Annotated in this window: 110 protein-coding genes, 3 tRNA genes, 1 other RNA gene, 3 pseudogenes and 1 riboswitch (2 of these 118 running past the window's edge); of the genes and pseudogenes, 66 read left to right on the top strand and 51 right to left on the bottom strand. The window is 72.8% G+C overall.

From position 1 onward, the window contains the following. Positions 1 to 494, top strand: partial view of a putative glycolipid-binding domain-containing protein gene (locus AB0J24_RS11975; protein WP_358679352.1) — the 3' portion only. It extends 130 nt beyond the left edge of the window; 494 of the gene's 624 nt are visible here — the last part of the coding sequence; its start codon lies off the left edge, out of view; its stop codon occupies positions 492 to 494. 7 nt (positions 495 to 501) lie between these two features. Here AB0J24_RS11975 and AB0J24_RS11970 read toward each other — a convergent pair whose 3' ends face one another. The 4 genes from AB0J24_RS11970 to AB0J24_RS11955 are packed head-to-tail and all read right to left on the bottom strand — an operon-like array spanning position 502 to position 4685. Then, a complete protein-coding gene (locus tag AB0J24_RS11970) occupies positions 502 to 1449 on the bottom strand; it encodes a prephenate dehydrogenase (RefSeq protein WP_358679349.1) in 948 nt (315 codons plus the stop codon). Positions 1450 to 1484: 35 nt separating this feature from the next. Beyond that, entirely contained in the window at positions 1485 to 2063 is a 579-nt protein-coding gene (locus AB0J24_RS11965; RefSeq protein WP_358679346.1) for a hypothetical protein, read from the bottom strand. Positions 2064 to 2112: 49 nt separating this feature from the next. After that, positions 2113 to 3423: an amidase gene (locus tag AB0J24_RS11960; protein WP_358679343.1), complete on the bottom strand. Its 1311-nt coding sequence runs from the start codon at positions 3421 to 3423 to the stop codon at positions 2113 to 2115. A gap of 50 nt (positions 3424 to 3473) precedes the next feature. Then, the gene (locus AB0J24_RS11955; protein ID WP_358679341.1) at positions 3474 to 4685 is read right to left on the bottom strand and encodes a M20 family metallopeptidase; all 1212 of its coding nucleotides are present in this window, start codon (positions 4683 to 4685) and stop codon (positions 3474 to 3476) included. A 111-nt stretch (positions 4686 to 4796) separates the two neighbouring features. Between AB0J24_RS11955 and AB0J24_RS11950 the strand changes: the two genes are divergently transcribed. From AB0J24_RS11950 to AB0J24_RS11910, 9 genes are all read left to right on the top strand, one after another. Further along, positions 4797 to 5312 carry a tRNA adenosine deaminase-associated protein gene (locus AB0J24_RS11950; RefSeq protein ID WP_358679338.1) on the top strand — a complete coding sequence of 172 codons (516 nt, stop codon included), beginning with the start codon at positions 4797 to 4799 and terminating at the stop codon, positions 5310 to 5312. A gap of 2 nt (positions 5313 to 5314) precedes the next feature. Further along, positions 5315 to 5776 carry a nucleoside deaminase gene (locus tag AB0J24_RS11945; protein WP_358679335.1) on the top strand — a complete coding sequence of 154 codons (462 nt, stop codon included), beginning with the start codon at positions 5315 to 5317 and terminating at the stop codon, positions 5774 to 5776. Positions 5777 to 5820: 44 nt separating this feature from the next. Further along, positions 5821 to 5908, top strand: a tRNA-Ser gene (locus AB0J24_RS11940). A gap of 438 nt (positions 5909 to 6346) precedes the next feature. Then, the gene (locus AB0J24_RS11935) at positions 6347 to 6715 is read left to right on the top strand and encodes a hypothetical protein (protein ID WP_358679333.1); all 369 of its coding nucleotides are present in this window, start codon (positions 6347 to 6349) and stop codon (positions 6713 to 6715) included. A gap of 316 nt (positions 6716 to 7031) precedes the next feature. Beyond that, positions 7032 to 9356, top strand: coding sequence for a molybdopterin cofactor-binding domain-containing protein (locus AB0J24_RS11930; RefSeq protein WP_358679331.1), 2325 nt, complete (start codon positions 7032 to 7034; stop codon positions 9354 to 9356). A gap of 16 nt (positions 9357 to 9372) precedes the next feature. Further along, a complete protein-coding gene (locus AB0J24_RS11925; protein ID WP_358679328.1) occupies positions 9373 to 9843 on the top strand; it encodes a (2Fe-2S)-binding protein in 471 nt (156 codons plus the stop codon). A 400-nt stretch (positions 9844 to 10243) separates the two neighbouring features. Next, positions 10244 to 12598 carry a molybdopterin cofactor-binding domain-containing protein gene (locus AB0J24_RS11920; protein WP_358679325.1) on the top strand — a complete coding sequence of 785 codons (2355 nt, stop codon included), beginning with the start codon at positions 10244 to 10246 and terminating at the stop codon, positions 12596 to 12598. 16 nt (positions 12599 to 12614) lie between these two features. Further along, entirely contained in the window at positions 12615 to 13085 is a 471-nt protein-coding gene (locus AB0J24_RS11915) for a (2Fe-2S)-binding protein (RefSeq protein WP_358679322.1), read from the top strand. 86 nt (positions 13086 to 13171) lie between these two features. Then, complete coding sequence (locus AB0J24_RS11910) at positions 13172 to 13489, top strand: hypothetical protein (RefSeq protein ID WP_358679320.1); 318 nt, start codon at positions 13172 to 13174, stop codon at positions 13487 to 13489. A 78-nt stretch (positions 13490 to 13567) separates the two neighbouring features. Here the strand turns inward: AB0J24_RS11910 and AB0J24_RS11905 are convergent, their stop codons facing one another. Continuing rightward, the gene (locus AB0J24_RS11905) at positions 13568 to 13882 is read right to left on the bottom strand and encodes an SMR family transporter (protein WP_358679317.1); all 315 of its coding nucleotides are present in this window, start codon (positions 13880 to 13882) and stop codon (positions 13568 to 13570) included. A gap of 20 nt (positions 13883 to 13902) precedes the next feature. Beyond that, positions 13903 to 13966, bottom strand: a riboswitch (guanidine-III (ykkC-III) riboswitch). 89 nt (positions 13967 to 14055) lie between these two features. Between AB0J24_RS11905 and AB0J24_RS11900 the strand changes: the two genes are divergently transcribed. From AB0J24_RS11900 to AB0J24_RS11880, 5 genes are read left to right on the top strand one after another with little or no spacing between them, the layout of a single operon-like run. Further along, the gene (locus AB0J24_RS11900) at positions 14056 to 14847 is read left to right on the top strand and encodes a hypothetical protein (protein ID WP_358679314.1); all 792 of its coding nucleotides are present in this window, start codon (positions 14056 to 14058) and stop codon (positions 14845 to 14847) included. Positions 14848 to 14870: 23 nt separating this feature from the next. Further along, a complete protein-coding gene (locus tag AB0J24_RS11895) occupies positions 14871 to 15893 on the top strand; it encodes an ABC transporter substrate-binding protein (RefSeq protein ID WP_358679311.1) in 1023 nt (340 codons plus the stop codon). Between the two features lie 49 nt (positions 15894 to 15942). Then, positions 15943 to 16881 carry a metal ABC transporter substrate-binding protein gene (locus AB0J24_RS11890; protein WP_358679308.1) on the top strand — a complete coding sequence of 313 codons (939 nt, stop codon included), beginning with the start codon at positions 15943 to 15945 and terminating at the stop codon, positions 16879 to 16881. Then, a complete protein-coding gene (locus tag AB0J24_RS11885) occupies positions 16878 to 17615 on the top strand; it encodes a metal ABC transporter ATP-binding protein (protein WP_358679305.1) in 738 nt (245 codons plus the stop codon). Before AB0J24_RS11890 ends, AB0J24_RS11885 begins: the two co-directional genes overlap by 4 nt. Continuing rightward, positions 17612 to 18472: a metal ABC transporter permease gene (locus AB0J24_RS11880; RefSeq protein WP_358679303.1), complete on the top strand. Its 861-nt coding sequence runs from the start codon at positions 17612 to 17614 to the stop codon at positions 18470 to 18472. Before AB0J24_RS11885 ends, AB0J24_RS11880 begins: the two co-directional genes overlap by 4 nt. Before the next feature lie 6 nt (positions 18473 to 18478). Here AB0J24_RS11880 and AB0J24_RS11875 read toward each other — a convergent pair whose 3' ends face one another. After that, complete coding sequence (locus AB0J24_RS11875; protein ID WP_358679300.1) at positions 18479 to 18835, bottom strand: STAS domain-containing protein; 357 nt, start codon at positions 18833 to 18835, stop codon at positions 18479 to 18481. A 215-nt stretch (positions 18836 to 19050) separates the two neighbouring features. Further along, the gene (locus AB0J24_RS11870; RefSeq protein WP_358679298.1) at positions 19051 to 19398 is read right to left on the bottom strand and encodes a hypothetical protein; all 348 of its coding nucleotides are present in this window, start codon (positions 19396 to 19398) and stop codon (positions 19051 to 19053) included. Between the two features lie 323 nt (positions 19399 to 19721). Between AB0J24_RS11870 and AB0J24_RS11865 the strand changes: the two genes are divergently transcribed. The 4 genes and pseudogenes from AB0J24_RS11865 (at position 19722) to AB0J24_RS11850 (ending at position 21573) form a co-directional block, all read left to right on the top strand. After that, complete coding sequence (locus AB0J24_RS11865) at positions 19722 to 20177, top strand: helix-turn-helix transcriptional regulator (RefSeq protein ID WP_358679295.1); 456 nt, start codon at positions 19722 to 19724, stop codon at positions 20175 to 20177. An 11-nt stretch (positions 20178 to 20188) separates the two neighbouring features. After that, a pseudogene (locus tag AB0J24_RS11860) lies at positions 20189 to 20598 on the top strand (VOC family protein). A gap of 94 nt (positions 20599 to 20692) precedes the next feature. Next, positions 20693 to 21223, top strand: coding sequence for a DUF6886 family protein (locus tag AB0J24_RS11855; protein WP_358679293.1), 531 nt, complete (start codon positions 20693 to 20695; stop codon positions 21221 to 21223). Positions 21224 to 21240: 17 nt separating this feature from the next. After that, positions 21241 to 21573 (top strand): VOC family protein, encoded by a 333-nt coding sequence (locus AB0J24_RS11850; protein WP_358679290.1) that lies wholly within the window; start codon positions 21241 to 21243, stop codon positions 21571 to 21573. A 29-nt stretch (positions 21574 to 21602) separates the two neighbouring features. On the opposite strand, the gene AB0J24_RS11845 is transcribed toward AB0J24_RS11850, so the two are convergent. The 3 genes from AB0J24_RS11845 to AB0J24_RS11835 all read right to left on the bottom strand — a co-directional run bounded on the left by AB0J24_RS11845 (position 21603) and on the right by AB0J24_RS11835 (position 23504). Beyond that, positions 21603 to 22472 (bottom strand): tetrahydrofolate dehydrogenase/cyclohydrolase catalytic domain-containing protein, encoded by an 870-nt coding sequence (locus AB0J24_RS11845; protein ID WP_358679288.1) that lies wholly within the window; start codon positions 22470 to 22472, stop codon positions 21603 to 21605. A gap of 192 nt (positions 22473 to 22664) precedes the next feature. Then, on the bottom strand, positions 22665 to 23198 hold the full coding sequence (locus AB0J24_RS11840) for a GNAT family N-acetyltransferase (protein WP_358679285.1): 534 nt from the start codon (positions 23196 to 23198) through the stop codon (positions 22665 to 22667). 218 nt (positions 23199 to 23416) lie between these two features. After that, positions 23417 to 23504: transfer RNA gene (locus AB0J24_RS11835), tRNA-Ser, on the bottom strand. A gap of 79 nt (positions 23505 to 23583) precedes the next feature. Between AB0J24_RS11835 and ffs the strand changes: the two genes are divergently transcribed. Continuing rightward, positions 23584 to 23678, top strand: an RNA gene (ffs, locus tag AB0J24_RS11830) — signal recognition particle sRNA small type. Between the two features lie 69 nt (positions 23679 to 23747). Next, positions 23748 to 26099: a DNA polymerase III subunit gamma and tau gene (locus AB0J24_RS11825; protein ID WP_358679282.1), complete on the top strand. Its 2352-nt coding sequence runs from the start codon at positions 23748 to 23750 to the stop codon at positions 26097 to 26099. A gap of 9 nt (positions 26100 to 26108) precedes the next feature. Here AB0J24_RS11825 and AB0J24_RS11820 read toward each other — a convergent pair whose 3' ends face one another. Further along, entirely contained in the window at positions 26109 to 26870 is a 762-nt protein-coding gene (locus tag AB0J24_RS11820) for an N-acetylmuramoyl-L-alanine amidase (protein ID WP_358679280.1), read from the bottom strand. A gap of 126 nt (positions 26871 to 26996) precedes the next feature. Here AB0J24_RS11820 and AB0J24_RS11815 point away from each other — a divergent pair, with 126 nt between their 5' ends. Continuing rightward, positions 26997 to 27311 (top strand): YbaB/EbfC family nucleoid-associated protein, encoded by a 315-nt coding sequence (locus tag AB0J24_RS11815; RefSeq protein ID WP_085913661.1) that lies wholly within the window; start codon positions 26997 to 26999, stop codon positions 27309 to 27311. 1 nt (position 27312) lies between these two features. Further along, positions 27313 to 27930, top strand: coding sequence for a recombination mediator RecR (recR, locus tag AB0J24_RS11810; RefSeq protein ID WP_085913660.1), 618 nt, complete (start codon positions 27313 to 27315; stop codon positions 27928 to 27930). A 52-nt stretch (positions 27931 to 27982) separates the two neighbouring features. Here recR and AB0J24_RS11805 read toward each other — a convergent pair whose 3' ends face one another. Continuing rightward, positions 27983 to 28186: a hypothetical protein gene (locus AB0J24_RS11805; RefSeq protein WP_358679278.1), complete on the bottom strand. Its 204-nt coding sequence runs from the start codon at positions 28184 to 28186 to the stop codon at positions 27983 to 27985. A 259-nt stretch (positions 28187 to 28445) separates the two neighbouring features. On the opposite strand from AB0J24_RS11805, the gene AB0J24_RS11800 reads away from it, so the two are divergent. Both AB0J24_RS11800 and AB0J24_RS11795 read left to right on the top strand, forming a co-directional pair. Further along, entirely contained in the window at positions 28446 to 29345 is a 900-nt protein-coding gene (locus tag AB0J24_RS11800) for a helix-turn-helix transcriptional regulator (protein WP_358679275.1), read from the top strand. Between the two features lie 67 nt (positions 29346 to 29412). Further along, entirely contained in the window at positions 29413 to 30327 is a 915-nt protein-coding gene (locus tag AB0J24_RS11795) for an iron-siderophore ABC transporter substrate-binding protein (RefSeq protein WP_358679273.1), read from the top strand. Between the two features lie 68 nt (positions 30328 to 30395). On the opposite strand, the gene leuA is transcribed toward AB0J24_RS11795, so the two are convergent. Beyond that, a complete protein-coding gene (gene leuA / locus AB0J24_RS11790) occupies positions 30396 to 32192 on the bottom strand; it encodes a 2-isopropylmalate synthase (RefSeq protein ID WP_358679270.1) in 1797 nt (598 codons plus the stop codon). A 306-nt stretch (positions 32193 to 32498) separates the two neighbouring features. Here leuA and AB0J24_RS11785 point away from each other — a divergent pair, with 306 nt between their 5' ends. The 4 genes from AB0J24_RS11785 to AB0J24_RS11770 all read left to right on the top strand — a co-directional run bounded on the left by AB0J24_RS11785 (position 32499) and on the right by AB0J24_RS11770 (position 36085). After that, the gene (locus tag AB0J24_RS11785; RefSeq protein ID WP_358679268.1) at positions 32499 to 32804 is read left to right on the top strand and encodes a hypothetical protein; all 306 of its coding nucleotides are present in this window, start codon (positions 32499 to 32501) and stop codon (positions 32802 to 32804) included. Positions 32805 to 32973: 169 nt separating this feature from the next. After that, positions 32974 to 33501: a CGNR zinc finger domain-containing protein gene (locus AB0J24_RS11780; RefSeq protein WP_358679265.1), complete on the top strand. Its 528-nt coding sequence runs from the start codon at positions 32974 to 32976 to the stop codon at positions 33499 to 33501. 238 nt (positions 33502 to 33739) lie between these two features. Beyond that, positions 33740 to 35005 (top strand): aspartate kinase, encoded by a 1266-nt coding sequence (locus AB0J24_RS11775; RefSeq protein WP_358679262.1) that lies wholly within the window; start codon positions 33740 to 33742, stop codon positions 35003 to 35005. Between the two features lie 6 nt (positions 35006 to 35011). Further along, on the top strand, positions 35012 to 36085 hold the full coding sequence (locus tag AB0J24_RS11770; RefSeq protein WP_358679259.1) for an aspartate-semialdehyde dehydrogenase: 1074 nt from the start codon (positions 35012 to 35014) through the stop codon (positions 36083 to 36085). Between the two features lie 176 nt (positions 36086 to 36261). Here the strand turns inward: AB0J24_RS11770 and AB0J24_RS11765 are convergent, their stop codons facing one another. Next, positions 36262 to 37287: an endonuclease/exonuclease/phosphatase family protein gene (locus AB0J24_RS11765; protein WP_358679256.1), complete on the bottom strand. Its 1026-nt coding sequence runs from the start codon at positions 37285 to 37287 to the stop codon at positions 36262 to 36264. A 78-nt stretch (positions 37288 to 37365) separates the two neighbouring features. Next, complete coding sequence (locus tag AB0J24_RS11760) at positions 37366 to 38607, bottom strand: MFS transporter (RefSeq protein WP_358679253.1); 1242 nt, start codon at positions 38605 to 38607, stop codon at positions 37366 to 37368. 129 nt (positions 38608 to 38736) lie between these two features. Here AB0J24_RS11760 and AB0J24_RS11755 point away from each other — a divergent pair, with 129 nt between their 5' ends. Together AB0J24_RS11755 and arsC are read left to right on the top strand one after the other, a co-directional pair. Further along, complete coding sequence (locus AB0J24_RS11755; RefSeq protein ID WP_358679250.1) at positions 38737 to 40188, top strand: catalase; 1452 nt, start codon at positions 38737 to 38739, stop codon at positions 40186 to 40188. Between the two features lie 9 nt (positions 40189 to 40197). Next, positions 40198 to 40548 (top strand): arsenate reductase (glutaredoxin), encoded by a 351-nt coding sequence (arsC, locus tag AB0J24_RS11750; RefSeq protein ID WP_358679248.1) that lies wholly within the window; start codon positions 40198 to 40200, stop codon positions 40546 to 40548. 57 nt (positions 40549 to 40605) lie between these two features. Here the strand turns inward: arsC and AB0J24_RS11745 are convergent, their stop codons facing one another. Next, on the bottom strand, positions 40606 to 42456 hold the full coding sequence (locus AB0J24_RS11745; protein WP_358679245.1) for a prolyl oligopeptidase family serine peptidase: 1851 nt from the start codon (positions 42454 to 42456) through the stop codon (positions 40606 to 40608). A 75-nt stretch (positions 42457 to 42531) separates the two neighbouring features. Between AB0J24_RS11745 and AB0J24_RS11740 the strand changes: the two genes are divergently transcribed. After that, on the top strand, positions 42532 to 42927 hold the full coding sequence (locus tag AB0J24_RS11740; RefSeq protein ID WP_358679242.1) for a hypothetical protein: 396 nt from the start codon (positions 42532 to 42534) through the stop codon (positions 42925 to 42927). Positions 42928 to 42937: 10 nt separating this feature from the next. On the opposite strand, the gene AB0J24_RS11735 is transcribed toward AB0J24_RS11740, so the two are convergent. Both AB0J24_RS11735 and AB0J24_RS11730 read right to left on the bottom strand, forming a co-directional pair. Then, on the bottom strand, positions 42938 to 43531 hold the full coding sequence (locus AB0J24_RS11735; RefSeq protein ID WP_358679239.1) for a TetR/AcrR family transcriptional regulator: 594 nt from the start codon (positions 43529 to 43531) through the stop codon (positions 42938 to 42940). A gap of 73 nt (positions 43532 to 43604) precedes the next feature. Next, positions 43605 to 44033, bottom strand: a complete 429-nt coding sequence (locus AB0J24_RS11730) for a DUF1707 domain-containing protein (protein ID WP_358679236.1) — start codon at positions 44031 to 44033, stop codon at positions 43605 to 43607. A gap of 182 nt (positions 44034 to 44215) precedes the next feature. Between AB0J24_RS11730 and AB0J24_RS11725 the strand changes: the two genes are divergently transcribed. The 6 genes from AB0J24_RS11725 (at position 44216) to AB0J24_RS11700 (ending at position 50021) form a co-directional block, all read left to right on the top strand. Beyond that, entirely contained in the window at positions 44216 to 44920 is a 705-nt protein-coding gene (locus AB0J24_RS11725) for a TetR/AcrR family transcriptional regulator (RefSeq protein WP_358679233.1), read from the top strand. Between the two features lie 133 nt (positions 44921 to 45053). Continuing rightward, a complete protein-coding gene (locus tag AB0J24_RS11720) occupies positions 45054 to 45254 on the top strand; it encodes a hypothetical protein (RefSeq protein WP_358679230.1) in 201 nt (66 codons plus the stop codon). Positions 45255 to 45362: 108 nt separating this feature from the next. Then, complete coding sequence (gene whiA, locus AB0J24_RS11715; RefSeq protein WP_358679227.1) at positions 45363 to 46355, top strand: DNA-binding protein WhiA; 993 nt, start codon at positions 45363 to 45365, stop codon at positions 46353 to 46355. Between the two features lie 97 nt (positions 46356 to 46452). Next, positions 46453 to 47694 (top strand): carboxylate--amine ligase, encoded by a 1242-nt coding sequence (locus AB0J24_RS11710; protein WP_358679224.1) that lies wholly within the window; start codon positions 46453 to 46455, stop codon positions 47692 to 47694. 44 nt (positions 47695 to 47738) lie between these two features. After that, positions 47739 to 49760, top strand: coding sequence for a hypothetical protein (locus AB0J24_RS11705; protein ID WP_358679221.1), 2022 nt, complete (start codon positions 47739 to 47741; stop codon positions 49758 to 49760). A gap of 84 nt (positions 49761 to 49844) precedes the next feature. After that, on the top strand, positions 49845 to 50021 hold the full coding sequence (locus tag AB0J24_RS11700) for a hypothetical protein (protein WP_358679218.1): 177 nt from the start codon (positions 49845 to 49847) through the stop codon (positions 50019 to 50021). A 13-nt stretch (positions 50022 to 50034) separates the two neighbouring features. Here the strand turns inward: AB0J24_RS11700 and AB0J24_RS11695 are convergent, their stop codons facing one another. Both AB0J24_RS11695 and AB0J24_RS11690 read right to left on the bottom strand, forming a co-directional pair. Next, on the bottom strand, positions 50035 to 50799 hold the full coding sequence (locus AB0J24_RS11695; RefSeq protein WP_358679216.1) for a methyltransferase domain-containing protein: 765 nt from the start codon (positions 50797 to 50799) through the stop codon (positions 50035 to 50037). A gap of 150 nt (positions 50800 to 50949) precedes the next feature. After that, complete coding sequence (locus AB0J24_RS11690; protein ID WP_358679213.1) at positions 50950 to 51279, bottom strand: DUF6506 family protein; 330 nt, start codon at positions 51277 to 51279, stop codon at positions 50950 to 50952. Positions 51280 to 51559: 280 nt separating this feature from the next. Here AB0J24_RS11690 and AB0J24_RS11685 point away from each other — a divergent pair, with 280 nt between their 5' ends. The 3 genes from AB0J24_RS11685 (at position 51560) to AB0J24_RS11675 (ending at position 54488) form a co-directional block, all read left to right on the top strand. After that, on the top strand, positions 51560 to 52723 hold the full coding sequence (locus AB0J24_RS11685) for an MFS transporter (RefSeq protein ID WP_358679210.1): 1164 nt from the start codon (positions 51560 to 51562) through the stop codon (positions 52721 to 52723). Positions 52724 to 53051: 328 nt separating this feature from the next. Continuing rightward, the gene (locus tag AB0J24_RS11680; protein WP_358679208.1) at positions 53052 to 53657 is read left to right on the top strand and encodes a dihydrofolate reductase family protein; all 606 of its coding nucleotides are present in this window, start codon (positions 53052 to 53054) and stop codon (positions 53655 to 53657) included. Positions 53658 to 53876: 219 nt separating this feature from the next. Further along, positions 53877 to 54488, top strand: coding sequence for a TetR/AcrR family transcriptional regulator (locus AB0J24_RS11675; protein WP_358679205.1), 612 nt, complete (start codon positions 53877 to 53879; stop codon positions 54486 to 54488). A gap of 23 nt (positions 54489 to 54511) precedes the next feature. Here the strand turns inward: AB0J24_RS11675 and AB0J24_RS11670 are convergent, their stop codons facing one another. Further along, entirely contained in the window at positions 54512 to 56425 is a 1914-nt protein-coding gene (locus AB0J24_RS11670) for an NAD(P)/FAD-dependent oxidoreductase (protein WP_358679202.1), read from the bottom strand. Positions 56426 to 56632: 207 nt separating this feature from the next. On the opposite strand from AB0J24_RS11670, the gene AB0J24_RS11665 reads away from it, so the two are divergent. From AB0J24_RS11665 to AB0J24_RS11645, 5 genes are all read left to right on the top strand, one after another. Then, positions 56633 to 57283, top strand: a complete 651-nt coding sequence (locus AB0J24_RS11665) for a nitroreductase family protein (RefSeq protein ID WP_358679199.1) — start codon at positions 56633 to 56635, stop codon at positions 57281 to 57283. Positions 57284 to 57311: 28 nt separating this feature from the next. Further along, positions 57312 to 58859 carry a class I adenylate-forming enzyme family protein gene (locus AB0J24_RS11660; protein WP_358679196.1) on the top strand — a complete coding sequence of 516 codons (1548 nt, stop codon included), beginning with the start codon at positions 57312 to 57314 and terminating at the stop codon, positions 58857 to 58859. Between the two features lie 196 nt (positions 58860 to 59055). After that, positions 59056 to 59970, top strand: a complete 915-nt coding sequence (locus AB0J24_RS11655; protein WP_358679193.1) for an MBL fold metallo-hydrolase — start codon at positions 59056 to 59058, stop codon at positions 59968 to 59970. Between the two features lie 46 nt (positions 59971 to 60016). Beyond that, on the top strand, positions 60017 to 61222 hold the full coding sequence (locus tag AB0J24_RS11650; RefSeq protein WP_358679190.1) for a cytochrome P450: 1206 nt from the start codon (positions 60017 to 60019) through the stop codon (positions 61220 to 61222). A 28-nt stretch (positions 61223 to 61250) separates the two neighbouring features. Continuing rightward, a complete protein-coding gene (locus AB0J24_RS11645) occupies positions 61251 to 62354 on the top strand; it encodes an LLM class flavin-dependent oxidoreductase (protein WP_358679187.1) in 1104 nt (367 codons plus the stop codon). Between the two features lie 107 nt (positions 62355 to 62461). Here the strand turns inward: AB0J24_RS11645 and AB0J24_RS11640 are convergent, their stop codons facing one another. Beyond that, positions 62462 to 63340 carry a phosphotransferase gene (locus AB0J24_RS11640; protein ID WP_358679421.1) on the bottom strand — a complete coding sequence of 293 codons (879 nt, stop codon included), beginning with the start codon at positions 63338 to 63340 and terminating at the stop codon, positions 62462 to 62464. Between the two features lie 337 nt (positions 63341 to 63677). Here AB0J24_RS11640 and AB0J24_RS11635 point away from each other — a divergent pair, with 337 nt between their 5' ends. Further along, entirely contained in the window at positions 63678 to 64130 is a 453-nt protein-coding gene (locus tag AB0J24_RS11635) for a hypothetical protein (RefSeq protein ID WP_358679184.1), read from the top strand. A gap of 187 nt (positions 64131 to 64317) precedes the next feature. On the opposite strand, the gene AB0J24_RS11630 is transcribed toward AB0J24_RS11635, so the two are convergent. Beyond that, positions 64318 to 64394, bottom strand: a tRNA-Pro gene (locus tag AB0J24_RS11630). 38 nt (positions 64395 to 64432) lie between these two features. After that, the gene (locus AB0J24_RS11625) at positions 64433 to 65338 is read right to left on the bottom strand and encodes a metallophosphoesterase (protein WP_358679419.1); all 906 of its coding nucleotides are present in this window, start codon (positions 65336 to 65338) and stop codon (positions 64433 to 64435) included. A gap of 83 nt (positions 65339 to 65421) precedes the next feature. On the opposite strand from AB0J24_RS11625, the gene AB0J24_RS11620 reads away from it, so the two are divergent. After that, a complete protein-coding gene (locus AB0J24_RS11620) occupies positions 65422 to 65895 on the top strand; it encodes a GatB/YqeY domain-containing protein (protein ID WP_358679182.1) in 474 nt (157 codons plus the stop codon). Between the two features lie 37 nt (positions 65896 to 65932). On the opposite strand, the gene topA is transcribed toward AB0J24_RS11620, so the two are convergent. The 5 genes from topA to AB0J24_RS11595 all read right to left on the bottom strand — a co-directional run bounded on the left by topA (position 65933) and on the right by AB0J24_RS11595 (position 73430). After that, positions 65933 to 68683 (bottom strand): type I DNA topoisomerase, encoded by a 2751-nt coding sequence (topA, locus tag AB0J24_RS11615; RefSeq protein ID WP_358679416.1) that lies wholly within the window; start codon positions 68681 to 68683, stop codon positions 65933 to 65935. Between the two features lie 354 nt (positions 68684 to 69037). Further along, complete coding sequence (locus AB0J24_RS11610) at positions 69038 to 69637, bottom strand: hypothetical protein (protein WP_358679179.1); 600 nt, start codon at positions 69635 to 69637, stop codon at positions 69038 to 69040. 98 nt (positions 69638 to 69735) lie between these two features. Continuing rightward, positions 69736 to 70338: a hypothetical protein gene (locus AB0J24_RS11605; protein WP_358679176.1), complete on the bottom strand. Its 603-nt coding sequence runs from the start codon at positions 70336 to 70338 to the stop codon at positions 69736 to 69738. 80 nt (positions 70339 to 70418) lie between these two features. Next, entirely contained in the window at positions 70419 to 71006 is a 588-nt protein-coding gene (locus AB0J24_RS11600) for a hypothetical protein (protein WP_358679173.1), read from the bottom strand. Between the two features lie 123 nt (positions 71007 to 71129). After that, positions 71130 to 73430, bottom strand: a complete 2301-nt coding sequence (locus AB0J24_RS11595) for a sodium-translocating pyrophosphatase (RefSeq protein ID WP_358679170.1) — start codon at positions 73428 to 73430, stop codon at positions 71130 to 71132. Positions 73431 to 73942: 512 nt separating this feature from the next. Here AB0J24_RS11595 and AB0J24_RS11590 point away from each other — a divergent pair. Then, entirely contained in the window at positions 73943 to 76315 is a 2373-nt protein-coding gene (locus AB0J24_RS11590; RefSeq protein WP_358679413.1) for a DEAD/DEAH box helicase, read from the top strand. A gap of 377 nt (positions 76316 to 76692) precedes the next feature. Here the strand turns inward: AB0J24_RS11590 and AB0J24_RS11585 are convergent, their stop codons facing one another. From AB0J24_RS11585 to AB0J24_RS11565, 5 genes and pseudogenes are all read right to left on the bottom strand, one after another. Continuing rightward, positions 76693 to 77748 (bottom strand): Rv3654c family TadE-like protein, encoded by a 1056-nt coding sequence (locus AB0J24_RS11585; protein WP_358679167.1) that lies wholly within the window; start codon positions 77746 to 77748, stop codon positions 76693 to 76695. 28 nt (positions 77749 to 77776) lie between these two features. Continuing rightward, positions 77777 to 77974: a DUF4244 domain-containing protein gene (locus AB0J24_RS11580; protein ID WP_358679164.1), complete on the bottom strand. Its 198-nt coding sequence runs from the start codon at positions 77972 to 77974 to the stop codon at positions 77777 to 77779. 56 nt (positions 77975 to 78030) lie between these two features. After that, a complete protein-coding gene (locus AB0J24_RS11575) occupies positions 78031 to 78744 on the bottom strand; it encodes a type II secretion system F family protein (RefSeq protein ID WP_358679161.1) in 714 nt (237 codons plus the stop codon). A 13-nt stretch (positions 78745 to 78757) separates the two neighbouring features. After that, positions 78758 to 79600 (bottom strand): type II secretion system protein, encoded by an 843-nt coding sequence (locus AB0J24_RS11570; protein ID WP_358679159.1) that lies wholly within the window; start codon positions 79598 to 79600, stop codon positions 78758 to 78760. Continuing rightward, a pseudogene (locus AB0J24_RS11565) lies at positions 79576 to 80154 on the bottom strand (ATPase, T2SS/T4P/T4SS family); the annotation flags it as partial. The pseudogene AB0J24_RS11565 and the gene AB0J24_RS11570, both read right to left, overlap by 25 nt. 255 nt (positions 80155 to 80409) lie before the next feature. On the opposite strand from AB0J24_RS11565, the gene AB0J24_RS11560 reads away from it, so the two are divergent. Both AB0J24_RS11560 and AB0J24_RS11555 read left to right on the top strand, forming a co-directional pair. Next, positions 80410 to 80562, top strand: coding sequence for a hypothetical protein (locus AB0J24_RS11560; RefSeq protein WP_358679156.1), 153 nt, complete (start codon positions 80410 to 80412; stop codon positions 80560 to 80562). 695 nt (positions 80563 to 81257) lie between these two features. Next, complete coding sequence (locus AB0J24_RS11555; protein WP_358679153.1) at positions 81258 to 81911, top strand: hypothetical protein; 654 nt, start codon at positions 81258 to 81260, stop codon at positions 81909 to 81911. A gap of 3 nt (positions 81912 to 81914) precedes the next feature. On the opposite strand, the gene AB0J24_RS11550 is transcribed toward AB0J24_RS11555, so the two are convergent. Both AB0J24_RS11550 and AB0J24_RS11545 read right to left on the bottom strand, forming a co-directional pair. Beyond that, on the bottom strand, positions 81915 to 82343 hold the full coding sequence (locus AB0J24_RS11550) for a hypothetical protein (protein WP_358679150.1): 429 nt from the start codon (positions 82341 to 82343) through the stop codon (positions 81915 to 81917). After that, positions 82340 to 83038 carry a recombinase family protein gene (locus AB0J24_RS11545; RefSeq protein ID WP_358679147.1) on the bottom strand — a complete coding sequence of 233 codons (699 nt, stop codon included), beginning with the start codon at positions 83036 to 83038 and terminating at the stop codon, positions 82340 to 82342. Before AB0J24_RS11545 ends, AB0J24_RS11550 begins: the two co-directional genes overlap by 4 nt. Positions 83039 to 83321: 283 nt before the next feature. Here AB0J24_RS11545 and AB0J24_RS11540 point away from each other — a divergent pair, with 283 nt between their 5' ends. Further along, positions 83322 to 83972 carry a DUF3800 domain-containing protein gene (locus AB0J24_RS11540; protein ID WP_358679144.1) on the top strand — a complete coding sequence of 217 codons (651 nt, stop codon included), beginning with the start codon at positions 83322 to 83324 and terminating at the stop codon, positions 83970 to 83972. 52 nt (positions 83973 to 84024) lie between these two features. On the opposite strand, the gene AB0J24_RS11535 is transcribed toward AB0J24_RS11540, so the two are convergent. The 11 genes and pseudogenes from AB0J24_RS11535 to ssd form a co-directional block, all read right to left on the bottom strand. Further along, the gene (locus AB0J24_RS11535; protein ID WP_358679142.1) at positions 84025 to 84273 is read right to left on the bottom strand and encodes a hypothetical protein; all 249 of its coding nucleotides are present in this window, start codon (positions 84271 to 84273) and stop codon (positions 84025 to 84027) included. A 596-nt stretch (positions 84274 to 84869) separates the two neighbouring features. Further along, the gene (locus AB0J24_RS11530; protein ID WP_358679139.1) at positions 84870 to 85475 is read right to left on the bottom strand and encodes a hypothetical protein; all 606 of its coding nucleotides are present in this window, start codon (positions 85473 to 85475) and stop codon (positions 84870 to 84872) included. Positions 85476 to 85528: 53 nt separating this feature from the next. Next, the gene (locus AB0J24_RS11525) at positions 85529 to 85765 is read right to left on the bottom strand and encodes a hypothetical protein (RefSeq protein WP_358679136.1); all 237 of its coding nucleotides are present in this window, start codon (positions 85763 to 85765) and stop codon (positions 85529 to 85531) included. A gap of 298 nt (positions 85766 to 86063) precedes the next feature. Then, positions 86064 to 87044: a helix-turn-helix domain-containing protein gene (locus tag AB0J24_RS11520; protein WP_358679133.1), complete on the bottom strand. Its 981-nt coding sequence runs from the start codon at positions 87042 to 87044 to the stop codon at positions 86064 to 86066. Continuing rightward, a complete protein-coding gene (locus AB0J24_RS11515) occupies positions 87041 to 87466 on the bottom strand; it encodes a hypothetical protein (RefSeq protein ID WP_358679130.1) in 426 nt (141 codons plus the stop codon). The genes AB0J24_RS11520 and AB0J24_RS11515 overlap by 4 nt, the downstream gene beginning before the upstream one ends. Then, entirely contained in the window at positions 87463 to 88026 is a 564-nt protein-coding gene (locus AB0J24_RS11510) for an NUMOD4 motif-containing HNH endonuclease (RefSeq protein WP_358679128.1), read from the bottom strand. The genes AB0J24_RS11515 and AB0J24_RS11510 overlap by 4 nt, the downstream gene beginning before the upstream one ends. A gap of 125 nt (positions 88027 to 88151) precedes the next feature. Then, a complete protein-coding gene (locus AB0J24_RS11505) occupies positions 88152 to 88325 on the bottom strand; it encodes a hypothetical protein (RefSeq protein ID WP_358679125.1) in 174 nt (57 codons plus the stop codon). Then, entirely contained in the window at positions 88322 to 88531 is a 210-nt protein-coding gene (locus AB0J24_RS11500; RefSeq protein ID WP_358679122.1) for a hypothetical protein, read from the bottom strand. The genes AB0J24_RS11505 and AB0J24_RS11500 overlap by 4 nt, the downstream gene beginning before the upstream one ends. A gap of 322 nt (positions 88532 to 88853) precedes the next feature. Continuing rightward, positions 88854 to 90305, bottom strand: coding sequence for a recombinase family protein (locus AB0J24_RS11495; protein ID WP_358679119.1), 1452 nt, complete (start codon positions 90303 to 90305; stop codon positions 88854 to 88856). A gap of 28 nt (positions 90306 to 90333) precedes the next feature. After that, positions 90334 to 90921, bottom strand: a pseudogene (locus AB0J24_RS11490) (ATPase, T2SS/T4P/T4SS family); the annotation flags it as partial. Next, positions 90918 to 92003, bottom strand: coding sequence for a septum site-determining protein Ssd (gene ssd, locus AB0J24_RS11485; RefSeq protein WP_358679116.1), 1086 nt, complete (start codon positions 92001 to 92003; stop codon positions 90918 to 90920). The pseudogene AB0J24_RS11490 and the gene ssd, both read right to left, overlap by 4 nt. Before the next feature lie 475 nt (positions 92004 to 92478). Here ssd and AB0J24_RS11480 point away from each other — a divergent pair, with 475 nt between their 5' ends. Beyond that, positions 92479 to 93447: an HAD family hydrolase gene (locus tag AB0J24_RS11480; protein ID WP_358679113.1), complete on the top strand. Its 969-nt coding sequence runs from the start codon at positions 92479 to 92481 to the stop codon at positions 93445 to 93447. Here AB0J24_RS11480 and AB0J24_RS11475 read toward each other — a convergent pair. After that, positions 93428 to 93895 (bottom strand): GyrI-like domain-containing protein, encoded by a 468-nt coding sequence (locus tag AB0J24_RS11475; RefSeq protein WP_358679110.1) that lies wholly within the window; start codon positions 93893 to 93895, stop codon positions 93428 to 93430. The genes AB0J24_RS11480 and AB0J24_RS11475 overlap by 20 nt on opposite strands. Before the next feature lie 439 nt (positions 93896 to 94334). Then, entirely contained in the window at positions 94335 to 95087 is a 753-nt protein-coding gene (locus AB0J24_RS11470; RefSeq protein WP_358679104.1) for an oxidoreductase, read from the bottom strand. A gap of 331 nt (positions 95088 to 95418) precedes the next feature. Here AB0J24_RS11470 and acs point away from each other — a divergent pair, with 331 nt between their 5' ends. The 7 genes from acs (at position 95419) to AB0J24_RS11435 (ending at position 102530) form a co-directional block, all read left to right on the top strand. Beyond that, positions 95419 to 97401 (top strand): acetate--CoA ligase, encoded by a 1983-nt coding sequence (gene acs / locus AB0J24_RS11465; protein WP_358679102.1) that lies wholly within the window; start codon positions 95419 to 95421, stop codon positions 97399 to 97401. Positions 97402 to 97446: 45 nt separating this feature from the next. Next, positions 97447 to 97881 carry an alternative ribosome rescue aminoacyl-tRNA hydrolase ArfB gene (gene arfB, locus AB0J24_RS11460; protein WP_358679099.1) on the top strand — a complete coding sequence of 145 codons (435 nt, stop codon included), beginning with the start codon at positions 97447 to 97449 and terminating at the stop codon, positions 97879 to 97881. Between the two features lie 86 nt (positions 97882 to 97967). Next, positions 97968 to 98489: a phage holin family protein gene (locus tag AB0J24_RS11455; protein ID WP_358679097.1), complete on the top strand. Its 522-nt coding sequence runs from the start codon at positions 97968 to 97970 to the stop codon at positions 98487 to 98489. An 8-nt stretch (positions 98490 to 98497) separates the two neighbouring features. Next, positions 98498 to 99451, top strand: coding sequence for an alpha/beta hydrolase (locus AB0J24_RS11450; RefSeq protein ID WP_358679094.1), 954 nt, complete (start codon positions 98498 to 98500; stop codon positions 99449 to 99451). A 61-nt stretch (positions 99452 to 99512) separates the two neighbouring features. Then, positions 99513 to 100772: a phosphoribosylamine--glycine ligase gene (gene purD / locus AB0J24_RS11445; RefSeq protein WP_358679091.1), complete on the top strand. Its 1260-nt coding sequence runs from the start codon at positions 99513 to 99515 to the stop codon at positions 100770 to 100772. A 232-nt stretch (positions 100773 to 101004) separates the two neighbouring features. Next, positions 101005 to 101217: a hypothetical protein gene (locus AB0J24_RS11440; protein WP_358679088.1), complete on the top strand. Its 213-nt coding sequence runs from the start codon at positions 101005 to 101007 to the stop codon at positions 101215 to 101217. Positions 101218 to 101345: 128 nt separating this feature from the next. Then, a complete protein-coding gene (locus AB0J24_RS11435) occupies positions 101346 to 102530 on the top strand; it encodes a pyridoxal phosphate-dependent aminotransferase (protein ID WP_358679085.1) in 1185 nt (394 codons plus the stop codon). A 21-nt stretch (positions 102531 to 102551) separates the two neighbouring features. Here the strand turns inward: AB0J24_RS11435 and AB0J24_RS11430 are convergent, their stop codons facing one another. Next, positions 102552 to 103670 carry a GntG family PLP-dependent aldolase gene (locus AB0J24_RS11430; protein WP_358679410.1) on the bottom strand — a complete coding sequence of 373 codons (1119 nt, stop codon included), beginning with the start codon at positions 103668 to 103670 and terminating at the stop codon, positions 102552 to 102554. Positions 103671 to 103867: 197 nt separating this feature from the next. Here AB0J24_RS11430 and AB0J24_RS11425 point away from each other — a divergent pair, with 197 nt between their 5' ends. From AB0J24_RS11425 to AB0J24_RS11415, 3 genes are read left to right on the top strand one after another with little or no spacing between them, the layout of a single operon-like run. Beyond that, positions 103868 to 104452, top strand: a complete 585-nt coding sequence (locus AB0J24_RS11425; protein ID WP_358679083.1) for a TetR family transcriptional regulator — start codon at positions 103868 to 103870, stop codon at positions 104450 to 104452. A 53-nt stretch (positions 104453 to 104505) separates the two neighbouring features. Beyond that, on the top strand, positions 104506 to 105924 hold the full coding sequence (gene purB, locus AB0J24_RS11420; protein ID WP_358679080.1) for an adenylosuccinate lyase: 1419 nt from the start codon (positions 104506 to 104508) through the stop codon (positions 105922 to 105924). After that, a complete protein-coding gene (locus AB0J24_RS11415; protein WP_358679077.1) occupies positions 105921 to 106784 on the top strand; it encodes a phosphoribosylaminoimidazolesuccinocarboxamide synthase in 864 nt (287 codons plus the stop codon). Before purB ends, AB0J24_RS11415 begins: the two co-directional genes overlap by 4 nt. 27 nt (positions 106785 to 106811) lie before the next feature. Here AB0J24_RS11415 and AB0J24_RS11410 read toward each other — a convergent pair whose 3' ends face one another. After that, complete coding sequence (locus AB0J24_RS11410; protein WP_358679074.1) at positions 106812 to 107810, bottom strand: sugar-binding domain-containing protein; 999 nt, start codon at positions 107808 to 107810, stop codon at positions 106812 to 106814. Between the two features lie 156 nt (positions 107811 to 107966). Here AB0J24_RS11410 and AB0J24_RS11405 point away from each other — a divergent pair, with 156 nt between their 5' ends. The 3 genes in view from AB0J24_RS11405 to AB0J24_RS11395 are tightly spaced (at most 11 nt apart) and all read left to right on the top strand, a layout consistent with a single transcriptional unit that may run on beyond the window. Continuing rightward, positions 107967 to 109067 carry an alcohol dehydrogenase catalytic domain-containing protein gene (locus AB0J24_RS11405; RefSeq protein WP_358679071.1) on the top strand — a complete coding sequence of 367 codons (1101 nt, stop codon included), beginning with the start codon at positions 107967 to 107969 and terminating at the stop codon, positions 109065 to 109067. A gap of 11 nt (positions 109068 to 109078) precedes the next feature. Beyond that, complete coding sequence (locus AB0J24_RS11400; RefSeq protein ID WP_358679068.1) at positions 109079 to 110386, top strand: RbtT/DalT/CsbX family MFS transporter; 1308 nt, start codon at positions 109079 to 109081, stop codon at positions 110384 to 110386. Continuing rightward, positions 110383 to 111777 carry the 5' portion of a dihydroxyacetone kinase family protein gene (locus tag AB0J24_RS11395; protein ID WP_358679065.1) on the top strand. 321 nt of this gene lie beyond the right edge of the window, so 1395 of the gene's 1716 nt are visible here — the first part of the coding sequence; its start codon is at positions 110383 to 110385; its stop codon lies beyond the right edge, outside the window. Before AB0J24_RS11400 ends, AB0J24_RS11395 begins: the two co-directional genes overlap by 4 nt.

Raw genomic sequence — 111777 nt, 5'->3', positions numbered from 1 at the left:
GTGGCGTGCTCACCGCGTCGTACCGGTTGGTCGTGGCCGGTGACGGCTCGCTGTCCCGGCTCGCGGTGGACGTCGCGACCGCCGGTGGCGAGCAACAGCTGACGATCAGCCGCAGCACCGACGGGGTGTGGCTGGTCGACGACGGCTCCGGCGGGACCCGCGGCGAGTTCCACGGCGCCCGTGACGTCGATCTCGCGTTCAGCCCGGTGTTCGACGCGCTGCCGATCCGGCGGCTCGGGCTGCACCGGGACCGGGGCGAGCACGTCGTCCCGATGGTGGTCGTCGACCTCCCGACACTGCGGGTGGAGGCGACCGAGCAGGTCTACCGGACGGTGCGGGCGGGCACCGCCGCCGAGCCCGCGGTCGTCGGGTTCGAGGCGGGCGGGGTGTCGGCGCAGGCGGCCGGCACGATGACGCAGATGACCGTCGACGACGACGGATTCGTCATCGACTACCCGGGGCTGGCCGCCCGCACGGAGCTGCCCGCCGGGTGAGCGCGGGCTACTTCCAGGGTTCGACGACCTCGCCGCGCCGTCCCAGCTCGCGCAGCTCGGCCAGCACCGCGGAGGGCTCCCCGTCCAGGGACACCGGCAGCTCCAGCGGTTCCCGGGTGGACGCCCAGCGCATCCGCGCCTCGTGCCCGGCCCGCACGGTCGCGGCGAGACCGCCGGTGGAGGCCAGTGCGCCGCGCATCGCGCCGAGCCGGCCCAGCGCGTCGTCGACGGCGGCGAGCAGCGACGCGCGGTTGCCCTCGCACATCGCCAGCACCAGTTCCGGCCGGGTGCCGGCGACCCGGGTCCCGTCGGCGAACGAGCTCGCGGACAGGGCGAGTGCGAGATCGTCCCCCTGGTCCCCGGCGCCGACCGAGGCGAGCACGGCGGCGAACAGGTGCGGCAGGTGCGAGATCCGGGCGACCGCGATGTCGTGCTCGTCGGCGGCCGCGGGGACCACCCGCGAGCCGCAGGCCCAGGCCAGCTCGGCGACGTCGCGCCACACGTCGAGATCCAGGCCGTCGTCGGCGGCGACCACCCAGGCGGCACCGTCGAACAGGTCCGGATCGCTCGCCGCCCAGCCGGACTCCGCGGTCCCCGCCATCGGGTGCCCGCCCACGTAGCGGGCGCGGGGGGCGAACTCGGCGACCGCGTCGGCGACCGCGACCTTCACACTGACCGCGTCGGTGAGCCGGCAGGCGGGGGCGACCGCGTCGATCCGGCGCAGCACCGGTTCGAGCGCGGTCAGCGGGACCGCGACGACGACCAGCGCGTCGGCAGCGGCCGCCCGGGCCAGTGCGGCGTCGGTGTCGGTGGTGACGTCGAAACCGTCGGCGGCGGCCGCTGCGGCGGTGGAGTCGGAGGCGGCGGTGCCCCAGACGTCACGGCCGGCGCGTGCCGCGGCACGCATCAGCGACCCACCGATCAGTCCGGCCCCCAGCACGCACACCGCTCGCATGCGTCCGGAGGGTAGAGGCCGCCCGGCCGGGTGCCTCAGCGGCCCGTCGCGAGGAACGACTCGCCGCGCGGTGAGACCCGGTACCCGGTACCCAGGCTCTCGGTCAGCCCGAGGTTCGTGAGTTTCCGGACGTCGAGCTTCAGCGGGTCCCGTTCCCGCCCGAGCCGGCGCGCCAGATCGGCCGCCCGTTCCCCGGGATGGGCGGCGATGCACCGCAGCGTCGCCCTGGTCCACGACCCGTGCCGGGACGCCCGGTCCAACCGGTCCAGCCGCCGGACGAGCTCGTCGAGCTCCCCGGGGCCGGTCGGCGGCTCGTCGCGCAGCGCCACGCGCGGGTCGGGTCCGGCGGCGCGCAGCCGGATCCGGAAGACCGGGTCACCGGGGGAGCCGCGGAAGGACCCGCGGACCACCGCGGCGGAGGCGGCGCCCGCGGCGCGCGCGTCGTCATCGGTGATCGACGACGGGTCGATCTCGTCCACCGCGACGATCTCGACGACGCCGGCGGCGGTGCGCAGCGTCGAACCAGGGCGCACCCGGGAGGTCGACCAGCGGCGGTAGGCGCGGTCGATCTCCCCGGCCGCGACGCCGCGGGCGACCGCGACCGGCAGGATCACCGCGGCCCCCGCGTCGCCGGAGCACCCGGACCACCGCGGTGCCGCCGCCTCACCGCAGGGCCTGTTCGATCTCGCGGGCCAGGCCCAGCAGCGCCTCGTCGCCCGCCGTGACCCCCACCAGCTGCACGCCCGCCGGGAGCCCCGGGACCGGGACCGGCAGCGCCACCACCGGCAGGTCCATCAGGTTGAACGGCGAGGTGGTCTCCAGCAGGGCCTGCCGGACCGCGACGTCCCCGTCCGGTGTGGACACCTGGTCGACGCCGATCGGCACCGCACGCAGCCGGGTGGTGGGGCAGAGCAGGACGTCGCAGCCGAGGTGCCCGCGCAGCGCGGTGGCGAGCCGGCGCCGGGTCCGTTGCGCGTCCACGTAGACGTGCGCCGGGACGTCGGCGTGCGGGGCGAGCCGTTCGGCGGTGGCGGGCTGGTACTCGTCACGACGGGTGGTGAACCACTGCCGGTGTGTCGCGTACGCCTCGGCGCCGGTGATCACCGGGTAGGTGGCGGCCAGCTCGTCGACACCGGGTGTGTCCTGTTCGGAGACCTGCACGCCGAGACCGGTGAGCGTGTCGGCCACCACCCGGACCGCGTCGGCGATCACCGGATCGTGCGGGCGCCACCACGGGCCGGTCGCCACCCCGACCCGGAGCGGCCGGCCACGTCCGGGCCCGGACGCCGCCGCACCGGTGAGGGCGGACCGGGCGAGGGTCAGCGAGGCGGCGTCGGCGGCGAGCAGCCCGACGGTGTCGAACGAGTCCGCCAGCGGGAACACCCCGGCCCCGGGGAGCACACCGCGGCGCGGCTTCCAGCCGGCCACCCCGCACAGCGCGGCCGGGGTGCGCACGCTCGCCCCGGTGTCGGTCCCGACGGTGAGCGGCAGGTGCCCGGCCGCGACCGCCGCGGCCGGCCCGGACGACGACCCGCCGGTCACCCGGGTGAGGTCGTGCGGGTTGCGGGCGGGGCCGGTGGCCGCGACGTCACCGACCGGGCCGTAGGCGAACTCGTGGGTGTGCAGCTTCCCGACGACGACCGCCCCCGCCGCGCGGAGCATCGCCACGACCGGGGCGTCGGTCCGGGCGGGCGGTGCGTCGTCGAGCAGGCGCGACCCGCAGCGGGTCGGCAGCCCGGCGACGTCGACGACGTCCTTGACGCCGACGGCCACGCCGTGCAGCGGACCGGCGCGCTCACCGCGGCGCGCGAGCGCCGTCAGCCCGGCGGCGCGGGCGCGCGCGCCCGCACGGTCGAGGCCGATGACGCTGCCGGTCCGGTCGGCGTCGAGACGGGCCAGGACGTCGTCGAGATGGTCGGTGGGGGAGAGCTCACCGGAGTCCAGGGCCCGCACCAGGTCGGGGAGCGGCAGCACCGGCCCAGCCTGCCGTCACCGGCCGGTACGGACAAGCGGCCCGCGCACCGTCAGGACAGCGCGGCCAGCGCCAGGCCCGCGTACACGGCGACCCCGGCGGGGAACGCGGCCTCGTCGAACACCACCCGGTTCGAGTGGTTCGGCGGCGCGTCCGCGGCGGCGATCCCGGGCGGTCGCGCCCCGAGGAACGCCAGCGCCCCCGGGACCCGGGCCAGGACGTAGGAGAAGTCCTCGGAGCCCATCAACGGGTTCGCCATGGGTACGCAGGCGGTGCGGCCCAGCACCTGCTCGCCGACCCGGGCCAGCGCCGACGCCGCCCGGGGGTCGTTCACCGTGACCGGGTAGCCCCGGACGATCCGGACCTCGGCGGTGCATCCGTGCGCGAGCGCGACATGGCGGCAGTGCTGGGTGATCTCGGAGTGCAGCAGTGCCCGCACCGGCTCGGACAGCGTGCGCAGGGTGCCGGTCAGCTCGGCCGTCTCGGGGATGACGTTGTCGGTCGTGCCGGCCTGGATCCGGGCCACGGTGAGCACCGCCGCGTCGTGCGGGGCGACCCTCCGGCTCAGCAGCGTCTGCAGCCCGCCGACCATGGCCGCGGCCGCCGGGACCGGGTCGCAGGCGTCCTGCGGTGCGGACGCGTGCCCGCCCCGGCCGGTCACCGTCACCGTCAGCACGTCGGCCGCCGCCATGATCGGGCCGGGCCGGTGGTGCAGCTCGCCGCTGGGGACGGTCGAGGAGATGTGCAGCGCGTAGGCGAGTTCCGGGCCGTCGTCGAGCAGTCCCTCGTCGATCATGTGCCGGGCCCCGTGGAACCCCTCCTCGCCGGGCTGGAACATCAGCAGCACCCGGCCGGCGATGCGATCGGCGTACCCGGCCAGCAGCCGGGCCGCCGACGCCAGCATCGCGGTGTGCGTGTCGTGCCCGCAGGCGTGCATCGCACCGTCGATCCCGGACGCGAACTCCAGACCGGTGTCCTCCTGCAGCGGCAGCGCGTCCATGTCGCCGCGCAGCAGCACCGTCGGCCCGGGCCGCGCGCCCTCCAGGACGGCGACCACCGAGCTGCACGACCGGCCGGTCCGCACCGAGAGCGGCAGGTCCCCCAGCGCGTCGAGAACGGCCTCGCGGGTGCGCGGCAGGTCCAGCCCCAGCTCGGGCGCCCGGTGCAGCGCGCGGCGCAGCGCGACGGTCCGCGGCTGGAGCGCGCGTGCCTGCGCGAGCAGCCCGCCGGGCAGGCGGGACACCGACGTGGGGGTGATGGGCATGGACCGATCGTCGTCCACCGCCGTCCGCCGGGCGACCCGCGGGACCGATGTGACCACGCATACCTGGTCGTGGCGTGGCTCACACGCCGTTCTGGACGTACCGTTGTCGCCGTGCCAACCCAGAGCGTCGAGGCAGCCCCGGACACCCGGGGCTCCGCCCTGCCCGGATTCGCGGTCGCCGCGATCCGCGAGGAGGGTCGGTGGCGCTGCGTCCGGCTCGACGCCGAGGCGCTCGTCGACCTCGACGCGGCGATCAGCGCGCTGCGCGCGTTGCGGTCCACCGGGGCGGTGCTCGGCCTGCTCGATGTCGACGACGAGTTCTTCGTCCTGCTGCGCCCGTCCGCGGGCGGGGTGCGGCTGCTGATCTCCGACGCGGTCGCCGCACTGGACTACGACGTCGCGGCCGACGTGCTCGATCTGCTGCGCGTCGAGCTCCCGCCGGACGACGACCTGCTCGACGACCCCTGGCCGGAGGGCGACCTCGCCATCCTGGCCGATCTCGGGCTGCCCGCCGACGAGCTGGAGGTCCTGGTCTCCGACCTGGAGCTCTACCCCGACGAGCAGCTCGACACGATCGCCCGCCGCTGCGGCTTCGCCGGCCAGCTGGACGAGATCGTCAACTCCTGAGCGTGTTCCGGCCGGCCGACGAGGCAGCCGTTGCCCGTGCGCTGCAGGTGGCGCGGGCGGCACCGGCGACCGGTGACGTCCCGATCGGGGCCGTCGTGCTCGCCGCCGACGGCTCCGAACTGGCCGCCGCGTGCAACGCCCGCGAGGCGCTCGGGGACCCCACCGCGCACGCCGAGGTGCTCGCGCTGCGCGCCGCCGCGCGGGTCGTCGGTTCGTGGCGGCTCACCGGTTCGACGCTCGCGGTGACCGTCGAACCGTGCACGATGTGCGCCGGTGCGATCGGGCTCGCCCGGATCGAGCGGGTGGTGTTCGGCGCCTGGGAACCGAAGACGGGCGCCGCCGGATCGCTGTGGGACGTGTTGCGGGACCGCAGGCTGGCGCACCGTCCGGAGGTCGTCGGCGGGGTCCGGGAGGGGGAGGCGGCGGCCCTGCTGGAGTCGTTCTTCGCCGATCACCGCGGCTGACCCCCCGCCCGTTCCGCGCGCGACCGTCTAGTAGCCTTCTCGGCGGTAGCGTGTCCGAGCGGCCGAAGGAGCGCGCCTCGAAAGCGCGTGAGGTTCACGCCTCCGTGGGTTCAAATCCCACCGCTACCGCCAGGTCAGAGGGCCGGATCCCCGGGTCGGGGGTCCGGCCCTCCGTCGTTGGTCGCGGTTCCGGTGGCAGTTGCGCCTCGCGGGCTGGTCGCCACAGGCCCCTTCCACGCCCGCTTCGGCGAGGGGTGGGCGCCCGGCTTCGTCGACGCGCTGTCGGCCGGAGTGGAACGCCGTGCCCGTGTGCCTCCGGAGGGTGTCGGGACGCTGGACGGAGTCGGTGTCAGGCGTGCAGGACGGGGCGGTACGTGAGCTCCTGGGTGCGGCCGTCGAAGGTCACCGGGCTCGGCAGCGCGCCGACCGCCCGGGGTCGGTCCCCGGCTCCCGGTGTCCGACCACGGTCCGACGCCCACGATCGTCCCCTGCTCCGATGTGTCGTACCCCGGTTCGGCGGGACGCTGGGCGTGCAGCGCCGGAAGGTGGCGCGAAGTGGAGGAGCAGGAGATGACCACGGTGACCCACGATCCGAACGGCCCGGCCCCGCGCAGCGTGGGCGACCCGGACACCTATCCCGTGCTGACCGTGCTGATGCTGATGCTCGGCGGCTTCGTGCTGCCGGTCGTCGGCTGGCTGGCCGGGGTGGTGATGCTCTGGACCGGGCGGGCGTGGACGGTCGGCGAGAAGTGGCTCGGCACGCTGGTGTGGCCCGCCGTCGTCGTCGTTCCGGCGGCGGTTCCGGTGTTCGGCGTGCTGTCGGGATCGGGCGGCGCGCCGGCCTGGACCATCGGGGTCGGGCTCGTGCTCGGTGCGGTGGCGGTCCTGGTCGTGCTGCCGTGGACCTTCGTCCGGCTGCTGAGGGCCGGGCGTCGCTGACGCCGAGCGGGGGCCCTACCCACCGAAGAAGGTGCCCACGCTCACACGAACAGGTCATCGCAAAGTTCCTCGACGTCGTGTTAATGCGGATTAACGTGACGGCTGCCATCCGCATCTGCGGAATTGCGGTGGCGCCCGATCGTCCGTTGAGCTGGGAAAACAGCCGGAACGACCGAACGTGCTGCGGAGAAGTGGCCCGGATCGGGGTCGGACCGCCCCGCGCACCTCGGTGAACGGCACATCGTTTCGCCCTCGACGGACTCCGGCGAGCGGCTCCCCTGCATCACAGCCGCCGGAGGTGATGGAGAGGACGACGATGTCTGCCCCGACACGTGCACGCACACCACGCAGCGACGTCAGCCGACGCCGCTTTCTCGGCTACCTGGTCGCCGCGCCCACCCTGGTCGTCGCCGCCGAGCTGGGCCGCCAGCAGCTGTTCGCCCCGCCCGGGGCGTCCGCCGCGGCGATCCCGTCGCCGCCCCAGGTCGCCGATGTCTACGACCTGCTCGACGCGATCCGGGACTCCTCGCGGCCGACCGCGAACCTGGTCCGGGTCGAGGTCAACCGGGACGGGACGGTCTCGTTCGCGCTGCCCCGCTCGGACAACGGCCAGGGGATCGTCACCTCGACAGCGATGATCATCGCCGAGGAGATGGACCTCGATCCCTCGCAGGTGATCGTCACCCTGGCCGACTCCCGGCCCGAGCTGGTGTTCAACCAGCTCACCGGCGGGTCGAGCACGACGTTCTCCACCTATACCCCGATCCGGGTCGCCGCCGCGCTCGCCAAGGGCCGGCTGCTCGACGCGGCCGCGCACCTCCTCGGGCAGGACGTCGACACGCTCACCAGCCGGGCCGGCCTGATCACCGGTGCCGGTGGCAGCGCGATCCCGTTCGGCGAGCTCACCGAGGCGGCGGCCAGCGACGTCACCCGCGAGGTCCAGGTCGCGCTCAAGCCGCGCGAGGACTTCCAGGTGATCGGCACCTCGCGGACCAAGTCCGACGCCCGGGCGATCGTCACCGGCAAGAAGGAGTTCATCGCCGACCTGAAGGTCCCGGACGCGCTGCCGACCCTGATCTGCCGCGGCCCGAACCTGAACTCCGCACCGCTGGGCGTCGCGAACGCCGACGAGGTCCGGGCCATGCCGGGCGTCACCGACGTCGTCGTGGTCAGCACCGGTGTCGCGGTCCGCGCGCGCACCTACGGGCAGGCCGTCGACGCGGTCAACGCGCTGCGCGTGCGCTGGGACGCCGGCACGATCGAGGGCGAGGACGACGAGTCGATCCTGGCGAAGGTCCGCGCCGCCGAGCTCCCGCTCGCCGTCCCCTCGGTGCCCGGCGAGACCGTCGAGGGCGAGTTCGCGTTCTACTTCCGCAGCAGCTCGGCGCTGGAGACGAACACCGCGATCGCCGACGTCCGCGACGGCAAGGCGACGATCTGGACCTCGCTGAAGATCCCGATCACCGTGCAGTACGACATCGCCGAGCAGCTCGGGCTGCCGGTGAACGCGGTGACGATCCACATCATCCAGGGCGGCGGTTCGTTCGGCCGCAGGCTCTTCGGTGACGCGGCGAAGGAGGCCGCCGAGATCTCGCAGAAGATCGGCAAGCCGGTCAAGCTGATCTGGAGCCGGGCCGACGACTCCCGCCAGGGCCGGGTGCACCCGCTGGCCACCTCGCGGATCCGGGCGGTCGTCGCCGGCGAGTCGGTGGTCAGCTTCGAGCAGCGGCACACCAGCGTCGCCTGCGACTTCGGGCACGGCTTCGGTGACGCGGTCACCGCCGCCGCGGCCAAGGCGCCGCTCGGGCAGGTCGGCGTGGCGGAGGCGATCTGGGAGCTCACCCAGAACACCCCGTACGACTTCGGCGTGCAGACCCGCACCCTGTCCGAGGTGGACATGCGGTTCAACACCGGCTCGATGCGCAACGTGTACTCACCGGACGTCGGGACCGCCCGCGATCTGATCGTGGACCGGATCGCCGCGAAGATGGGCAAGGACTCCTACGAGTTCCGCCGCGAGTTCCTGCGCAACGACGCGATGCGGGCGGTGCTCGACAAGGTCGCCGAGGAGGGCAACTGGGGCCGGTCGATGAAGGACGGCACCGCCCAGGGCCTCGGGTTCCACGTCGAGTACAAGAGTTTCGCCGCCTGCCTGGTGGAGATCGACTGCCGGCCGGAGACGGTCGGCCGGGAGATCCGCGAGGCCCGCACCGGGCCGCGGGTCACCAAGGTCGTCTTCGCGAGCGACAGCGGCCTGGTGATCAACCCGCTCGGCTACAAGGCCCAGATCATGGGTGGCATCAACGACGCGATCGCGATGACGCTGACGTCGGGTCTGCACCTGACCGACGGTCATTTCGTCGAGGCGAGCTGGGACAACTACTTCTACACCCGGCAGTGGAACACCCCGCCGGAGATGGACATCTTCATCGTCGACAACGAGCGGCCCGAGCCGGGCGGGGTCGGTGAGCTGGCCGTCGCGCCGACCTGCGGGGCGATCGCCTGTGCCTACGCCCGCGCGACCGGGACGGTGCCGGAGTACTTCCCGATCATGCACAAGGACCCGCTGCCGTTCGAGCCGTACCCGACGGTCCCGCCGATCCCGCCGTCGCCGACCAACGGTCTCGAGCTGGCCCGCTGAGAGCAGGAGTTTCCTCATGTCCACACATACTTTTACGCTCAACGGTGAGCGCGTCTCGGTCGAGGTCGAGGACGACGTGCGCCTGTTGTGGGTGCTGCGGGACGTGCTCGGGGTGACCGGCCCGAAGTACGGCTGCGGGATCAACGTCTGCAAGGCCTGCACGTCGCACGTGAACGGCAAGGCGTTCAACCCGTGTGCGACGCCGGTGAGCGCTCTGTCGGAGTCGGACGAGGTGACCACGATCGAGGGTCTGGCCGACGGCGACGACCTGCACCCGATGCAGCAGGCCTGGATCGACAAGGATGTCGCGCAGTGCGGGTACTGCCAGCCGGGTCAGATCATGGCCGCGGTGGCACTGGTGCGTCGCTGCAAGGAGGAGGGCCGCAAGATCGACGACGCGGCCCTGGACGAGATCCGCAACATCTGCCGGTGCGGGACCTACAACCGGATCCGCGAGGCCATCAAGGCCGGCGCCGACGCCATGTGAGTTCTCCGGGTGACGCGCCGGGGTGGTCGCGTCCGCCGCCAGGGCTCCCGGCGGCGGCCGCGGCCCCCTTCGGGCGACACGGCTCAGCGGTTCGGCGCCGATCCGTGATCGTCACCCGGACGGGTGGTCCACCTTTCCGGGTGAAGCGCCCCGGTGCGGAGTTGGAGGTGCCTTTCGTGCCGCAGATGCGGGTAAGGGTCACCTGTCCGGTGCCGCGTTGACCTGCGAAGAACCTGATCGCCCACGAGCGGGCGCGCGGATTCGATCGACACGGGAAAGGTCTACCGGCGCGTAACCGTCGAACGATCGGCCTCGTTGCCTGCCCCGAGAGCCCATGGCGCCCTTGCTCCCCGCACGCGGGCGTCACGCGGGTCACCGCAGCACCCCGGAGAGGACAACGATGCCCGCTCATCACGCCCCCGCCCCTGAGCGCCCGGCGTCCGACGGAGCCCGGTCGAGCGTCAGCCGGCGCCGATTCCTCGGTTACCTCGTCGCAGCACCGACCCTCGTGGTCGCCGCCGAGATGGGGCGACAGACCCTGTTCGGCGGCGGGGTCCCGCAGGCGAGCGCGACGGCGATCCCGTCGCCCCCGCTGCCGGCCGAGGTCTACGACCTGCTCGACCTCATCCGCGACTCGGCCCGGCCGACCGCCAACCTGATCAGGATCGAGGTCAACCGGGACGGGACGGTCTCGTTCGCGCTACCCCGCTCGGACAACGGACAGGGCATCATCACCTCCACCCAGATGATCATCGCTGAGGAGATGAACCTGGACCCGGACCAGGTCGTCGTCACCCTCGCCGACGCCCGCCCCGAGCTGGTGTTCAACCAGCTCACCGGCGGCTCGACGACGACGTTCTCCACCTACACCCCGATCCGGGTCGCCGCCGCGCTGGCCCAGGGCCGCCTGCTCGACGCGGCCGCCGCGCAGCTGGGCCAGGAGAAGAGCGTGCTCACCAGCCGGACCGGTCTGATCCTCGGCCAGAACGGTGAGGAGCTGCCGTTCGGCGAGCTCACCGAGGCCGCGGCGAGCCCGGTGAACGACGCCGTCGAGGTGGTGCTCAAACCGCGCGAGGAGTTCTCCGTCATCGGTACCCCGCGCACCAAGTCCGACGCGCGGGCGATGGTCACCGGGAAGAAGAAGTTCCTCACCGACCTGCAGATCCCGGACGCCCTGCCCACCGTGATCTGCCGCGGCCCGAACCTGAACTCGGCGCCGAGGGGCGTCGCCAACCTCGACGAGGTCCGGAGCATGCCGGGCGTCACCGACGTCGCACAGGTCCGCACCGGCGTCGCGGTCCGCGCGGTCACCTTCGGCCAGGCCGTCGACGCGGTCAACGCGCTCGACGTCAGCTGGGACGGCGGCACCGTCGAGGGTGAGGACGACGAGTCGATCCTGGCCGCCGTGCGCCGGGCCGAGCTGCCGCTGGCCGTGCCGCAGACCCCCGGCGAGACCGTCGAGGGCGAGTTCGTCTTCTACTTCCGCAGCAACTCCGCGCTGGAGACCAACTGCGCGATCGCCGACGTCCGCGACGGTTCGGCCGAGCTCTGGGGCCCGTCCAAGAGCCCGATCGCCGCCCAGGCCGAGATCGCCCAGGAGCTGGGCCTGCCGCAGAACGCGGTCACCATCCACGTCACCGAGGGCGGCGGGTCGTTCGGCAGGCGGCTGTTCTTCGACGCGCTGCAGGAGGCCGCCGAGGTCTCCCAGGTGATGGGCAAACCGGTCAAGCTCATGTGGACCCGCGCCGACGACTCCCGGCAGGGCCGGGTGCACCCGCTGGCGACCACCCGGGTGCGGGCTCAGGTCACCGGCGAGTCGGTGTCCAGCTTCGAGATCCGGCACACCAGCGTGTCGACGGAGGTGAACCCCGGTTTCTCCGAGGGGATCACCGCGGCCGTCGCCAAGCTCCCGCTCGGGAACTACTCGGTGTCCCAGGCGATCTACCTGACGACGCAGACCAACCCGTACAACGTGGGCGTCGCGACCTCCCTGCTCAACGAGGTCGACATGCGCTTCAACACCTGCTCGATGCGCAACATCTACTCGCCGGACACGGCGACCGCGCGCGAGCTGATGATCGACCAGGTCGCCGCGAAGCTCGGCAAGGACCCGTACGAGTTCCGGTCCGGATTCGTGAAGCTGGACCGCTTCAAGAAGGTCGTCGACCGGGCCGCGCAGGAGGCCGACTGGGGGAAGTCGATGCCCGAGGGCACCGCCCAGGGCATCGCGATCCATCAGGAGTACAAGGGCATCGCCTGCGCGGTCGTCGAGCTCGACTGCCGCCCGGAGACCGTGAACCGCCGGATCCGCGAGGCGCGGACCGGGCCGCGGGTCACGAAGGTGACCTACGTCGTCGACATCGGCCTGGTGATCAACCCGCGCGGGCTCGAGGCCCAGATGATGGGCGGGATCAACGACGGCATCGCGATGACGCTGACGTCCGGTCTGCACCTGACCGACGGGCATTTCGTCGAGGCGAGCTGGGACAACTACTTCTACACCCGGCAGTGGAACACCCCGCCCGAGATGAACATCGTGATCATCGACGACTCCGAGGCACCCGAGCCCGGCGGCGCGGGCGAGTTCGGCGTCGCCGCGACCTGCGGGGCGATCGCCTGTGCCTACGCCCGCGCGACCGGGACGGTGCCGGAGTACTTCCCGATCATGCACAAGGACCCGCTGCCGTTCGAGCCGTACCCGACGGTCCCGCCGATCCCGCCGTCGCCGACCAACGGTCTCGAGCTGGCCCGCTGAGAGCAGGAGCTTCCCCATGTCCACACACACCTTCACGCTCAACGGTGAGCGCGTCTCGGTCGAGGTCGAGGACGACGTGCGCCTGCTCTGGGTGCTGCGCGACCTGCTCGGGGTGACCGGCCCGAAGTACGGCTGCGGGATCAACGTCTGCAAGGCCTGCACGTCGCACATCAACGGCAAGGCGTTCAACCCGTGCGCCACGCCGGTCGGGGCGCTCTCCGACTCCGACGAGGTGACGACGATCGAGGGCCTCGCCGACGGCGACGACCTGCACCCGATGCAGCAGGCCTGGATCGACAACGACGTCGCCCAGTGCGGGTACTGCCAGCCGGGCCAGATCATGGCCGCGGTCGCCCTGGTCCGGCGCTCGAAGGAGGAGGGCCGCAAGATCGACGACGCGGCTCTGGACGAGATCCGCAACATCTGCCGGTGCGGGACCTACAACCGGATCCGCGAGGCCATCAAGGCCGGCGCCGACACCATGTGATCGTCGTGCGGCGTGGTCCGAACGCCGCACGTCACCAGGTCGTCAGGGTGACGGCCTGCTCGCTCCCCAGACGAAGGACGGATTCGATGAAGAACCCGATGCGACGCTCGCTGATCGCCGTCGGCGCCCTGGGCGCCGTGGCGTTCCCGCTGGCCGGGATGGCCGCGGCCGACGACAACGCCGAGCACGGCTACCCCAGTACCCAGAGCCCGACCCAGGCGGTCAGCGCCGTCGGTTCGCTGGCCGGCACCGCGCAGTACGGCCTCGTCGACGCCGCCGACAGCTACCTGCCGAGCAACCGCCCCGACGGCGTCAACGGCACCGAGACCGAGTTCCCGGCGCTGACCCCCGGCTACGTCGAGGGCCCGGTCGGCGGGCTGCTGAAGAACGGACCCTTCGAGTAAGGGGCTCCCCGGGCGGCGGGGCCGCACCTCGCCGAGGTGCGGTCCCGCCGTGGTACCTGGCTGCCCAGTGCCGGTCCTTCAGTGCAGGACCTTCAGGCCGACGACACCCGCGACGATCGCCAGCAGGCACAACAACCGCGCCGTCGTCGCCGGCTCGCCGAGCGCGACCATCCCGTAGACCGCGGTGCCGACCGCACCGATCCCCACCCAGATGGCGTACGCGGTGCCGACCGGCAGCTCCCGCAGGGCCAGCGCCAGCCCGCCCATGCTCAGGAACAGCGCGACGCCGAACAGGACCGACGGTCCCAGCCGGGAGAACCCCCGGCTCTGCGACAGCGCCGCCGCCCACACCGTCTCCAACAGGCCCGAGACGAACAGATACACCCATGCCATGACGCAGGTCCTCCTCGAAGGCTGCGTCGTCTTGGCGGTCCGGGTACGGCGCGTCTCGTCCGGGGTGCCGCCGTCCGGCGGCCCGGGTCCAGGATGCCGCAGCGACCGGCGGGGAGCACGCGATGGTGACCGATCGGACCGGCCGCCCGGGAGGTTCGTGCGACCCTGGTGCCATGACCGCCCAGCCCGATGAGTCCGGCCCGGGATCCGGTGGTGGACCGATGGCCGCCCTCCGCGAGCGCTGCGCCCCGCTGTCCTTCGCCCCGCTCCCCGGGTTCGCGACCGCAGCGCCCGGCGGCCCCGGCTGGATCCCGATCGCCCGGATCGTCGATCCCGGTGACCCGACCCTGGACCGGTTGCTCGACGCCCGACGCGACCGGCCGCCCGGGCCGCGCGCGGTGCACACGCTGCGCGACCTGGTGCGCGAGCTGCTGTTCGCGACGGCCGGTTCGGTGTACCTGTTCGGCGCCGCCCCGCCCCCGTCGCCGTCGCGCTACCTCGTGCGGGTCGGTCCGGGCGGGATCGAGGACCGCCTCCTGGTCGTGGACCGGGCCTCGGTCCGGGACCGCGAGCTGGCCCCGGCGTTCGTGGGCACCCTCGCCCCGCTCGTCGAGCTGGTGGGGGAGCGGACCCGGGTCGGTTCGCGGACGCTGTGGAGCTACGTCGTCGACATGCTGCACTTCGGGATGATGAACCTGGCCCGCCAGCTCGGCCGGGACCGGGCCGAGGCCTGGCAGCGGGCCGAGGCGCTGGCCGGGCACCTGTTCGAGGCCGGACTGCCGCGCCGGTCGGCACCGGCGCTGGTCCGCTACGGCGCGACCGACGACCAGGTGTGGGGTGTGCGCGGTGCCTGTTGCCTGGACTTCACCGACGGCACCCACGGGATGTGCCTGACCTGCCCGGTGCTCGACGCCGAGGAACGGGCGAGGAAGTGGGCCGCCTCCGACCTGGCTGGACGGGGGTAGGCCCCACCTCTACCGTCCGGATCGTGTTGCTCGCACCGGACCGCCCCCGTCCCGTCCGCACCGCTGCGCGCTCCGCACTGGACCGGCGCGGATTCCTCACCGCCGGTGTGCTCGCCGGTGTGGCCGCCGCGGCCGGGTGCTCCCCGGCGGGACCGGGCGGTGAGCCCGCGGCCGGCGGCCGGACCGTGGAACATCCACTCGGGACGGCGGTCGTCCCGGAGGCACCGCAGCGGATCGTGTCGCTGGACAGCAACGGCGGCCTGCAGGTCGGCCTCGAACTGGGGGTGCCGCTGATCGCCTCGGAGACGCTGCAGGGCACAGCCCCGGTGCCGCCCTACCTGCCGGCGCCCGCGGCGGGATTCACGCCGCTCGGGTTCAACCAGCTCAACCTGGAGCAGCTGGTCGCGATGGGGCCGGACCTGATCATCGGCAACACCCAGCGGGTCGAGGAGCACTACGACCGGCTCGCCGCGATCGCCCCGACCGTCGCCTACGAGAATGCCGGGCGCGGTGCCGTCTGGCAGGACGCGGTCCGCACCATCGGCGACGTGTTCGGCGCGGGCGCGGAGATCGACCGCAGGCTGGCCGCCTACGCCGAACGCGTCGACCGGGTGCGGTCGGCGCACGCCGAGGTGATCGACCGGTACACCGTCGCGCTGCTCCGGTTCACCACCGACGAGCTGCGGATCGTGCGCGGTCAGGTGTTCGGCTCGGCCGTCCTGGCCGACGCCGGGATGACCCGGCCGCCGTCCACCGACCTGGCCTCGCCGCAGCAGACGTACGTGCCGATCGGCGACGAGACCGTCGGCGTGCTCGCCGACGCCGACGTGCTGCTCTACTTCCTCGGCGGTGGTGGCCTGGTCGACGAGGCCGACACCACGTTCGAGCGCTACACCGCAGGCGGCCTGTGGGAGCAGTTGCCGGCGGTGCGGGCCGGTCGGGTCGCGCAGGTCGATCCGCTCGCCTGGTGGGACGGGTACTCGGTCTCGGCCGGACTCGCCTGCCTCGACGAGCTGGAGCGCGTGCTCGGGGGGCTCCCCCGCTGAGCCGTCCCGTCGTGGCGAGCGGTGGCCCGCGCGACCTATAGTGTTCGCCATGCCTAACTCCCGCCCGTTGTTGAGGCGAAGTCCAGTGCTCGTGGCCGTGCTGGCCGCATTCGCGCTGCTGGCGGGCGCGTGCGGCCAGGGGCAGGACACGGTCGACGACGATCCGCGGCCGCTGGTGCTGGCGACCTTCACGGTGATCGCCGACATGGCGCGTGAGGTCGGCGGCGACCGGGTCCGCGTGGAGTCGATCACCCGCCCGGGCGCGGAGATCCACGACTACGACCCGGTGCCCGGGGACCTGGTCCGCGGCGCGGGGGCCGATCTGGTGCTGGACAACGGTCTGGGCCTGGAACGCTGGTTCGAGCGGTTCGTCGACCGCTCGGAGGCCAGGTCGGCGACCGTCAGCGACGGTGTCGAGGTGCTGCCGATCGTGGCGGGGGAGTACCGGGACCGGCCCAACCCGCACGCGTGGATGTCGCCGGTGGCCGGCGTGCGCTATGTGGAGAACATCCGGGACGCGCTGATCGAGCTCGATCCCGGCGGCCGCGACGTCTACACCGCGAACGCCGAGCGCTACGCCGAGCAGATCCGCCAGGTCGGAGAGGATCTGCGCGCCGAGCTCGGTGCCCTGCCCGAGACCCAGCGCGCCCTGGTGACCTGTGAGGGTGCGTTCTCCTACCTGGCCCGCGACCTCGGCCTGCAGGAGGCGTACCTCTGGCCGGTGAACAGCGACGCCGAGGGCACCCCGGAGCAGATCGCGAACACCATCGCCTTCGTCCGTGACAACGCGGTACCCGCGGTGTTCTGCGAGAGCACGGTGAACGACTCCGCGCAGCGTCAGGTCGCAGCCGAGACCGGCGCCCGGTTCGCGGGCCCGCTCTACGTGGACTCGCTGTCCGAGGAGGGCGGGCCGGTGCCCAGCTACCTGGAACTGCTCCGACACGACGCGCGGGTGATCGCGGACGGGCTCACCGGGGGTGTGCGGTGACCGTCCTCGACGTCCGGGGCCTCTCGGTGCGTTACGGCGAGGTGATCGCACTCGATCAGGTCGACCTGCAGCTGGGGGCCAGCACGGTGTGCGGCCTGCTGGGCGCCAACGGTTCCGGCAAGTCGACCCTGTTCAAGGCGACGATGGGGCTGATCCGCCCGTACGCGGGCACCGTCCGGATCCGTGAGGGTGACGTCCGCACGGCCCGTCGCAGCGCCGCGATCGCCTACATGCCGCAGGCCGAGGCGGTCGACCCGGACTTCCCGATCACCGCCCGCGAGGTCGTCCTGACCGGGCGCTACGGCCGGATGGGCATCACCCGGCGCGCCCGGGCGGCGGACCGCGAGGCCGTCGACGACGCGCTGGCCCGGGTGGGGCTGGCCGATCTCGCGGGGCGGCAGATCGGGCGGCTGTCCGGTGGGCAGCGCAAGCGGGTGTTCCTGGCCAGGGCGATCGCCCAGGACGCCCCGCTGCTGCTGCTCGACGAGCCGTTCGCCGGGGTCGACCGCGGTACCCAGGACGCGATGACGACGGTGCTGCACGAGCTGCGCGACGACGGCCGGACCGTGCTGGTGTCCACACACGACATCGCGGGCGTCGACACGTTGTGCGACCGGGCGGTGCTGCTCGCCGGCCGGTTGCTGGCCGACGGCCCACCGGCCGAGGTCGTCACCCCGGAGGTGCTCGGCCGGGTGTTCGGCATCCCGCCGGTCCGGGAGGGGGAGGCACGATGATCGCCTGGCTGCTGGAGCCGTTGCAGTTCGGGTTCATGCAGCGCGCACTGCTGGTCGCCGTCGTGGCGGGCACGGTCGGGGCGCTGCTGTCCTGCTGGCTGACCCTGGTCGGCTGGTCGCTGATGGGCGACGCGGTCTCGCACGCCGTGCTGCCCGGCGTGGTGCTGTCCTACATCATCGGTATCCCGTTCGGCGTCGGCGCGTTCGTCTTCGGCGCCGGGGCCGTCGGGCTGATCGGGCTGGTGCGCCGCACGTCACGGGTGAAGGAGGACGCCGCGATCGGCGTCGTCTTCACCGGGCTGTTCGCGCTCGGACTGGTGCTGATCTCGCGCACGCCCAGCGACACCGATCTGTCGCACATCCTGTTCGGCAACCTGCTCGGGCTCTCCACCGGTGACGTGGTGCAGATCGTGGTGCTCGGGCTGGTCACCGTGGCGGTGGTGCTGGCGCGGCACCGGGACTTCACGCTGGTCGCCTTCGACCGGGTGCACGCGCACGCGATCGGGGTCGATCCGCGGCGGGTCGAGGCCCTGCTGCTGGGGCTGCTCGCGCTGGCCGTCGTGGTGGCGTTGCAGGCGGTCGGGATCGTGCTCGTCGTCGCCGTCCTGATCATCCCGGGCGCGACCGCGTACCTGCTGACCGACCGGATGGAGCCGATGCTCGCCGTCGCCGTCGCGGTGGCCGTGCTGGCCGGTGTGGTGGGCAGCTACGTCAGCTACTACGCGAACGTCTCCACCGGCGGGTCGGTCGTGCTCAGCCTCGCCGTCGCGTTCGTGCTGGCCTACCTGTTCGGGCCCCGGCACGGCGTGATCGCCCGGTACCGGACGGCACGCAAACCGGTCGCCGCGGACACCTGAGCGCCCTCAGCCGTCCTCCAGCACGGTCAGCGCGCCACTGCCGGCCAGCGCCCGGTGCACCGCCCGGGTGCGTCCGCGGCGGAACCGGAACCGGGCCCCGCCGCGACGGACCGCGACCAGTGCCTCGATCCCCGCCGTGCCGAGATGGTCGACCCCGGACAGGTCGAGCACGACGCTCCTCGACGGGCCACACAGCTCCTGCAGGAACGTGCCGAGCGCGGCGGCCGAGGCGTTGTCGACCGCGCCCAGGCAGCACACGACGAGCCGGCCGCCGGGCCGGTGGAACGCCGTCGCGCACAGCGCGTTCGTCGCCATCCGGAAGGTGGGGACCGTGCTGGTCCCGGAGGTCTCGGGCAGGGGCATCGTCGTCACCGTCACCGGGGTCGAAGCGGGCGGGGCGGCGGCGGGACCACATGGCGGTGCGATCCCGCCGCCACACCGTGCGACACCAACCACGTTGACTTGTCACGCCGACGAGATGTCACCCACATCGAGGCAACCGGAACGCGGGACGGGCCCCGGGGCGTGTTCGCCCCGGGGCCCGTCTCGTGTCCGCGGATGCGGATCTCGCTCAGCTGTCAGCCGATGCTGTCGCCGGCCCCGGAGGACTGCGCGCAGGCGTCGGACTGGTCGGTGACCGAGTCGCCGCTCTTGGCCGACGCGCTGCCCAGGATGCCGAGGGCGCCGGTCAGGCCGTTGGCCGCCGCCGCGTCCTCGATCGGGACCTGCACGCCCAGCACGTTGACCGGGATGTTGTTGTTGCAGACCTGGACCGGCACGTTGACGTTGTTGCCGTTCAGGCCGGCGATGAGGCCCTTGGCGTCCTTGTCGATCTCGCTGCCGCCGTCCGAGGCGAACGCCATCGGGCTCATGGCGAGCAGGGCCGCCGCCGAACCCGCAACGACGATTCCAGCCTTCTTCAGCACAGTTTGCTCCTGATGTGTTGTGGCCGTGCCCGAGAGCGCGCCCCTCCGTGTCGGCACAACGAACAGGTGGGAGCCCGTACCGACTGCGGAGAATGATCGCGATCCCTTGGCCTGCAAAGCAATGCGCGCAACCCCATCGAGCTAATGAATTACCGACGGTTTCGATACTCGCGCGATGGGGTGAAGAATGTCCGGGCGGAATCGTCGCGCGACCGGTGATCTCGGCGACCTACGGCGACCGCATTCCCCGATCGGGAGGTCTCGGGTGGATGACGGTGTCCGGTCACGGAGGGTGCCGGTCCGCTCGTGGCACGATGACGGTCATGGGCGGGGTCCGGGCGCAGGAGCAGCGGCTGCGCGACGTCGTCGTCATCCGGCGGGTGCGCGACCGGATCGACCGCGAGTACGCCCGACCGCTGAACGTCGAGGCGCTGGCCCGCGGGGCGCACATGTCGGTGGGGCACCTGAGCCGGGAGTTCCGCCGCATCTACGGCGAGTCCGTCTACTCGTACCTGATGACCCGGCGGATCGAGCGGGCGATGACGCTGCTGCGCCGCGGTGACCTGACCGTCACCGAGGTCTGTTTCGCGGTGGGCTCCTCGTCACTGGGCACCTTCAGCACACGGTTCACCGAGCTGGTCGGCGTGCCCCCGAGCGTCTACCGGCGGGACCACGCGCAGGCCGCCGAGGGCATCCCGCCCTGCCTGGCCAGACAGGTGACGAGGCCGCGGCGGAACCGGTCAGGATTCGAGAAGCCCGGGGCACCGGGGCGTCCCTAGGGTCCCGGGGCATGAACCTCACCGTCCACCACGCCTTCCTCCCGCACACCGACGCGGACGCGGCCATCGGCTTCTACCGCGACGCCCTCGGCTTCGAGATCCGCAACGACGTCGGCTACCAGGACATGCGCTGGATCACCGTCGCCCGCCCGGCGGTACGGGCACGTCGATTGTGCTGCACCCGCCCGCGGTCGATCCCGGGGTGACCGACGCCGAGCGCGGCACGATCCTGGAGCTGATCGCGAAGGGCGCCTACGCGGCGGTCACGCTGGCGACCGACGATCTCGACGGGTTCTTCGAGCGGGTGCAGGCCGCGGGCGCCGACGTCGTCCAGGAGCCGATCGAGCAGGACTACGGCGTCCGGGACTGCGCCTTCCGCGATCCGGCCGGCAATCTCATCCGGGTCAACCAGGCCGGTTGAGTCGCCACCCGGGCCGAACCCCCGCGTTCCGCGGAACGCGCGCGACCCGCGCGGGTTCCGCGCACCGCGCGAGCACTCGCGGCAGGATGAACCGATGCGTCCCGGAACCGGACAGGTGCTGCACTTCTCCGAGGACCCGACGATCACCCGGTTCGCGCCGCGCGTCGCGCCGACCTCGCGGCAGGCCGGTGCCTACGTGTGGGCCGTCGACGCCGCGCGGGCACCCGCCTACTGGTTCCCACGGCAGTGCCCCCGCGTGCTGGCTTGGGCGACACCGGACACCACCGACGCCGACGCCGCACACATCATCGGGCCCGGTGCGGGATCGCGCGTGCACGCCGTCGAGTACGCGTGGCTGGACCGGATCCGCACCGTCGAGCTGTACGCCTACCGGTTCCCCGCCGAGCCGTTCGAGCCGTTCGGGGAACCGGAGCCGTACGCACACGTCTCGACCCGCACGGTTCGGCCGCTCGGCCCGCCCGAACCGGTCGGCGATCTGCTGGCACTGCACGAGGCGGCCGGGATCGGGCTGCGGGTGCTGCCCCACCTCGGCGCCTTCTGGGCTGCCGTGACCGCGAGCACCCTCGGGTTCAGCGGGATCCGGCTGGGCAACGCCCGGCCCTGACCCCTACCGTCCCCGCGATGGACCTCACGTGGGAAGCGCTCACCGTCGACGCCCGGGACCCGCAGGGCTGCGCCCGGTGGTGGGCCGAGACCCTCGGCTGGGAGCTCGCCCCCGACGGGATCGAGGTCCGCCCGCCGGACGGGCGGCGTCCGAGCCTCTTCTTCGTCCCGGCGACCGGGGACAAGGCGGCGAAGAACCGGCTGCACCTCGACCTCCGCGCGCCGGACCGGGCGGCCGCCGCCGAGCACCTGATGGCGCGCGGCGCCACCCGTGCCGACATCGGGCAGGGCGACGACGTGGAGTGGATCGTCCTGCGGGACCCGGAGGGCAACGAGTTCTGCCTGCTGTAGGGGCCTCGGTGCCCGGCGCACCCGTCGTCTCACCTCCCGGCGGCGGCCTCCGCGGCGTCGACCGTGTTCCGGAACAGCATCGCCACGGTCGTGGGCCCGACGCCGCCGACCCGCGGGGTGATCGCCCCGGCCGTCGCGGCGCAGGACTCGTCGACGTCGGGCAGCAGACGGCGCCCGTCGTAACGCACCCCACCGCCGATGACGACCCCGCCGGGCCGGATGTGCTCGGGCCGCACGATCCCCGGGACGCCGGCGGCGGCGACCAGGATGTCGGCGGCCCGGGTGTGGGTGCTCCAGTCCGGGACCCCGGTGTGCACGACGGTGACGGCGGCGTCGGCGGTCTCACGCTTCTGCGAGAGCATGATCGACAACGGTCGGCCGAGTGTCGCGCCCCGCCCGAGGACGACGACGTGCCGCCCCCGGACCGGGATGTCGTAGTGGTCGAGCAACGCCTCGATCCCGGCCGGTGTGCACGGCTTCGGCGCGGGGAGCCCGGCCGCCAGCCGACCCAGGTTCATCGGGTGCATGCCGTCGACGTCCTTGTCCGGGTCCACGACGGCGAGCGCCGCGCCGGAGTCGAGATGTGCGGGGACCGGATACTGGACGAGGACGCCGTGCACGTCCGGGTCGTCGTTGAACGCGCGGATCGCGTCGTGCAGCTGCTCCTGGGTGCTGTGCCCGAGCAGGTGCACGTGCGGGGACCGGAACCCGAGCGCGGCGGCCTGCCGCTGCTTGATCCGGATGTAGCCGGCACTCGCGTCGTCGTCGCCGACCAGGATCGTCGCGAGCGAGGGGATCGTGCCGCGCTCGCGCAGTGCCCGGGTCCGGGCGTGCACCGAGGTGAGCACCGCTTCGGCGACCGGGCCGCCGGGCAACATGCGTGCGGGGGAGGATGACACGGGTATCGACCGCCTCGGCGGGCACCCAGGCGGTCGGCGCCCGCGATCCGGCTTCCTGATGGTTCCCCATCCTCGTCCCGCCAGTCGCGCTGGCCCCGACTATCCCCGATCGACCGGCCTCTCGTCGAACTCCGCCGGGCACAGCGGCGGCGGTTCCGAGTACGGCGTCCGAATTCGTCGTAGACCGGCTGTTCAGCCTGCGCCCCTCGGCTCGGGGAAGGCGTAGACGAGGGCGGGTTCGGTGAGGCCGTCGTTGAAGCGGTGTGTGACCTCGGCGATCCGCTCGGCGCCCGAACGGTCGTAGAGCCGGACGGCGGCCGTGTCCTTGGCCATGACGTCGAAGACGACGGCCCGGCCCAGGAGGTGGGCGTGGTGGCGAAGGGCGAGGATCAGGCGGTCCGCGAGCCCCTGACCCCGATGTTGCGGGTCGACGAACAGGCGGGCCATGACGGCGATGTCGGTGACCGACCCGCCCGTGTGCTCGACCCAGGCCCGGGCGGCGTCGTCATCCGGATGCGCCTCGGCGAGCGTGACCTGACCGACCGGCGTGCCGTCGACCACCGCGGTCCAGTGCTGGATGGCGTGGGGGTGCTCCAACCAGGCCGGGGGATCGGCGATGCCCTCGACCGGGTAACCGTCCGCGGCGTAGACCCCCCGAAGTACTGCGGCGAGTTCGGGCAGGTCGGTGTCCTCACGCTCTCGAACGGTGCGCTCGGCGTCAGTCATCGGTCCTTCACCGGCATATCGTGGTCCAGGGCGGTGAAGTCGGCACGCCTGACGCGAGGTGGGTCGCCTCGAACGGCCCCGCGGTCGGCGTCGGACCCGGTGTGCGCCACGGGGGCGGCTCGTGCCGGGACCTCCCTGCGCACGTCCGGCGAACAAGACCGAACGACGAACGCCGGGGGCCCACTAGGGAGCCACCCGGCGTTCTGCCTGTTCACCGCTGGCGGAGGATACGGGATTTGAACCCGTGAGGGATTGCTCCCAACACGCTTTCCAAGCGTGCGCCCTAGGCCACTAGGCGAATCCTCCGCGAAGAAGGTTACCCGCCGCTCCCCGCGATCGGGCACCGCCCCCTCGCGTCCGGGGTGCCCGGCCGTGGCACACTGTCCGTGGACCCCGTGCGGCGTCCATCCTGTGAACTCCCCCAGGGCCGGAAGGCAGCAAGGGTCAACAGGCTCTGGCGGGTGCGCGGGGTCCCCTTCTGTCCCGGGCCGCGTCGCGGCCCGTCCCGCGCCTCGATGGGTGTCGGACCTCCTCGGTAGCCTCGCGGACGTGGCTCTGGCTCTGTACCGCAAGTACCGCCCGGCCAAGCTGGCCGACGTCGTGGGGCAGGAGCATGTCACCGAGCCCCTGTCGACGGCGCTGACCGCGGGCCGCATCAACCATGCGTACCTGTTCTCCGGCCCGCGCGGCTGCGGGAAGACGTCGTCGGCGCGGATCCTGGCGCGCTCGCTGAACTGCGTGCAGGGGCCGACACCGGAGCCCTGCGGCGAGTGCTCCTCGTGCGTGGCGCTGGCGCCGGAGGGGCCGGGCAGCATCGACGTCGTCGAGCTCGACGCGGCGTCGCACGGTGGCGTCGAGGATGCCCGCGAGCTGCGCGACCGCGCGTTCTACGCCCCCGCCGAGTCGCGCTACCGGGTGTTCGTGGTCGACGAGGCGCACATGGTCACGAACCAGGGCTTCAACGCGCTGCTCAAGATCGTCGAGGAGCCGCCGGAGCACCTGGTGTTCGTGTTCGCGACCACCGAGCCGGAGAAGGTCCTGCCGACGATCCGCTCGCGGACGCACCACTACCCGTTCCGGCTGATCCCGCCGGGCACCATGCGCTCGCTGCTGGAGAAGATCTGCGGCGAGGAGGAGGTGACCGTCGCGCCGCCGGTGTTCCCGCTGGTCATCCGGGCCGGCGGTGGCTCGGCCCGGGACACGCTGTCGGTGCTCGACCAGCTCCTGGCGGGCGCCGGCCCGCAGGGCGTCACCTACGAGCGCGCGGTCGCGCTGCTCGGCGTCACCGATGCGGCCCTCATCGACGACACGGTGGACGCGCTCGCCGCCGCCGACGGTGCAGCCGTCTACGGCGCGGTGGACCGGCTGGTCGAGGCCGGTCACGACCCGCGCCGCTTCGCCTCGGACCTGCTGCAGCGCTTCCGCGACCTCATGCTCCTGCAGGCGGTGCCCGACGCCGCCGAGCAGGGCCTGGTCGACGGCGCGGCCGACGAGCTGTCCCGGATGGCGGACCAGGCGGCCAGGATCGGTCCGGCGACGCTGACCCGCTACGGCGAGATCCTGCACCAGGGCCTGATCGAGATGCGCGGTGCGACGGCCCCGCGCCTGCTCCTGGAACTGCTGTGCGCGCGGATGCTGCTCCCGGCGGCGACCACCTCCGACAGCGGCGTGCTGGAACGGCTGGAGCGGATCGAGCGGCGGAACGCGATCGCCACCGATTCCGCCGGCCCCGCAGGCTCGGGAGCGGGCGAGGAGGGAGCGCGGTCCCGGCAGTTCGTGCGGCCCAGCGAGCGGCCCGCCGAGCAGGGTGGCGCGGCCGGGCGACAGCACCCGGCCGAGTCCGCCGACGACCGTGCGGTGCCGGCCCGACCCGAACGGGCCGCGGCAGGTGACACCGTCGCGAATGGCCCGCCGGCCACCGTCACCGCTCCCGGAGCCCCGGCAGCCCGCCCCCGGGTCGCCGCTCCCGGACCGGGGGAGGTGCCGGCCGAGCGCTCCGCCGACCCGGGCCCGGCTGCCCGCGGCGCCGCCGGAGCGAACGCCGGGCGTTCCGCGGAACCGGCCGCGGCGGGTGCGGCGCGTTCCACGGAGCCGGGAGGCGCCACCGGAACGGGTGCCGGGCGATCCGCGGGACGCGCCGCACCCGCCGCCGACGGATCGGCCGGGCCGGCAGCCGGGGAGCCGGTGGCCGCGACACCGGCCCCGCCGCGGGACGGGGCACCGCCGGACGCCGTCCCGCCGGCATCGGCGCAGCCTGCCCCCACAGCAGCCTCGTTGGACGCCACCGCGGTCCGCCGGGTCTGGCCCGAGATCCTCGCCGCGGTGCGCAAGCGCAGCCGCAGCACCGAGGCGCTCCTGGTCAACGCGACCGTCCGGGCCGTCGACGGGGACACGCTCGTGCTCGCGATCGGGGCGCCCCCGCTGGCCCGGCGGCTCTCCGAGCAGCGCAACACCGACGTGATCAGCGACGCGCTGCGGGCGGTCCTCGGCGTGCAGTGGCAGGTCCGCTGCGACCAGGGGGAAGCGACCGCGGCACGGAGCCGGCCCGCCGCGGAGCGCCCCCAGCGCGCCGTGCCGCAACGCCCCTCCCAGCGCCGGAACCCCGGCGGGGAGCAGCAGGGCGACGGTGGTCGTCCGGCGCGTCGCCCCGCCGGCCCCGACGGTGACATCCCGCTGCCCCCCGAGCCCCCTCCGGACGACGCCCCGCCCGATCCGAACGAGGGCCGGTCCGGTGGCGGCGCGCGCCCGGCCCGGCCGGTGAGCGAGGCCGAGATGGAGGAGTCGATGTTCGCCGAGGCTGCGGCCGAACCGGTGAACCCCGGGGCCCGCCGGGATCCGGAGGCCGCGGCGCTGGAGATCCTGACCACGCACCTGGGCGCCCGCACGATCGACCCGAAGTGAGCGCCCCGGTCAGCGCCCGAGGTACTCGAGCACGCCGGTGCTGATCGCCCCGGCGTAGCGGTCCCGGCCCTGCGGGCTCGCCAGCAGCCGCGCCTCCGCGGCGTTGCGCATGTTCCCGGCCTCGACCAGCGCCGCCGGGACCGTCGAGTGGTTGAGGCCGGCGAGATCGGGGCGGCCGTGCAACCCGTCCTGCCCGAGGTAACCGGCCGGGGTGAAGCCCCCGCTCCGCAGCGCGTCGCGCAGGGCGGTCGCGAGCCGCAGCGCCTGCGGGCCGGTGCCGTGCACCGGCGGATCGGCGTGCGCGACGTGGAACCCGGAAGCCGACGCCGCCGCCCCGTCGGCGTGCAGCGACACCACCGCGGCGGCCCTGGCCCGGCCACCTGCCGCTCCGCGCTCGTCGACGCAGGGGCCGACACCGTCGTCGTCCGGACGGGTGAGCACCACGCGAACGCCCGCGGCCTCCAGCCGCTGCCGGACCCGCTGGGCGAGATCCCAGTTGAACGCGTGCTCGGGATAGCCGTCGTCGGTGGACGTCCCGGTGGTGTTGCAGGCCTTCGTCCCGCCGCGCCCGTCCGGCACCGGGCGGGCGAGCGCGGCCGGCGCCGCGGCGTTCCCGCCGTTGTGTCCGGGATCGAGCACGACGACCGGTGGCGGGACCGGCCCCGGGGTGCCGGGCGGGTCGGGTGGAACAGCCGGAGCGGCCCCGGCGCAGGCGGCGCAGAGCGCGGCCGCGGCCAGGACGACGGCGACAGGGCGGATCGGGGCGTGCACGGTCGGAGAGCCTGACACGGCTACCCTGGTGTGCGGAGACGTCCGCGCCGGCCGTGTCGGGGATTCCCCGTGACCGCGAGCCGGGAGCAACAGCGAGGGGTAGTCGTGCAACCCGGTCAGCCCGACATGCAGATGATCCTGCAGCAGGCACAGAAGATGCAGCAGCAGCTGCAGGAGGCGCAGGCCGAGCTGGCCGCCGCCGAGGTGACGGGCCAGGCGGGCAACGGTCTCGTCGAGGTCACCGTCACCGCGGGCCTGGAGCCCCGGTCGGTGAAGATCGACCCGAAGGTGGTCGACCCGGAGGACGTCGAGACGTTGCAGGACCTGGTCGCCGGCGCCCTCGCCGACGCCGTCCGCCGCGCCCAGGAGCTGCAGCAGCAGAAGATGGGCCCGCTCGCGGGCGGCCTGGACATGGGCGGCCTGGGCCTCCCGGGCGCCTGAGGTGTTCGAGGGTCCGGTCCAGGACCTGATCGACGAACTGGGCCGGCTGCCCGGCGTCGGCCCGAAGAGCGCCCAGCGGATCGCGTTCCACCTGCTGGCGGCCGACCCGGCGGACATCGCCCGGCTGCAGGAGGTCCTGCAGACGGTCAAGCAGGGTGTCGCGTTCTGCGAGGTCTGCGGCAACGTCTCGGCCGACACCCGCTGCCGGTACTGCGCCGACGCGCGCCGCGACCCGACGCTGGTGTGCGTGGTCGAGGAGCCCAAGGACGTGCTGGCCGTCGAGCGGACCCGGGAGTTCAAGGGCCGCTACCACGTGCTCGGCGGCGCGCTGGACCCGCTGGCCGGGATCGGACCGGACACGCTGCGCATCCGGGAGCTGCTGGCCCGGCTCGGCGGTACCGGCCCGGCGTCCGACGAGACCGAGATCTCCGAGGTCATCATCGCCACCGATCCCAACACCGAGGGTGAGGCGACGGCCACGTACCTGGTCCGGTTGCTGCGCGACTTCCCGGGGCTCACCGTGACCCGGCTCGCCTCCGGCCTGCCGATGGGCGGCGATCTGGAGTTCGCCGACGAGATGACGCTCGGCCGGGCACTCGCGGGCCGCCGCGCCCTCTGACCGCCCGTGGGGCGGAGCATCCGGCCCCCACCGCCGCACCGCCCCCGGTCCGTCAGTCGGTGTCCTCGTCGCCCCACGCGTCGACCTCGTACGGGCCGCCGTGGAGCTGATGCTGCCGCCGCTCCCAGGCCTGCCGTCGCTCGGCGGCGATCCGCCTGCGGGCCCCGGCCCGCCGGGAGTCGATCACGCCGATCACGATCGCCGTGACCCCGAGCACCGCGATGCCGACGACGGCGAGCACCACCAGCGCGGTCATGTCGACCACCGCCCCGTGCCCACCCGCGCTGTCGTGCTGGTCCGTGCTGTACCGATCATCTGTCGTCCCCCTTCTGCGTGCTGGTCGTGCCGGTCGTTCCTCCCAGGTGTCGCCAGCTGTGTTGTGTGTCACGTCCAGCGTGCCCCAGTCGACGGGGTCGTGCGATTGCATTGTTGATGAAATTTGCACGGCGCGGCGGATTGCACGGTGGGTCGGCGTTGCAGTGCACTGGGGTCGGTGATCCGGAAGGCGGGAGGACGTGGTGGAGCAGGAGCCCACCGGCGCGCGGCGCCGACTCGGTGCGGAGCTGCGTCGACTGCGCGTCAATGCCGGGCTGAAGCTCGAGGACGCGGCGCGCGGGCTGGCCTGCTCCGCCTCGAAGATCAGCCGGCTGGAGAACGGGAAGGGAGTGCCCCGGCCCGCCGACGTCGACACCCTGCTGGATCTCTACGGCGGCGTGGCGGAGCTGGAAGCGGAGATGCTCCACCGGCTCGTCGCGCAGAGCCGCACCCGCGGCTGGTGGGAGCCCTTCACCGAAGGTCTGCGCACCGAGCGCTACGTGCTGCCCGCGCCCGGCCGGTACACCGCCGTCGAGACCGACGCGACCGGCGTCGACGCGTTCGACCTCTCGGTACTGCACGGGCTGCTGCAGACGCCGGACTACGCGCGCGCGGTGCTCGTCGCCCGGCTCCCGGACCACGCGCGGTGGGAGATCGACCAGCTGGTGCACCTGCGCCGCCGCCGGCACGAGGCGCTCACCTCGGATCCCCCGCTACGGCTGCGCTCGGTGATCGACGAGTCGGTGCTGGTGCGCGCGACCGGTGGACCGTCGGTGATGGCCGACCAGCTCGACCGGCTGCTGGAACTGTCCCGGCTGCCCAACGTGATCCTGCTGGTGCTGCCGTTCTCCGCGGGGGTGCAGCGGGCGCACGCCGGCCGGTTCTCGGTCCTCGCGATCCCGGACGAGCTGGGCTCGGACCTCGTGCACACCGAGGGGCACGCCGGTGAGTCCTTCCTGGACTCGCCGCGGGACCTGGAGACCTACCGCCGGGTGCTGGCCGACGCCCGCGCGGACGCGCTGGAACCGGAGGCGTCCCGGGAGCTGATCACGCACCACCGGGACCGGCACCGCGCCGCCGCGGTCGCAACCGCCGGGTGACCCCGGAGGGCGTCGCGCGGAGTAGGCGAGGCTTGCCGAACCTGGCGGGTCTTGGTTCACTCCGGCGGTGACCGCTCGTTCGTTCCGGCCCGTCCTGCTCGTGCTCGCCGCGGTGCTGCTCGCCGGCTGCTCCGCGGCTCCCGAGGAGCCGGCGACCGAGCCGGGCGGGCGCCCGGTCGCGCACGCGATGGGAACGACCACCGTCCCGGAGGTGCCCGAACGGGTCGTCGTGCTCGACAGCCAGGAGCTCGACGTGGCGCTGTCGCTGGGCGTCGAGCCGGTCGGCGTGGCGAGCGCCGCCGCGGACGGTGCCCTGCCGACCTACCTGGAGGTCCCGGACGGCATCACCGTCGTCGGCCCGATGACCACCCCGGACCTGGAGGCGATCGCCGCGCTCGATCCGGACCTGATCCTCTCCTCGAAGGTGCGGCACGAGGCGCTGTACCCGCAGCTGTCGGCGATCGCGCCGACCGTGTTCGCCGAGCGCACCGGCGACGCCTGGAAGGAGAACGTGGCGCTCTACGCCACTGCGTTGAACCGCGAGCAGCAGGGACGCGAACTCCTCGACGCCTACACCGCCCGCGCCACCGAGGTGGGCGACCGGCTCGGCGCGGCCGAGCGCACCGTGAGCGTGGTGCGCTTCATGCCCGACGAGATCCGGCTCTACGGCCCCCGCTCGTTCGTCGGCTCGGTCCTCGCCGACGCGGGCTTCCCGCAACCGGCGATCGTCCGCGACGAGACGGACATCGCGGTCCGTATCGGGCCGGAGCAGATCGGCTCCGCCGACGCCGACATCGTCTACGTGACGTCCTACGGACTCGACGACGACCAACCGTTCGCACAGGTGGCGCCGCTGTGGGAGACCCTGCCGGCGGTGCGGGAGGGGCGCGCGTTCACCGTCGACGACGACACATGGATGCTCGCGATCGGCCCCACCGGCGCCGGGCTGATCCTCGACGACCTGGAGCGGACCCTCGGCTGACGTGGGCGGGCCGGGGTGCGGTGCGGGGCTCGCGCACCGCACCGCACCGCACCGCACCCGGCGCCCGGTCAGCGCAGGGCGCGGTTGATCGCGCTCACCACGGCCTTCAGGCTCGCGCTGGTGATCGAGCTGTCGATCCCGACCCCCCAGAAGACCTTCTCCTCGACCGCGCACTCGACGTAGGCGGCGGCGCGGGCGTCGTCCCCACCGCCCATTGCGTGCTCGTGGTAGTCGAGCACCCGGACGTCGAACCCGATCCCGGCCAGCGCGTCGACGAATGCGGCGATCGGACCGTTGCCGGAGCCGGTGATCTCGTGCAGGTCCGACTCCACGCGGACGGTCGCGACGATGTCGTCGCGACCCTCGCCGTCGCTGGTGACGCGGTGGCGGACCAGCTTCAGCGGGGTCTCCCGGCCGAGGTACTCGACGTCGAACGCGTCCCGCATCGCCTTCGGCTCGACCTCACCGCCCTCCGTGTCGGTGTAGGCCTGGATGACGTGGCTGAACTCGATCTGCAGCCGCCGCGGCAGGTCCAGGTGGTGCTCGGTCTTCATGATGTAGGCGATGCCGCCCTTGCCGGACTGCGAGTTCACCCGGATCACGGCCTCGTACGTGCGGCCGATGTCGCGCGGGTCGACCGGCAGGTAGGGCACCTCCCACGGGTGGTCGTCGACCGGCCGTCCCGCCTCGGCGGCGTCGGCCTGCATGGCGGCGAAGCCCTTGTTGATCGCGTCCTGGTGCGACCCGGAGAACGCCGTGTAGACGAGGTCGCCGCCCCACGGGTGACGCTCGGGCACCGGCAGCTGGTTGCAGTACTCGACGGTCCGCCGGATCTCGTCGATGTCGGAGAAGTCGATCTGCGGGTCGACGCCCTGGGTGAACAGGTTCATGCCCAGCGCGACCAGGTCGACGTTGCCGGTCCGCTCGCCGTTGCCGAACAGGCACCCCTCGATCCGGTCGGCGCCGGCCTGGTAGCCCAGCTCGGCGGCGGCGATGCCGGTGCCACGGTCGTTGTGCGGGTGCAGCGAGAGCACCAGGGCGTCGCGGCGCTCCAGGTTGCGGTGCATCCACTCGATGGAGTCGGCGTAGACGTTCGGGGTCGCCATCTCGACCGTCGCGGGCAGGTTGACGATCATCGGGTGCTCAGGGGTCGGCTGCCAGATCGCGCTGACCGCGTTGCAGATCTCGACCGCGTACTCCAGTTCGGTGCCGGTGTAGGACTCCGGCGAGTACTGGAAGGTCCAGTCGGTCGACGGGTACTTCTCGGCGAACTTCGCGACCTCCTCCGCGCCGTCCGTCGCGATCTTGGTGATGCCCGGCCGGTCGGTCCGGAACACCACCCGGCGCTGCAGGATCGACGTCGAGTTGTAGAGGTGCACGATCGCCGAGTGCGCACCCTCACAGGCGGCGAAGGTCCGCTCGATCAGCTCGGGCCGGGCCTGGGTGAGCACCTGGATCTGCACGTCGTCCGGGATCGCGTCCTGCTCGATGATCTCGCGGACGAAGTCGAAGTCGGTCTGGCTCGCGGCCGGGAAGCCGACCTCGATCTGCTTGTAGCCCATGCGTACCAGCAGGTCGAACATGCGGCGCTTGCGCAGCGGACTCATCGGGTCGATCAGCGCCTGGTTCCCGTCGCGCAGGTCGACCGCGCACCACAGCGGCGCGGTGTCGATCACCTTGTCGGGCCAGGTGCGGTCGGGCAGCGAGACCGGCTCGACCAGCTGATGGAACGGCTTGTACCGATGGAAGGGCATCTGCGAGCCGCGCTGCCGGTTCCAGGCCGGCTGGGCGGCGTGCGGGGCGCCCTCGGGCGTGCGGACGTTGCTGCGGGCGCGGGACTCGAACGCGTCGGGTGACGTGGTCACGGGGATGCTCCTGTGATGTCGCTTGTCATGTCGCGGTGTTCGCTGGACGGTCGTGGCGACCGGCGGACACGCGAGACCCCGCGACGAGGGGCCGGTCGGTCAGACCCCGCCGCGGCGACGAAGGAGCAGGCGCGCCATGTGTCCACCGTAGCCCGGCACCCCCGCCGTGCGGCAACCCCGCTGCCCGGGTGGATCGATGTACGGTCGCAACGAAGAGATCACAACTGGGGGTCGCCTGCCTCGTTGGACAGGTGGCGAGGACGCCCGGATGCGACCATGGCGTCCGTCACGAGGGAGAGGTGCGCGATGGCGGCAACCGTGGGGACGACGCTGCGACAGGGGCTCGGCTTCATCGCGACGATCGTGCGCGTGGTCGGTCTGGTGATCGTCGGGATCCTGGTCGCCCACATCGTCCTGACGCTGCTCGACGCCAACCCTGCGAACTTCCTCACGGAGTTCGTCGCCGGCTGGGCCGCGCAGTTCAACCTCGGGCTGGGGGACCTCTTCACGCCCGAGCAGCCGAAGCTGGCGGTCACGCTGAACTACGGCGTCGCGGCGGTGCTGTGGCTGGTGCTCACGACCGTCGTCGTCCGGCTGCTGCGCCGGGTCTGATCCGGCAGCACGACCGCCGGTGGCAGGCCGCTTCCCGGCTCGATCCGCCATGCCCCGCACCGGCAGCGTCGGTAGCTGAGCGTGCCGTCGGACGTGCGGTGCCGCGACACCGTGACCCACTCGTGTTCCAGGGATGTGCTCACCCGGCCGACCCTGCTGTAATGGACTTGTGCACATCAACCCTTACGGCCGGGATCCGGTGCTGCTCGCGGCGGACCTGGTGAACGACCCGCCGTCGTCGGTGGCCGAGCTGGCCGACCGGAGTGTCGCGGCCGGTGTCGCTCGTGAGTGGGTCCCGGTGCCCGGTGATCTCGACGCCGTCCGGGCACTGCTGTCCCGCTGGGTCGAGGTGGTCGACGCGCAGGAGCCCCGGGAACGGGCGAGGCTGCTGAACGCACTGCTCGCCGAGGGGGCCGGGCCGCCCCGGCTGACCGACCACGACGGGCACTGGCACCTGCACCACCGTGCCGAGGGCCTGGGGCTGGCCGCGGTGCTGCACGTGCTGATCGCGATAGGTACCGCGACCCATCTCGCGACCCGGGGGATGGACCGGCTCGGCCGGTGCGCCGCACCGTGTTGCGAGCGGGTCTTCGCCGATGTCTCGCGCAACGGCAGACAGCGCTACTGCAGCTCCCGCTGCGGCAACACCGACGCCGTCCGGCGGCACCGGGTACGGCAGGCCGGAAGGGTCGCCTGACGGGCCGCGCGCGACCTCGTCGTCCGTGGCCGCGCGCGCCGCGGGATACCGGACGGGCGACGCGCGGACACGCCCGTGTGTCCTGAGTCATCGTGTTCCGCTCAGAGCCTGAAATCGGACGCCGTCCGCCGGTAGTGTGCCGTTCCGACCAGCGCCGCGGGCGTTCCACCCACGCTCGTCCGCGGCCGAAGAGAGCACCCGACGGCTTCGAGAAGCGGAGCCAGGACAGGAGGTCGGCGTGGCCCTCGTCGTGCAGAAGTACGGCGGATCGTCGGTCGAGAGCGCAGAGCGCATCAAGAAGGTCGCCGAACGGATCGTCCGTACCCGCAAGGAGGGGCACGACGTCGTCGTCGTCGTGTCCGCCATGGGGGACACCACCGACGAACTGACCGACCTCGCCGAGCAGATCTCCCCGAAACCCCCCGCCCGTGAGATGGACATGCTGCTCACCGCGGGGGAGCGGATCTCGAACGCGCTGGTGGCGATGGCCATCCACTCGCTCGGGGCCGAGGCGCGGTCGTTCACCGGTTCCCAGGCCGGGATGCTGACCACCTCGCGGCACGGCGACGCGCGGATCACCGAGGTGAACCCGTACCGGCTCCGGGAGGCGCTCGGCGAGGGCTACATCGTGCTCGTCGCCGGTTTCCAGGGGATGAGCGCCGACTCGAAGGACATCACCACGCTGGGGCGCGGCGGATCGGACACGACCGCCGTGGCGCTGGCCGCGGCGCTGGACGCCGACGTCTGTGAGATCTACTCCGACGTCGACGGCGTCTACTCGGCCGACCCGCGGATCGTCCCCCGGGCCAGCCTGCTCGAGACCGTCACCTACGAGGAGATGCTCGAGCTCGCCGCCTCCGGTGCGAAGGTGCTGCACCTGCGTGCCGTGGAGTACGCCCGCCGCTACGGGGTGCCGTTGCGGGTGCGCAGTTCCTACAACGACAAGCCGGGCACGCTGGTCTCCGGCTCGATCGAGGAGATCCCGTTGGAGAATCCGATCATCACCGGCGTCGCGCACGACCGGTCCGAAGGCAAGATCACCGTCACCGGTGTGCCGGACACCCCCGGCATGGCGGCCAAGATCTTCCGCACGGTCGCCGACGCCGAGATCAACATCGACATGGTGCTGCAGAACATCTCCAACGTGTCGGACAAGAAGACCGACATCACGTTCTCGCTGCCCCGCACCGACGGGGACACGGCCGTCGCGGCGCTGGAGCGGGTGAAGGCCGAGATCGGCTTCTCCGAGCTGATCTACGACAACGACATCGGCAAGGTGTCGCTGGTCGGCGCCGGCATGCGCAACCACCCCGGCGTCACCGCGACGTTCTGCGAGGCGCTGTCGAACGCCGGGATCAACATCGAGACGATGAACACCTCGGAAATCCGGATCTCGGTCATCTGCCGCTCGGACCAGCTGGACGACGCGGTGCAGGCGCTGCACGAGGCCTTCGGCCTGGGCGCCGAGGACGACGCGGTGGTCGCCGCGGGAACGGGCCGGTGAACTGAGATGGCCATGCACGAGCCCGTGCTCGCTCTGGTGGGCGCCACCGGTGCCGTCGGCACGACCATGATCGACATCATCGACTCGCGCGAGTCGGTGCCGTGGGGCGAGATCCGGCTGATCGCCTCCGCCCGCAGCGCCGGAAAGGTCCTGCGGGTCCGCGGCGAGGACATCACCGTCCTCGAGCTCAAGCCCGAGGTGTTCGACGGCGTCGACATCGCGATGTTCGACGTCCCGGACGAGGTGAGCGCCGAGTGGGCCCCGGTCGCGGCCGCCCGCGGTGCGGTCGCCGTCGACAACTCCGGTGCTTTCCGGATGGACCCGGACGTGCCGTTGGTCGTGCCCGAGGTCAACGCGGACAAGGTGACCGACCGCCCGAAGGGCATCATCGCGAACCCGAACTGCACGACGTTGTCGATGATGGCGGCGATGGGTGCGCTGCACCGGGAGTTCGGCCTGGAGGCGCTCGTCGTCTCCTCCTACCAGGCCGCCTCCGGTGCGGGCCAGCCCGGCGTGGACCAGCTCTACGCCGAGATCGAGGCGCTGGCCGGCAAGCAGGTCGGCAGTGTCTCCGGCGACGTCGCCGAGGCGTTGAAGGCGGCCGGCGTCCCGGTCGGTGCGGACTCCCCGTTCCCGGCCCCGCTGGCGCTCAACGTCGTGCCGTGGGCCGGTTCGCTGAAGGACGACGGCTGGTCGTCGGAGGAGCTGAAGGTCCGCAACGAGTCCCGCAAGATCCTCGGCATCCCGGAGCTCAAGGTCTCCGCGACCTGCGTGCGGGTGCCGGTCGTCACCACGCACGCACTGGCGATCCACGCCACGTTCGCCGGTGAGGTGTCGGTCGAGGCGGCCCGCAAGGTGCTGTCCGCGCAGCCGACGATCGTGGTGAAGGACGATCCCGCCGCCGGCGAGTGGCCGACCCCGGCGGACGCGGTGGGCGGGGACCCGACCGTGGTGGGCCGGATCCGGCAGTCGCTGGACTTCCCGAACACCCTGGAGCTGTTCGTCTGCGGCGACAACCTGCGCAAGGGGGCCGCGCTGAACACCTACGAGGTCGCCGAGGCGGTCGCGGCAGCAGGCTGAGTCCCGCAGCGCGGGCCCCGGTCCGCCCTCGCCGGGCCGGGGCGCAGGGGGTGTCCCTTGCTCGGGAACCGCTCACGAGGTGAGCGGTTTCCGAGCAAGGTGCACCCCCTGTCTGCTGCCCTCGTGCGGAGGAGCCCCGCACGAGATGCGGGGCCACCGAGCGGCCCCGCTCGGAGTCAGGGCAGCCGTAGCGTCGCGATGATCGCGCGGTGGTCCGAGCCCGGCACCAGCCGCGTCTCGAACGATTCCGCGGTGATCGGCGCGGTCGCGAGGACGTGGTCGATCTGCGGGCCGATCCACTGCGGGGCCCAGGTCGGCCAGGTGCCGGCCAGCCCGTTGCCGGTCTGCGCCGCGGCGTCACCGCACCCGGCCGTCGCGTCCCGGAACACCGAGTGGTCGAGCGTGGCGTTGAAGTCCCCGGCGATGATCGCCGGGGACCCGCTCGAGCACCACTTCTGCACCTCGGACAGGTCGGACCGCCAGGTCGCGACCGAGCGCGGCACCGGCGCGACCGAGTGGAACGCCACGAAGCGCAGCTCCCCGAGCCCGCCGCCGCTGATCTCGATGTAGGGGAAGCGGGTGTCCTCGCCGATCCGCGTCCGCACCTCACCGAGCCGGTCGGCCCAGGCCACCGTGTTCCCGGTGACGTCGCGCTCCCAGGGGCCGACGCTGGCGGCGGTCCGGTACCCCATCGGCTCCAGCAGCGGGGCGAGCTCGGACTCGTAGTTCGCACCCGACTCGGGGACCGAGACGACGTCCGGGGCCTCGGCCTCGATCAGCGCGGCGAGCGAGTCCGCGTCGGCCTGGCCCTCGTAGACGTTGGCCACGAACACCTTCAACGCCGGGCCACCCGCGGCGGGCTGCGTCGTGGCCGGGATGGTGCGCGGCGCTACGAGCGCGGCCCCGATCAGCGCGACCACCGCGAGCGCCAGCGGCACCGGCCAGAACCGCCGCGCGAACACGGTGATCACCGCGCCCACCACCACCAGCACCAGGAGCCCGGCGACCATCAGCGGCCGGAACGCGATGACCTGCGCGAACGGGGACCGGCGATCCAGACCGATCAGGTCGGGCAGCACGGCCAGGGCCGCCCCGGCGGCGAGCAGCAGTGCGAACGCCCAGCGGAGCACCCCGACCCGGCGGCGGGGCCGCTCGCGGCGGATCGGCTGGGTCTCGGCCTCGGGGTGGGGCGGCGCGCTCACGAGAGTCAAGTCTGCCCGAGCCGGTGGTGCCCACGCCGGGATCACCGGATGTGATGCGCCGATCGCCTGTGGACCCTCTCAGTCACCGGCTTGCGTGGCCGGCCGCCCTCCGTCGGGGACCGATCGTCCGTCGCGGCGCATGAGTACCGCCGCGACCCCGGCCAGCGCGGTCGCGACCGACCCGCACACGATGATCGCGGCCGCGGGAGAGGCCACGTCGACCAGGAACCCCGCGAGCGGCCCGGCGACCGCGATCCCGATCGTCGTCGCCGAACCCTGCAGGCCGGTGACCAGGCCGCGGACCCGGTCGGGGGCGAGCTCGCCGATCGCATCGCTGCCGGCGGCCAGCGTCGGCGCGGTGACCAGGCCAGCGGGCACGAGCAGGAACAGCAGGCTCCACCAGGACCAGGCGAGCGCGGCCGGGAGCGTCGCCAGGCCCAGCACGGCCAGCAACAACGGCAGTGCGACGGTGCGCCGGGCGGCACCGTAGACGAACCCGCCGACCAGCGAGGCCAGGCACCACACGGCGTTGACGACCGCGATCGCCCACACCTGACCGGCCTCGGTGAGCGCGGCGATGAAGGCGAACTCGGTCCCCATGATCGCGAGCACCGCCGCGGTCACGGTGAGCAGCGCACCGACCAGCGGGCGGGTCAGCCAGCTCCGCACCGGTGGCCGTCGTTCCCGGCCGGGGGAGCGGCCGTCCGACCGGACCGGCGGGTTCAGCCACCACAGCGCCAGCCCGGCGAGCACGAACCCGGCCCCGATCACCCGCATCGAGACCGCGCTGCCCAGCCAGAGCGTCAGCAGCGACCCGATCGCCGGGCCCGTCATGTACGAGATCTCGACCGACATCGAGTCCAGCGCGAACGCCGGTCGACGGTGCCCGGGCGGGACGATCGCCGCGATCACCTGCCGCACCAGCGAGAACACCGGCAGCGTCAGCACGCCGGCGACGAAGGCGGCACCCAGCAACCCGGCGTAGCCGAGCAGCGGGGCGACCGACCAGAACGCCACCCCGGTCGCCATCGTCAGCAACAGCACCGGACGCAGCCCGTACCGGTCGATCACCGAACCGAGCAGCGGGGCACCGACCGCCATCCCGGTCGGGACCGCCGCCGCCACCAGCCCGGCGGCACCGAACCCGTGGCCCAGGGTCAGCACGGTGTGCAGGGTCAGGGTGACGCCGACGGCGGTCGCCGGGATCCGGGCGGCCATGCCGATCGCGGTGACGGTGCCGACTCCCGGACGGCGCAGCACGTCGGTGAAGGCGCCGATCCCGGCTCGGGGCGCAGCGGTGGGGTGGAGGGCGTCGGGCACGTGTCCATCCTGCGCCGTGTCCTGCAGCGGTCACCGGCCAGCCCGATCCGTTTGGGTCGAGAGGGTGTGGGAAACCCCGTCGCCGTACCCGACCCATGACGCCCCACCCCACCACGAGGAGGCCCGGCAGTGACCAGCCCGCAGCGCAAGCCGACCACCACCGATTCCGGCAGCCCGGTCGCCAGCGACGAGCACTCGCTGACCGTCGGCCAGGACGGTCCGCTCCTGCTCAACGACCACTACCTGATCGAGCAGATGGCGAACTTCAACCGGGAGCGGATCCCGGAGCGCCAGCCGCACGCCAAGGGCGGCGGCGCCTTCTGCCGGTTCGAGACCACCGCGGACGTCACCGCCTGGACCAGGGCGGGCTTCCTGCAGCCGGGCACCGAGACCCGCGGGATCATCCGGTTCTCCACCGTCGCCGGTGAGCGGGGCAGCCCCGACACCTGGCGCGACCCGCGCGGCTTCGCGCTCAAGCTGTGGACCGACGAGGGCGTCTGGGACATGGTCGGCAACAACACGCCGGTGTTCTTCGTCCGGGACCCGATGAAGTTCCAGCACTTCATCCGCTCGCAGAAGCGCCGGGTCGCGAACAACCTGCGCGACCACGACATGCAGTGGGACTTCTGGACGCTCTCGCCGGAGTCGGCGCACCAGGTCACCTGGCTGATGGGGGACCGGGGCATCCCGCGGACCTGGCGGCACATGAACGGCTACTCCAGCCACACCTACAGCTGGATCAACGCCGCCGGTGAGCTGTTCTGGGTCAAGTACCACTTCAAGAGCGACCAGGGCGTCGAGTGCCTGACGCAGGAGGAGGCCGACCACCTCGCGGGCGCCGACGCCGACCACCACCAGCGCGACCTCTACGAGGCGATCGAGGCCGGGGACCACCCGTCCTGGACGCTGTACGTGCAGATCATGCCCTTCGCCGACGCGAAGACCTACCGGTTCAACCCGTTCGACCTGACCAAGGTGTGGCCGCACGCGGACTACCCGCTGACCGAGGTGGGCCGGCTCACCCTCGACCGCAACGTCGAGGACTACCACACGGAGATCGAGCAGGCCGCGTTCGAGCCGAACAACCTGGTTCCGGGGACCGGCCTGTCCCCGGACCGGATGCTGCTGGCCCGCGGTTTCTCCTACGCCGACGCGCACCGTGCCCGGCTCGGCGTGAACTACAAGCAGATCCCGGTGAACGCGCCGCGGTCGGAGGTGAACAACTACGCCAAGGACGGCGCGATGCGGATCACGAACTCCCGTGACCCGATCTACGCGCCGAACTCCTACGGCGGGCCGGAGGCGGACCCGAAGCGGGTCGCCGAGGCGCTCTGGCATGCCGACGGCGACATGGTGCGGACCGCGAACGTCCTGCACGAGCAGGACGACGACTGGGGGCAGGCCGGAACCATGGTCCGCGAGGTGTTCGACGACGCGGCCCGCGAGCGGTTCGTGAACAACGTCGCGGGACACCTGTCCGCCGGTGTCTCCGAGCCGGTCCTGCAGCGCGCGTTCGAGTACTGGCGCAACGTGGACAAGTCCATCGGCGACCGGATCGAGCAGGCCGTGCGGGCCTCCTAGGCTCGGGCCGTGGAGATCTGGCACAACCCGCGCTGCTCGAAGAGCCGCGCCACCCTCGCCCTGCTGCAGGAGCACGGCGTCGAGCCGACCGTGCGCCGCTACCTCGACGACCCGCCGGCGCGGGCGGAGCTGGAGCGGGCGCTCGCCGAACTGGGCACCGACGACCCGCTGGCGCTCGTCCGCACCGGTGAGCCGGCGTTCCGCGAGCAGGGGCTCAAGGACGCCGACCGGGACACCCTGCTCGACGCGCTGGCGGCCGAGCCGCGGTTGATCGAGCGTCCGCTGGTGCGTTCCGGTGGCCGGGCCGTCCTCGGCAGGCCGCCGGAGAACGTGCTGGCCCTGCTCGACGCCCGGTCATGATCCGCGTCCTGGGAGCGCTGGTGCCGGATCCGGGCGCCGGCACTCCCAGGACGGGGATCAGCCCAGCGCGCGCCGGACGAAGTCGATCTCGGTCGCGATCAGGTCGAGCTGGTCGGAGACGACCAGCGAGCCGTGTCCGGCGTCGAACCGGCTGACCTCGTAGTGGACCGGCTCCCCGCGGCCGGCCCTGGCGGCCAGCGCGTCGAGGTAGTTGTCGATCTGCCGGATGGGGCAGCGCGGGTCGTTCTCCCCGGCCAGCACCAGCACCGGTACCCGGACGGCGTCGACGTAGGTCAGCGGGGACGTCTCCCGGTACAGGTCCGGCAGCTCGTCCGGTGAGCCGCCGAACAGCGCCCGGTCGAACGCCCGCAGCTGTTCCATCTCGTCGGCGTAGGCCGCGACGTAGTCGGCCACCGGCACGCCCGCGACCGCCGCCGCCCAGCGCTGCGGCTGGGTGCCCGCGGCGAGCAGCGCCAGGTAACCACCCCAGGACCAGCCGTCGACGGCGCACCGATCCGGGTCGACGGTGCCGTCGGCGACCAGTGCGTCCTGCACCGCGGCGACGTCGGTGAGCTCGGTCAGCCCGGGCCGGCCCTCGATCGCGTCCCGCCATGCCGAGCCGTAACCGGTCGAACCGCGGTAGTTGACCTCGACGACGGTGAACCCGGCGTCCACCCAGGTCGCGCGGCCGGCGTCGAACCGGTCCTGGTCGGCCGCGTGCGGGCCGCCGTGCAGCACGAACACCGCCGGTGCCGGCCTCCCGTCCGTCGCGGGGGCGACCGTGACCAGCGCGTGCACGGGACCGCCGGGGCCGTCGGCCCACACGTCGCGCACCGGCAGCGAGCCCGGCGGGCGCTCACCGGGCGGGGCGACCAGCACGTCGTCGGTGCCGTCCGGGTGCAACGCCCGGATCTGCGACGGAGTGGCCGCGGAGGACGACGAGTACTCGACGGTGCCGTCCCGGCGGACGTCGGCGGAACCGATGCAGCCCGGGGCGGTGGGCAGCTCGGTGAGCTCACCGCTGTCCAGGTCGTAGCGGTGCAGGCGGGTGCGGGCCGCGTGCGTGTGCGCGACCAGCAACGCCGAGGCGTCCGGGTAGAAGCCGCCGACGAGCTCCCCCGGCAGGTCGATCAGGATCTCGGTGACCTCGCCGGTGACCGGGTTCCAGATCAGCAGCTCGTCGCGGCCACGGCGCTCGTGCCCCACCAGCAGCCGCTGGTCCCCGGCGACCGGGGAGAACTCCAGCGGGTCCAGGCCCCGGCCGGGCCCGTCGTGCAGCTCGGCGACCGTCTGCCCGCTGTCGAGATCGAGCACCCGCAGCGACGGGTGCCGGGAGTCGCCGTGCTCGGAGTGCGAGATCGCCAGCAGCGTCTCGTCCTCGGACAGGGAGCCGACCGAGGCGTCCTCGGTGTGCCGGTACACGACGCGGGCGTCGCCCGCCGAGTCCCGCTCGTGCACGAACAACGTCGTGCCCTCGTCGGTGGACACACCGATCGCGGTCCGGCGCCGCCCGATCTGCAGCCCGGCCGGGTAGCCGTCGCCGACACCCGGCACGGCAGGTTCGGTCGGCCCGCCCGGTCCGGCCGTCCACGGCTGCGCGACCCAGCGCCCGAACTCGTCCCCGTCGGTGTCGGCGAACCACCAGATCTGCTCCCCGTCCGGGGGCAGGACGGCCGAGGTGGTGCCGTTGCGCCGGTCGGTGACCTGCCGGTGTTCCCCGGTGGCGCGGTCCCAGGCGTGGATCTCGAACGTGCCGGTCACGTTGGAGACGTAGACGGTGCGGTCCGGTGCGTCCTCCGCCCACGACGGCCGGGACATCCGCACGGCCGTGAACCGGGAACGCCAGCGCTGCTCGCGTTCGTCGTCGAAGAGCGTGGCCGGTACCGGAGCGACGGGGTGGGGGGTCACCACGCGATCGTGCCGAATGCCACGATCGGGTGTGCCGGGCGGGGGTCGCAACGCCCCTTGCGGCAGCATGGAGTCATGCGGAGGGCGGCCGGGATGATGCTCGCCGGGATGCTGCTCGCGGTGACCGCGTGCGGGGTCCCGGAGGCGGGCGCGGGGCCTGCGGGACCGACGACCGTCGCGACCGCGGGCGCCGACGGGATGACACCCGTCCGGTTCGAGCACCGCTCGGACGAACCGGGTCGGCCGGTACCGACCGTGATCGTTCCGCGCGGGACGACGCTGGTGCTCACCGTCGGCAGCGACGTCGCCCGCCGGGTGCTGATCCCCGAGCAGGGGCGGATCGTCGACGTCACCGCGGGCGGGACCGTCACCGTCCGGTTCATCGCGCTGGGGACGCTGTCGGTGCGGGTCGCGGAACCCGGGGCCGAGCGTGGCGGGACGATCATCGGCCGGGTGCAGCCCCGGCACTGACCGGTGCGGATCAGACCAGCTCGTCGGCGCGCTCGGCGATCGCGCGCAGGCCCTCCGCGATGTCCACGCCGGTCGGCGCGCTGTCCGGGTCGACCAGCCACTGCACCATCACACCGGTGAGCAGTGCCTGGTACACCGCGCCGAGCACGTGCACCCGGCGGTCGGCGGCGACCGGGTCCTCCTCGGACACCGTGTGGAAGGTCAGCGCGAGTCCCTCGCGCATCTCGCGCTGGGCCTCGGCCAGCTTCGCCCGCAGCTCGGGCAGCCGCTCGGCCTGCGCGAGGGCCTCGACGTGGGTGGTCCACAACCGCCGGTGCGTGGTGAACAGCCCGACCACCCGGCTCCAGGTGTTCTCGACCCGCTGGTCGGGATGGCCCGGCTCGGTCCCGGGCTCGGCCAGCGCCCGGTCCAGTTCCTCGCCCCAGGCGGCGGTGGCGCGCAGCAGCGCCTCGACGAGCAGCGCGTCCTTGGACCCGAAGTGGTAACCGATGGAAGCGAGGTTCGTGCCCGAGGCGGCGACGACGTCGCGCGCGGTCGTGCGGCCGAAACCCTTCTCGTAGAGGCACTGCGCGGCCCCGTCCAGCAGCTCCTCGCGGTGTCCCATGATCGGCAACGTATCGGGTCCGGATGAACGTCCGTACACCGGCCGTTCATCCGTCGGCGGACGGTCGGGCCTGCTACCGGTTCCCGCGTCGCGGCCGGCCGACCCCGGTCAGCCACAGCGTCAGCAGCACCGCACCGGGTGGCGCGGAGACCCAGAGGAACCACGGGTACTCGAGGCCGGTCGTCAGCGCGACGATCCCCCAGCCGGACACGGCCACCGCGGTCAGGCACAGCCAGATGACGGCCAGCACCTTCATCGCGACGCCGCCCGCGGTGTCGGCGAAGATCAGTCCGTCGTTGCGCCGGCGCGGCTGCGGCGGCAGGTCGCGGGTGACCCGGCCAAGCTCGCCGCGGGTGCGCATCCGCCAGACCTCGGCGATCCGCTCGTCGAACTCGGCGAGATCGATGAAGCCGTCGTCGTGCGCGGTGCGCAGCCGTTCGGCGACCGCCTGCCGGTCGGCGTCGGAGATCCGGACGTGATCAGGATGCACCGGCTCGTTCACCACATCCATGATGCCTGCCGTCGCAGGTTCCCTGCCAGCAGCGGCCGGGACCAGGGGGGCACGAGCTTCCCGACGGCGGGTGGGCGCCGTGCACCCGGGCGTGATCCACTCCGGGGGATCGCGCCCGATCGGGTCCGTCCGGGGGGCGTGCGGAGCCGCTCCGAAGGAGGATCATCGCGACCGTGTCCCCCGATCGCCACGTGAACGGCCCCGGTGAGCAGGAGCGGCCGGTCGACGGCCGGAGCACCCGCTGGGACGCCCACCGCGCGCGCCGGCGCGAGCAGGTGGTGGACGCGGCGCTGGTCGTCCTCGGCCGGGAGGGTCGTGAACTCGGGCTCGACCAGGTCGCGCACGAGGCCGGGGTGACCAAGCCGGTGATCTACCGGCACTTCCGGGACCGGGCGGCGCTGCTCGACGCGATGGCCGAGCGGGCGACGAACCTGTTGATGGAGCGGTTGATGCCCGCCCTCTACGACGAGGGTGCGATCCGGCCGCGGATCCGCGCCTCGGTGGGTGCGTTCGTCGGGTTCCTCGACGACTCGCCGAACGTGGACCTGCTCTTCCGGCGTCGGCTGCCCGGCCAGGGCGGTGACGTCGTCGACGCGGGTCGTGAGTTCGTCGCCGCCGCGTTGACCGGTCTGCTCGCCGACTATCTGGAGTCGCTGGGGTTCGAGGAACCGGAGCTCATCCAGGTGTGGGGCCAGTCGCTGGTGGGGGCGGTCCAGGCGACGGCCGAGTGGTGGCTGGCGCACCGGGCGATGAAGCGTGACGTGGTGATCGAGCACCTGACCGTCCTGATCTGGGCGCAGATCGACGGCATCGCGCGCCAGCACGGCATCGTGCTCGACCCCGACGCACCTCTCCCAACGGCCAGTGGACCGAGATAGTCGTTACTCCGCGTATAGAGTAATCTCCCGCCCGGTCGGCACGGTCTGCAACTTTCGCAAGCCGGTTGATTACTGCGTGTACATGCGGCGGCTCCTTCCGGATGCCCGGTGCATCGCGTGCGGAGGGGGATCCATGATCGAGGGGACGAGCGACCGGGAGGCGGGGCGCCCGGAACGAGCCGGACCGGACGACATGGCGCCCGGCGGGCCGCGGGCGAAGGCCCGGGGCTGCCTGTGCTCGGTGCTGGCCAACGCGGCGTACCGCTCGGGCACGGTGGAGGACCCGTGCGTGGACCCGCGCTGCCCGATGCACGCCGCCCCCGACGGGGGCTGACCACGACCACGACGGGGCTGTCCCACTGCCCCGTCCGCCCGGCGGGGTGGGGTCACCTCGGGGGACGCGTGATCCCACCCCGCCCTCGTGCGCACCCGCAGGAGAACCGTGTCCCATCCTGACCAGTCCCGTCCTGACCTGTCCGATCCCGGGCCATCCGATCCCGAGCGACTCACCGCGGCGCTGCGCCGGGAGCTCGGTGCCGTCCGCGACGACCGTCCCGCGGTCCGGCACGCGGGAGTCGCCACCCAGCTGCGGCTGGCCGGCGAGGTGGTGACCGCGGGCGGCCGCACCGTCGTCCGTGCCGAGTTCGACAGCCCTGAGCTCGCCGTCCGGATGCGCCGTGAGCTGACCGAGCTCTACGGCCGCACCGGTGGTCGCGGCGGCGTGACCAGCACGGCGGGGGATGCCCGGCGCCATCTCGTCACGATGACGTCCAGGGGCTCCGACCTGGCCAGGGCGACCGGGCTGGTGGATCGGCTCGGCCGCCCGGTGCACGGGCTGCCACCGGCGGTCGTCGCCGGTGGCGCGACGGCCGCCGCCGGGGTCTGGCGCGGAGCACTGCTCGCCCGCGGCCGGATCGCCCGTTCGTCGGGCCGGACCCGGATCCTGGTCGACTGCCCGGAGCCCGCCGTCGCGCTGGCCCTGGTGGGCGCGGCACGCGCGCTCGGCGCGCTCGCCACGAGCCAGGAGACCGCGGCCGGGCACCGGGTCCTGATCCGCGATCCCGGCAGCATCGACGCGCTGCTGCGGGCGACCGGCGCACCCGGCGTGGCGGACCTGTTGGCGCGCTGCGCCCCGAGCGAGGGGCCCTCGCCCACGCCGAACCCCACGTTGGAGACCGTGAACGCGCGCCGCAGCGCCGAGGCCGCCGACCGCACCGTGGCCCGGGTCCGCTGGGCGCTGGACGTACTGGGTCCGGACGCGCCGCCGCTGCTGCGGGAGGCCGGGCTCCTCCGGGTCGAGCACGCCTCGCTGTCGCTGTCCCGGCTCGGGACGCTCGCGGATCCACCGCTGTCGAAGGACACCGTCGCCGGCCGGCTCCGGCGGCTCGTGCGGTGCGCCGAACAGCGCGCAGCGGAGGGCGCCGGGCCGGGCTGATCAGCGCCACGATCCCCCCGAGATTTTCGCGCCAGGTATGGTCGGGGCGATCGAGAAATATGAATGCGAAATGCGCTGATGTGGGAGGAACTGCTGTATGCCTCAGGCCGGTCCGGTCGAGAAGAATCCAGAAAAGGGCTTCGTGGCACTCCTCGGCTGGAGTCTGAGCGCGGTCGAGGCGCTGGCCCGGTTCGACCGGCGGTACGTCGTCGTGGCCCCGGACTGGGCGGAGGAGTACTGCCGGGAACACGACATCCCCTACGTTCCCTGGAACTTCGAGCGGCTCAACGACCGCTCGATGGAGATCGCTGAGACCCTCCAGGAAATGCAGGTCGACGTCGCGATCCCGTTGTTCGAGGAGACCGTCGAATGGGCCGGCGCCATCAATTCGGTACTGCTCGACAATCCGCGTCTGTTCGGTCAGGCGATGTTGCTGCGGGACAAGGCACTGATGAAGCGCCGGGCCCAGCTGGGCGGTATCCGGGTGGGGATCTTCGAGGAGGCCCACGACCGGGACGACGTGATCCGCTTCCTCAAGCGCGTCAACCAGACGCTGCTCAAGCTCGACGGTGACCCGAACGACCCGATCCACCTCAAGGCGTTCGACAAGGCGGGCTGCCTCGGGCACCGGGTGATCCGCACCCCGGACGAGGTCGACACCATCCCGGACGAGGAGTTCCCGGTCCTGATGGAGTCCCACCTCGACGGGTGGGAGTTCGCCGTCGAGGCCTGGGTGCACAAGGGCAAGATCAAGTTCCTGAACATCTCGGAGTACGTCACGCTCGGCTACTCGGTGTTCGTGCCCGCGACGCCCGAGCTGGAGCGGTACCGGCCGGCGATCACCGCCCAGATCGAGAAGCTGATCAAGACGTTCGACATCGAGTTCGGCTTCGTCCACCCGGAGTACTTCGTGACCTCCGACGGCGAGATGTACTTCGGTGAGGTCGCCTACCGGCCGCCCGGTTTCAGGGTTTTCGAGCTGCTGGAGCGGGCATACGGGTTCAACGCCTACCAGGCCCTCGTGCTGGCCTTCGACCCGAAGACCACGGAGGAGGAGATCGACGCCTTCTTCCCGACGGAGGTCACCGACGCCTCGGGCGTCGCGGGCTGCTTCGGCGTCTACCCCCGGCGCCGGGTCGTCAGCGAGCTGCGGATCCCGGAGGAGACCGAGGACGACGACTACTACGAGTCGCACGACCTCTCGGCCCCGCTGGAGGAGACCGTCACCAAGCGGACCGCCTTCGGCACGCACTGGGGCCTGCTGTACTTCTTCGGTGACGACCCGTACCGCATGCGTGATCTGTTGAAGAAGCAGGAAGAACTCGACTTCTACGTCTGAGGTCACCCGGCCCCGACGTGGACCGGCGAACGAGGGAAGCCTTTTTGAAACCGACCGTCGACGTCCCGGGCGAGCCCACGGTGCTGGACAAGCGCCTGGCCTCGCTCGACGACGCCATCCAGGCCCTGGCCCAGACCCCGGACTTCGGGAAGCCGTCGAAGCTGCGACGGGTGCTCGAGCAGCTGCGGCGGGTGCTGGTGCAGCCGGGCGGAGCCGCGGCGGTCCAGGCCCGCGCGCAGGCGCTGGAGGAAGCGGGACTGTTCCTCGGCACCGACTGGGCCTCGCCGGAGATCCTGGTCCCGTCCTTCGTCGGGCCGGGCCTGCACAGCGGTGACGCCGACACCGTGGTGATGGAGGCGACCAGCGAGCTGCGCATGCTCGCCGTCGCCCGCGGGGAGTTCCAGCACCCCACGATGCCGGCCGAGGACGCCCGTGAGTTCCTCTCCCAGGTGCTCGCGATGAACCTGGAGCTGCTGTTCACCCCGCCCAGCGAGGCCGAGCGGACCCGGCAGGGGCGGACCGCGCAGCTGATCCGCGACCTGTTCGCGCACCTGGTGGAGGAGATCGGCTACGACAGCGTCCTCGACAAACTGGTCGACGAGATCTGGCGGATCCTGCGCCAGCGGCCCATCCAGGTCGACCAGGTGAAGTCGCTGCTGACCCGGATCGCGATCTACCGCGGCGACCCGGACGTCGATCTCGGTTCGTCCCCCGGCAACGGGATCGACCGGCTGGTCACCAGCCTGTTCGGGACGACCGAGGCCTGCCGGGAGGACCCGGGCCTGGAGGTCTTCCGGTCCCGGCTGGAGGCGATGGACTCGGGCGGCCTGCAGTACGAGGCGTCCGGGTTCGCCCGCGCGATGCACGACACCGGCCTGGTGTCGCCGTACCACGCGGAGCTCCTGCAGTTCCTGCGGCACGAGAGCGACTACCTGATCGCCGAGGCGCTCGGGCTGTCCGACACCGGCAAGAACTGCCTGCTCCGCTACCGCGACCTGGTGCACCGCCTGATCGAGGTCGCCGTCACGCCGCAGACGGCGCAGTGCATCTACGGTCTCTCACTGCTGCTCGACCGCGGGATCCTCTACGAGCCGCCGATCGTGCCGGCGCTGTGGCGCCAGATCGCGCTGGAGCTGTCACCGGTCGCGCGCGAGCGGCTCGCCGAGGCGTTCGGCACCGAGCCGGAACCGGAGGCCCGGCTGCTCGCCGGGGTGCTGTCGATGCTCGGCCAGCCGCTGGGCATCGGCCAGGGCGACAACCCGACCTGCCAGTCGGCGCGGGCGCTGTCGATGTGGGCCTACAACGACCCGGACTACCTGCTGCAGATGGTCGTCTGGGCGGCCCGCGACGACGAGATCACCATGCACTTCGAGGGCCAGCCGATCTCCTCGACGGAGAGCACGGCCGGGGTGGCGACGGCGATGCCGATCGACCTCGACCCGGTGTCGCTGCTGGTCGTACCGCACCTGGACCGGATCTACGCCGAGATGGGGCGCCGCTGCGCCGATCGCGAGGGGGACCCGCACCGCTGGGTGAACCCGGAGTTCCACGGCTGGTGGGCGGCCCGCGGCTTCCACATCAACGTCGACGTCGCCACCGGGAACCTGACCGACCTCGACGACTTCCTGCGGACCTTCCACGCGAGCTACCACCCGTCGTACAACGGGGGGCAGCCGCTGATCCACCCGCAGCCTGCCGGCGTCGCCGTCACCGACAGCGCGGCCCGCTACGTGGGCTGGCACGCGATCACGATCCTGCGCGTCGCGCCGGACCCGCAGGACGTGATGCGGGTGTACTTCTACAACCCGAACAACGACAGCGGGCAGGACTGGGGCGACGGCGTCGTCGTCGGGACCGCGGGCAACGGTGAACGCTTCGGCGAGGCGTCGCTGCCGTTCGACCAGTTCGCCTCGCGGCTCTACATCTTCCATGTCGACCCCCTCGAGCGCGGCGAACCGGAGAAGGTGCCGGCCGCCGACGTCGAACGGATCACCGGTTACATCGAGCGGAGCTGGGGTGCCGACCGGCTCCCGGCGGGCGGGCTGCAGGCGGCGGACGGCCCCTGACCCGGCGGGTCGAGCGCCTCGGCCACCATCCGGTGCCCCTGGCGCTCGAACCGCTCGTCGGCCACCTTGTACGCCCACACCGCCGTGCCGATCGCTTCGCGCAGCAGCTCCCGCCGCCAGGCCGGCTCGGTGCGGGGCGGCCAGCCGCCGCAGCGCCCGGTCGCGCATCCGGGTCTCGCAACCGTCGTCGACGGTCCCGGGCTGCTGGTGCAGTCGGGCCCGCAGGGCCCCGGGCCGGGGGACCGGGCCGATCCCGCGTGATCGGACGGCCCGGTCAGCGTCGCATCAGCACCAGCACCCCCCAACCCAGGTACTCCCGTTGGTACAGCAGGTGCCTGCGGGGGCCGGCCAGGAGGTCGGCCCGCAGCTGGGTGGCGAGCTCGTCGTCGGGGTGCGCGTCGAGCCACCGGCGCACGGCCAGCCACTGCGGCGCCGTGTACCGGTCCCAGCTGTCCGGGTCCGCGAGCACCGCCTCGACGATGTCGAACCCGAGACCGTCGAGATGGTCGAGCAGCGCGGGGAGCTCCGCGAAGTCGTCCACGCTCCGGGCGTGGCAGTGCTCGGCGGTCCGCCGGTCCGGTGGGGTGCGCCGCCAGAAGGGCTCGCCGACCAGGAGCAGCCCACCCAGCCGCAGGCTGCGTTCCAGCAGGGTGACCGTGCCGGCGACCCGGTCCTGCCAGGTGTCGCCGCCGCCGATCCAGGTCGCGCCGACACAGGCGGCGACGTCGACCGGGTCGGGGGCGACGTGCCCGGACGCGTCGCCGTGCAGGAAGGAGACCCGGTCGGCGACACCGACGCCGCGGGCCCTGGCCCGGGCGTCGGCGAGGAACGCGGTGCTGATGTCGACGCCGGTGCCGGTGAACCCGAGGTCGCGGGCCCAGGTGCAGAGCATCTCGCCCTTGCCGCAGGCCAGATCGAGGACGGTGCTGCCGGCCGGCAGCCGCAGGGCGCGCCCGAGGGTGTCGAGCTTGCCCGCGTCGAACGGATTGAGGATCCGCGAACCGGACTCGCGGACGACGATGCTACGTGGAAGATCCATCAGGGATGTGCTGCCTCACGTCGGCGTGGACGAAATGGTGCGACGTGTGATCGACGGACGTCGATCGCGGCAGGACGGTCATGGACTCACGCTCCCCGGACGGTGGCGGGCCGGACGCTAGCGTCCCGGGTGGACGGGGCCCACCGGGTTTCAACCGGAGGCGGCCGCGGCGTAAGCGGCGGCCGCGGTCAGCTGGTCGACGCCGAACACGACGTGCCCGACGGCGACCCGGGCGTCGTCCCCGATCGCGGCGGTGACCGCCGCGACCTCGGCGCTGCCGAAGCCCCCGCACAGCTCGATCAGGCGGACCCCCTCGTCGCGGACCAACGCGAGCGCCACCTCCGGCGCCGCGGACGTGCCGGGCACGGCGACGATCAGTGACCGGACCCCGCCGGAGTCGAGGACCAGCCGGTCCCGCTGCGGGTCCGCGTCGGGGTGTTCGAAGAGGTAGGCCCAGCGGAGGGCGGAATCGTTGCTCATGCCGGCGATGGTCGATGCTGAACCCGGGTCGAGGTCAAGTTGTTTCGACGGGACGCGGAACGTCCGCGATTCTCCCGCGCGGACGCACCGGGGGTGCTGTTAGATTCGCGCCGTGGGCGGCCCCGAGGCGAGCAGGCGGTAGCCACCGGTCTCCTCCGGTGGCGGCGCCGAACCCTGCCCGGACGACGGGTACGGGGCCCGGCCGGTGCACGGGGCGACCGGATCCGGTCCCGTCCGTCCCGGGCGCGCTCGTGCGCCCGCGTCTCCCCGGAGCCCACAGGTGCCGATCCTGCTGCTCGTCCTCGCCGCGGCCGTCTTCGTCCAGGCGACCTCGGAGTTCATGCTCGCCGGGCTGGTGTCCCCGATCGCCTGCGACCTCGACGTCCCCCTGGCCGCCGCCGGTGCCCTCACCTCCGCGTTCGCGGTGGGGATGGTCCTCGGCGCACCCCTGACGGCGGTGGTCGCCCACCGCCTCCCGGTCCGGACCTCGCTCACCGCGTTCCTGTCGGTGTTCGTCGCCGTGCACGTCGCCGGGGCGGTCGCGTCGACGTTCTGGCTGCTCGCCGCGACCCGGGTGCTCGCGGCGTTCGCCAACGCCGGTTTCCTCGCGGTCGCCCTCGTCGCCGCGGCTCGCTCGGTGCCTGCGGGTCGGACCGCGCGGGCGACCGCCACCCTGCTGGCCGGTACGAGCCTCGCCCTGATCGCCGGCGTTCCGGCCGGCGCCGTCGTCGGGGAGGCGCTCGGCTGGCGGGCCACCTTCTGGGTGGTCGCGGCGCTGAGCGCGGTCGCCCTCGTCGGCGTGCTCCGGGTGCTGCCCGGCGGCGGAACCGGCGAACCGGATGCGGCCCCGGGCCCGCTGCGACGGGAGCTCGCCGTGCTGGCCGGGCGGCCGGTCGTCGTCATGCTGGTGGTGGGCGCGCTGGTCAACGGCGGCACGTTCGCCGCGTACACCTACCTCGCCCCGTTGCTGACCGGGGCGGCCGGGCTCCCGGTGGGGACCGTCCCGCCGGCGCTCGCCCTGTTCGGGCTGGGGGCGTTCGCCGGGGTCGTGACGGCGGGCCGGATCGGTGACACCCGGTTCCGCACCGTCCTCGTCACCGGCAGCGCAGCGCTCGTCGTCGGCTGGGCGGCGTTCGCCGGCCTGCTCGGCCTCGGATGGCCCGCTGTCCCCGCGGTCGCGCTGCTGGGGTGGCTCGGGTTCGCCGTCGGGTCGACCGCGATCGCCCGGTCACTGCGCCTCACCGGCGAGGCGGGCACCCTGGGCGGCGCGGTCACGACGGCGGCGCTGAACGTCGGTGCGACGATCGGCCCGCTGCTCGGCGGGTGGGGGCTGGCCCGGTCCGCGACCGGACCGGTGTGGGTGGCGGCCGGTCTGGTGCTGCTCGCGTCGCTCGCGCTGGTCGTCGGCCCCGTGCGTCGCGGACCACCGGTCCCCGAACGGTGAGCGCGTGATGGACCGACCGACCGCGGCGCTCACCAGGACCGCCCTGGGACGTGACGTATGGGCCCACCGCGCCACCGGCGCGGTCCCGGCGGCGAGCAGCAACGGGCTCACCAGCACGGACTGGAACGGCACCACCAGCCACCACGGCTCGCTCGACGTCGAGCCACCACCGGAGATCGATCCGGCCACGCGAGGATCGGCCGGCCGTGGACGGCCTGCCAGATCAGGAGCGGCGTCCACAGCGAGCGCCGCCGACCCCCCGCGGCGACGATGAGTCCGCCGACCGCGGCCGGTCCCCACTCCCGACACCCCGGGAAAGGACCCCGTCATGGCAGAGCTGCTCGTCGACTTCATCACCTCCCTGGACGGCCACGCATCGGGAGAGGGCTGGCCCGGGTGGCGGGGCCTCGAGGGCCCGGAGTATCTCGGCTGGCTCGGTGAGCAGCCCGAGGTCACCCACCTCATGGGAGCCACCACCTACCGCCAGATGTCCGGCTTCGCCGCCGGCCGGGTCCCGGACGGCCAGGACGGGTTCCGCGCCGAGGAGGAGGCGTCGGTCGACGAGCTGACCCGGGCACCCAAGGTGGTGTTCTCGTCCTCGCTGGAGGAGCCGCTGACCTGGGGCAACACCACACTCGTCCGCGACGACGCGGTGACGGCGGTCCGCGCGATGAAGGAGGACCGCTCGGGGCTGCTCAGCACGATCGGCAGCCTCAGCCTGTGCCGGTCCCTCCTACGGGCCGGGCTCGTCGACCGCTTCCGGGTGGTGATGTTCCCGGTGATCACCGGGGCCACGGGCTCGGAACGCATCTACGACGGCTACCCGGACGTCGCCCTCACGATGGTCGATCACCGGACGTTCGACGGCCGTATCCAGATGGTCGAGTACACGCCGCGCGTGCTCGAGCACCCGCCGCTGGGCGGGCCTGCGTGATCTCCTCCGGCCGAGGGCCGTCGACACACCCGGTGGCCCGTGGACAGGGGTCGTGCCGATCTCTGCCGGTTGCGGCCGGCCGCGCCGGTGTCTCACCGGATTTCGGCGAACAGCGGAGGCAGGGTCTCGGAGTACCCGACGGTGGCCTGAACGTTCGTCCGCGATCCTTCCGCAACGCCCCCGGCACCGAGGGCACCTACGGCGAGAGACACTGGGGCCATGAGTTCCGGGGACGGCGTGGAGCCGCTTCGCCGTCAGGACAGGACGCGGCTGCGGCGGGCGGAGATCGTCTCCGCCGCCGCCCGGATCTTCGCGACGGACGGATACGCCAACGTCGGGACGCGTGAGATCGCAGACGCGGTCGGCATCCGCGGCGCGAGTCTGTACCACCATTTCGGGTCGAAGGAGGAGATCCTCTACGAGATCTCCTTGACGGTGACGCGCGAGCCGGTCGAGGAGAACCTGCCTCTCCTGGACCTCGCCGCCACCCCCACCGAGCGGCTTGCGGCGCTGATCGAGGCGCACATCCGACACCTTCGGCGGCGACGGGTCGAGCATCTCGTCGCACTGCACGAGCGCACGTCGCTCACCGCCGAGCACCAGGCCCGGATCGACGACTACCGGCATTACTACCACCGCCGGGTGCGGGACCTGCTGGCCGCCGGCATGCGTGCCGGTGAGTTCCGGGAACTCGACCCGCCGATCGTCGCGCTGGGGCTCATGGACATGCTGAACGGCGTGAGCGGGTGGATCCGCGGTGACTCGGACGACGACGTCCAGGTCGTCGTTGACACCTATCTCGACCTGGTGCTCGGAGGTCTCCGCCGCTGATCGGCGTGCCGCCGGCCCGTGGGTCAGATCTCCGCAGGGGCCCGGGCCGGTTCCGTCCGGAAGTCGGCGAGGTCGGCGGTGCGAGTCATCCGCCAGTAGTCGACGATCCGCCAGGGCATCACCGAGACGACCCGGCCAGCACCGTTGCGGTACCAGTTCGTCATACCGGGGTGGGTCCACAGCATCCGGTCGTGTGCCGCGTCGTGCCGCTCCCGATATGCCCGTGCCACGTCGGCCCGCACCTCCACCGAACGCAACCTCTGTTCGATCATCGTCGTCAGCAGGTCGAGGATGTAGTGCACCTGACACTCGGCGATGGTGATGAAGCTGCCGCCGTGCCCCAGGGCCGTCCCCGGCCCGCAGGTGATGAACAGGTTGGGGAAACCCGGGACGGTGATCCCGAGGTAGGCGTGCGCATCCTCGGCGCCCCAGACCTCGGTCAGGGTACGGCCCCCGCGGCCGCGGATCTCCATCGGCCAGAGGTAGCGGTGGGTATGGAATCCCGTGGCCATGATGATCACGTCGGCGTCCACTCGGGTGCCGTCGGCCCCGCGCAGCCCGGTCGCGGTGATCTCGGCGACAGCTTCGGTCACGAGCTCGACGTTCGGCCGCCGTAGCGTCTGGTACCAGCCGTTGTCGAGCAGCATCCGCTTGCCGAAGGGTGGGTAGTCCGGGAGGCACTTCTCGATCAGGTCGGGGCGCCCCTCCAGTTGCTCGAGGAGGTAGCGGGTGAAGACCCTGCGGTGGCCGTCGTTGGCGGCGTTGACCGAGCGCTCCTGGTGCTCCCAGCCTGGGTCGATCTGCAGGGTCGGGTGCACCCGGTCGTTGAAGTTCCACGCCAACCGGGTGCGGTACCAGCGCCGGTAGAACGGGACGCGCCGCATGAGCAGGTGGACGGCGTCGTCGACGGGTGAGAAGTAGACGTCATTGGGTGCGATCCACTGGGGGGAGCGCTGCATCACCGTGAGGTGCTCCACCTGACCGGCGATGGCGGGGACGACCTGCATGGCGCTGGCGCCCGCACCGACGACGACGACCCGCTTGCCGCTGAGGTCGATCTCCTCCGGCCAGGTCGCGGTGTGGAAGAGATCCCCTTCGAAGTCGTGGAGCCCGGGGAGGGCGGGCATCTTCGGCCGGTTCAGCGCACCTGTGGCGCTGATCACCGCGTCCGCGGTGAAGTTCTCACCCCGTGTCGTGCGGACGGTCCACCGCGCGGTCGCGTCGTCGTAGGTCGCCGACTCCACCTCGGTGCCGAATCGGATGACCTTCCGTAGGTCGTACGTGTCGGCGACGTGGCGGAGGTAGTCCTCGACCTCGTCCCGTTTACCGAAGTGGGTGCTCCAGTCGTGGTCGACGAACGAGTACGAGTACAGGTAGCTCGGGGTGTCGACGCCGGCCCCCGGGTAGACGTTCTCGAGCCATCCGCCGCCGACGTCGTCGTTCTTCTCCAGTACGAGGTGCTCGATGCCGGCCTCGGCGAGCTTGATCGCGGACAGCAATCCCGAGACGCCGGCACCGATGACGAGCACCGTCATGTCGTTGGGTGGTGGCACCCGGGGCGTGTGCGTCTCGAAACCCATGTCCTGGGCGACCATCTCCGCGTACTCCTCGGGCACCTCCTCCCCGTTGGCGAGTTCGAGGAGCTCGGTCAGGGCGGGGCCGGTCGGCGCGGGGACGGCGGGGGGTCGCCCGGCCTCGTAGGCCGCGACCGCCGACACCACGGCAGTCCTGATCTGCGCGGCGACCTCCGGGCTGAACCCGCCGGAGTCGTTGTCGTCCATACCGCGGCTGCGGGTCGGTCGGAACGGCTCCGCCAGCCACCTGCGGTCGCCGGTCAGCTGGTAGAGGACGGGGACGAGCGACGGCAGGTTGGCGTGCTCGAGTGCGTCCGCCAGCGTCGACGACCCACGGTCCACCGGGTTGTTCTTCTCGTCCACAGTGCCTCGTTTCGACATTCACAGGCTACCGGCTGTTAGGCAAAGTTACGGTAGATGACAGTCGTCTACTACGTCTCTCATGTCCACGTTCACGTGGACAGCAGTTTTCTGACCTGCGGGTCGGTCTTGACATGTGCAGTGCGCCACAGCAGGATCCTCCCGTAGCCTAACAGCGGGTAGGTCAATCTTCGATGAGGAAGGTGTGCGATGGAGCTGACCGAGGCGATGCGCAGCGTCGGGACGTGCCGTTTCTACCGGCCCGACCCGGTACCGGACGAGGTCCTGCACCGGGCATTCGACGCAGCGCGGTTCGGGCCCCAGGGCGGCAACCGTCAGCCCGTCCGGTGGGTGGTGGTTCGCGACCAGGCGCGGAAGCAGGCTCTCGCCGACCTGTACCTGCCGATCTGGAAGGCGTACCTGGGCGGCATCGGTGACGGGACCGTGAACGTCGGCGCCATGCCGAAGACCGTGCAGGATGCGGACCACTTCGCCGAACATCTCGCCGACGTCCCGGCGATCCTCGTGGTGTGCGCGGAGCTCGACGGTCTGCACCCGACCGACCACGAGCTCGGCCGGCTGTCCGTCGTGGGTGGCGCGTCGATCTACCCGACGGTGCAGAACCTGTGCCTGGCGCTGCGCGACCAGGGGGTGGGTTCGGCGATCACCACGCTGTTGTGCGCGCGGGAGCCGGAGGTCCGTGAACTGCTCGCCATCCCGGACGGGTTCATCACGGCAGCCCACGTCACGATCGGCTACCCGGCGAAGAGCTTCCCGCGCAAGCTCACCCGGACGCCGGTCGAAGACATCGTCTCTGCCGAGACGTTCGACAACCCGTACTTCGCAGGCGCCTCGGTCTGACGCCCGCCCGAGGACAAGGAGAACTTCCGTGCCCGACCTCGCCCCTCACCATCGCACCCCGCTGGGGCGCGCCACGATCGGGGACCAGCTCCGCCGACACGGGCGCACCCGACCGGACAAATTGGCGATCATCGCCTACGGCGCGGACGGGACCCGCACCGAGACGACCTACGGTCAACTGGACGAGCGCGCGAACCGTTTCGCGAACCTCTTCCTCTCGCGCGGCATCGAGCGGGGTGGACGGATCGCCTCGATGGCACGCAACAGCACCGACGTGGTGGCGGCCTACTACGGCGCGCTCAAGATCGGTGCGGCCTTCACCGGCGTCAACCCCCTCTACCGGGAGGCGGAGGTCGGCCACCAGCTCACGCACAGTGGTGCTTCGCTGGTGCTCGCCGACGCAGAGTTCGCGGAGGCCGTAGACGCCGCGCTGCCCTCCGGGGCCGCGCACCTGCAGTACGGAGCCGAACTCGATCAACTGCTGGCCGATCGTTCCGGGACCGAGCCCGAAGCCCAGCTCGACGAGAACGATGTGGCACTCGTCGTGTACACCTCCGGCACGGAGGCGGCACCGAAGGGCGTCCAGATCCCACATCGCAACTACCTTGCTTCGACGGCGCCGGCGTGGGGATGGGGGCTGGACATCGGCCCGAAGGACACCTGGCTGTTCGTCATGCCGTTCCACACGATCGCCGGGCTCGGTTCGATGACCAGCCTCACCCTCATGGGTGCGACGCTCGTCCTCCCCGCCTCGGCGGACCCCGCGAGCGCGCTCGAGATCATCGGCCGTGAACGGGTCACGGTCATCTCCCAGACGCCGACCTTCTATGTGGCACTCAGCCGGCTGGAGGCCTTCGGGCCGGCGACCGTGGGCCAGGTCCGTCGCTGCATGACCTACGGCGGCCAGATCCCCCCGCACGTCATCGATGCCTGGGCGGCGGCGGCGCCCGATGTGGCGTGGGGCACCTACTGGGGCCAGTCCGAGCTGACCCAGCTCGGGACCGTGGGGTTCTTCCACCGGCTCGAAGACATCCCCGAGCAGGACCCGTCGTGGATCGGGAAGCCGGTCACTCATCTCGAGATCCGGGTGGTCGATGCGGAAGGCAACGACGTAGAGGTCGGCGAGCTGATCTGTCGCAGTCCTTCCGTGATGCTGGGCTACCTCGACGACCCGGAGCGGACGGCGGAGGTCATGCGCGGCGGGTGGCTGCGGACCGGTGACGTCGTTCGGATCAACAACGACGGCCACCTGTTCTTCCAGGACCGACTCAAGGACATGATCAAGTCCGGTGGGATGAACGTGTCGTCGCAGGAGGTCGAGGCGGTCGTCCACACCCACCCCGCGGTGCTGCGTGCCGCGGTCGTCGGCATGCCGGATCCGTACTGGTCGGAGGCCGTGACCGCCTTCGTGATCCTCCAGGAGGGCCGGACCGCAACGCCGGAGGAGATCATCGCACACTGCCGGACCACCCTCGCGTCGTACAAGGTGCCGAAGGTGGTCCACATCGTCGACGAACTGCCCGTCGATCCGCAGGGGAAGATCCTCAAGCGCAAGCTGCGCGCGACCTCCGCGTGATCCCGGGCGAGGTGTGTTCAGGAGACCGGACCGTCCCTTGCCGAGAGATCCACTCGTCGGTGGCCGTCCTACTCACCCGCGATGAGCACTCCGATGTGGCCGGAGCGGTGGGAGCTCCCCGAGGGCCGACGGACCTCGATGCGACCGCTCACCGGCGCACACCCGGACAGCCGAAAATCCGACCAAGGAGGATCACATGACGGCCACCATCGAGATCGGTGCCGTGAGTGTCACTCGCGTCATGGAATGGGAGGGGCTCTTCGCTCCCGGCACCGAGCTCATTCCTGCGAGCGACCCCCAGTCCTGGGACGATCGACGCGAACTGCTCGCTCCGGACCACTGGGACCCCGAGAGCGGCCTCGTCCGGGCGTGCCTGCAGACCTTCGTACTGCGCAGCGAGGGGAAGACCATCCTCGTCGACACCGGCGCGGGTGACCACAAGGAACGGCCCTACATCCCCGTCTTCGGACATCTCGAGACCGGGTTCCTGGCCCGCCTCGAGGAAGCTGGTGTGCGGCCGGAGGACGTCGACGTCGTGGTCAACACCCACGTCCACATCGACCACGTCGGCTGGAACACCTACCTGGCGGACCGGGCGTGGGTCCCGACCTTCCCGAACGCGCGTTATCTGTTCAGCAAGGCGGACTTCGACTACTGGAACCCACTGAACGGTCACGAGCGGCGCGGCGCGTTCGTCAACCAGAACATGTTCGAGGACAGCGTTCTACCGGTGGCCGAGGCGGGGCTCGCCGACCCGTGGGAGGGCGACACGCATCGAATCGACGCCAACCTCACGCTGGAACTCGCTCCTGGTCACACCCCCGGCCTGTCGGTGCTCAAGCTGGAGTCGGAGGGTGAGCGCGCCGTCTTCGTCGGTGACCTCCTGCACAGCCCGGTCCAGATCCTTTCCCCGGACTGGAACAGCTGTTTCTGCGAGGACCCCGACCGGGCCGCACGGTCCCGCCGACGTGTCCTCTCCTGGGCCGCCGACAACAACGCCCTGTTGGTTCCCGCGCACCTCGGTGGGCAGCACGCGGCCGAGGTCGTCCGCACCGGTGACGACTTCGCGATCAAGGGATGGGCCGCCTTCCACGACGACGTCACCGTGTGACCGCTGAACCGAGCCGAACTCGCGCCCTGAACCGACAGGAGTGGCTGTGACAGTGTTGTTCGACCCGCTCGACCCCGAGCAGCTGGCCGATCCGTTCCCGATCTACCGGGCGCTGCGGTCGGAGGAACCCGTCCAACGCATTCCGGTGGGCGGGGGCACCTGGGTCGTCTCCAGGTACGACGACGTCCGCTCGCTGCTGCGCACGACCGCCGGCTTGATGCAGCCCCCCGGCGCCGGCGTGCCGGCGGAGCTGGCCGGAGGGCCCGCGGAGCGCATCTACACCGGCCTGATGGTGTTGAACGACCCTCCGGTCCACACCAGGCTGCGCAAGCTCACCGAGAAGGCGCTGACCCGGGGAGCGGTCGAGCAGTTGCGGGCCGACGTCGATGCAGCCGTGGCCGACGCCCTCGACACGATGCTCGAACGCGAGGAGTGCGACGCGGTGGCCGAGCTCGCGTTCACCGTTCCGCTACGGGTGATCTGCGGGATGCTCGGGGTGCCGGAGGCCGACCGGTCCCAGATGCTGGAGTGGACCCCGGACTTCTTCCGGATCTTCCTGCCGGCGGCCAACGACGCCGACGGCATCGCCGCATGCCACCGGGCCTGCCAGAACTTCATCGACTACCTGTCCGACCAGATCGAGTTCCGCCGTCGGACTCCGGGCGACGACATCTTCTCCGCCCTGGTGCGCACCGAGGACGAAGGCGACCGCCTCGGTCGCGACGAGCTCGTCGCGACCGTCCTGTCCCTGCTGACCGGCGGGTTCGACACCACCATGGGGATGATCGGGGCAGGGATCTACGGTCTCGCCCGCCACCCCGAGCAGCTGGAGCACCTCCGGGCGGACCCGGAGGGGACGGCCCGGAGTGCGGTGGACGAGTTCCTGCGCTGGGAGTCACCGGTCGGTGTGACCTACCGGCACTTCACCGAGGACCGGGAGGTGGCGGGCACTGTCATCCCGGCCGGTGACCCGATCTGGCTGATGTTGTTGTCGGCCAACCACGACGAGCGTCAATTCGAGGACCCGGACGGGTTCGACGTGACCCGCCAGCGCAATCAGCATCTCGCGTTCGGCGGCGGCAGGCACTTCTGCATCGGTAACGCGCTCGCCCGGCTCGAGGGAGAGGTGACGTTCCGGGAGATCGGCCGCCGGGTCGGCGGGATCGAACTCACCGGTGACGCCCCACGTCGTCCGAACTTCCAGTTCCGCTCCTTCCTCACCCTGCCGGTCAGGATCTCACCGGCCGGCTGAGTGCAAGTCGACCCCGAAACGGAGTGCCATGACATCGACAACTGTGAGCCGCGGTCACCACGTGCTCACCGAACACCCCTTCGCGCTCGGACTGTTCGGTCTGAACGTCTCCGGTGGCATCACGATGACCAGCGCGGAGGGCGCGTTCGAGCTGAGCTGGGAAGCCACCTCGCGCGTGGCGATGCAGGCCGACGCACTGGGGTTGGACCTCCTGGTACCGGTGGCCCGCTGGCGCGGTTACGACGGCCGGCTGAACCCGAACGGTTCGACGTACGAGACGTTCACCTGGGCCGCCGGCATCGCCGCCTCCACCTCCCGCATCGTGGTGGCCGCCACCGCCCACGCACCCACCCTGCACCCGCTCGTCGTCGCCAAGCAGGCTTCTACGGTGGACGCCATCGCAGGCGGGAGATTCGCGCTGAACGCGGTCATGGGCTGGTTCAGTCCCGAGCTCGACATGTTCGGTATCGCGACCAAGGAACACGACGACCGGTACCGCTTCGGTGACGAGTGGATGGGGCTCGTCGACCGGTTGTGGGCGTCCTCCGAACCGTTCGACCACGCCGGTGACTCCTTCCGGATGACGGGGGCGATCTCCGAGCCGCGGCCACCGACCCGCCCGCTGGTGCTCAACGCCGGTGCCAGCCCCGCGGGCATCGAGTTCACCGCGCGGCACGCCGACGTCAACTTCGCCACCCTGATGAGCGCGGAGCAGGGTTCGCAGCTGGTCGAGAGCATCACCAAGGCGGCCGAATCGGTCGGCCGGAAGGTCCGCGTCATGACCTACGGAACCGTCGTCATCGGCGACGACGAGGCCGACGCCCGTCGCCGTTACCAGGAGATTCTCGATCACGGTGACGCCGAGGCGGCCCGGAACTTCATGCACTACCTCGGCCTGAACAGTTCCTCGTTCGAAGCACAGATCGCCGCCGCGCTCGAAGAGCACTTCATCACCAGCGGTGGTGGCCTTCCGATCGTCGGCTCTGCCGAGCAGGTCGCCGACCAGCTCACGGCGCTGCACGAGGCCGGGGTGAGCGGCTTCCTGATGGGCGGTGTGCCCTACGACGGGATGCTCGACCGCTTCGGAACCGAGGTGCTGCCCCTGTTGACCGAGCGCGGTCTGCGGAACTGAGCGAATCCGGCACAGGGATGCTCTCCCGTGCCCGGCCCCATCTCGCTCCGGGTTCGGCTCCGGCCGAGCCAGGCCAGGGCCGGCGGCCCGGTACGGGTCCGAACGGCTCAACGAGCCCTCGAGAGCCGCTCCAGTGTCCGGAGACCCAGGCGACTCAACGCCTGGTTGGACTCGACGTAGTACCAGCCCAGCCCCATCGCCTGCGCGAACGCCCAGGCCCGTCCGCGTTCCCACTCGACGACTCCGCAACCCAGCATGTCGCGTAGCACTGCCCGCGGCCCGTCATCGAGCAGGTGCCAGGCCGCGACGAGATCGAGTGCTGGATCCGCCGGGCCGAACCCGCCACCGTCCAGCAACCCGGTCAAGCGACCGCCCGCGGTGACCACGTTCCCCGGCACCAGATCACCGTGTGACATGACGTCCCCATCGGCGCGGGGGAGCTCCCGGAAGGTCGCCCACATCCGCCGGAGCGGATCGACGTCCAGCAGACCGGCAGATCTCCGGAAGCACGTCTCCATCCAGGCGTCGTGATCGGGAAGGTGCCCGCCTCGGCCGTCTCCGGCGAACCGGCGTCCCCGGGTATCGACGCTTCGTAACCGGCGGATCAGCCCCGCCAGGTCGGCTGCGAACGCCGGCGACCAACCAGGATCGTCCTCCGCGGCCGTGCGGCCGGATACCCACGTCTGGACGGCCCACGGTAGGGGGTAGCCGTGACCCGGCCTGCCGATCCCGACGGGCACGGGCACGGGCACCGGACTGCAGGTGGCCAGTTCACCGGCCGCTGCAGCCTCGGAGTACAGGTGCTGCAGCACTGCTGCCGGATCGGCTCGTCGCAGAGGGAACCGGGCGGTCAGGTCCTCCCCGATCCGGTAGACGGCGTGGACCGTCCCCTCCGCGGGGACCGGTAGGTGCTCCAGGCCGGGGAACGACTCCGCCACCAGGGCTCGAGCGGTCTCGAGTCGGACTCGGACCTCGTCGGTGTGCATCATCCGGACCGCCTCACCATGTCCTCTCCGGTACCGCGACCACGTTCACCGGAGGAACCTGTGCGGATCGAAGCCGCGGGCGCGCTGACTCGACAGGCGATGACACCCAGGCCAGCGAGCTCGTATCGACCGTGGAGGTACACCGGCCCACCGCCGCTGTGCAGAGCCTTACCAGGACGTTGGCGGGGCAGGTCGTTGCAGGCACGGCGGAACCGCAACGGTCGTCACCGCTCCCGCCCGTCTCGGAGACCTGGCCGCTCGGCGAGGGCTCGGGTGAGTTCGACGGATCGACGACGATTGCGTCGACCTGTCCGTGGAAGCGCCCTACGCTCACCGGATGGTCTCCGTCCTGGTTGAGGATCTCCCGCCCGCGACTTCCGATTTCCTGAGCCGCCGGGCCCGCCGGGCAGGTGCACCGTCAGTAGCAGAGCAGGTGCGCCATGAGCTGATCATCCTGGCGAGGCACCACGACCCTGTCGACCAGGTTGTGCGGGTCATGGACGAGGACCGCCCCCACGCGCTTGCGCCTGAGATCGATGCGGACGCGGTGGTGCTCGCGGAGACCTATCGGCTACCCACCGACGTCTGGACCACCCTCTGCCGTCGCGCGGCAGCGTCCCACGCCACCGTCAGCGAGTACGTGCATGGCGAGCTGGTCAGGATGGCTCGTCATCCCACGATCGACGACTCCATGTGGGAACTCGGCGAGATCCAGGCAGCAGATCCCAGCCTCGAGATCGACTTTGACGAGGTTCACAAGGCGATCCGACACGCACGGGGACTCGACTGATCCCGTCGTGGACGTGCAGCAGAGGACGGCTGCGTCGAGGTGCCGGACGACGACGGCGCAGCAGCGCGCCCGCTCCGGTATAACCGGACGCTCCGGAAACGCTCCGGTGGCGAGGCCGGACACGACGAAGGCCCTGGTCCGTGACTCGCTACCGAGTCTCTGACCAGGGCCTTTGCTGGATACTACGTGGTCGGGGTGACAGGATTTGAACCTGCGACCTCTTCGTCCCGAACGAAGCGCGCTACCAAGCTGCGCCACACCCCGAGCGGCTGTCACGGTCTCGCTGTGAGCCGTTGTGAACTCTACCCGACGCCCCCGGCGGCCTGCGCGGGGGTTCCCCTGGGTGCATCGGCGCCGGTCGGCCGGGCGACCAGGGTCAGCAGCGACGCCTCGGGCGGGCAGGCGAACCGCACCGGCGCGTACGGCGAGGTCCCCAGACCGGCGGACACGTGCAGCCGGGTGTGGCTTCCCCACCGGCTCGTCCCACGGGCCCGCGTGCGGTCGATCCCGCAGTTGGTGACGATCGCGCCGTACCCGGGAAGGCGCAGCTGCCCGCCGTGGGTGTGACCGGCCAGGACGAGGTCGTAACCGTCGGCGGCGAAGCCGTCGAGCACCCGGGGCTCCGGGGAGTGCGTGAGGCCGAGCCGCAGGTCGGCGTCCGGATCGTGACCCGCGATGCGGGGGTAGCGGTCGCGGTTGAGGTGCGGGTCGTCGACACCGGCGATCCGGACGGTCCGGCCGTCCACCTCCAGCAGGTGACGGGTGTGGGTCGCGTCCACCCAGCCGCGCTCCCGGAACGCGGCCCGCAGGTCCGTCCACGGCAACGGGGGGCCGTGGACCCGGCGGGCGCCGCTGCGCCGCAGGTAGCGGGCCGGGTTCTTCGGGGTCGGGCCGAAGTAGTCGTTGCTGCCGAAGACGAACGCGCCGGGACGGTCCAGCAACCCACCCAGCGCGGCCAGCACGCCGGGGACGGCGTCGGGATGTGCGAGGTTGTCACCGGTGTCGACCACCAGATCGGGTTCGAGCGCGGCGAGCGACGCGACCCAGCGGACCTTGCTGCGCTGCCCGGGTGTGAGGTGCAGGTCGGACAGGTGCAGGATCCGCAGCGGGCGGGCGCCCGGCTCCAGCACCGGCAGTTCCACCCGGCGCAGCGTCCAGTGGCGTCGCTCGATACCGGCCGCGTAGCCGATACCGGCCGCTCCGGTCATGGCTGTGACGGCGGCCAGTCGGGCGATGGTGCCGGTGGTACTCACACCGGCCAGGGTACGTCGCAGGACTATCGTGGCGTGCTGTGAGCACCCTCAAGGAGCAGCTGCGGGCCGACCTGACCGCGGCCATGAAGGCCAAGGACGAGCTGGTCCGGACCACCCTGCGGTCGGCGCTGACCGCGATCGGGAACGCCGAGGTGGCGGGGGAGTCCGCGCGGGAGCTGACCGACGACGAGATCCGTGCCGTCATCACCAAGGAGACGAAGCGGCGCGCCGAGTCCGCGGAGGCGTTCGCCGGTGCGGGGCGCGACGAGCAGGCGGCGCGGGAGCGCGCCGAGGGCGAGGTCCTGGCCCGCTACCTGCCCACCCAGCTGGGCGACGACGAGGTGGACGAGCTGGCACGCGCCGCCGTCGCGGAGGTGGCGGCCGAGACCGGCGAGCAGCCGGGGATGCGGCAGATGGGTCAGGTCATGAAGAAGGCCAACGCCGCCGCGGCGGGCCGCGCCGAGGGCGGCCGGGTCGCCGCCGCCGTCAAGAAGGCCCTCTCGGCGACCTGACACCCGGGCCGCCCCCGCCCGGGTCGGCGCGGGCGGCTCAGGTCGTCGGGCTCTTACGGGCCCGGGGCGTCGTGCCGGTCTTCTTCGCCGCGGTGCTGCGGGCCGTTGTCCCGCCGCTCTTGGCGGCCGCCGCGGTGCGCCGGGGCGCAGGCTTCTTCTTCACCGGCGCCTTGGCCCGGCGCTCGGCGAGCAGCTCCGAGGCCCGCTCGTCGGTGATCTCCTCGACCGAGTCGCCCTTGCGGAGGCTGGCGTTGGTCTCGCCGTCGGTGACGTACGGGCCGAACCGGCCGTCCTTGATCACCATCTTCTTCTTGGTCGACGGGTCCTCGCCCAGCTCGCGCAGCGGCGGTGCCGCGGCTGCCCGCCCGCGCTGCTTCGGCTGCTTGTAGATCTCCAGCGCCTGCTCCAGGGTCACCGTGAACAGCTGCTCCTCGTCGCTCAGCGAGCGGGAGTCGGTGCCCTTCTTCAGGTACGGCCCGTAGCGACCGTTCTGCGCGGTGATCTCCTCACCGGACTCCGGGTCCTTGCCGACGACGCGGGGCAGCGACAGCAGCTTCAGCGCGTCCTCCAGCGTCACCGTGTCCACCGACATCGACTTGAACAGCGACCCGGTGCGCGGCTTCGGCTTGGCCGGCTTCTTCTTCGCGCCCTCCGGCACCTCCGGCTCGGGCAGCAGCTCGGTGACGTACGGGCCGAAGCGGCCCTCCTTCGCCACGATCTCGTGCCCGGTCACCGGATCGGTGCCCAGCTTGCGGCCCTCCTGCGGCACCGAGAACAGCTTCTCGGCGACCTCCTCGGACAGCTCGTCCGGCGGCAGGTCGTCGGGCAGGTTCGCACGCTGCGACTCACCGTCCACGATCCGCTCCAGGTACGGGCCGTACCGGCCCACCCGGACGACGACCTCGCGTCCCTCGGCGTCGGTGAACATCTTGATCGAGTTCACCGTACGGGCGTCGATCTCCTCCAGGTTCGACCCGACCAGCTTCTTCAACCCACCCGCACGCTGGATGGAACCCTCGCCGCCGTCCGGGGCGCCGAAGTAGAACTTCGAGAGCCAGTCGGTGCGCGAGTCGGAGCCGGACGCGATCGAGTCCAGGTCGTCCTCCATCGCGGCGGTGAAGTCGTAGTCGACGAGCTGGCCGAAGTGCGCCTCCATCAGCCCGACGACCGCGAACGCCACCCACGACGGGACGAGCGCGGAGCCCTTCTTCCAGACGTAACCGCGGTCCAGGATCGTCTTGATGATCGAGGCGTAGGTCGACGGGCGGCCGATCCCCAGCTCCTCCAGGGCCTTCACCAGCGCCGGCTCGGAGTACCGGGACGGCGGGTTGGTGGAGTGGCCGTCCGGGGTCAGCTCGTCGGCGGTCAGCGCCTGGCCCTCGGTGAGCTCCGGCAACCGGGACTCGGCGTCGTCGGCGGCGGCACCGGACCCCTCCTCGACCGTCTCGACGTAGGCCTTGAGGAACCCGGCGAAGGTGATCGTCCGGCCGGATGCGGCGAACACGACGTCCTCGCCGGTCCCGGCGGTGCCGGCGATCCGGACGCTGACCGTCGTCCCGCGGGCGTCGGTCATCTGGGACGCGATGGTCCGCTGCCAGATCAGCTCGTAGAGCCGGAAGTCGTCGCCGTCGACCTCACGGGCGATCGCACCGGGGGTGCGGAACGTCTCGCCTGCCGGGCGGATCGCCTCGTGGGCCTCCTGCGCGTTCTTCACCTTGCGGGTGTACTGGCGCGGCTTGTCGGCGACGTAGGCGTCGCCGTACAGCTCACGGGCCTGCGCGCGGGCGGCCTCGATCGCGGAGCCCGACAGCGTGGTCGAGTCGGTCCGCATGTAGGTGATGTAGCCGTTCTCGTAGAGCCGCTGCGCGCTGCGCATCGTGCGCTCCGAGGAGAACCGCAGCTTGCGGCCGGCCTCCTGCTGCAGGGTCGAGGTCATGAACGGCGCGTACGGCTTGCGGGTGTAGGGCTTCGACTCGACCGAGGAGACGGCGAGATCGCGCCCCTGCAGGGACTCCGCGAGCCGGCGGGCCCCGGCCTCGTCGAGCACGACGACGTCGGAGCCCGGCTTCAGCGCACCGTCGGAGCCGAAGTCGCGGCCGGTCGCGACCCGGGAGCCGTCGACCTGGACCAGCCGGGCCCCGAAGGTGCGTGGCGTCGCGTCGGGGCCCGCGTTCATCGTGGCGGCGATGTCCCAGTACTCGGCGGAGCGGAACGCGATCCGCTCCCGCTCCCGCTGGACGATCAGCCGGGTCGCCACCGACTGCACGCGGCCCGCCGACAGCTTCGGCATGACCTTCTTCCACAGCACGGGGGAGACCTCGTAGCCGTAGAGGCGGTCCAGGATGCGGCGGGTCTCCTGGGCGTCGACGAGGTGCTGGTCGAGTTCGCGGGTGTTCTCCGCGGCCGCCCGGATCGCCGACTCGGTGATCTCGTGGAAGACCATCCGGCGGACCGGGACCTTCGGCTTCAGCGTCTCCAGCAGGTGCCAGGCGATCGCCTCGCCCTCCCGGTCGGGGTCTGTCGCGAGCAGCAGCTCGTCCACCGACTTCAGGGCCTCGCGCAGCTCGGAGACGGTGCTCTTCTTCTCCGGCGTGACGATGTAGAGCGGGCTGAACTGGTTGTCGACGTCGACGCCGAGCCGCGCCCAGGACTCGCCCTTGAACTTGGCGGGGACGTCGGCCGCACCCCGCGGCAGGTCCCGGATGTGCCCGACCGAGGACTCCACGACGTAGTCGTCCCCCAGGTACGGCTGGATCTTCCGGGCCTTGGTCGGGGACTCGACGATCACCAGGCGACGTACCGGGCGTCCGGACGCGGACCGCGTCGAGGTGGGCTTGCGCGTGCTGCCACCCGCCGCGCGCGCCGAACCGGTCTTGCCCTCTGTGCCTGTAGCCGCTGCCACGTGGTCCTACCTCATCTCCTCGGCCGCGTCACGCCTGTCTGCGACGCCTGTGCCGTGCCGGCTCCGCAGTGTGCTCTCCCCGTGCGCCCCGTCATGTCCGGAGCGTGTCGGAGTGATCGCGCTGAGCATCGCTCTGCGGTCGACGATCGCACGATCTCACACCGTCGCCATCCCGCGCCGTGGGTTGCGCCACCGGGGCCGGGCGAGCCGACAGCCTATCCCCAGCCGGAGTTCGGCAGGTCAGGCGACCGGTCGACCGTGGTGTCGCGGCCAGTCGGAGGCCTGCAGAACGGTCGGTGCCGGACCCACGAGTTCGACCAACCGGGCCATCCGGCGGGCTCCGTGCAGACGTAACGCCGGTCCGGGGGCCCCGTGTTCCCCGGCCGCCAGGCGGGCCGGCGGCAACCCGGCGCGGGTGGCGGCCGCGATCAGCGGGTCGTGCGTCCACGGCGCGTCCGGGTCGAGCAGCAGCAGATGGCCGCCACGCAGGTCGGCGACGCCGGCGGCGAGCACCCACAGCCGCAGCGTGGCCCCGTCGAGCTGGAAGTCCGCCGGGACCTGCTTGCGCCCGTCAGGGGTGCACCACAGGCGCGCGAGCGGAGCGAGATCCCGCCGGAACGCGCTGCGCAGGCCGGATGCGCCCGGTGCCAGCGTGACGCCCCGTGCCGCGCTCAGAGCCGCCAACGCACGCTCCCGGCCCTCGAACGGCAGCGGTACGTCGAACCGGGCGGTGTCGCCGGCGCCGAACCGCTCGATCCGGCCCGGCCCGCAGAGCAGCCCGGCCAGGTCGGTCAGCCCGGCCGGCCGGGCCTCCGCGGAGAACAGCGACAACTGCGGCACCCGAGCAGCATAGAACGCATGTTCGAGATGTGTAAGTGCGGCACGCCGGGCCGGGCAGTGCCGAACGGGCCAGTGCCGAACGGACCGGTGCCGGCCGGTCAGCTCGGGGCCGTCAACTCCTCCAGCTCGCCGCACCGCGGTGCCTCGGCGATCGCCTTGTCCAACCGCGGGGTGGCCCCGAGCTGGTCGAGGCCCTCAGCGGCACCGATCGTGCGCAGCTTCTCCTCGGCGGCCTGCAGCCGCGCCTGGAAACCCGGTACGTCGTTCGGGTCGGCCTGGTCGACCTCGGCCCTGGCCTCGTCGATCGTGGTGCCGGTCCGGTTCAGCAGGTCCTCGATCGAGGTCCGGAACTGGTCACCCCCGCTGACCGGGGACGCGCCCGCGTCCGCCAGCTGCTGCTTGCCGGTGTCGATGCCGGTCCGGACGTTGCCCAGGTACTGCGACAGCCGGTCCTTGATGCCGGGCAGATCGGCGCCCGTGTAGTCGGGACGGGCGCTGAGCGGCTGGTAGTAGGACAGCAGTGCGCCGCAGACCTGGTCGCCCCAGGCGACGGGATCGGCGCCCACGCCCTCGGTGGGGCGGGGTGCGGGGTCCGGCGCGGCGGTGCCGGCGACGGTGGTGCTGCAGCCGCCGACCAGGGCGGCTGCGAGCAGGGCGGAGAGCAGGACCCGGGTGGCTCGGGCCGGGCGGGGGGTGGCCATCGTCGGGCTCCAGGGTCGAGGGCCACGCGGACGGGCCCGGAGACAACGGTCGGGTGACGACGGTAGGACGCGGTGCCGGATCAGCTGCCGCCGCCCTCCCCGGGTGAGCCGTTCAGCCCACCCGCAGCTGGGTCGTCCGGCGCAGCAGTGCGGGCGGACTCGGACAATCGGGTGAGTTCACCGCAGGTGGCGGAGGCACGGAACGTCGCCGCGATCTCCGGATTGCCGGTCATCTGGTCGAGCGGCCCGGCGGCGCTGCCGAGCTGGGCCAGCGGTTCCAGCGCACCGGGCAGGTCCCGTTCGACCGCAGCCGGGTCGGCCGGGTCCAGGGCGTCCACCCGGGCCTTCGCGCTGGAGAACGCCGAGCGCACCTCACCGAGCCCGCCCTGCAGGTTCGCGGCGAGCGCCTCACCGTCGTCGACCGGGGCGGGGCCGAGCCGGTCCAGGTCGCCGAGCGTGCGGTCGAGGGCCGCGGTGGTCCGACCGAGATAGTCGCCCACGACCTGGTGCGGCTCCCCGGTGGTGGGGCCCTCGACGGCGGTCTGCATGAACGGCAGCACGGCCGAACACATCCGGTCGGTCCACTCCTGGGGGCCGGGCCCGGCCGCGCCGCATCCGGCGAGCAGGGCGGCGGCCAGCACGGCACCCGCGACCGCACCTGCACGCATGGTTCCTCCACCCCGGGCCGTCCGGGTCCGGGAAACGAAGACTAGCTCCGCGCACCGACGACGAACGGCGGCCGCCCGCCCCGATGGGACGAGCGGCCGCCGCGTGCCTACGGGAGGTCGTCGCTATCCGACCGCGCTCTCGGCGGGGGTGTCGGTGATCGCCGACGTGCGACGCTTGGACACCACGATCGCCGCCGCGATGATGGCCACCGCGGCCACCGCGATGAGGATCCGGATCGCCGGGTTGGCGTCCGGCGTCGAGAGCACGACGACCGCCGGGGCGATCAGCACCGCGACCAGGTTCATGACCTTGATCAGCGGGTTGATGGCCGGGCCGGCGGTGTCCTTGAAGGGGTCACCGACGGTGTCACCGATGACGGTGGCCTCGTGCGCCGGGGAGCCCTTGCCGCCGTGGTTGCCGTCCTCGACGAGCTTCTTGGCGTTGTCCCAGGCGCCGCCCGAGTTGGCCAGGAAGATCGCCATCAGCACGCCGGAGGCGATCGCGCCGGCCAGGTAGCCGGCCAGCGGGCCGACGCCGAGGCCGAACCCGACCGCGATCGGCGCGAGGATCGCCAGCAGGCCGGGGGTGGCCAGCTCGCGCAGCGAGTCCCGGGTGCAGATGTCCACGACGCGGCCGTACTCGGGCCGCTCGGTGCCGTCCATGATCCCGGGCCGGGTCTTGAACTGACGGCGCACCTCGTAGACGACCGCGCCCGCGGCCCGGGTGACGGCGTTGACCGCCAGGCCGGAGAACATGAACACCACCGCGGCGCCGATCATGACGCCGACCAGGGTGTTCGGGCTGAACACCTCGTAGATGAACGCGGTGCCGGCATCCTCCAGGGCGACCCCCGCCTGGCCGAGCGCCTTGTTGATGGCGTCCCGGTAGGAGCCGAACAGCGCTGTCGCGGCCAGTACCGCCGTCGCGATCGCAATGCCCTTGGTGATCGCCTTGGTGGTGTTGCCGACCGCGTCGAGCTCGGTGAGGATGTCGACACCGTCACCCTCGACGTCGCCGGACATCTCGGCGATGCCCTGCGCGTTGTCCGAGACCGGGCCGAAGGTGTCCATCGCGACGATGACGCCGACCGTGGTCAGCAGGCCGGTGCCGGCCAGCGCGACCGCGAACAGCGAGACGACGATCGATCCGGAGAGCAGGAACGCGCCGTAGACGGCGGCGCCGATGACGAGCGCGGTGTAGACGGCGGACTCGAATCCGATCGAGATGCCGGACAGGATCACCGTCGCCGGGCCGGTGAGCGACGACTCCCCGACGTCCTTGACCGGACGGTCCTCGGTGCCGGTGTAGTAGCCGGTCAGCTTGAGGATGACCGCGGCGAGCACGATGCCGATGACGACGGCGACCGACGCGATCAGGCGCGGGTCGCCGACCAGACCGGCGACCTCGCTGTCGGTCGGGTTGGTCAGGCCGTCGAAGGTCGACGGCAGGTAGACGTACGCCGCGATGATCGACAGCGCGCCCGCGAACAGCGCCGACAGGTAGAACGCGCGGTTAATGGCGCGCAGCGTGTTCTCGCCCTGCCTGGCCTTGGTCAGGTAGACGCCCAGGATCGCGGTGATGACACCGATGGCCGGGACGATCAGCGGGAAGAGCAGGCCCTGCAGTCCGAACGCCGCGGTACCCAGGATCAGGGCGGCGACCAGCGTCACGGCGTAGGACTCGAACAGGTCGGCCGCCATGCCGGCGCAGTCGCCGACGTTGTCGCCGACGTTGTCGGCGATCGTGGCGGCGTTGCGCGGGTCGTCCTCGGGGATGCCCTGCTCGACCTTGCCGACGAGGTCGGCACCGACGTCGGCGGCCTTGGTGAAGATGCCGCCGCCGACCCGCATGAACATCGCGAGCAGTGCGGCGCCGAAACCGAAGCCCTCCAGCACGCGCGGGGCCTGGCCGGCGTAGACCATCACGACGATCGCGGCACCGAACAGGCCGAGGCCGACCGTGAACATGCCGACGACGCCGCCGGTGCGGAACGCGATCCGGGTCGCCTTGTCCCGGCCGTTCTCCTCGCGTGCCGCGGCCGCGACGCGGATGTTCGCGCGCGTGGCCAGCCACATGCCCAGATAACCGATGATCGCGGAGAAGACCGCGCCGACCACGAAGAAGATCGAGCGGCCGATGCGTTCGCCGAGGTCCTCGGCGGGGAGCGCGAAGAGCAGCACGAACACGATGGCGGCGAACACCGCAAGGGTGCGGAACTGGCGGTTGAGGTACGCCGCGGCGCCTTCCTGGACCGCTCGGCCGATCTCCTGCATCTTCGGGGTGCCCTCGCCGTGGGCGAGGACCTCCCTGAGCAGCAGACCGCCGACGGCCAGGGCGACGAGGGCGACCACCGCGACCACACCGACGAGGGTGAGGTCTCCCGCACCGAGCTCGAGGCCCTGGGCGAGGGTGGACTCGGACATCCGTCCTCCTGGTTCAGCAAGATCCGACCAGGTCGGCCGTGACGACGGACCCGGCGCGCGGGTGAGCGCGCCGGTCCCGCCGACGACGGCGTCGCTGGCGTCGACTGGGCCCGGGCGACGTTCGTCGCCGGCCGGGCTGGTGCAGTGTAGAAGTGTGTCCGATCGCTCAGTGGGAGAGGCGTCACAACGAATAACGATCTGCTCGAAGTGATCAATCCCACACGGAACGTGACGCAATCGGGGAACCTGCAGATCGCAAGCGGTGCAACGACATCTACGAGCGCGGGTCGGTCCGGCCCGGGCTTCGCGGCGAGATCGGGGCCCGGCCCGCCGGGTTTCGAACGGATGTGCCAGCCTGGCCGGTCGTGGAGGCGAGCGGGGAGCGTGCGGACGGCTCCCGCCGCGGGGTCGAACTGCTGCGGCGGGTGCTGGCCGGCTCCGGGGTGGATCCAGGGCGCGCCGAGCCCGCGGACCCCCGGCCGGTGGGCGGTGGGTCGACGGACAGCGGGCCGGTGAGCGACGGGCCGGCGGGCCCCGGGGCCGACGGGACGGACGGGGCGGACCCGTTGCGCCACGTGTTCCGCGCCCCCGCCCGGCCGGGCCGCAGCACCGAGTGGCCCGGCTGGGCACCGGAGAGCCTGCGCCGGGCCTGGTCCGCGCGCGGTGTGGACCGGCCGTGGTCGCACCAGGCGGCGGGAGCGGAGCTGGTCCGGGCGGGCACGGACGTCGTCGTCGCGACCGGCACCGCGTCGGGTAAGTCGATGGTCTACCAGCTCCCCGTGCTCACCGGTCTGATCGAGGACCAGCGGGCCACCGCGCTGTACCTGGCACCGACGAAGGCGTTGGCGGCCGACCAGCTGCGGTCGCTCGACGGCCTCGTACCGGACGGCGTGCGGCCGGCATCGTTCGACGGGGACACCCCGATGGAGGAACGCGACTGGATCCGCCGGCACTGCCGCTGGGTCTTCTCCAACCCGGACATGGTGCACCGTTCGCTGCTGCCCCGGCACCGCAGATGGTCGAACTTCCTCCGCCGGCTGAGCTATGTGGTGGTCGACGAGTGCCACACCTACCGGGGCGTGTTCGGCTCGCACGTGGCGCTGCTGCTGCGCAGGTTGCTGCGGCTCGCCGCCCGGTACGGGGCCCGGCCGACGATCGTGCTGGCGTCGGCGACCGTGGCCGCGCCGGCGGAGTTCGGGTCCCGGCTCACCGGCCGGGACGTCGTCGCCGTCAACGAGGACGGCTCCCCGCACGCCGGCCGGACCGTCGCGTTCTGGGAGCCGCCGCTGCTCACCGAGATCACCGGCGACAACGGTGCCCCGGTCCGCCGTCCGGCCGGCGCCGAGGCCGCCCGGATGCTCGGCGACCTGGTGCTGGAGGAGGCCCGGACGCTGGCCTTCGTCCGGTCGCGCCGGGCGGCCGAACTGACCGCGCTGGGTGCCCGGCGACAGGTCGCCGAGGTCGCTCCGGAGCTGGCCGGACGGATCGCCGCCTACCGGGGCGGATACCTGCCCGAGGAGCGACGTGCGCTGGAGGCGGCGCTGATGTCCGGTGAGCTGCTCGGGGTGGCCACGACCAACGCCCTGGAACTCGGCGTCGACATCTCCGGTCTGGATGCGGTCGTGCTCGCCGGGTTCCCGGGGACGCGCGCGTCGTTCTGGCAGCAGGCCGGTCGCGCCGGTCGCGCCGCCGACGAGGCACTCGTCGTGCTGGTCGCCCGCGACGACCCCCTCGACACCTACCTGGTGCACCATCCGCAGACACTGCTCGGCGCCCCCGTCGAGAGCTGCGTGCTCAATCCGGTGAACCCCTACGTCCTGGCCCCGCAGCTGGTGTGCGCCGCCGCCGAGATGCCGCTGACGACGGCGGACGTCGACGAGGTCTTCGGCGGCGCGCCCGCCGTCGAGGTGCTGGACGCCCTGGTGGCGGAAGGGGTGCTGCGCCGTCGCCCGCACGGCTGGTTCTGGCCCGACACCGGCGCCGCCCCGGCCGCCCAGGTCGACATCCGCGGCTCCGGGCTCGGCCAGGTCGCGGTGGTGGAGGCGGCGACCGGCCGGATGCTGGGCACGGTCGACGGCAGCTCCGCGCCCGCGACCGTGTACCCGGGCGCGGTGTACCTGCACCGCGGGGAGAGCTTCGTGGTCGACGAGCTGGATCTGGAGAGCAGCATCGCGCTCGTGCACCCGGAGGACCCGGACTGGCGGACCGAGCCGCAGTCGGTCTCCGACGTGACGGTGCTGGCGACACATTCGGCGCGCCGGTCCGGGCCGGTGCAGGTCTGCTTCGGTGAGACGACGGTGACCAGTCAGGTGGTGGCCTACCGGCGGCGTACCGCGGACGGGACGGTCCTCGACCGGACCCCGCTCGACCTGCCACCGCAGAGTCTGGACACCCGATCGGTCTGGTACACCGTCGACCCGGAGGCGCTGGCGTCGGCCGGGATCGACGACGCCCGGCTGCCGGGTGCACTGCACGCCGCCGAACACGCCGCGATCGGCCTGCTCCCGCTGTTCGCGATCTGCGACCGCTGGGACATCGGGGGGCTCTCGACGGCCCTGCACCCCGACACCGGGCTGCCCACCGTGTTCGTGCACGACGGCCACCCGGGCGGCGCCGGGCTCGCCGAGCGCGGACACGCGGTGCTCGCCCGCTGGCTCACCGCGACCCGCGCGGCGGTGGCCGACTGCGAGTGCCGCACCGGGTGCCCGTCGTGCGTGCAGTCGCCGAAGTGCGGCAACGGCAACAACCCGCTCGACAAGGCCGGTGCGGTGCAGGTCCTGGACCTGGTACTCGCCGCACTGGCCGGCGACGGCGTCCGGTCCGGGCCGGCCCACGGGCGCGTCGCCCCGGACGGGACGCGGACCCCCGGAACCGGCCGCCGCTGACCGATGGTGGTCGGAGCGCCACCGGCCCGCCCGTCGGGGGCGTGAGCGGGCCGGTGGCACCCACCGGCGACGGGGTCGGGCGGGGGCGCGTGACGCCCTCTGACTCCGTCGCGGTCTGGGGAGCGAGGCCGGTGTGCCGGGGGCGGACCGGACCCTGCCCGGCCCCGCGACCACCCCCAGTAGGCCCGAGAGCGGGATCCGTGACCAGACCCGGGCCGTGCGACGTCGGTGATCGGTCAGAGCGCGACGACGAAACGACCCCCGAGCCGCACGTTCGCCGTGACCGGGCGTGACAGGGCCGTGCTCTGCTGTTACCTGCCCGTTCATCCGGAGCGGTGGACCGTTCACCGAGACGGTGGTCACGCGAAACGACGTCGTCATCGCGGTCGCCCCGTCGTTCCAGGGCCGTCGAGTGGCGCCGGTCCGGCCCGTGCCCGGGCGGTCGCCGGGCCTCGCGTCGGGAGCAACCCGGCCCGAGCGACCCGGGTCTCGACCAGGGCGTCCCATCCGTCGAGGCGGCAACCGGTGAGCTCCGCACCGTTGCGTGCCGCGAGATCTGCGGCCGCCCGGCAGGCGTCCTCCACACCGCCGACCGACCGGCCGGCCGCGGCCAGCGCGGAGAGGTCCGCCGCGGCCGCCGCCACCTGCCGGGCCCGGATCGCCGCACCGACGTCGATGCACACGGCCGCGGTCAGCAGCAACGCGGCGGCGGCGGTCGCCGCCCAGACGGAGGCGATCCCGCGGTCGTCACGCACGAACGTCCGCGCTCGTCGGCCCACGGCGAGCCGGAACCCGGCGCCCACGGCATGCGCCGACTGTCGGCGCCACCGACACGGCCGGTGCCGCTGAGGGTGCTGGAGCCACGGTGGGAGCCCGGTGCGTCCGATCCGCCCGAGGTGCCGTCCGCCGGTGGGGGCAGCGGTGCCGGTCCGGCGGAGGCCCAGGGCCCCGGCCCGCCCGGTCACCGTGGCTCCACCGGCTCGGCGGGCCGGACGCCGGGCGGCGCTCCCGCGTCGACGGTCCCGGCCCGGGGTGCCGCGGGTGGGAGGACCGGGGGTGTCGGCCACCGGTGCTGCGGAGGACCCCGGGGCGGGCGCCGTGTCCCCGGCCGGTGCGACGGGTCCGGACACCCCGGCACCCGGTTCCAGCACGGCGGTCGCGGTCGCGCCGACGGTGACCGGCAGCAGCGGCACCGGACGGGCCCGCACCACGGCCACCACGGCGTCCCCGTCGGTCCGCAACTCGGCGTCCGCGCCGGCCGGTGCCAGCACGGCGACGGCGGCCAGGCCGCGCTCGGTGGCACCCCGGGCGGCCTGGCGGGCCAGCTCCCGGGCCGCGTCGGCGCAGCGGACACCGGCCCCGACGGCCGCCACGGCGGACACCGCGGCTGCCGTCACGAGTACCAGGGTCCCGAGTGCCAGCGCCGCCTCCACGGTGACCGCACCGGCATCACCGTGCGGGTCAGAACGTCGTCGACAGCGCACGTTCCACGATCCCGGTCAATGCGGTCAGCACGTCGCCACCGCTGACGACCGCGTAGAGCAGCGCGGCGAACGCGGCCGCCGCGACCGTGCCCACCGCGTACTCGACGGTGCTCATACCGTCGTCGTCGCGGACGAGCGCGGTCAACCGGAAGCGCAGTGTGGAGCGGGTCGTCATCGGTCTCTCCTTCGTCGGGGACCCGCGGCGTGCGGGCCCGGTCGCCGCCCGGTGGGTCACCACCGGGCGATCACCTCCCCGGCCAGCCCGATCACGACCGGCACGATGCCGAGGACCAGGAAGGCGGGCAGGAAGCAGAGCCCCAGCGGGGCGGTGATCCGGACCGCGGCACGCTGTGCGTGCTCCTCGGCCAGGTCGGTCAGCGCCGTCCGCAGTCGGCCGGCCTCCGCGGACGCGGCCCTGCCGAGTGCGGCCCCGGTGTGCGCCGAACGTGCCGCGGTGCGGGCGAACCCGGCGAGCTCGGGGCAGCGCTGCGCGGCCGCCCACGCCTCCTCCGCGGGGGCGCCGAGTGCGAGCAGCCCCGCGACCCGGCGCAGCGCCGAACCGGGTGGCCCGGTGAGCCGCCGGGCCGCGGCGCCGACCGCATCGGGGACGGTCAGGCCGGCGGCCAGGCAGGTGGCGAGCAGATCCCAGGCGGCAGCCAGGCCCGCCGGGTCCGCCGCGGCGGTTCCGGTGGCCGGTGCCCGCCGCAGTGCCACCAGCAGTGCGATCCCCACCGCGGCACCGACGAGCACTGCGGCGGCGGCCCCGCCGAGGGCCCAGCCCAGCACGGCGCCGGCGGGCACCAGCACCGCGAGCACCCCCGGTCGGGCCGGTGACCGCGGCATGGCGGGCACCGGGTCCCGGGCGGCGCGCAATCGTCCGGCGGCCGGGCGGGCCCCGTCCGCCAGCAGAGCTGCGACCGCCAACCCGAGCGCCACCGCGATCACGACGGCACCGCGATCACGACGGCACCGCCGCACGCAGGATCCGGTCCGACCAGGCGGCGCCGGAGATCGTGAGCAGCACCCCCAGAACCAGCAGGGCCGGCCCGTGCCATCCGGTGCGGAGCACGGTCAGCGGAGCGATCCCCATCAGCTGGCCCAGGCCGGCCCCGGCGAGCGGTAACGCGGTGAGGACCGTCGCGGTGGCTCGCGGTCCGGCCAGCTGTGCCCGTACCCGGGAGCCGTGCGCGATCCGCCACCGCAGGTCGCCGAGGAGATGGGTGAGCAACCCGGCGAGCGGTGCGCCGTGCCGGTCGGCGAGCTCCCAGGCCGCCGCGATCCGTTCGACGTCGCGGCTCGCAGGCCCGGACGCGGCCCGGCGCAGCGCATCAGGGACCCGCTCGCCGATCCGGGCGGCGACAGCGGCGGGGCGCAGCACGGACCGGGCGAGCGGCCCGTCGTGCTCGCACCCGGCGAGCGCTGCGGCCGGGTGGGCACCGGTCCGGATCTCGTCCGCGATCCGGGCCAGGGCGTCGGCCAGTTCGCCGGCCGCCGCGACCGCCCGGTCGGCGCGGCGGCGGGCCGCCCACCGCCGCCGGCCGAACCAGGCCGCGCCGGTCGCGCAGGCCGCCCCGGCCGGACCGAGCAGGAACGCCCCGGCGAGCGCCACGAGCACGTACCCGCAGGCGACCGGTGGCAACGGGGCGCGGGCTCGCCGGGTGCGGCCGGGGCCCAGCCCCCGCAACCGGCGCCCGGCGCCGGGCCCCGGGAGCCCCGTCACGGCACAGGCCAGCAGGAGCAGCACCGGGGCGGCTCCGCCGGACGGGGCCGGCGCGCTCAGGACGGCGTGCACGACACCCACGCCCCGCGTTCCTGCAGCAGGGCCCGCAACCGGGCGGCGCCGGGCCCCGCCCCGCCGGACCTCGTCCACGCCGCGCAGACCTGCGGCCCGCCGTCGTCATGGAGCACGCCGATCTCGTCGAGCACCCGTCCGGCGCCCGGATGCCGGCGCATGTGCAGGATCACCTGGACGGCTGCGGTGAGCTGACCGTCGAGGGCCGTGGGCGACATCCCACCGAGCCCGGCCAGTGCCCGCATCCGCGCCGGGATCTCCCGCACCGAGTTCGCGTGCACGGTGCAGGCACCCCCGTCGTGGCCGGTGTTGAGCGCGCTCAGCAGGTCCCCGACCTCTGCACCCCTCACTTCGCCGACCACGAGCCGGTCGGGGCGCATCCGCAACGCCTGCCGGACGAGCTCGCCCAGCGGCACCCCGCCGGTTCCCTCGATGTTCGGCGGGCGCGCGACGAGCCGCACCACGTGCGGGTGGCGGGGTCGGAGCTCCTCGGCGTCCTCCACCGTGATCATGCGTTCACCCGGGTCGACCGCGCCGAGCAGCGCGTTGAGCAGTGTGGTCTTAACGGAGACCCCATTGAGACATCACATACCCGACCTCGAACAGCGCCCCGCACGGCTGGCGGTGACCGACGAGACGACCGGCCCCGGTCCGGCGCACACCGCCTACACCGAGCCACACCCGATCCACGGCACGTGGACGTCACCGCCGATGTGCCACCCGAACGGTGAGGCTGCCGGAGCCCGGATCGACGCGGTGACAGGGCTCGCGGGACCGGGCGCGGCGTCCCGGCGCACGTGGTCCATGACGCCCTGCCGGTGCCCGAGGTGACCCGGCCGCCGTCACCCCGGCTCGCTCGGCGACTGCTCGCCGCCCTGCGGATCGAGGTGTGCCCGCTGTGCGGTGCGCTCACGCCCCGGTGGGCGTTGTCCACGCACGAGGCGTGGCACCGTTCGATCGGGCAGGCGTAGCAACTGCCCGCCGTCCCGGTCGCGCGTGGCGAGCCCGTGGCCGGGACGCTGATGCCCCCCGCCACGGGGGGCGCCCTCGGGTGATCCGGCCGCATGCAGAGGGCTGCACAGTCGCAGGTCAGCGAGTCGCTCATGTTGAACATGCCCCCGGATCAGGGGCGCACTCGCTCGGATCGCCCGCTCACCTGAGCGCCTCGGTAGATCGGAACCGTAACGCGCTGACCTGCGGCGATTCATCAGCGCACTCGCGTGATCCGCCCCGCCTTCCGCCCGCGTAACACCGCATCTACGCAGGTCAGCGCAGGCGCGGCGACGGTTCCCGAGGCTAGTTGGGCCATGATCACCCGTCGTGGGCGTCGGATCGGCCGGGATCACGTGCATGGCGGCCGATTCGAGGCTCGCGGCGGCATCGCTGCGCACGAGCGGCCCGAGACACCCCCCGACACAGGACATGTCGACTGCCGGGCCTTGCGCCGTCCGGCGGCAGCGGGCTACCTCGATCGTCGAACGCATGGTCGGCTCGGCGACGGTTTCCGACCACTGGTCGCATCTGCCCCGCTTCACCCCCCTTGGTGGGGGGTGTACTCGGATACTCGTCGGTGTGACGAGCACGCCCGTCGCTGGTCACAGGCGAGCGCTCCCCCTCGCCCCGGCGGCCGGGACCCCCATGCTCGTCCGGGATGAGGTGCAAGATCATGGATACGAACAAGGTTCTCTCGCGGTTCCTGCCGTGGCTCGTCGCGAACGCCGACGACCACGACTCGGTCCGGCCGCCCGAGCGGTTCCTCGACGAGGTCCCCGAGATCGACGGCGAGCCGCTGGACGAGCAGATGCTCGGCCGTGCCTACAAGCGCGCCGCGCAGGCTGGCCTTGTCAAGGGATTGGAAGTGAACGAGTCGTCGATGCCCGTGTGGATCGACCTGCTGCCGCCCGCGTTCGAGTGCGTCGAGACCCACAACGGCGACATGGCGGCGTTCCTCGCCGCACAACGCGGTCCGACCGGGAACACGACCACGGTGACGGTGAACGCCCGCGACGGCGTGAACGTCGTCGGGACCGGCCGGGACGTCGCGCAGTCGAACCGGATCGAGATCACGAACGACCCCGAGCGACTGCGCATCGCGGCGGACGCGATCGCCGAGATCCTGCCGCTCTACCCCGGGTTGCGGGACCGCGCCGAGATCGAGAGCGCAGTGCAGGACGCCCGTGAGGCGGCGGACAGCGGCAACGAGGAAGCGCGGGCATCGGCCGGCGCCCGGCTCGTCACCGCGATCTCGACGCTCGCGGGAGTCTCGACCGTCGGCCGGGTCGTGGTTGACCTGATCACCGCGAGCGGCGTGCTCGCCTGACGGCTACGCAGTGTCGCGGTTCAGCACGGGGGTGCCGTCGAGGTACGCCTCGGCGATCGCGGCGTGCTCGGCGAGATGCCGGGCAGTGCGGCGGGCGAGGTCGAGCGGTGCCGAGATGCCGGGCCGCTCGACCTCGCCCGTCGTCGCCACGTCGAGGTGCGCCCGCCCGCCTGCCGCGAGGTGGGCTGCGATGACGCCGTGCAGCCGGTTCGCGGTGCGCAGGCTCGACGGCCGCCGGTAGTCGCGCAGGCGCCCGCGCAGGCTGCCGCCCTCGCCGATGTACTGCTGCACGCCGTCAGGGCCGGTGAGCGTCCACCTGTAGATGCCCGGCGCGGTCGGCAGGTCAGGCAGCACGAGGTGCCCGGCGCCGTCGAGGGTCACCGGCCCGGCCGGGGACCACTCGAACCGCACCCGCAGGTCGACCCCGCTCATGCGCTCGCGCGAAGGGCAGCCGCGTCCTGCGACCCGAGGGCGGCCCGGACGGTGCTCGGGTACCAGCGGGCCCCGCCCCGGGCGGTTGGCACGCCGTCGGCGGTGAGGGCGGTCGCGATGGCGACGAGGGTCGCGCCGCCGTCGTGCGCCTCGACGATCCGGCGCAGCACGTCGGCCGGGATGCCGCCGGGCCGTCCGAGCCGGACGCCCTGCGCCCGCTTGGCTGCGAGCCCCTCGCGGGTGCGCTGCCCGATCAGGCGCCGCTCGTATTGCGCCGCGCTCGCGATGATGTTCGCGGTCATCTCGCCGGCCGGGGTCGAGGTGTCCCCGAGGTCGAGCAGCACGATCCGCCACCCGTTGCGCTGTGCGCGGTCGAGCAACCCGGCGAAGTCGCGCACCGACCGGGACACACGGTCGAGCTTGCTCGCGATCAGCACGTCTGCCTCGCCTCTGTCGAGCCGGTCGAGCGCTTCGGCCAGCGCGGGCCGGTTCAGCGTGGCGGCGGACAGCCCGGCGTCGGTGACGATCTCGACCTCGAACCCCTGCCGCGCGGCCTCGGCGGTCAGGGCGGCCCGCTGTGCGTCGAGCCCGGCGCCCGAGTCGACCTGACCGTCGGTGCTGACCCGGACGTACCCAAGGGCACGCAGCGGCGCGTCAGTCGAGCGGGCGGGGCGGCGGGTGCGCGGGGCGGTCATGCCCGGTCTGTCGGTCGGCACCCGGTTCACGTTACATAAAACGGTCGATTTGTGTATGGCGTGGACTGTGGGCGGGTGCCCTGTGTCGATCAGGTCGTCGTGTCGCTCGACCGCTGGTCTCGCCCATCAGGGCCGCCCTTCGCACTCTCTGTGACCACTAGGCGCATGTCGCTCGGCCGTCGGCGCGATCTTTCGTGGGGCGACCCGAGAAAGTGGCAGGGCGGTGGCTGCGGGAAGTGATGATGTGGGAGCACAGTCGCTCGGTCGGGAAGGTTCGCAGCAGGTGGCAGAGATCTACATGTATGCCGACGAGACCGGCGACCTCGGACTCGACGGTGGCCCGGGGTCGTCGGCGTTCTTCGGCATCGGAACGGCGACCTTCGTCGGCGAGCACGGCGCCGCGATCTGGGCGGGCCTCAGACTCCGGTTCGAGCTGGAACAGTCTGGTCTGAACTTGCCCAAGGGGTTCCACGCCAAGGATGACTCTTGGAAGACGCGAGGGTCGGTGTTCAGTCTGGTCCAGCAGCAGGCACCGCGCTTCGACACGACGTTCCTGACCAAGGACCGGCTCTACTCGCGTGTCAAGGCCCGGGGGCAGTCCTACGTCTACAAGTTGGCGTGGTTCCTGCACTTCAAGGAGATTGCAACGCAGGTCAGCGAGCCGGGCGACACTCTGCACGTCATCGCGTCGACGTTGCAGACAAACAAGCGGAAGAACACCGTTCGCGAGGCGCTGACTGACGTCTGCGACCAGGGGCCGCCTGGGCGCGAGATCGTCTTGTGCGTCTGGGACGGAGCAACCTCTTGGGGGCTGCAGGTCGCCGACTACGGTCTGTGGGCCGTGCAGCGGCGCCGCGAGTCTGGCAAGTGTGAGTGGTGGGACTGTGTCGAGCCGACGCTGCGGAGCGAGTTCTACCCGTTCGGTAGGCCATAGAAAGTAGGGCGACCGGCTACCCCCGAGGGGGAGAGGTCCCTTGGACCTCTTGTCACCGGTCACTACCCATTAAACGCTCGACTGACTGTTTGTCAACGTCACCCGACACTCTGCTGGTGGCGTTCGTCAACCGGTCGAGGGTGTCGAGCGCCCCCGCGATGTACGCCCGTTCCTGCGGCCCGGCGTCGACCTCGCCCGCCGTGATCGCCTCGGAGAGTGCCCGCAGCGATGTCCGGGTCGCCTCGATCTCGGCGGGATCAGGCGCCTGCCCTCTCGCGGTTCCGGTGCTCACGCCGACCACCGGTTAAAGATGGCCCGAGTGGCGGCGCTATCGGTGGTGACCACGCGGCGGGTCGCCGGGTCGTGTGTGCTCACCACGGTCATTCCCGTTGCGTTCTCGTCGGTTGCAGCGACGGTGACCCGTTCCGGCTCGGGTGACCTGAGCCTCGTCCTGATCTTGCGAGCCTGCGCTGTGTCAGCGGCGTAGACCCGTCCGCCCGGCGAGAGCAACCCTCCGCCCGGTAACACCGTCCACGCCTCGGGCGGGTGGACGTCCGGCCGTCGCTGCCCCGGTGCCCGCCCCCGGCCCGCTCTGCGTGGCCGTGAGCGGCCCGCAGCGGGGGGTACATGCGCAGTCGCCTCGACGGCGTGCGGGTCGTTCAGCGCCCCCGCGAGAGCCCGCGCGATCCCGCTGCTCGACGACGCGACGGCGGACCCGCTCGCGCCGGTGATCCGGTAGCGGTTCGCCCCGAGCGCGTCGACGCGGACCGTCGTCGATCGCAGCGTCGTCCGTGACCCGGACGGGGTGGCCGTGGTCCGGCTGATCTGCGGCTGCACGGCCCGACGGTACCGCCGGGGCCCCGGACAGGGCGTGTGTCGAGCACCCCGGCGGCCGGGTCACCGGTCGACTCCCTCCGCACCGTCGTGCGCCTCGACCCGCTGTGCCCCGACCCGCAACCCGAGCCCCGGCAGCACGCCGTCGGGCCCCTCTGGCACCGGCAGGTCGCCCTCACGGTCGAGCATCGCCGCCGCGACCGCGATCCGGGTTCGCAGCCACGCCTCGACCTCGCCGGCCCGGTAGCGGTGCGCATCGCCAGTGTCGGGCAGCCGGGACAGCGTGCGCAGCCCGCGCAGCCACGTTCCGAGATGGCCGAGGGCGCGCGTGCGGGACTCGGAGGGCGGTACGGACCGGCCGGTCCGGAACGCCCTGTGCTCGGTGACGTAGGCCAGGGCAGTACGGGCGTCGCGCACCGACGCGCCGTAGTTCTGCACGGTGTCCCACGCCTGCGGGTCGTCGAGCAGGGTCCCGAACGTGCGGCGGCGTCGCAGTCGCTCGGCGAGGTCGGCGGCGCGGGCGGTGCGCTTGTCCTCGCGGGCCCGCCACGTGGCGACGTCGACGGCCCGGTCGACCGGATCGTCGGCCCGCTCGGCGTCGATCGCGGTCAGCGCGTCGGCGAGTTCGCTGATCTCGGTCTCGACGTCGGTGCCCTCGGTGGTCGCCATGCTGATCTCGTCTCTCGTGTCGTCGGTGGGGGGGCGTCGCCGGCGCAGCCGCATCACGGCCGCCGGTGCTCGCGCAGGTTCGGCGCGGCGAGCCGGTGGTTGCGCTGCACGGTCAGTCGGTGCGCGGCCCGCGCGAGCGCCTCGACCTCGGCGCGGGCGTCCGTGACGCGGTTGCGCAGATGCGCGATCTGCTCGTCGATCGGCAGGTCGCCGATGCCTTCGCGCTCGATAACTGCGTGGGTGAGGGCGTCGGGGTCGTCCCCGCCGAGGGCGGTCGCGGTGTCGGTCATCGCAGAGAAGTTCCTTCCGTGGTGTGCGGCCCGGCAGGTCCGGGCCAGTGGTCGCCGGTTCCGTCCCGGTCCGGGGAGCCGGTGGACGAGATCGGGTCGCGGGGCGGGCGTGGTGATGTCCCGCCCGCCTCGGCTCGTGTCGGGCCGCGCACTCGGTGCCACGTCCGGTGCCACTCACCGGTGCCACCACTGCCACGTGGCAGCCGCATCCGCTGCCACTGCCACCGGGCCAGTGACAGCGCTGCCACGCACTGACACCGAGCCTCGACCGGCAGTGCCGCCGAGGGACCGACGCCCGTCACGACGCAGCCACCCGGTTCTCCGGCACGATCCACGGCGAGCCGTTCTCGATCTGGTCGTTCGCCCACACCTCGGCCGCCTCGATCGCTCGGCGTAGCCCGTGATCGTCGATCGCGGCACCGATGACCCGGGCGAGTTCGCTCCCGCCCCGGTCGCGCCAGTCGGCGCCCGGCATGTCCCCGGCGTCCCGATCGAGCAGGCGATACCCGGCCGCCGCGAGCCCCTTGTGCAACCGGGCCATCGCCCGGCCCTGCTGCTCGCGGCGCGGCAGTCCGCACTCGCGCGGCGTCGGGGGGTGCAGGTGCACGGGACCCGATCTGCGGCCAGCGACGGCAGCCTCGGCGACGGCGCCCGCCTCGTCCTGGCCCGGGGTAGTCCCGACCCGCTCGGCAGGTGAGACGGGCACAGCGGCAGCCTCGACCTCGGCGAGCCGTCCGGCGTCGTTCCGCTTGCCCTCGATCGCCTCGGCCGCTACCGGCGCGCGGCGTGCCGTGCGCCCGTCGGAGACTGCTTTGTGGGGTTGGGTGCTCTGTTCAAGTGCTGTGTTCAGGTGCTCTGTTTGTCGGTCACCATGACCGGAGCCCTCCGGTTGCTGTGACCGGTGCCCTCCGGTCACCATGACCGGAGCCTCTCGGTCGCTGAGCCCGGCGCCTCGCCGGTGAGCGAGATGGTGATCGTGCAACCTGTAGATCGTCGAGCGCGGGCCCTTGCTCGCGTAGCGGCGCCGGTTGAGTGACCAGAGCCCAGCCTGCTCACCTGCGAGTAGCACTCGACGGACCGTCTTGTCCGAGCAGCCGGTGCGCTCGACGAGCCGCTCGATCGATGGCTCGCACTCGCGGGTGCGTCGGTCGGCGTAGCGCGCGAGAGCGGCGTACACGGCGACCCCACTGCCCCCGAGCCCTGCCTCGACGATCGCGAGCAGCATCCCGTCGGACACCTGCCCGAACATGCCGTCGTCTGGCACCTCGGCAGCCGTCACGAGGTGCCACCGGTGGGGAGGTCGGGGACAGCACGTAGATGTCGCTCACGCGCCCGTAGCCACGGCAAGCCGGGCAGCAGGTCGTACGGCGACGGCGGCAGGTCGAGCGACAGCACGTCGCCGGAGGGGTCGAGCGGCACGTCGAGGGGCGCGAGGTCCGGGTGATCCCACATTCCCACGGCCTCACCTGCGCTGACCGCAGCCTCAACCTCGGCTCGCGTTAGACCGGTGATCGTCGCGACGTCGTCGACCGTGGCGGCGCCGTCGCGCGGGTCGACGAACATCGTTAACGCGGCGTACACGGCGAACCCGTGTGGCCCGAGCCCGGCCGCGTGCACCTGCCGGGCCGTCGCGCTCGACACGGTGCCGAACCGCTCGCTCGGCTCGCTCAGCCGGACCGGCCGGCCTGGCGTGCTGGTCATGCCGCCGCACCCCGCTCGGGCTCGGGTACCGCGAGGATCTCGGCGAGGTACGTCGAGGCGACGGCCGCGAGGTCGTACGGAACCCCTGCCCGGCGCAGCGAGCGGACCCGAGATCGTGCGCGGTCGCAGGCGAGGCACGAGCGGCGGCCCCTGCGTGCCTGTGCTGCGACGAGGTTGCGACGGTCGGTCGTCGTGTGGCCGCGAGGGCAGACCGTCCGGCGGGCGTGCGCGTGCGTTCCGTGCCGGAGTTGATCAGCAACGTTCTCGGTCGGGGTGCACCACGCGAGGTTGCGCAGCCGGTTGTCGGCCCTCACCCCGTTGTCGTGGCAGGTCTGCGCGCCGGGCGGGCGCGGGCCAACGAACGCGGTCAGTACGAGCGCGTGCACCCGGACGATGCGTCCGGACAGCGTCACCGCGAGGTAGCCGTGCCCGTCGTCGTACGGCCGCAGCACCCGGCCCCGTAGACGCCTCGGTCCGCGCACGGTCTCGATCGAACGGTCGAGGCTGCGCACCCCGCCTGCGTCGCTCACGTCGTACCCGTCGACGCCGGGCACCCGCACCCATCGCTCGGCGGCTGCGTCGAGGACGGTCGGGGCCGTAGGCTCGTCGTGGGCATCCGTTGCGAGGGCGCTCGATATCGGGGTGGCCGTCCGGCGAGGGCGGCCCCCTGCCCCGTTCTCGGGGCTCACGCCGCCGCTCGCTGTCGATCGGCCGGCTCGCCTGCCCCGGACAGCAGCACGCGCAGCCGGGACCGCTGCGACGAGCACAGCGGCGGCGCCTCGGCTACCAACTCGCGGATGCGCGCCTCGACCGGATCGACCTCGACCGGGCCGTCGGTGCGCTCGTCGGTCGTGCTCACGCCGCCCCCTCGCGCGGGGTGGCGCTGTCAGCCTCGGCGGCGAGATTGCGTGCGATCCACTCGGCCTCGGTTTCGAGGTCGGCGGCTTCGGCCTCGAACTGCGCTGCCTCACGGCGGCGCAGTTCGGCGGACCGGCGTTTGCGCGAGGCGACGGCGAGCAGCCGCCCTCGACGTGCGCTCTCGGCGCCACGGTCCGATGCGGGCATGGGTGTCCCCTCTCGGGAATGCGGAATCGCGCGGCGAGGGCGTCGGTTCTGCTATTCCGAGCGGGCCGCGAATCGCGTTGTGCGATGGCGGCGACGCTACCGAGGACGCGACGATGGGTCGACCTACGTATGCGCTCTGACCTGCGTAGATAACCCCCCGCGGCGGGGGGTTTAGTCGGTTCTACTTTGCCCCCCGTGGCGGGGGGAATAGTCACCGGTATCCGCAGGTGGGCGCCTCACGAGAAATGCCCCCCGGGAAGGTCCCGAGGGGCATTCTGTAAATCACTCGTCCGGCCTAGCGGCGGCCGGCACAGCAGCGCTGCTACGTGGCGGCGGGCTCGTCACCCGGCAGCGCTCGTTTCCACTCGACACCGATCGAGGACGGGTCGAACGTGCGGCGTCCCGGCTGCGTCCGGTGCACCGTGATCGTCACGAGGGCGTCGAGGATCGCCCGCCGACGCCCGAGCGGTAGCCCGTCGGCCCGGTCCTCGCGGGTGCCGAACCACAGCGACGCGACGTCCGGTGTACCGACCACCCCGACGAGCGGGTCGGTCTGCGCCGCTGCCGCTAGGTCCCGGCCGATCTCGTCCTGCCGGGCCCGCAGGCGCTCCGTGGCCGTCTGCAACTGCCCGAGGGTCACCGCCCCGTCGGCGAACGCAGCCGCGAGGTCGTCGAGGCGCTGCGACACCGAGAGCTGCTCGGCGTGCAGAGCCGTCGTATCCATCCCGTCCAGCTCGGGTTCGATCAGGTCGAGGGCGTCCGGCCGCGACAGCCGGGCGACGATCAGCCGCTCGACGAACGAGTCGAGGACATCGGCCCGGCGCAGCACGTGGCCCGAGGTTCGTCCGTTCTCGCGCAATCGGCACCGGTACGCCGGGTACTTCTTACGGCCGTTCTGCCCGACCCGCAGTTCGGGCCGGCCGCACACCCCGCACTGGTACAGCCCGGACCCGAGCCACCGAGGTTGGTTCCCGGGCGCCGTCCGGCGGGCCGGGTCGGTCAGCGTCGAGCACACGGCACGCCATGTCGCCTCGGGAACGATCGCAGGCCACGACGCTGGGCCGACGATCTCGCCGAGATAGCCCATGAGCCCGGCGTTCCGGGGCCGCATGAGCACGTCGCGCAGGGCCGTGTGCGTCCACTCGTGCGCGCCGAACGTCGTGCGCAGGCCGCGATCGTTCCACTCCCGCACGATGGTGCGGACGCCCGTCCCGGCAACGATCGCCTCGGACGCCTTGACGATCTCGGCCGCCTCGGTCGCGCGGATCGTGACCCCGTCCGCCTCGAACCCGAACGGCCGGACCCCGCCCGACCATCGCCCCTGCGTCGCCGCCTGCCGGCGGGCTGCCCGGATGCGATCCGCCTTGTGCTCGGACTCGTGCCGCGCCACCGCCCCCGAGATGCGCGCGATCATCCGGCCCTGCGAGGTCGTGAGATCGAGGGCGCCCGCTTGCACGGTGTGCGTCGGGATCGAGCGCGGCTCGCACGTGGTGATCCACTGTTCGAGTTCGACCGGTGACCGGTGCAGCCGGTCGGTGTGCCAGCACAGCACGCCGTCGACCTGTCCGGCCTCGATCGCGTCGAGCAGGGCGCGGTACTGCGGCCGGGACTTGCCCGAGTAGGCGCTGACATCGTTGTCGACGAACACCCGCGCGACGGTCCACCCGAGGCGCTCGGCGAGGGCTCGGCAGTCGGCTTCCTGCCGCTCGACCCCGAGCCCCGCCCCGGTCCGGTCCTGACTGATCCGCACGTAGACGGCTGCTCTCACGGTCACGTGTGTAATGCTGTCACAACTTGACCCTCGCATTCCCACTGCCCGTCCCACCGGCGACCAGCAGGGCGAGCCGGGCGCCGACGATCGCCCGTAACAGCGCTTCACCGGTGGTGTCGAACGTGCCGCTGCGCCGCAGCGCGGCGAGGTCGTGACTCGCCGGGCGCAGGACCCGCAGCGAGATCGCCGTCCCGGCCGCGGCGACCGGGGGGAGGACGGCGTGCAGCCGGACCCCGCTGTCGGCGAGCCGGCCGTCGACGTACGGGCTGGCGTCGTCGAGCCGGCGCCCGGCGGCGAGGGCGAGCCGCTGCGCGAGGCGGCGCACGGCAGCCTCGTCGGGGAAGGAGACGGCGACCCGGCGCGGCCCGTCACCCCGGTCGACCCACACCGCATCGGGGGCGGTGACCAGTACGTCGGTGGTGGCCGGGTCGCGCAGCAGCGGATCGAGCGGACCGGCGCCGGTGAACTCCTGGCGCAGCGACCGCAGCGCGGCGAGCACATCCATGTCGGAGGCCACGCCACCGGACTCGGCGCGCACGGCCGCCGCGACCGCGGCCGGGCCGGTCTCGCCACCGGCGTCGGCCAACCGGGCCCGGACCCGGTCGACCAGCGGGTTCACGACGCCACCCGGTGTGTGAGGTCGAGCGCGGCGAGCCGCTCCCGCACCGCACGGGCGCCGGCCGCGAGAGGTCCGCGGCCGCCGCCGGGGGTACGCCCGCGCTCGACGGTCGCGGCGAGGTCGCGTTCGGCGCGCATCGCGTGCAGCAGCGGCAACCCGAGGCAGGACGCCACCTCGCCGGGGGTGATGCCACCGGGCGACGGCCCGCGGACGACGAGCTCGACCACCCGTGCGTGCTCGGCGAGCACGTCGGCCACCCGGCCCGCGGCCGCCCCGGCCCGCAGGGTCGCCGGGACCAGCAGCACCGTCAGGTCGGCCGCGCCGACCGCGGCGAGTGCTGCATCGGTCGGGTAGCGCGGCACGTCGCAGACGACCGTGCCGCCCGCACGGCGACCGGCGTCGAGGACCGCGGTGACCGCGGTCGGCTCCGGCCCGTGCGGGGAGCGGGCGCAGGACAGCACCGACAGCTCCGCCCGCCCGGACACCACGCGCGGCAGGGCGCTGCGCAGCGATGCGGCCTGCACCCTGCCGTCACCGACGGTGAGACCGGGCCAGCGCAACCCGTCCGCCTCCTCGATGCCGGTCAGCAGGTCGAGCCCGCCACCGAGCGGGTCGCAGTCGACCAGCAGCGCGGTGGTCCCGGTGCGGGCGGCCCCGACCGCGACCGCGGTGGCGAACACCGACGCGCCCGCGCCGCCGCAGCCACCGACCACCGCGAGAACCCGGCCGGGTGTCCCGTCCGCGCGGTCGCGGACATCGGCGAGCATCCCGGTCAGCGCCGCCTCGCCGGAGGGCAGCTGGACCACCCGGTCCGCGCCGAGCGCCACGGCGGCCCGCCAGTCCTCGGCGGCCGGCTCACCGTGCACCGCGATGACGACCGATCCGCGGCGGGCGAACCCGGCCTCCCGGCAGCGGAGCGCCCCCGCCCGGTCGAGCAGGACGGCCGGGGCGAGCGCCCAGGCCCGCCGCGCGTCGGCGGCGTCGACCGCGCGCTGCGCCTCCATGTCGGCGGCTGCGGCGATGCGCAGCAACGCGTCGAGCAGGTCCGGGTCGTCGGCCACGACCAGGCAGCGCCGGTCCATCGCATCGCACCTCCCACCGGCCCGCCGGTGCGGGCCCCGGGTACGAGCCTGCGGTGCCGCGGGGCTCCTGGACCGCAGATGTGCCCAGCTGTGGACAACCTGGGGAGAACCGGCTGAGCTGTGGACGGCGGGTGGCTCGGGGCCCGCCGATCGGCTACGACCCGGTCCGCGCCCGGTCCAGCACAGAGGACGACCCCCGCCAGGGGGGATTGGCGGGGGCCGTCTGTCGGTTCAGCCCCGGGGGGTCGAGCTGAACCCGCCCGGACCACGTCCGAGCTCACACAACTGTAGCCGGAATCGTGCTCTCCCGCCCATACCCTGCCCGTGGCCTGCGCCGACCGGTCCCGCGTGAGGGGGTACCACAGGCGCCATCGGGGTGGGGCGACCCGGGCCGGTGAGCGCGTCCGGGTGCGGGGAGCGCGGGCACGGTCGGGCGGTGGTGCGCGGCCGGACGCGCACCGGGCAGGCTGGTGGCGTGCCCGACGCCCTCACCCCCACCGGTCCTGCACCTGCACCCGCACGGCCGCCCGGTCCGGCCGCCGACCCGCCCGAGGCGGTCTTCCTCGACCTGGACAACACGATCATCGCCGGATCGAGCGCGCTGGCGTTCGCCGCGACGTTCGCCCGGCACGGGTTGATCGACCGGGCCACCGTCGTCCGCGGGGCCTGGGCACAGCTGCTGCTCGTGCTCTCCGGCGCCGATGCGTCCACGATGGACACCCTGCGCAAGCGGATGGTGCTGATCTGTCAGGGCTGGGAGGTGGAGCGGGTCCGGGCGATCGTCGCGGAGACCCTGCAGGAGGTGATCGGGCCGCTGGTGTACCCGGAGGCAGTGCGCCTGATCGAGCGGCACCGCGCGCAGGGCGCCGAGATCGTGCTGCTCTCGGCCTCCGGCCTGGAGGTCGTCGAGCCGATCGCCGGCCTGGTCGGGGCCGGCCGCTTCCGGGCGACGACCATGCGGACCGAGAACGGTCGCTACGCCGGCGACATCGAGTTCTACTGCTACGGCGAGGGCAAGGCGCGGGCCGCCCGGGAGATCGCCGACGAGCTCGGTCTCGACCTGGCCCGGTGCGCGGCCTACACCGACTCGATCACCGACCTTCCGCTGCTGGAGGTGGTCGGCCGGCCGGCGGTGGTGAACCCGGACCGCGAGCTGCGGGCGATCGCCCGTGAACGCGGCTGGCCGGTGCTCGGGTTCGTCCGCGCCACCTCGCGCCGGGACCGGCTGTTCCGGCTCCGGGACCGGCTCGCCGACCGGATCGACCGGAGCAGCGGCCGGGACCCCGGCCCGCTCCCCGCCACCGGACGAGCCGGTCGCCGGGCCCGGTTCGCGGTCGCTGCCGCCGTCGGGTCGGTGGTGTTCGCCGCTGCATCGGTGGCGTTCACGGTGGCCGGGCTGACCCGGGGGCGGCGGGCCGGCCCGCTCACCCCACCGGCCAGTTGAGCTCGGTGCGCAGGTCGGCCGGGTCCATGTCCGGCGCCGGCTCGGTGAGGTAGACCTCCCAGAACACCTCGCCCGGGGTCAGGCCCTGTGCGCCGATCCACTCGCCGAGCCGTTGCCAGGCGGGACCGAGGCCGTCGAACGAGCCGGTGTGCACGAGGCGCGCCACCCGGCCACCGGGGAGCTCGCCCGCGACCACCTCGCCCTCGGGCTGCACGGCACGGTCGGTCGGGAAGCCCGCCTCGAGGTCGACCCGTTCACCCGGCAGGCCGTGGTAGAGCCCGAACGCGGGGCCGACGACGGCGATCCCCTGTGCGGCGACGGTGCCCGGCAGCACGCCGAACGCCCGGTCGTAGAAGGCGGGGAGTTCGTGCGCGGGCACCACCCCGCGCACGACGGCCGTCACGACCGGTTCGGTGGTGACCAACTGCGGTTCTCGGGTGGTGGTCATGGCATCCGCCTCTCGTCGGGAATGTTCCTCGGGATGGACCGGCCGTGCGGCCGGAACTCATCGCCGCGACCGCCGTCCGGTGCGTCGTCGCCGCGCGGGCGGGTGACCTGCCCGGTCACGGATCGCTGCTGAACCGGTGCACCTGCGCGCGAGGGTTGCCCAGCGGCACCGAGAGGTCTAGGAACGGGGGCACGGACCTCGGTCAGGCCAGAGGCGGTTCGGAGGAGAAGAGCCCGTCTCCCCCGGCCGGGCTCCGTACGCGTGAACCGGGCACTCCACGCCGAGCACGCCGCGGGAGGCATGTCGTCGTGGGCCTGCGCGCCGGGACGCCGGGCGCCGAGGCCGTCGTACACGACACGTAGTGCACGCCAGGAACCCGGACGCGCGTGGGGCCGGGCGGTGTTCCCGAGGGGGCGCCGCCCGGCTCACCGACCGCTCGTCACACCGACTGGGCCGCCGCGATCGACAGACCTTCGCGGCCGCCCGCCTCCCATTCCGTGCAGAGGTGCACGATCCAGCGGGCCACCCCGTCCGCCGTCCCGGAGGCGAAGCCCTCGGCCGCGGCCCGGTACTCGGCCGGCCGGCGCAGGAACCCCACCTCGGGTACCGACAGACCGCGCGGGTCCAGGCCGGACGACATCGCCGTCAACCGGGCGGCCGCCCGGGCGACCACCCCGTCCGCGGTGCCGAACGGGCGCAACGTCAACAGCTCACCGTGCACCACGGCGACCAGCACCGGAGCCGGTACCGAGGTGCCGCCGCCGAGCAGGTCGGCCAGCCCGGTGAGCCGCGCCGACACCCCCGGCCTCGGCCGCCCCAGCACCGTCTCGTGCTCATCGGCGGGAACCAGGTCGGTCGCCGCGAGCACGTGCAGCCGGGCCAGCGCCTGCAACGGCGCCCGCCGCCACACCTCCAGCAGCCGGTTGCGCTCGTCGGCGATCCGGACCGCGCCGGCCAGCACCGGATCGGACACGTGGTCGAGGGTGACCGGCCGCAGCGGGGCACCGTCCAGCGCGGCCGACGACCGGGCCGCACGCAGCGCCGCCTCGGCCGCCGTCGCGGGCCAGCCCCGCCGGTTGACCGGCTTGTTGTGCACCTCGGTGGTCGCCTCCCGCGCCCTCGCGACGGCCTCGGGCACACCGGGCAGGCCGGCGAGCGGTGCCAGCGGGTCGTCGGTCGGGGGACGGGCCATGTGCGCCATCGTCGCAAGCGGTGCCCTACTCTCGGATACCCGGCTCCTCGGCGCGGCCCTGCGCGGGCCGGACCGCTCGTCGTCCGCCGGTCGGCCGTCCGTCGACCGCCGATCAACGGGCTCACCGATGCACCACGACGTCACCGACTTGACACCACCGTCGTGACCTGCGACGACGACATCCGGTTCGAGGCCGGAGATCGGCACCCGTCCCCTCGGACGGTGCACGGCGCCATCCGGTTCACTAGCGTCGTCACGCACACGCGCGGACCCTTCCGGGTACGCAGGCCGAGAGGCCGGAATCACGCCGCGTCAAGGAGGACACGAGGACATGGCCGAGTCCGAGAAGAGCTCAGGAAACAGCTCAGCTCTGAGCGCACTGTCGACCGAGAGCCGCTCGTTCCCGCCGCCCGAGGAGTTCGCGGCCCAGGCCAACGCCACCGCCGAGTGGTACGACCGCGCCGAGTCCGATCGCGACGGGTTCTGGGCGGAGCAGGCCGACCGCCTGCACTGGACGAAGAAGTGGGACACCGTCTGCGAGTGGGAGGCCCCGTTCGCGAAGTGGTTCGTCGGTGGTGAGCTGAACGTCGCCTACAACTGCGCCGACCGGCACGTCGAGGCCGGCAACGGGGACCGGGTCGCGATCCACTGGGAGGGCGAGCCCGGCGACTCCCGCACCATCACCTACGCCGACCTGCAGCGCGAGGTCTCCAAGACGGCGAACGCGCTCGCCGGGCTCGGGGTCGGCAAGGGCGACCGGGTGGCGATCCAGCTGCCGATGATCCCGGAGGCCGTTTTCTCGATGCTGGCCTGCGCCCGGCTGGGCGCGCTGCACAGCGTCGTCTTCGGTGGGTTCTCGCCGGGTGCGCTGAAGGCGCGGATCGAGGACGCCGAGGCGAAGGTGCTGATCACCAGCGACGGTCAGTACCGCCGTGGCAAGCCGGCGCCGATGAAGGAGAACACCGACGAGGCCGTGGCGGGCACCACCATCGAGCACGTGCTCGTGGTGAAGCGCACCGAGACCGACGTTCCGTGGACCGAGGGCCGCGACGTCTGGTGGCACGACGTCGTCGACGCCGCGTCCGAGTCCCACACCCCGGAGTCGTTCGACTCCGAGCACCCGCTGTTCATCCTCTACACCTCGGGCACGACCGGGAAGCCGAAGGGCATCCTGCACACCTCGGGCGGATACCTGACCCAGGCCGCGTACACCCACCACGTCGTCTTCGACCACAAGCCGGGCGAGAGCGTCTACTGGTGCACCGCCGACATCGGCTGGGTCACCGGGCACACCTACATCGTGTACGGGCCGCTGGCCAACGGTGCGACCCAGGTGATGTACGAGGGTACCCCGAACACCCCGCACGAGGGCAGGCACTGGGAGATCGTCGACAAGTACGGCGTCACGATCTACTACACGGCGCCGACGCTGATCCGGACGTTCATGAAGTGGGGCGAGGACATCCCCGCCAAGTACGACCTGTCCTCGCTGCGGGTGCTCGGCACGGTCGGTGAGCCGATCAACCCCGAGGCCTGGATGTGGTTCCGGGAGAAGATCGGCAAGGAGCGCTGCCCGATCGTCGACACCTGGTGGCAGACCGAGACCGGGGCGCAGATGATCGCGCCGCTGCCGGGGGTCACCGCGACGAAGCCGGGCTCGGCGATGCGGCCGCTGCCGGGGATCTCGGCGACCGTCGTCGACGACTCGGGCACCCCGGTCGGCAACGGCCAGGGCGGTTACCTGGTGCTCGACCAGCCGTGGCCGTCGATGCTGCGCGGCATCTGGGGCGACAACGAGCGCTACCGCGACACCTACTGGTCCCGCTTCGCCGAGCAGGGCTACTACTTCGCCGGTGACGGCGCGAAGTACGACGAGGACGGCGCGATCTGGCTGCTCGGCCGGGTGGACGACGTGATGAACGTGTCCGGGCACCGCATCTCCACCACCGAGGTGGAGTCGGCGCTGGTCAGCCACCCCACGGTGGCGGAGGCCGCGGTCGTCGGCGCCACCGACGAGACCACCGGGCAGGGCATCGTCGCGTTCGTCATCCTGCGCGGCAGCGCCGCGAAGGACGGCGGCGAGGAGGCGATCAAGGCGCTGCGCGACCACGTGTCGAAGGAGATCGGCCCGATCGCGAAGCCGCGCCAGATCATGGTCGTCGAGGAGCTGCCGAAGACCCGCTCCGGCAAGATCATGCGCCGGTTGCTGCGGGACGTGGCGGAGAACCGGGAGGTCGGTGACGTCTCGACGCTGGCGGACTCCTCGGTGATGGACCTGATCTCCACCGGCATGAAGGACGCCAAGGCGGAGTGAGCCCCGCGGCGGCCCCGGCACGCCCGGGGCCGCCGCGGTGTCAGGATGCCGGGTGTGGACGACGGGATACCGGTGCGGCGAGGACTCGTCGTACCCGAGCGGGAGTTGCGCTGGCGGTTCTCCCGTGCCTCCGGGCCCGGGGGGCAGGGGGTCAACACGACCGACTCCCGGGTCGAGCTCTCGTTCGACCTCGCCGGGTCCCCGAGCGTCCCGGACGAGCTGCGGGAACGCGCGCTGGAGCGGCTGCGGAACCGGCTGGTCGGCGGCATCCTGACGATCGTCGCCGCCGAGCACCGCAGCCAGCTCCGCAACCGGGAGGCGGCCCGCGCCCGGCTGGCCGCCGTGCTGGGGGAGGCGACGGCGCCCGAGCCGCGCACGCGACGGCCCACCCGTCCGACGGCGGGATCGAAACGGCGCAGGCTGGACGCGAAGAACCGCCGGGGACAGATCAAGAAACTGCGCGGGCGCCCGGACGAGTGAGCAGCCGGGACCGGCGTGGCGCGGCCGAGCGGGTGGTGGGTCCCCGTGGCACGATGGCGGCTCACCGATCGACGAGCGCAGGAGGGATGACGGTGGCCAGCAACAGCCAGTCGGGCAACGCGGAGGTTCCGCCCGTCCTGCCCTCGATCCCGCTCTCGCCGGAGCCGGGCCCGCGGGAGGCGTCCCTCGGGGCGCTCGCCAAGGACGTGACCACGCACCTGTCCACGCTGGTCCGTTCCGAGGTCGAGCTGGCCAAGGCCGAGGTCACCGCCGAGGTGAAGAAGGGCGTGCAGGGCAGCGTCTTCTTCGTGATCGCCGCGGTGATCGCGTTGTTCAGCCTGTTCTACCTGTTCTTCACCCTCGCCGAGTTCCTCTCGCTGTGGCTCAACCGCCCGGCCGGTTTCGGCATCACCTTCCTGGTGATGGTTCTGCTCGCGGGGTTGTTCGGTTTCCTCGGCTACCTGCGGGTCCGCAAGATCCGCAAGCCGGAGCGGACCATCGACTCGCTGAAGGACTCGGCCCAGGTGTTGTCCCAGCGCGGCCGCGGCGGTGACAACGTGCGCGAGCTGACCGACGGCCCGTCCGGACGGCACGCCGCCGCGGGCTGACCCCGCAGGTGGGCCGCGACGGGCCGCTCGACCCCTCGGTGGTGCGGGTGCCCGGCCCGTGGACACATCGCGCGGTGTCGGCCAACGGCATCCGGATCCACGTCGCCGAGTACGGCCCCGCCGACGGCCCGCTCGTTGTGCTGCTGCACGGCTTCCCCGAGTTCTGGTGGACCTGGCGTCACCAGCTGCTCGCGCTCGGTGACGCCGGGTTCCGCGTGGCCGCTCCGGACCTGCGCGGCTACGGCGACACGGACAAGCCACCGCGGGGCTACGACCTGTGGACCCTCGCCGGTGACTGCGCCGGCCTGATCCGGGCGCTGGGGGAGCGGCGGGCACACGTCGTCGGGCACGACTGGGGCGCGGCGATCGCCTGGACCGTCACGGCCCTGCACCCGCGGCTGGTGTGCTCGCTGACCGCCCTCGGTGCTCCGCACCCGGTGACCATGCGCGACGCCGTGCTGCGCGATCCGCTCGGTCAGGGCCGGGCGAGCCGCTACCTGGCGGGCTTCCAGGTCCCCCGGTTGCCGGAGCGCTCGCTGCGGGCCCGCCGGGGGGCGCGGGTCGAGGCGATCATGCGCGCGTGGGCCGGTCCGGAGTGGATGTCCACCGCGGACTTCGCCGAGGCACTCGCCCGCAACCGGGACGCGATGCGGATCTCCACCGTCGCGCACTGCGCACTGGAGTACTACCGCTGGGCGGTGCGGTCGCTGTTCCGGCCGGAGGGCCTGCGGTTCGCCCGCGCGGTGTCCGATCCGGTCGGCGTCCCGGCGCTGCAGGTGCACGGAGCCGACGATCCCTGCGTGCTGGAGGCGACGATGCGGCGCACCCGCCGGTTCGCGGGCGCCGGTTTCACCCACCACGCGCTCCCGCGGACCGGCCACTTCGTCCACCAGGAACGTCCCGCCCGGGTGACCCGTCTGATCGCGGCCCACCTCGCGCGTGTCCCGCACCGGGCCGGGTAGCGGGGCCGCGCACGCCGCCCGGTTCCCGATCGCCGGACATGCGCAGATACGCTCGACGACCGTGCGGATCCTGGTCGTGGGTAGCGGCGCGCGTGAGCACGCCATCGCGGTGTCCTTGGCGCAGGACCCGGGGGTGACGGCCCTGGCCTGCGCCCCGGGCAACGCGGGGACGGCGGCGGTCTCCGAGCAGCTGGGCCTGGACGTGTCCGACAACGTGGCCGTCGTGGATCTCGCCCGGGCCTGGAAGGCGGACCTGGTGGTCGTCGGGCCCGAGATGCCGCTGGTCAACGGCGCGGCCGACGCGGTGCGCGCGGCCGGGATCGCGTGCTTCGGGCCGGGGCGCGAGGCGGCCCGGATCGAGGGGTCCAAGGCCTTTGCGAAGTCGGTGATGAGCGCGGCGGGCGTACCCACGGCGTCCTCCGTGGTGGTGGACAACCCGGCGCACCTGGACACCGCGCTGAGCGTGTTCACCCCGCCCTACGTGGTGAAGGACGACGGGCTGGCCGCAGGCAAGGGCGTCGTGGTGTCCGAGGACATCGAGGTCGCCAGGGCGCACGCTCTCGCCCTGCTCGACGCGGGTCATCCGGCGCTGCTGGAGTCGTTCCTGGACGGCCCGGAGGCGTCGCTGTTCTGTCTGGTCGACGGTTCCACCGTGGTGCCGTTGCTGCCGGCGCAGGACTTCAAGCGGGTCGGCGACGACGACACCGGCCCGAACACCGGTGGGATGGGCGCGTACTGCCCGCTGCCGTGGGCCGGTGCCGGCCTGGCCGACGAGCTGGCCGAGACGATCGTCCGCCCGGTGGCGGTCGAACTGGAGCGCCGCGGCGCCCGGTTCTCCGGCCTGCTCTACGCGGGGTTGGCGCTCACCTCGCAGGGTCCGGCCGTGATCGAGTTCAACTGCCGTTTCGGTGACCCGGAGACCCAGGCCGTGCTCGCGCTGTTGCGCACCCCGCTGGCCGGGTTGCTGCACGCGACGGCGACCGGGACGCTCGCCGAGCACCCGGCTCCGGAGTGGTCGGACGGGTCCGCGGTGACCGTCGTCGTCGCCGCCGAGGGTTACCCGGCCACCCCGCGGCTCGGTGACGTGATCACCGGCGCGGACGGCGAGGGCGTGCTGCACGCCGGTACCCGGCGGCGCGACGACGGCGCGGTCGTGTCGTCCGGCGGACGGGTGCTGTCGGTGGTCGGGACGGGTCCGGACCTGGCCGCCGCCCGGGCCGAGGCCTACGCGCGGCTGGCCCCGGTACGGCTCGCCGGATCGCATCACCGGACCGACATCGGGTTGAAGGCGGAGCGCGGCGAGATCAGCATCCCGAGCTGATGTGTCGATCGCGTTACCACCGTATGGCCTAGCAGCGATGGGCCAAACAGGGTAACAAGCTGGGCGACCAGGTGAATCGTCCTTGCGCGCCGATCGTTGTCCCGGACCGTGTGGAGAGATCGTGAACACGGCGTAAAGCCGGACATGATGGTTTGATCCAACCGGTGCGGGCCGGAATCGTTCCGTGGCACGGGGGCACAGCCGGTGCTCCCGAGACACAGGAGGATCCATCATGGCCAACGCTCCCCAGCCGGCCCGCCGCCGTCGTGCACTGACCCTCGTCGGTGCCGCGATCGCCGCCCCGATCGCCACCCTGGCGTTCACCGGTTCGGCCCAGGCCGCCGAGCTGACCCCGGTCGCCGAGTACCTCGACGCCGCGGTCGCGGACACCAGCGCGCAGATCGGCGCCGCCCTCGACGAGCTGGGTCTCGCCGCGGCGGAGTGACACCGCGCGGGTTCTGCCCCGGTCGGGGCGGGCTCCCGGCCCGCGCACCGGTGTGATCCGGGCCCGGCACCACCGCCCGACGGCGGAGGTGCCGGGCCCGGCGCGCGTTCCCGGCCTACCCTCGTGCGGTGACCGGATCGACCGCCTCCCAGTTCACCGTCGCCGCGCGTGCCGCGGTGGCCCCGTTCCACGTGATGGACGTCTGGGCGGCCGCCGCGCAACGGGCGCGCACGCACGGCGACCTGATCAACCTCTCGGCCGGGCAGCCCTCGACCCCGGCGCCCGAGCCGGTCCGCCGGGCGGCGGTGGAGGCGCTGAACTCCGAGGTGCTCGGCTACACCGTCGCCCCCGGGATCCCGGAGCTGCGCGAGGCCGTCGCGGCCCACTACCTGCGGGCTGAGGGGGTGGCCGTCAACCCGGACGACGTCGTGCTGACCACCGGCTCGTCCGGTGGCTTCCTGCTGGCCTTCCTCGCCGCGTTCGACGCGGGTGACCGCGTCGCGATGGCCCGGCCCGGATACCCCTGCTACCGCAACATCCTCGCCGCCCTGGGATGCGAGGTCGTCGAACTGCCGTGCGGACCGCAGACCCGGTTCCAGCCGACCGTGGCGATGCTGGAGGAGCTGGACGAGCCGGTGAAGGGCCTGATCCTGGCCAGTCCGGCGAACCCGACCGGCACCGTGCTCGATGCGGGCGAGCTCGCTGCGCTGGCCACCTACTGCGAGGGGCGCGGGATCCAGCTGGTCAGCGACGAGATCTACCACGGCATCACCTTCCCCGGCTCGCCCGCGACGGCCTGCGCGTGGCAGTTCTCCCGCGAGGCGCTGCTGGTGAACTCGTTCTCCAAGTACTTCTCGATGACGGGCTGGCGGCTGGGCTGGCTGGTCTGCCCGCCACGGCTGCGGCGCACCGTCGAGAGCCTGGCCGGGAACTTCACCGTCTGCCCGCCCGCGCTGCCGCAGCACGCCGCGCTGGCCGCGTTCGACGCGGCGAGCTACGCGGAGGCGGACGCGCACGTCCTGCGCTACGGGCACAACCGGGACCTGCTGCTGACCGGGCTGCGCGGGCTCGGGATCGACCGGCTCGCCCCGGCCGACGGCGCGTTCTACGTCTACGCCGACGTCGCGCACCTGCTGCGCCCCGGTGAGGACTCGATGGCGTTGACCTACCGGCTGCTCGACGAGACCGGCATCGCGGTGGCGCCCGGGCAGGACTTCGACCCGGTCGCCGGTGGGGACTACGTGCGCTTCTCCTGCGCGGGGACCTCGGAGGGGATCGGCGCGGCGCTGGACCGGTTGCGCGCCTGGGCCTGACGGCCGGGCGGGGCGGCCCGGTCAGCCGAGCGCGGTGCGCGGCGTCTGCTCCGGCAGGTCGCGGGAACGGCCGAACGGGGCGGACGGCCCGCCCGGGGATCCGGTGCTGGCCGGACCGACCTCGCCGATCCGGTCCAACGCGGCCGCGATGTGCCGGTCGGTGACGTCGCGATGGGTCATCAGCCGCAGCTTCCCGGCGATCGCCCCGGCGAGCACCCCGGCCTCGCGGAACGCCGCGATCGTGCCGCGCAGGTCGGCGACGTCGAGCAGCACGATGTTGGTCTGCGGCTCCCGCACCCGCCAGCCGCGCTCGCGCAACCCGGCGGCCAGTGTGGTGGCCAGGGCGTGATCCTCGGCCAGCCGGTCGACGCCCTCCAGGGCGACCAGCCCGGCCGCGGCCAGGACGCCACCCTGCCGGACCCCGCCGCCCAGCATCTTGCGCAGCCGCCGGGCCTGCTCGGTGAACTCGGCGGACCCGGCGACGACCGACCCGACCGGAGCGCCGAGGCCCTTGCTCAGGCAGACCGCGACGGTGTCCGCCCCGACCGTGAGCGCCCCGGGCGGCACCCCGAGCGCGACGGCCGCGTTCCACAGGCGGGCGCCGTCGAGGTGCACCGAGAGCCGCGCCGCGCGGGCGGCCGCCGCGACGGCCGCGTGCTCCTCCGGGGCGGTCACCGTGCCGCCCGCGGAGTTGTGCGTGTTCTCCAGGCAGAGCAGCACCGGGCGGAGCGCGGTGTAGGAGCCGTGGTCGGCGGTGTCCACCGCGGCCCGCCGCACGGCGTGCGGGGTGATCTTGCCGGGGCCGCCGTCGTGCGGCAGCGGCCGTGGCATACCGCCGGCCAGCCAGGCGGCCGTGCCGAGCTCGAAGTCCAGGACGTGCGCGCCGAGCGGGGCGAGGAACGACTCGCCCCGGCCGAGCCTGCTCATCAACGCGATCAGGTTCGCCATCGAGCCGGTCGGTGTCCACAGCGCGTCGGTGGCACCGAGCAGCCCGGCGACCCGCTCCTCCAGCTCGCGCATCGTCGGATCGCGGTCGAGCACGTCGTCGGCGACCTCGGCCGCGGCCATCGCCTTGCGCATGGCGGGCGTCGGTGCGGTCACGGTGTCCGAGCGGAGGTCGATCGGCTCGGCCGGGTCCACGGCGGGGGCGCCGCGCAGGGCGCTTCGCGAGACTCGGCGGCTGCGAGGTGACGGGCGCACGCTCCCCAGTGTCGGTCATCCGCATCCGGGGCGACACGGCAGGGTCACGAAATGGTCACGGACGTGGTCGTCGGACGGTGCCCCGGCGCGGGACAACTCACTCGGAAGATGTCGTCGCGGCAGGCAGGATGAGCGTCATGGCGGCCCCCGGGAAACAGACGGAGAAGGGCGAGCGGCGACGCGCGCAGCTCGTCGCGGCAGCCGCGGAGCTGCTCGCCGAGGGGGGCTTCGACGCGATCCGGCACCGCGCGGTCGCCGAGCGGGCGGGGGTGCCGCTGGCCGCGACGACGTACTACTTCTCCTCGTTGGAGGACCTGGTGTGCGCGGGCCTCGACCGGTTGGGACGTGAGGAGCTGGCGGACGCCCGCCGCTGCCTGGAGGGCCGGGACGATCCGGCCGAGATCGTCCTCGACCTCCTGCTCGGCCCGCGTTCGCGGACCGAGGGCCTCGGTGCGGTGCTGCGCCGGTTCGAGCGGCTCATCGGCTCGGGGCACCGGCCGTTCCTGGCCGGGCTGCTGCGCGCCCAGCGCGTCGAGTTCGACGAGCTCCTCGACGAGGCGCTCACCCGCACCGCGGGCCGCAGGCCACGGCCGGGTGAGGTGCGGCGGGTGACCGCACTGGTCGACGGGATGGTGCTGACCGCGCTGATCGAGGCCGAGCAGGATCCGCGCGGGGTGGCCCGCGAGGCGCTGCGCGAGGCGATCGGCCGGCAAGCCGTGTGAGCCGGGGCTCCCGGCCGTCCCACCCGTCCGACCAGCGATTATCATCGCGCCACGTGATTCCCAACGTGCTGGCCGCGCGCTACGCGAGCCCCGAGCTGGTCCGGCTCTGGTCCCCGGAGTACAAGATCCAGCTGGAACGACGGCTGTGGATCGCCGTCCTGCGGGCCCAGCGTGACCTCGGCGTCGACGTGCCGTCGGCGGTCGTCGACGACTACGAGGCCGTCGTGGAGCAGGTCGACCTGGCCTCGATCGCCGCCCGCGAGCGGGTCACCCGGCACGACGTGAAGGCCCGGATCGAGGAGTTCAACGCCCTCGCCGGTCACGAGCACGTGCACAAGGGGATGACCAGCCGGGACCTCACCGAGAACGTCGAGCAGCTGCAGATCCGGCTGTCCCTGGAGCTGGTCGCCGACCGCACCGTGGCGATCCTGGCCCGGCTCGCCCGCCGCGCCGCCGAGTACTCCGAGCTGGTCATGGCCGGCCGCAGCCACAACGTCGCCGCGCAGACCACCACGCTGGGCAAGCGCTTCGCCTCGGCCGCCGACGAGCTGCTGGTCGCGCACGCCCGGCTGGCGGACCTGCGCTCGCGCTATCCGCTGCGCGGTATCAAGGGCCCGATGGGAACCAGCCAGGACATGCTGGACCTGCTCGACGGGGACCCGGGGAAGCTGGACGAGCTGGAGCGGCGGGTCGCGACGCACCTCGGGTTCGCCGAGGCGTTCACCAGCGTCGGCCAGGTCTACCCGCGCTCGCTCGACCACGACGTCGTCACCGCACTGGTCCAGCTCGCCGCGGCGCCGTCGTCGCTGGCGACCACGATCCGCCTGATGGCGGGCGCCGAGCTGGCGACCGAGGGCTTCGCACCCGGCCAGGTCGGATCGTCGGCCATGCCGCACAAGATGAACGCGCGTTCCGCGGAACGCATCAACGGTCTGATGGTGATCCTGCGGGGGCTCTCGGTGATGACCGCGGATCTCGCGGGTTCCCAGTGGAACGAGGGGGACGTCAGCTGCTCGGTGGTGCGCCGGGTGGCGCTGCCGGACGCCTTCTTCGCCCTCGACGGCCTCTACGAGACCGCGCTGACCGTGCTCGACGAGTTCGGCGCCTACCCGGCGGTGATCGCCCGCGAGCTGGACCGCTACCTGCCCTTCCTCACGACCACCGCGGTGCTGATGGCCGCGGTGCGAGCCGGGGTCGGCCGGGAGACGGCGCACGAGGTGATCAAGGAGCACGCGGTCGCCGTCGCGCTCGCGATGCGCGAGCAGGGCCAGACCGACAACGACCTGCTCGCCCGGCTCGCCGCCGACGACCGGCTCGGGCTCCCCGCCGGCACCCTCGACGGCCTGCTCGACGATCCGCTGCGGTTCACCGGGGCGGCGGCCGCACAGGTCACCGCGGTCGCCGAGAAGGTCGCGGCGCTCACCGCCGCGAACCCGGAGGCGGCCGCCTACACCCCGGGGGGGATCCTGTGAGGCTGGTCCACTCGGGCAAGGTCCGCGAGCTCTACCTCGACGAGTCGGTGGACCCGCCGCAGCTGCTGCTGGTCGCCTCCGACCGGCTCTCGATCTACGACGTGGTGCTCCCGACCCCGGTGCCGGACAAGGGCGCGATCCTCACGGCGCTGTCGCTGTTCTGGTTCGACCGTACCCGCGACCTCGTCCCCAACCACGTGATCGGCACCCACGACATCCCCGCCGAGTTCGCCGGTCGGGCGGTGCGCTGCCGCCCGCTGGAGATGCTTCCGGTGGAGTGCATCGCCCGCGGGTACCTCACCGGGCTGGGCCTGAAGGAGTACCAGAAGGACGGCACCGTCTCCGGCGTCCGGCTCCCGGACGGCCTGGTCGAGGGCTCCCGGCTGCCCGAGCCGATCTTCACGCCCACCACCAAGGCCGCGGTCGGCGAGCACGACGAGTTCATGACCTTCGACGACGTCGTCGCGCTGGTCGGTGCGGACACCGCGCAGCGGCTGCGTGCACTGACCCTCGAGGTCTACCGGCGCGGGGCCGAGTCGGCCGCCGCCGGCGGGATCCTGGTCGCCGACACCAAGCTGGAGTTCGGCCGCGACACCGACGGCGAGATCGTGCTCGGCGACGAGGTGCTCACGCCGGACTCGTCGCGGTTCTGGCCCGCCGACTCCTACGAGCCGGGGCGCCCGCAGTTCTCCTTCGACAAGCAGTACGTGCGCGACTGGTCGGCCGGGCTGGACTGGGACCGCACCGCGCCCGGCCCGGAGGTGCCCGCCGAGGTGGTGGAGGTCGTGCGGGACCGCTACGCCGAGGTGTACCGGAGGATCACCGGGACGGTCTGGGAGTCACCGGCGCCGGCCGGCTGAGCGCCCGCCGGCCGCACCGCGGACCGCTCACCGGGTGAGCGGTTCCGGTTCGGCCGGGCGCCCCTGAGCGGCCCGGTCACGGCGGCCGAGAGCGTCCGACAGCGCCTGCGCCGTCGGCGGGTCGGTGACGAGCCGGTTGAACAGCCCCGCCCGCGCCCCACCGACGATGCTCGGCACCTTCTCCGTCCCGACGGCGACCGCGATCGTCCGCGGCACCTTGCGCAGCTCCTCGGGCGAGATCCGGACCATCCGGTCGCTGCCGGGGAACTCGATCTCGCCACCGTCGGCGCGGTAGAAGTTCAGGCAGACGTCGCCGACGCCGGCCCGCAACCCCTCGTCGTCCAGCGGGACCGAGGTGGAGATGGAACTGCGGCCGGCGGGCGGCGCCCCGACACCGACCAGCGCGGCCTGCGCGCTGCCCCAGAACCCGGTGACCCGTCGGAACTCCGGATCCTCGGCGAGGGTGCGCCGCATCGCCGGTGACGGCATGGCCTGGGTGAACAGGAAGTGCGGATGCGCCTGCATCCGCTCGGCGAGCGCCCGGGTGATCTCGTTGGTCTGGTGCCAGGCCTCGGGTTCGGCGACCCCGCCGACGGTCGGCACGATCTCGCAGCCGGGGAACGCGGGCAGTGCCTCGTGGCTGATCTCCCACACGGTCCGCCCGGACGACACCAGCAGCACGTCGCCGGGGGCGAGCGCGGCCTCGCGCAGCGCCTCGGCGACCGGTTCGGCGAGCACCGGGCCGAGCGGGTTCGCCGCGAACGGCGCCAGCCACACCTTCTCGATGCCGAGCGCGTCGGCGAGCCGGGCCGCCTCGTCACCCCCGCTGTTCAGGGTGTCCGGGTCGTGCACGGTGATCCGGACGATGCCGACCCGCCGGGCCTCGGCCAGCAACCGGGAGACCGTCGGCCGGGAGACGCTCAGCCGCTCCGCGATCGCGGCCTGGTTGAGGTCGTCGAGGTGGTACAGCCGCGCCGCCCGGTGCATCAGGGCGAGGTCACGGCGGCTGAAACCGCGCGGTGCCATCCCGGTCTCCCTTCTCTCGGGGGATCGTGCCGCACCAGCGTACTGCACGTTTGTTCACTCTGGAACAGGTGTGTTGACAGATGTTCACGCTGGAACGCATGCTCACCTCCAGTACATGCGGTAGCTCGCATGGCAGGCACCAATGGAGGTTTCGCCGTGAACACAGGGACCCACGAGATCCCCGCCCGGATGCAGGCCGTCGTCGTCCACGGACCGGAGGACTACCGGTTGGAGGAGGTGGACGTCCCGAAACCGGACACGGGAGAGCTGCTCATGCAGGTCGAGGCCGTGGGCGTCTGCGCGAGCGACCTCAAGTGCTACCACGGCGCCGCCAAGTTCTGGGGCGACGAGAACCGCCCCGCCTGGGCGCAGACCGGGGTGACCCCGGGACACGAGTTCGTCGGCCGGATCGTCGGCGGCGACGACGCGGGGCTCGCCCGGCACGGCGTCGCGCTCGGCGACCGGGTCGCCTGCGAGCAGATCGTGCCCTGCGAGGAGTGCCGCTACTGCCGGCGCGGTCAGTACTGGATGTGCGGGCCGCACGACATGTTCGGCTTCCGCAACTTCAACGGCGCGATGGCCCAGTACATGCTGATCCCGGCCCGGGCCAGGGTGCACCGGGTCTCACCGGACCTCGAGCCGCAGCACGCCGCGTTCGCCGAGCCGCTGTCCTGCGCCCTGCACGCGGTCGAACGGGCCACCATCTCCTTCGACGACGTCGTGGTCGTCGCCGGCTGCGGCCCGATCGGCCTGGGCCTGATCGCCGGCGCCCGGGCCAAGAACCCGCGGCTGCTGATCGCCCTCGACCTCGACGACGACAAACTGGAACTGGGCAGGCGCACCGGCGCCGACCTCACCGTCAACATCACCCGCGAGGACGCCGTCGCCCGGGTGAAGGAGCTGACCGACGGCTACGGTGCCGACGTCTACCTGGAGGGCTCCGGCGCCGTCCCCGCGGTCGCGCAGGGCCTCAACCTGCTGCGCAAGCTCGGGACGTTCGTCGAGTACTCGGTCTTCGGCTCGGACGTGACGGTCGACTGGTCGATCATCTCCGACGACAAGGAACTCGACGTCCGTGGCGCGCACCTCGGCCCGCACTGCTGGCCGGCCGCGATCAAGATGCTGGAGGACGGCAAGCTCCCGGTCGCCGACATCTGCACCCACCAGGTGCCGCTCGCGGAGTTCCAGAAGGCCCTCGACCTGGTCGGCGACACCTCCGGTGCGTCGGTGAAGGTCTCGATCCTCCCGAACGCATGAGGGGGCCGGAGGTGAAGGAGACCGTCCTCGACCGCCTCGGCATCCCGCACTCGTTGCGCTGGGGCTTCGTCGGCCTGCTGGTGTTCATGACCGGCAACGGCACCGAGTCGAACTTCATCGCACCGCACATCGAGGCGGTGCTCGGCACGCCCGAGGCCACCGTCGCCACGATCATCTCGATGTACGGCCTCGCCGTCCTGGTCGCCAGCTACCTGGCGGGCGCGCTCGCCGACCTCTGGGGCCCGCGCCGGGTGATGACCCTCGGCGTGATCGTCTGGGTCGTGTTCGAGGTGCTCTTCCTGCTGAGCCTGCAGGCCGAGAGCTTCTGGGGCGTCGTCGTCAGCTACTTCCTGCGCGGGTTCGGGTACCCGCTGTTCGCGTTCGCCTTCCTGGTGTGGGTCACCGCCGTCACCCCGTACTCGCGCAACGGCGCCGCCGTCGGCTGGTTCTACGTGATGTTCACCGGTGGCCTGCCGACCCTGGGATCACTGTTCGCGATCGGCATGATCCCGGCGTTCGGTGGTGGGACCGGCGGTGAGACCGCCGCGATGGTCGGTGCGACCGGGCTCGTCGTCGCCGGCTGGGCGATCTGCCACTTCGGTGTCCGCGAGCGGCACGCCCACCAGCGCCTCGCCCCGGCCGGGGAGACCAGCGCCCAGGTGCTGACGGCCGGTCTGCGGCTGACCGCGAAGAACCCCCGCATCCTGATGGGATTCCTGGTCCGGCTGATCAACACCGCACCGCAGTACGGCATGTTCGTCATCCTGCCGACGGTCATCGCCGTCGATCTCGGCTGGGGCCAGAACCGGTGGCTGACGATGACCGTGTTCGTCTACGCGACGAACATCGGGGTCAACGCCGTGTTCGGCTGGGTCGGTGACAAGTGGGGCTGGCGCCGCACGGTGCAGTGGTTCGGCGTGTTCGGCTCCGCCGTGGGCCTGCTGCTCTGGTGGTACGTACCGCAGGCCGTGCCGGCCGGTTCCACCTGGGGTTTCTGGGTCTCCGTCGCGGCCGGCTGCGTGTTCGGCTGCCTGCTCGCCGGGTTCGTCCCGATGGGCGCGATCATGCCCGCGCTGGCACCCGACCACAAGGGAGCCGCGATGGCCATGTACACCACCGCGGCCGGTGGCGCGGCGTTCCTGGGGGCCGCCGTCGTCGCGATCATGCTCGCGCTCGGCACCGGCAACGTCGGTGTCGTGTGGGCCTTCGTCGCCCTCTACGCAGCCGCCTTCGTGATGATGTACTGGCTCGACGTGCCCCGGCGCGCGGAGGACCTGCCGGCGTCGGCCGAGCCCGCCGGAGCGGGTGAGCGGCCATGACCCGGATCTACGACGACCCGGCCGAGTTCGCCGACGACCAGCTCGCCGGGTTCCTCGATCTCTACGCCGACCGGGTCCGAGGGGTGCACGGCGGCGTGATCGCCCACCGCGGTGACGAGCCGCAGGTCGCGGTGGTGATCGGCGGCGGATCGGGGCACTACCCGGCGTTCTGCGGGACGGTCGGCCCCGGCCTCGCGCACGGCGCCGTCGTCGGGAACGTCTTCACCTCGCCCTCGGCCGCCCAGGCCTACTCCGTGGGCCGGGCGGCCGACCAGGGCCGGGGCGTGATCTTCAGCTTCGGCAACTACGCCGGGGACGTGATCAACTTCGGGATCGCGGCCGAGCGGCTGCGGGCCGACGGGATCGACGCCCGGATCGTGGTCGTCACCGACGACGTGGCCTCGGCGTTCGTCGAGTCGAAGCGCCGCGGCATCGCCGGCGACTTCACGGTGTTCAAGGTGATGGGCGCGGCCGCCGCGCAGGGCCGCGACATCGGTGAGGTGGAGCGGCTGGGGCGCGCCGCGAACGCCGCGACCCGCACCCTCGGTGTAGCCTTCTCCGGCTGCACCATGCCCGGCGAGGACGCGCCGCTGTTCACCGTGCCGGACGGGCATCTCGGACTCGGTCTGGGGATCCACGGCGAGCCCGGGATCCGGGACGTGCCGATGCTCCCGGCCCGGGAGCTGGCCGACCTGCTGGTCGACGAGGTCCTCCGGGCCGCTCCGGCGGGCGCGACCGGCCGGGTCGGCGCGATCCTCAACGGCCTCGGGACCACCAAGTACGAGGAGCTGTTCCTGCTCTGGGGGCATGTCGCACGGCGGCTGCGGGGGGCCGGGCTGGAGATCGTCGACCCGGAGGTCGGCGAGCTCGTGACCAGCCTGGACATGGGCGGTTGCTCGCTCACCCTGATGTGGCTCGACGACGAGCTGGAGCGGCTGTGGCGGGCCGACGCCTACACGCCCGCCTACCGGAAGGCGAGCGGGCCGCTGTCGGGCCTGCGGGCCCCGAGCTGTGACGAGCTGGCCGGGGCCGCCGCGGTCGTCACCGCGCCGGAGGCGAGCGCGGCGGCCCGGCGGCTCGCCGGGACCGTCCGCGACGCGCTCGCCGCGGTCGAGACCATGATCCGGGAGCACGAGCACGAGCTGGGCCGGATCGACGCCGTGGCGGGGGACGGTGACCACGGCCGCGGCATGCTCAAGGGCATCACCGCCGCGACGGCGCGGATCGCCGACCTCGGCCCCGAGGTCGGCGGCGGCTGGCTGCTCCAGCAGGCCGGGCAGGCCTGGGCCGAGCGGGCGGGCGGCACCTCCGGTGTCCTCTGGGGGGCGGCCCTGGAGGCGTTCGGCCGGCACCTCGGTGACGTCGCGGACTCCTACCCGGCCGACGCCGTG

This window comes from Pseudonocardia sp. NPDC049635, assembly GCF_040659795.1.
Lineage (GTDB): Bacteria > Actinomycetota > Actinomycetes > Mycobacteriales > Pseudonocardiaceae > Pseudonocardia.
The sequence above is the reverse complement of the archived record's forward strand: the minus strand, read 5'-3'. Positions and strand labels throughout refer to the sequence as shown.

What these genes read in the sequence shown, in the direction of transcription:
- AB0J24_RS11720 (WP_358679230.1), top strand. Translation starts at nt 45,054, where the DNA reads ATGATCGAGGGGACGAGCGACCGGGAGGCGGGGCGCCCGGAACGAGCC.
- AB0J24_RS11600 (WP_358679173.1), bottom strand. Translation starts at nt 71,006, where the DNA reads ATGCGTGCAGGTGCGGTCGCGGGTGCCGTGCTGGCCGCCGCCCTGCTC.
- AB0J24_RS11690 (WP_358679213.1), bottom strand. Translation starts at nt 51,279, where the DNA reads ATGAGCAACGATTCCGCCCTCCGCTGGGCCTACCTCTTCGAACACCCC.
- AB0J24_RS11970 (WP_358679349.1), bottom strand. Translation starts at nt 1,449, where the DNA reads ATGCGAGCGGTGTGCGTGCTGGGGGCCGGACTGATCGGTGGGTCGCTG.
- AB0J24_RS11605 (WP_358679176.1), bottom strand. Translation starts at nt 70,338, where the DNA reads ATGGCCACCCCCCGCCCGGCCCGAGCCACCCGGGTCCTGCTCTCCGCC.
- AB0J24_RS11710 (WP_358679224.1), top strand. Translation starts at nt 46,453, where the DNA reads ATGCCTCAGGCCGGTCCGGTCGAGAAGAATCCAGAAAAGGGCTTCGTG.
- AB0J24_RS11910 (WP_358679320.1), top strand. Translation starts at nt 13,172, where the DNA reads ATGAAGAACCCGATGCGACGCTCGCTGATCGCCGTCGGCGCCCTGGGC.
- AB0J24_RS11890 (WP_358679308.1), top strand. Translation starts at nt 15,943, where the DNA reads ATGCCTAACTCCCGCCCGTTGTTGAGGCGAAGTCCAGTGCTCGTGGCC.
- AB0J24_RS11665 (WP_358679199.1), top strand. Translation starts at nt 56,633, where the DNA reads ATGGAGCTGACCGAGGCGATGCGCAGCGTCGGGACGTGCCGTTTCTAC.
- AB0J24_RS11525 (WP_358679136.1), bottom strand. Translation starts at nt 85,765, where the DNA reads ATGACCGACACCGCGACCGCCCTCGGCGGGGACGACCCCGACGCCCTC.
- AB0J24_RS11875 (WP_358679300.1), bottom strand. Translation starts at nt 18,835, where the DNA reads ATGCCCCTGCCCGAGACCTCCGGGACCAGCACGGTCCCCACCTTCCGG.
- AB0J24_RS11440 (WP_358679088.1), top strand. Translation starts at nt 101,005, where the DNA reads ATGGCCAACGCTCCCCAGCCGGCCCGCCGCCGTCGTGCACTGACCCTC.
- AB0J24_RS11855 (WP_358679293.1), top strand. Translation starts at nt 20,693, where the DNA reads ATGCGTCCCGGAACCGGACAGGTGCTGCACTTCTCCGAGGACCCGACG.
- AB0J24_RS11675 (WP_358679205.1), top strand. Translation starts at nt 53,877, where the DNA reads ATGAGTTCCGGGGACGGCGTGGAGCCGCTTCGCCGTCAGGACAGGACG.
- AB0J24_RS11930 (WP_358679331.1), top strand. Translation starts at nt 7,032, where the DNA reads ATGTCTGCCCCGACACGTGCACGCACACCACGCAGCGACGTCAGCCGA.
- AB0J24_RS11805 (WP_358679278.1), bottom strand. Translation starts at nt 28,186, where the DNA reads ATGACCGCGCTGGTGGTGCTCGCCGTCGTCGGCATCGCGGTGCTCGGG.
- AB0J24_RS11425 (WP_358679083.1), top strand. Translation starts at nt 103,868, where the DNA reads ATGGCGGCCCCCGGGAAACAGACGGAGAAGGGCGAGCGGCGACGCGCG.
- AB0J24_RS11475 (WP_358679110.1), bottom strand. Translation starts at nt 93,895, where the DNA reads ATGACCACCACCCGAGAACCGCAGTTGGTCACCACCGAACCGGTCGTG.
- AB0J24_RS11635 (WP_358679184.1), top strand. Translation starts at nt 63,678, where the DNA reads ATGGTCTCCGTCCTGGTTGAGGATCTCCCGCCCGCGACTTCCGATTTC.
- AB0J24_RS11455 (WP_358679097.1), top strand. Translation starts at nt 97,968, where the DNA reads ATGACGGTGGCCAGCAACAGCCAGTCGGGCAACGCGGAGGTTCCGCCC.
- AB0J24_RS11410 (WP_358679074.1), bottom strand. Translation starts at nt 107,810, where the DNA reads ATGGCACCGCGCGGTTTCAGCCGCCGTGACCTCGCCCTGATGCACCGG.
- AB0J24_RS11680 (WP_358679208.1), top strand. Translation starts at nt 53,052, where the DNA reads ATGGCAGAGCTGCTCGTCGACTTCATCACCTCCCTGGACGGCCACGCA.
- AB0J24_RS11935 (WP_358679333.1), top strand. Translation starts at nt 6,347, where the DNA reads ATGACCACGGTGACCCACGATCCGAACGGCCCGGCCCCGCGCAGCGTG.
- AB0J24_RS11785 (WP_358679268.1), top strand. Translation starts at nt 32,499, where the DNA reads ATGGCGGCAACCGTGGGGACGACGCTGCGACAGGGGCTCGGCTTCATC.
- AB0J24_RS11515 (WP_358679130.1), bottom strand. Translation starts at nt 87,466, where the DNA reads ATGACCAGCACGCCAGGCCGGCCGGTCCGGCTGAGCGAGCCGAGCGAG.
- AB0J24_RS11645 (WP_358679187.1), top strand. Translation starts at nt 61,251, where the DNA reads ATGACATCGACAACTGTGAGCCGCGGTCACCACGTGCTCACCGAACAC.
- acs (WP_358679102.1), top strand. Translation starts at nt 95,419, where the DNA reads ATGGCCGAGTCCGAGAAGAGCTCAGGAAACAGCTCAGCTCTGAGCGCA.
- AB0J24_RS11595 (WP_358679170.1), bottom strand. Translation starts at nt 73,430, where the DNA reads ATGTCCGAGTCCACCCTCGCCCAGGGCCTCGAGCTCGGTGCGGGAGAC.
- AB0J24_RS11770 (WP_358679259.1), top strand. Translation starts at nt 35,012, where the DNA reads ATGGCCATGCACGAGCCCGTGCTCGCTCTGGTGGGCGCCACCGGTGCC.
- AB0J24_RS11850 (WP_358679290.1), top strand. Translation starts at nt 21,241, where the DNA reads ATGGACCTCACGTGGGAAGCGCTCACCGTCGACGCCCGGGACCCGCAG.
- AB0J24_RS11955 (WP_358679341.1), bottom strand. Translation starts at nt 4,685, where the DNA reads ATGCCCATCACCCCCACGTCGGTGTCCCGCCTGCCCGGCGGGCTGCTC.
- arfB (WP_358679099.1), top strand. Translation starts at nt 97,447, where the DNA reads ATGCCGGGTGTGGACGACGGGATACCGGTGCGGCGAGGACTCGTCGTA.
- AB0J24_RS11840 (WP_358679285.1), bottom strand. Translation starts at nt 23,198, where the DNA reads ATGACTGACGCCGAGCGCACCGTTCGAGAGCGTGAGGACACCGACCTG.
- AB0J24_RS11500 (WP_358679122.1), bottom strand. Translation starts at nt 88,531, where the DNA reads ATGCCCGCATCGGACCGTGGCGCCGAGAGCGCACGTCGAGGGCGGCTG.
- AB0J24_RS11740 (WP_358679242.1), top strand. Translation starts at nt 42,532, where the DNA reads ATGCGGAGGGCGGCCGGGATGATGCTCGCCGGGATGCTGCTCGCGGTG.
- AB0J24_RS11920 (WP_358679325.1), top strand. Translation starts at nt 10,244, where the DNA reads ATGCCCGCTCATCACGCCCCCGCCCCTGAGCGCCCGGCGTCCGACGGA.
- AB0J24_RS11550 (WP_358679150.1), bottom strand. Translation starts at nt 82,343, where the DNA reads ATGAGCGGGGTCGACCTGCGGGTGCGGTTCGAGTGGTCCCCGGCCGGG.
- AB0J24_RS11655 (WP_358679193.1), top strand. Translation starts at nt 59,056, where the DNA reads ATGACGGCCACCATCGAGATCGGTGCCGTGAGTGTCACTCGCGTCATG.
- AB0J24_RS11900 (WP_358679314.1), top strand. Translation starts at nt 14,056, where the DNA reads ATGACCGCCCAGCCCGATGAGTCCGGCCCGGGATCCGGTGGTGGACCG.
- AB0J24_RS11545 (WP_358679147.1), bottom strand. Translation starts at nt 83,038, where the DNA reads ATGACCGCCCCGCGCACCCGCCGCCCCGCCCGCTCGACTGACGCGCCG.
- AB0J24_RS11865 (WP_358679295.1), top strand. Translation starts at nt 19,722, where the DNA reads ATGGGCGGGGTCCGGGCGCAGGAGCAGCGGCTGCGCGACGTCGTCGTC.
- AB0J24_RS11555 (WP_358679153.1), top strand. Translation starts at nt 81,258, where the DNA reads ATGGATACGAACAAGGTTCTCTCGCGGTTCCTGCCGTGGCTCGTCGCG.
- AB0J24_RS11640 (WP_358679421.1), bottom strand. Translation starts at nt 63,340, where the DNA reads ATGCACACCGACGAGGTCCGAGTCCGACTCGAGACCGCTCGAGCCCTG.
- AB0J24_RS11625 (WP_358679419.1), bottom strand. Translation starts at nt 65,338, where the DNA reads ATGACCGGAGCGGCCGGTATCGGCTACGCGGCCGGTATCGAGCGACGC.
- AB0J24_RS11925 (WP_358679328.1), top strand. Translation starts at nt 9,373, where the DNA reads ATGTCCACACATACTTTTACGCTCAACGGTGAGCGCGTCTCGGTCGAG.
- AB0J24_RS11470 (WP_358679104.1), bottom strand. Translation starts at nt 95,087, where the DNA reads ATGGCCCGTCCCCCGACCGACGACCCGCTGGCACCGCTCGCCGGCCTG.
- AB0J24_RS11905 (WP_358679317.1), bottom strand. Translation starts at nt 13,882, where the DNA reads ATGGCATGGGTGTATCTGTTCGTCTCGGGCCTGTTGGAGACGGTGTGG.
- AB0J24_RS11735 (WP_358679239.1), bottom strand. Translation starts at nt 43,531, where the DNA reads ATGGGACACCGCGAGGAGCTGCTGGACGGGGCCGCGCAGTGCCTCTAC.
- AB0J24_RS11880 (WP_358679303.1), top strand. Translation starts at nt 17,612, where the DNA reads ATGATCGCCTGGCTGCTGGAGCCGTTGCAGTTCGGGTTCATGCAGCGC.
- ssd (WP_358679116.1), bottom strand. Translation starts at nt 92,003, where the DNA reads ATGGACCGGCGCTGCCTGGTCGTGGCCGACGACCCGGACCTGCTCGAC.
- AB0J24_RS11530 (WP_358679139.1), bottom strand. Translation starts at nt 85,475, where the DNA reads ATGGCGACCACCGAGGGCACCGACGTCGAGACCGAGATCAGCGAACTC.
- AB0J24_RS11695 (WP_358679216.1), bottom strand. Translation starts at nt 50,799, where the DNA reads ATGGATCTTCCACGTAGCATCGTCGTCCGCGAGTCCGGTTCGCGGATC.
- AB0J24_RS11580 (WP_358679164.1), bottom strand. Translation starts at nt 77,974, where the DNA reads ATGACGACCCGCTCCACACTGCGCTTCCGGTTGACCGCGCTCGTCCGC.
- AB0J24_RS11815 (WP_085913661.1), top strand. Translation starts at nt 26,997, where the DNA reads ATGCAGATGATCCTGCAGCAGGCACAGAAGATGCAGCAGCAGCTGCAG.
- AB0J24_RS11915 (WP_358679322.1), top strand. Translation starts at nt 12,615, where the DNA reads ATGTCCACACACACCTTCACGCTCAACGGTGAGCGCGTCTCGGTCGAG.